The following is a 104,828-nucleotide window of genomic DNA, read 5'->3' as shown; positions in this document are numbered from 1 at the left end:
GTTGCCCCTGTGCGGGGCGGCACCTCCTTTCTTTGCCGCGGCAAAGAAAGGAGGCAAAGAAAGCCGCTTTGAACCGCCAGCTCATAAGCGGGTCCCCCGCGCAGCCACGGTAGTGGTGCATCTGGAATCCGTGCCCTCGCACACTCCGCGTTTGTGACACAGCAGTCATTCTTCCGGCGGCGCTGCGCGCGCCGTCGCGGTAGTTCGGCAAAACGTTTGTAGTTAAGGGATCGGTCTGCGATGCGCGGCCGCGATTTTTTGATCTCTTTCGGCGGCCACAATAGTTAGGAAAACTGAGCGCGAATAGAATTCATCGCTTCTTTCCTAATCGGATTCGCCATGGTGGCTGCCGTCTCCGCGGCAGTCGCCAGCTTGGCAAGAGGATCTGGATTGACGACGCTCGCAAGGAAAACTGACGAGATTCTGGCTGCTTCGCGGGCTGATCCCGGGCCTTCGACCGATAGTGCCAGCGTTGGTGTAGGCGCGAATGACCGCGACGGCGCGCGCAGCGCCGCCGGAAGAATGACTGCTGTGTCACAAGCGCCGAATGTGCGGGGGCACGGATTCCAGATGGGCCACTATCGTGGCTGTGCGGGGGACCCGCTTATGAGCTGGCGGTTCAAAGCGGCTTTCTTTGCCTACTTTCTTTGCCGCGGCAAAGAAAGTAGGTGCCGCCCCGCACAGGGGCAACGCCAATAGACCACTAAGAAAGCAAGGAAAGGCCAACAACCAGAAGCCCACAGCCCCGAAAACCAAAACCAAAAGAAAAAACCACTACCCAATATCCCGCCCAGCAGTCTCCCGCATAAACGGCAACGGCAACAAGGAAACCACCCCACACCCAATCAGATACCAAGCCGGCGCGAGATTACTCCCGGAAACCTGAATCAACCAGGTAGCAAAAAACTGGGCAAACCCACCAAAAATAGAAACCCCGAGACAATAAACAATCGACATCCCGGTAGCACGAATCTCACGCGGAAACATTTCCGGCAACATGACGATATTAGGCACCGCGGTAAACGCAACCAGCACACCCAGCACCGCCACCACCGATAACAAAACCGGCACCGTAGGCGAAGCATTGATAATCATGAACGCCGGATAAACAGCCACGATCAGCAGCACACGAGAAACCCACAACACGCGCTTACGCCCAACACGATCCGACAACCCGCCAGCAAAAGGCGAGCAGATCACCGTCACTACCGCAGCAGTCCACGCGGCCCAGAGCGCCGACGACATCGGCAAATGCAGAATCCGGATCGCGTACGTGGACAGATAAAACAGCACGATATAGTTCGCCGCCGTACCGCCGATCGTCGTCAGAACGCCCGTCGTAATCACGCCGGAATGCTCGCGAAACAGCTTGCGCACCGGCTGCGAGGCGGGCTGTAAAGCCGCCGCACTCCCGCCTGAGTGCGGCGCCGAGCCGTCTTCGATACCCGGCAGCGTCTCATCCAGATGCCGCCGGATATAGATGCCGATCGGCCCCATCGCCATGCCGATCACGAACGGCACGCGCCACCCCCAGCTCTCCAGCGCCGCGGTCGAAAGCGCCGCCGCCAACGCGACACCCAGCAGCGATCCGCACACCGTGTTCAAGCCCTGGCTCACGAACTGCCAACTGCCGTAGAAGCCGCGCGTTTTATTGCTACCGTATTCAAGCAGCAGCGACGTCGATGCACCAATCTCACCACCCAGCGCAAAGCCCTGAATCAGCCGCGCGAGAATCACCAGCAGCGGCGCAGCGACACCAATCGCCGCATAAGTCGGCGCGAACGCGATGATCGCGGAACCGAGCGTCATCAGCCACAGGGTGAGGCTCATCGCGGCCTTGCGGCCCGCGCGATCGGCATACGCCCCGAGCACGATGCCGCCCACCGGCCGCATGATGAAACCCACGCCAAACGTGCCGACCGCAAGCATCAGTTGCGCAAGCTGCCCTTCCACCGGGAAATACAGCTTGCCGATGATCGTCGCAAAGAAGCTGTAGATCGTGAAGTCGAAAAACTCGAGGCCGTTGCCGAGCGTAATCGCGGCAATCGCTTTAGCGTGGCTCGCGCGCCTCGCCGGTTGCGCTGCCGTCGCACTCTGCATGCTCAACGCTTCGGTGCCCGCGGGTTGCGGTGTGGCGGAATAGTCCATCTGTGTCTCCGTGATGTGCTTCCTGCAGATGCGCGGCTTGACCCGCCCACGCAAACGCTTCGGCGTCAGACCAGAAACGCCTGCGCGAGTCTCACCCAGTAGGCCGCGCCGGTGGCGAGGCAATCGTCGTTGAAGTCGTAGCCGGGGTTGTGGACCATGCAGCCGCCCTCGCCGTCACCATTGCCGATGATGAGGTAGCTGCCGGCGCAACGCTCCAGCAGGAACGCGAAGTCTTCGCTGCCGGTGAGCGGCTGCATATCGGCGATCAGGCCGCCTTCGCCGAGCCAGTCGAGCGCGACTTGCCGCGCAAGACCGGTCATTGCCGCGTCGTTGACGAGAACCGGATAGCGGCGCTGATAGTCCACATGCGCCTGCGCGCCGAACACGGCCGCCTGGCCGCACGCCACCGCCGTGATGCGCTCCTGCAAGTAATCACGTACCTCGGGTTTCAACGCGCGCACCGAAAGACGCATCTCGGCCGTCTCCGGAATCACGTTCGGCGCTTCGCCCGCGTGAATCGCACCGACGGTAATGATCGCCATATCGAGCGGCGCGATGTTGCGCGAGACGATGGACTGCAACGCGAGCACGATTTGCGCGCACACCACCACCGGATCGACCGCCTTATGCGGCACCGCGCCATGACCGCCGCGCCCGGTCACCTTGATGATCACCGTATCCGACGAAGCCATGAAAGACCCGGGCAGGAAGCCGAACTTGCCGGTCGGGAAACCCGGCATGTTGTGCATCGCAAACACGGCGTCGCACGGAAATTTGTCGAACAGGCCGTCTTCGAGCATTTTTTTCGCGCCGGCCAACCCTTCTTCAGCGGGCTGGAAAATCAGATTCAACGTACCGTCGAAGCACTTTTCCTGCGCCAGATGTTTGGCCGCGGCGAGCAGCATGGCCGTGTGACCGTCATGGCCGCATGCGTGCATCTTGCCGGGCACCTTGCTCGCGTACGGCAGTCCGGTGGTCTCGTGAATCGGCAGCGCATCCATGTCGGCGCGCAGCCCCAGTTTGCGCGTGCCGGCGCCAACTTTCAGTTGCCCGACAACACCCGTTTGACCCAGCCCGCGGTGCACGGTATAGCCCCACTCCTGCAAGCGTTCGGCGACCAGGTCGCCGGTGGCGAACTCTTCGTAAGCCAGCTCGGGCTGCGCGTGAATGCGGCGGCGCAGCGCGATCATTTCGTCTTCGAGTTCGGCGATGCCCGCCGGAATGGCCATGGTGTTCACGTCGTGTCTCCATCAATGAAAGCGTGAACCCAGCATAACGACGCCGATTTTCCAGCGGCAGGCGTAGAATCGTTGCGGCAGCAACCGCTGGTTGCCACCCTATTCGCTCATTGTCAGATGAAACTGCATCAACTCAGCACATTAGCGGCGATTGCCGATACTGGAAGTATCCGGGCCGCCGCCCGTTCGCTCGACCTGTCGCCCGCTGCCGTGACCAAGGCCATGCGCGAACTGGAAGCCGATCTACAGGCGCCGCTGGTGGTGCGCAGCGCAAGCGGCGTCGCGTTTACCGAGTTCGGCCGCGCGCTGGTCGTGCATGCGCGCGTGGTGCTCGGGCAATTGCAGCGGGCGCAAGCCGAGATCGAAGCGCTACGCGGCGCCGCCGCGGGCAAACTGTCGATCGGCGTCACGCCGTGGGTCGCGCTGACGTTTCTGCCGCTTACCGTGCAGCGGTTCCGCCAGCGCATGCCGGAAGTGCAACTGGAATTCTTCGAAGGCTTGCTCGCGGTCGTGCAGCCGCGTCTGCGCGACGGCAGCCTCGATTTTTCGATTGGTCGGCCGCCGCCCGCGTCGCCGCAATCGGAGTTTCACAACGTGCCGCTGTTCTCCACGCATTCGGCCGTGGTCGCGCGGCGCGATCATCCGAAAGCCGGTTGCCGCACGCTGCTCGAACTGGAAAACGCGGAGTGGGTGTTGAACTGGGACCCGGCAAGCCGCGAGTCGATCTCGGACAATGTGTTCCGCAAGCGCGGCATGCAGGTGCCGCACACCATTCATCTGGCGCACTCGCTGGCGGTCGTGCTGGGTTTGCTCGCGCACACGGACATGCTCAGCATTTTTCCGTGGCCGCTCGTTGAAGTGACGCTCGCGAAGGAGCAGTTGTGGGCGCTGCCGCTGCGAGAGACGGTCGACGAAACCATCGTCAGCATCACATCACGCCGTGGCGCGCCGACGAGTCCGGCGGCCGCGTGCTTTCTCGAATGCCTGCGTGAAGTCATCGACGAAGGAGCGCGCTCGCAAGATGCCGAGCAGCGCCGGTTGTTTCATTCGATCGAATTGCTGCTTTAGTCGCGGCATGCGTGGGAGCATGCCGCTGCGCACACTCAAGCGCCGTAACCGACCACGCCCTTGATCTCCAGGAAGTCTTCCAGACCGAACTCGCCGTACTCGCGGCCATTGCCCGATTGCTTGAAGCCGCCGAACGGCGCGTCGGGATTGTAGTCCGCGTAGTTCAGATAGATCGTGCCGGTGCGCAGGCGCTTCGCCACCGCGCGGGCGTGCTCGAGCGAGCCGGATTGCACGTAGCCGGCGAGACCGTAGAGGCTGTCGTTGGCCATCGCGATGGCTTCATCTTCGGAGTCGTATGCGAGGATCGACAGGACGGGTCCGAAAATTTCCTCACGCGCGATCGTCATCTCCGGCGTGACCTTGCCGAATACCGTCGGCCGCACGAAGTAGCCGTTCTTCGATCCTTCCGGACGGCCCAACCCGCCGGCCACCAGCGTGGCGCCCTCTTCCATGCCCACGCCGATCAGCCGCTGGATCTTGTCGAACTGCTGCTCGCTGATCACCGGCCCGAGATCCGTATCCGCCGCATTGGCAGGACCGACGCGCAGCGCTTCGGCGGCCTCTTTCGCATAGGCCAGCGCTTCGGCTTCATGCGCACGCGGCACGAACATGCGCGTGGGCGCATCGCACGATTGGCCGCTGTTGTCGAAACAGGCACGCGTGCCACGCATGACGGCTTCTTTCAGGTCGGCGTCTTCGAGAATCAGGTTGGCCGATTTGCCGCCCAGTTCCTGATGCACGCGCTTGACCGTATCCGCCGCGGCCTTCGCGACCAGCACGCCCGCGCGCGTCGAACCGGTGAACGACATCATGTCGATGTCAGGATGCGACGACATTGCTTCGCCCACGGTGCGGCCCTCGCCGTTCACGAGGTTGAACACGCCGGCCGGCACGCCCGCTTCGTCGAGGATCTCGGCGAAGATGATCCCCGACAGCGGCGCCAGTTCCGACGGCTTGAGCACCATCGTGCAGCCTGCCGCGAGCGCGGGCGCAACCTTGGTGGTGATCTGCAAAGCCGGCCAGTTCCACGGCGTGATCAGCCCGCACACGCCCACGGCTTCCTTGCGGATCAGAATGCCGTTTTTCAGAGACTCGAACTCGAACGTGTCGAGCGTGCGGATCATCGTTTCCAGATGCGCGACGCCGGTCCACGCCTGCGCGTCGTTCGCGTACTGGAGCGGCGCGCCCATCTCGCGGCTGATCGCATGCACCATGTCGTCGTAGCGCTTGCGATAGACGTCGAGGATCGCTTGCAGCAGATCGATGCGCTCCGCGATCGTCGTTTCGCTGTAGGCGGGAAACGCGCGCTTCGCGGCCGCGACGGCGCGATCGACATCCGCCGCGCTGCCGAGCGAGATCTGCGCGAACGCGGTGGCGGTGGACGGATCGATAACGTCGAGCGTGGCGGCGTTGGCCTGCTCGATCGACCCGAGCGGCTCGACCCATTGACCGTCGATATAGAACTGCTTGGCGTGTTGCATGAGGCTTGTCCTTTACGTGAATGTTTCAGGTCAGACGGGGGGCCAATCGCACCCGCGGCGGCGTCACCCGCTTTACATCGACGCCGCTCAATCTGAATGTCTTCAAATCGAAATTCATCGCTACGCAGCTTTGGCTCAGACTCCGGCTTCGAATCCATTTTTCGCATCGACTCAACGATAGCGACATCGATCCATTCCACCAGGAGAGACACATGAGCACCATCACTTTCACCCGCATCGACGCTAAAGGCCCAGGCGCATCCGGCCTGAACCCGGCCCTGCACGATCCGGCCGACGTCATTCTCGAAGGCGCCAAGGCACCGCACGCCCTCAATGCTTACTCCGACGCCACCAACATGTTGTCCGCCGGCGTGTGGCAATGCGATGCGGGCACGCTGAAGCTGGCCGACCTGCCGATCCACGAAGTCTGCGTGCTGATCGAAGGCGAAGTCGTGATCACCAGCGACGACGGCCGCAGCGAACGCTATGCAGCCGGCGACGCCTTCATCCTGCACAAAGGCTTCTCGGGTACGTGGCACATGCCGGTGGCGACCAAGAAGTACAGCATCGTGTACTGCGGTTGATTCACACTGCATCGCTGCATTGCTTCGTTGCTTCACCTGCAACCGCACCCGCACCTGTACCCGCTAAGGTGCGGTTTTTTTATTCCGGCGGCAACACAAAAAAAACGCGTCCGCCACCACTGCGCGGAAGCCATGGGCTACATCGGAAAACCCAGCGCCTTGATCGAATTGATCCACAGACGCCGCCAGCCGCCGCGATCGTCCGCGCCGTCGAACGCATTGAAAGTGATCTTCGCGGCGATCCAGCGCACGGGTTCCGGCGGTATATACGACGGCCCCTTGCGCGAGATGTCGAGCGACGTGATCACCGTATCGCGATGCCATAGCATGTCGAGACCCATCTTCGCGCCGAAGCGGCTGCCCGCCACGCCGAAGCCCGTATAACCGGCGACGAACACGCTCTTGCCGCCGTGATAGCGGCGCGCGAACACGGCTCCGCGCGAGCAGTAGTCGATCGGGCCGCCCCATGCATGCGTGAAACGCACGTCGTCGAGTTGCGGGAAGGTGCGGTAGAACGCTTCGGCGAGTTTGTAATAGGTGCTTTCGTCGCGATCGGCTGCGGGATTCGGGTCGCTGCCGAAGTGATAGCTCACCCGGCCGCCAAAGATGATGCGATTGTCTTGGGTGAGCCGGAAATAATTGAGCTGCGTGCGCGTGTCGTAAATGCCCTGGCGATTCTTCCAGCCGATGCGCGCCATCTGTTCTTCGCTCAATGGCGCGGTCGCGATGATGTGATCGCGCACCTGCATCACCCGGCGCTTGATGTCGGTCACGCCGACGTCCGCGGTGCCGGTGCCGAGCAGCACGCGCGGCGTTTCGATGCGGCCCGCCTGCGTGTGCACGATCATCGTCGCGCCGCGGTCTTCGAGGCGTGTGAGCGGCGAATGTTCATGCAGGCGCACGCCGAGTTTCAGCGCCGCGGCCTTCAGCCCCCAAGCGAGCTTGGCCGGATGAATCGTGCCGCTGCGGTTGCGTGACCACATCGCACCCGCGAAGAGCGGCGAATCGAGCTGCTCGCGCGCGCCTTTACTGTCGAGCAACACCACGTCGTGTCCATGCGCGACATGCAGTTCGTAGTCACCCTTCAGGTGACCCAGGTGGCCCGGGTCGACCGCGACGGTCATCTCGCCGTTCCATTCGACATCCGCTTCAATGCCGTAGCGCGTCAACGACGCCTTGAAGCCGTCGAGATTCTCCTGCCCGAGCTTTTCGAGCACGTCGAGGTCTTGCGGAAAGACCCGTGTCGCATTCGGCAGACCGTGCATCACCGAAGTCGAGATGATGCCGCCCGGACGGCCCGAAGCGCCGTAAGCCACCTTGCCCGCCTCGATCAGCACGACGTCGAGCGACGGGTCGGCTTCTTTCGCCTGAATCGCGGCCCATAAACCGGTAAAGCCGCCGCCCACCACGACCAGATCCGCGGAAGTCGGACCGATCAGTTCCCGTTCGACAGCCGGCGCGCGCGGATTGTCCAGCCAGAACGGAAATAGCTTTACCCCTTCAAACGCGCGCTTTACTGACTCGCTCATGCTGTTTGCCTGCCTGATTTGAAAACCATTACTCGTACCGCACGATTCTGCACGCATCGGCGCGCGCTTCAACCTGCGTCCTGCGTGTCCAGCACCGCTTCTTCACGTTCCGCACGCGTGGCGCGCTGCGCTTTCGCCTGCCCTTGCGCGGCTGCTTTGAGCCGGCTCGCCGGGACCACCGGATGCACGTTCATATTGCGCTGCGAACCCGCACGCAACCAGCGTCGGCCTTGCGGACCGTACACGCCGTCCGGCTCCGGGAAACACTGCAGCAACGAGAGGTAGAGCGTGCAGGCAAGCGTCAGCGAAACCGGCATGCTGATGTCGAGGCCGCCGGCGAGCTGCCCGAGCGGGCCCACGAACTGATCCGGCAGATTGACGAAGCACAGGCCGATCACCGCGCTCGGAATCCACGCGCCCATCGCGCGCCAGTTCCAGCCGTGCGTGAACCAGTAGTGTCCGCCTCGACCGCCGCGATTGAACACCTGCAAATCGTCGGACAGGTAGAAACCGCGCCGGGTCACGAACCCGATGATCATGATCATCATCCATGGGGAACTGCAGACGTTGATCAGCACCGAGAACGTCGACACGCTTTCCACCAGATTGAACGCGAAGCGGCCGAGAAAAATGAAGCCGATTGCGAGACTGCCGATCAGCAACGTGGCGCGCACGCGGTTCAGGAATGTCGGAAACATGCTCGACATGTCGAGCCCGGTGCCGTACAGCGCGGTCGTGCCCGTCGACATGCCGCCGATGATCGCAATCAGGCACACCGGCAGAAAGAACCAGTTCGGCGAGATCGCCAGCAAACCGCCCACATAGTTATTCGACGCGATGAAATCCGGCGCCTTGCCGGCGATGATCGTCGCCGTGGCGAGGCCGAAGAAGAACGGCACGAAGGTGGCGAGTTGCGCGAGCATCACGGCGAGAATCGTGTTCTTTTTCGGCGTGTCCCGCGGAATATAGCGGGCCCAGTCGCCGAGCGTCGAGGCGAACGACACGGGATTGCTCATCGCGACCAGCACGGCGCTCACGAACGCCGGCCAGAAACCCGCCGAACCGAGCGCGACCTTGCCGGCATACGCACTGTCGAACGGACCGGCGAACGCGGCGATACCGACCACGAACAGCAGGCTCGCGGCCCACACCGCAATCTTGTTGACCCACAGCATGAAGCGGAAACCGTAGATGCACACCGTCAGCACCAGCACCGCGAAAAGACCGTAAGCGAAGCTCAACGTCATCCCGTTGACCGGCAGGCCGAGCAGATGATTCGCGCCGCCCACCAGCGCATCGCCCGAACTCCACACCGCCAGCGAGAAGAACGCGACCGAGGTCAGCAACGCGAGAAACGAGCCGACGATCCGCCCATGAATGCCGAAATGCGCGCCGGAGGAAACCGGGTCACTGGTGCCGTTACGCGGACCGAACAGGCTCATTGGCGCGAGGATGCACGAACCGATCAATACGCCGATCAAGATGGAATAGACGCCCGCCTTGAACGACAGGCCGAGCAGCACTGGAAAGCTGCCGAGCACCGAGGTGGAAAAGGTATTGCAGCCGCCGAACAGCAAGCCGAACAGATCGATCGGCCGCGCATATCGCGAGCGATCCGGAATGCGTTCGAAACCAAATGTTTCGACTTGAGTGATGCTGTTGCTGCTCATTGTCTCCGACTCCTGTAACGGCCAGGTCAATCACAATGGCTCGCCACAAGGGTGCGGCGTCCACTTTTCTCAGATGTCTGGACGCCACTGTAAAGACAATCGCCACGGGCAAAAATATCGTCCACCCAACCTTTACTTCGATCGCCGGCGATGTAACGGAAAAGCCTTTTCCCATAAGGCTCTACGGGCACGCTGGAAGGTCGCCTCGCGACTCGCTACGCAGCACGGCCGGCGCAAACGTCGAAGCAAATAGCGAGAATCGATGCGTGTTACGCGCCGCCCGCCTGACGCGCCTGGCGGCGCTTTTTTGCCGCGGCGACGGTTGGCAGCGGCACCGGCACCGCGCCGGACATGCCGTGCTCGATCAAAAAATCGCGGAACAGACCGGCGACGTGCGGCAAGCGTTTGTCCGACATATGCATCACGTACCAGTCGCGTTCGATCGGATTGGCGGGCAGCGGCAGCAACGCGAGCAGGCCCGCCTGAAACTCCAGCGAACAGGCGTGCAGCGACAGGAACGCGATACCCAGGCCAGCCTCCACCAGTTGCTTGATAGCCTCGTTGCTCGACAACTCGGAGCCGATGTGCAGCTTGTGCCCGGCGAGGCGAAACAGATTCTCGACGGTCGAGCGCGTGCCCGAACCTCGCTCCCGCACGAAAAGATTCGCGCTTTGCAGGTCGTCGAGCGACAAACGTTTTTTCTTCATCAACGCGTGCGCGGGCGAGGCGACGAATGCCATTGGATGCCTCGCGAACGCGGTCGCCGCCGTGCGCAATTTGCGCGGCGCACTGCCCATCACCGCGAGATCGATCTCATGCGTAGCCAGCATGCGGATGATGTCGGCGCGATTGCCGACCTTGAACTGCACTTTCACTTGCGGACGCGCTTCGGTAAAACGCACGAGAAACGGCGGGATCAGATACTCGGCCGTGGTGATCGCGCCGATGCGCAGCGTGCCGCCCTGCTCGCCGTGCAACGCAGCCAGATCGTCCGCCGCGCCGTTCCACAGGTCGAGGATTTCCAGCGCGTAGCGGGCGAGAATCTCGCCGGCCGCGGTCAACTGCACACCACGCCCCACGCGCTGCAAGAGCGGCGCGCCCGCAGCCTCTTCCAGCAAACGCACCTGGAGCGAAACGGCCGGCTGTGTGAGCCGCAATTCCTCGGCCGCGCGCGACACGCTGCCGAGCTTCGCAACCGTATGCAAGGCCTTCAACTGACGAAACGTGGCGGCTTTTAACATAAGTGAAAACCTATATGTTCTTCATAAACATTAAATTGTGCTGCGGTTTTCGCCGATTTTATACTGGCCTCACAGATCAACCGGGAAATCTTCGGTACCGCGCTCCACGCAGCGCCATCACCGGCCCGGCAGGAATAACGTTCGGAGGAAAGCGATCATGGTCGGAATCGATCAGCAGGCAGGCGCAACAACGCAGCGTGCGCAGCATATGCAACACGCGCAACGGACGGACAACACGGCGGCGCATCGGATCGTCATCGTCGGTGGCGGCGTGGGCGGACTTGGGCTCGCCACGCGTCTGTGCGAATCGCTCGGGCGCGCCGGTCTCGCGCACATCGTGCTGGTCGACCGCTGGCCCACGCACTTCTGGAAGCCGCTGCTGCACGAAGCCGCTTCGGGCCAGCTCGATCCCGCCACGCATCAACTGCAATATGCGGTACAGGCGCAACGGCACGGCTTCGAATTCGAACAGGGCGAGCTCACTGCGCTCGATCGCGCGCAGCGTCATATCACCCTGAGCGCGCTGCGCGATGCCAACGGCCGCGAAATCCTGCCGTCACGGCAGATCGCCTTCGACACACTGGTGCTGGCCATGGGCAGCGTCACGCAGTATTTCGGCGTGCCCGGCGCCGCCGAACATGCATTGCCGCTCGAATCGGTCGCGCATGCCGAAGCCTTCCGCCGCAAGCTGCTCGACGCCTGCCTGCGCGCCAATCACGCGCGCCGCGCGCGGACCGCGCAAGCGGACACGCCGGTGTCGATCAACATCATCGGTGCTGGCGCGACCGGCGTCGAACTCGCCGCGGCGCTGCGCGACACGGTGCGCTTGCTGAATCGCTACAGCCCGTTTTCGCTCGATCCGGTGCGCGACTTTCGCATCCGCCTGATCGAAAGCAGCGGGCGCGTACTGCCCGCGCTGTCCGAAACGATTTCGGCGCGCGCGCAGCGGATGCTCGACAGCCTCGGCGTGGAAGTGTTGAGCGCGACACGCGTCACCGAAGTACGCGCCGACGCCGTGCTGACTGAAGGCGGTGCGCCGCTCGCCAGCGACATCGCGATCTGGACAGCGGGTATCGCGGGGCCGCCGGTATTGCGCACGCTCGACGGCATCGCGGTGAACCGCAACGCGCAGGTGAACGTGAATCGCACACTGCAGTGCACGAACGACGCGAACGTGTTTGGTCTGGGCGATTGCGCGGCCTGCCCCGCCGACAACCCAGGCGCGTTCCTCGCGCCGCGTGCGCAGGTCGCGCACCAGCAGGCGCTGTTTCTCGCGCGCGCATTGAAGTGCCGCGTGGCGGGTGAAGCGCTGCCGGAGTTCAGCTATCGGGACGCCGGCACGCTGGTCGGCTTCGGGCGTGAAGGCGCGATTGGCAGCCTCAGCAGCAGCCTGCTGACGCAACCGGTGTTCGTCGACGGCTGGCTCGCTACTGCCGTCTACAAGCTCATTTATCGGCGCCACGTCATGACGCTGACCGGTTTCGCACGCATGGCGCTCGACACGGCGAGCCACTGGCTGCGCAGACGCGTGCATCCGGTGATCCGTCTGCACTGAGCGAAACGAGGCGACTCACGGGTATCGTGAGTCGCCACAGGCCATCGTCCACCGACACCCTTCACCGTGGCGCAATTCGGCGCCTACCGCGCAAGCCACTCCGCGTGCCACGCGGAAGCCACCATGCGCATCAAGTACCGCAACCGAAGATGCATGCGCGATATATGACGAAATTGTCATCTTGCTCTCATCTTGAAATCGAGCAGCAAATCGTACGATGAGGCCGTTTCACTTTCGACTCGTACCGTATGCGGCATTTTCAAAGAATGCGAAGCCTGACAATGCGCATCGCCCATTTCGGCGCGGGCTTCCCGGCGCAATGGGAACGGCTTCAGATCGAACGGCCGGTCTCGCTGGCGGCCGCCCTGGTTGTCATTGCGATCAGCTCCCTGGCGTTCTGGTGGAATCAGCCTGACGGCTTGTTCGACGGCGGCCAGCCGTCCTGCGCATCCTCATCCGCATCCGCGTCATTATCCGGGAAGCCGGGTGGCCAGGACGGCGCGTTGTTCACGCGCGGCCTGCTCTCGCTCGAAGTGTTTTCCGCCATGGCGCGCACGTCGACGCGCCCGTCGAACCCTCTGCCCGCAGCAGATCAGAGCCTGGAGGCATCCCATGCCTCCCTGTCATGCAGTCCCGTCACGCGCATGGGCCGCTGAAAAGCGTCACCGGAGAAAACACCATGCGTATCCTGATCGTCGAAGACGAAATCAAAACCGGCACGTACCTGCGAAAGGGATTGACCGAGGCGGGCTTTACCGTCGACTGGGTGGAAGACGGCGTGACGGGCCAGCATCGCGCGCTGACGGAAGACTACGACCTGATCATCCTCGACGTCATGCTGCCCGGCCAGGACGGCTGGACGGTGCTGAAAAACCTGCGCCGCACGCATTCGACTTCGGTGCTGCTGCTCACCGCGCGAGACGAGGTGGACGACAAGGTGCGCGGCCTCGAAATGGGCGGCGACGACTATCTCGGCAAACCGTTCGACTTTGCCGAACTGCTGGCCCGTGTCCGCAGCATCCTGCGGCGCGGACAAGCCCGCGACGCCGCCTCGTTGCAAGTGTCGAATCTGGTGCTCGATCTGACGCGCCGCAAGGCCACGCGCCAGGGCGACACGATCCTGCTCACGGCCAAGGAATTTGCGTTGCTGTGGCTGCTGATGCGTCGTCAGGGAGAAATCCTGCCTCGCTCGACCATCGCCTCCCAGGTGTGGGACATGAACTTCGACAGCGACACGAACGTCGTGGACGCCGCGATCCGGCGCCTGCGCGCGAAAGTCGACGACCACTACGAACCGCGGTTGATCCACACCGTACGCGGCATGGGCTACGTACTGGAAGAGCGCCACACGTCCCTGCCATGATGCGAAGTCTATTCGCGGCAATGCGTCCGCGCGCGATAGCGCGGACCATGAAACCGCCCGTGCGACTCCTGCCACGCACCTTGCGCGGCAGGCTGTCGATCCTGTTCGCCCTGTCGACCTCGGCAGTGCTGGTTTTCAACGGCCTGTTGCTGTACCACGGCCTGAAAACGCGCCTAGAAGCGACGTCGGGTCACGAGATGGCCACCACCCTCGCCACGCTGCAAACGCGCCTGCGCACCATGCCCGATCTCGCGACGGTCAGCGCCGATCGTGCGACCTGGCACAACCAGTTGCACGGTCACAAGAACCTCGATATCGCATTGTTCGACACGCGCAGCGCACCGCTCATCCGCACCAGTGGCTATTGGCCGAATGCGGAAACGATGACCGTGCGCGCCGGCGCCGCTCCCGTACCCGTGTCAGCGAGGACACAGCCGCTGCGCTTTCTGGTGGCGACGGCGCCGCTCGGCGACCTGTCCGGCACCGAGGTGCGCGTGGTCGTGCAATACGACGCGACTAGCGAACACGCGTTATTGCGCGCTTACGCGCTCAACGTGCTGTTTGTCATCGCGACCGGGACGCTTGTGAATGCGCTGCTCGCGTGGTCGATCGCCCGTTTGGGCCTGCGGCCGCTAGCCTGTTTGACGGCGCGTGCCGAACGGATTTCCAGCAGCCATCTTGCGCGGCCGTTGCCCGAGCACGACATGCCGGGTGAACTGAAGGAGTTGAGCCGCGCCTTCAACCGGATGCTGGCCCGCCTGCACGAGTCCTTCACGCGCCTCACGCAGTTTTCTTCGGATCTCGCGCACGACATGCGCACTCCGCTCACCAACTTGCTGGCCGAAGCCCAGGTGGCGCTATCGCAACCGCGTTCCGCGGATGAATATCGCGGCGTGATCGAATCGAGCGTGGACGAATTCCAGCGTCTCGCACGTCTGATCGACAGCATGTTGTTTCTCGCCCGCGCGGATAGCGGTCACCACCGGCTGGCGCTGCAGTCTGTCGACGCGCGCAGCGAGGCGATGCGGATCGCCGGCTACTACGAAACCATGGCTGCGGATGCCGGCGTCGAGATCGTCGTATCGGGCGATGCACACTTTCAAGGCGATGTGCCGCTGGTGCAACGGGCGCTGAGCAATCTGATTTCAAACGCATTGAGCCACGCGCCGCGCGGCAGTGTTGTCAACGTGCAGTGCGACGAGCGCCGGCGCTATGCTCTGCTGTCGGTGTCGGATAGCGGTGCGGGTATCGCCAGTCCGCATCTGCAGCGGATCTTCGACCGGTTCTACCGGGTCGATCCATCGCGCCATAACTCGGCGAGCGGCACAGGTCTCGGACTTGCCATCGTCAAGTCGATCATGGACGAACATCAAGGCGAATGCAGCGTGGAAAGCGTGGCGCACGTGCGCACCACTTTCAGTCTGCGCTTTCCGCAGCACCCGCCTCATCCCTTTTATCCCTCTCATCCCCCTCATCCGCCTGGTATTTGAGCGAAACGCAGGTCGGCTTGCGTCGGCGATTCGCCGCGAGTCGGGTTACGCCGGGCGGACTTTCAGTCCAGAAACTCTGCCGCCCGCTTGCGCAGCACCACGCCGAAGTCGTCGAGCCAACCGATCGACAAACGCCAGCTCTGCCAGTACAGGTCGACATCGATCGGCTTGCCGGGCGCCATTTCCACCAGTTCGCCGTTGGCCAGATGCGGGGCGATCATGCGCTCCGGGCACATGCCCCAGCCGAGGCCCGTCACGCAGGCGCGCAAAAAACCGGCGACATGCGGAATCCAGTGCAACGGCGGATCGAGTTCCGCGCGCGTGATGCGGCGCATGAAGCGCTTTTGCAACTGGTCCTTGGGATTGAAGTCGACGCACGGCGTGTGGCGCAAGCTCTCGCGCGTCACGCCGCCTGCAAAGTGACGTGCGAGAAAGTCCGGTGAACAGACCGCCAGATAACGCATCCGCCCAAGACGCGTGGAGCGGCAACCTTGCACCGGCTCGGCTTGCGTAGTGACCGCGCCTTGCACGCTGCCGTCGCGAATCCGCTCCGCCGTATGGTCCTGATCGTCGATTACCAGATCGAGCAACATCTCCCGCTCTACGCAAAATTGCGCGACCGCATCGATAAACCAGGTGCCGACGCTGTCGTCGTTGACGGCCACGCGCAGCGCCGGCCACGGTTCGACCAGCGCGCCGGGCAGCGCCGGCAGGCGGCCGGTCAACTCCGCTTCCAGCAATTGCACGCGTTCGGTGTGCCGGCACAGCAGCGCGCCCGAAGTGGTCGCGACGCAGGGCTGGCCGCGTTTCACCAGCACGCTGCCCACGCGCTCTTCGAGCAGCTTGACCCGCTGCGACACCGCGGACGGCGTCACGTTCAGTTCGCTGGCGGCGCGGTCGAACGAGCCGTGACGTACCACGGCGGCCAGCGCGTCGAGCAACGCATAATCGAGCATTAGCGTTCCTTAATCGGCGTTAAGTAAATTAGCTTCTCTTATTCCAAGCGAACCCGCAGACTAGCCCCGTTCGCTTCTCCCGTCTACTGGATCGATTATGAACTGGCTGTCTTTTTCCCATGGCGCCGCTTTGTGCGCATCCCTGATCGTCACCATCGGCGCGCAAAACGCTTTCGTATTGCGTCAGGGCATCATGCGTTCGCACGTCGGCAAGATCGTCGCGCTGTGCGCGCTGTCGGACTTCATTCTGATCGGCGCGGGCGTCGGCGGCGCATCTGTGCTGGTCGAGCGTTATCCGGTGTTCGTGCACGCCATGCTGTATGTCGGGCTCGCCTATCTGGCGTGGTTCGGAGTCAACGCGTTGCGCCGCGCGGTGCGGCCGGAACACGCGGTGCTGGAAAGCGACAGCGGTGGCGCGGCACCCGTGCAGCGCGCCGTACCGATCATTCTGATGACGCTCGCCTTCACGTGGCTCAATCCGCACGTGTATCTCGACACGTTCCTGCTGATCGGCACGGCCGGCGCACGCGAACCCGAAGGCGCGCGGGTTGCCTTCGCGCTGGGCGCGATGGCGGTCAGCGGAATCTGGTTCATCGGGCTGGGTTACGGCGCGCGCGCCCTCGCGCCGCTCTTCAAGCGGGCGACGGCCTGGCGTGTGCTGGATGGCGCGATCGGCAGCATGGTGTTGCTGCTCGCGGTGACGCAACTGCGGTGAAGGCCGGGTTACCCGTGACTGTCGATCCAGGCGCGCGCCCATTCCAAACCTGCGCGTTGCGCTTCTTCTTCAGTATCGAAGTGGGCGAGAATGCCCGACGCCTCGATCAGCTTGCCGGCTTGCGTAATGGTTCCGCTCGCTCCATACCGCTCGGGCTGCAATATGCCCTCCTGCTGCAGGATGGCATGCCCCCAGACGGTGTAGCCGTGATAAGTCTCGGATTCCATTAGCGCATGACCTCAGCCGTGGCACCGCGCGAATCCACACGCAATACATTGCCCTCCGGCGTTATCTGCCGTGGAATCTCGGTCATGTCCGGTACGTGCACGGGCACGTTTTCTCGCGTATCCGTCTTCGCGGCGAGCTTCGTAACTGCTGCCGGCGCTGCCGGCGAACGCCGCGCATGCACCGCCACGGCATGCGGACCAACGTGTCTGCCCGCTGCCGGCTTGCGTGCTCCAGCCGGGCGATGCGGCATGCTCGCTCGCGCTTCTGGCGGGTTCCAGATCTCGACGTAGTGCTCCCCGGCGATTCCCGTCGAAGCCACCGTGAGCAGCATTGCGCCCAAGCCGAAAATTCGAAACATGTTCTCTCCGTATGCTCTTTCGCGCGGTTCACGCCCGGCGTGAAGAATATCGCGAAATAGTACCTGCTCGCCGTGACGAAACGCACTGCGAGCTACTGTACATCCATACAGGTATTTGCGCAATCGGATGAGTGTGCGAACTTTTCAAGCTTGTGAAAAACGCGTCCGGATCAGATGGGTTTGTCGCTCGCCGGTTTGCCGAAACGGGTCGGCGCTTTCTCGCCGTCTTTTTCGAAGTCGCTATAGGTCCAGTCGAATTTCGCGGTCGACGTCGCGAGCGAACGGCTCACTCCAATACCGTATTCGGTCAGATACGTACGACGCGTCTTGTTCTGGATGATGCCGTCCTTGGTGTCCTCGCAGTCGAAGTCGATCGCCTTGCCGGTAAGCGTGGCATTGACCTGCGAAGCCGGATAGTAGTGGCCCGTGTGACAGCGCGACACGGTCGTGCGGAAGTTGGTGATCTGCACCGTCGTGCCGACCTTGAAGGTTGTGGTGTACGTCGTATCTTCCTTCGGCGCATCGAACGCGAACTGGTTGTTGTCGCTGTCATGCACGACGAACGGAATGAACGCCATTGTCTGCGAGTAGGAAGCCGTCTCCTGTTTCAGGCTGTACACGTTCAGGTACGAAAGGCTGAACGTCGCGCCGCTCGGTACGTCGTTAGACGACGTCTCGAGCACCTGCTGGACCAAACCCGTGTCCTTGGCGTTGATCAGTGTGGCTTTGAAATCGCTCTTCATCGCGACGGCGCCGACGTGCCCTGACAGCGTGCCCGACATCGTCAGAATCTTGAACGGCAGCGTGTGCTCGCCTGGAGCGGGCAGTTTGTCGCGCACCCCGGAAGGCAACGATTCGATGCTGAAATGCGTTGCGAGATACCCCGGCTTGTCCCGGGCTATGTCCTTGACCGGCACGAACTGGGCGCACCCGGACAACAGGGCGATGGACACCAATGACACGCCGGTCAGCACGCTGGTCTTCTTGATCTGCATACTCTTTCAATCCCCTATCGACTTATCGCAACCCGAGTGTTCCCGTGCCCGTCGGCTAACGCGCCGCAAGATGGGCGTGCCGATCTGCATATCGGCGTCCGGGAATGAATCTTTAGCGCGTATTCGGTTCGAGCGTGAGGATTCAGAGAGTCGACGGACAAGCTATCCGACAACCCACGCCCACGCCGCCCGCAGGCGACGCGCGCGGTTTTCGAAGAGATAGGAGGCAATCAACGCCAGGAGACCGGAAATAGCACCCGTCACAATGTGCTCGACATACGGGATGCGGTAATGACTTGCGTGCGAATAAGCGTCGCCTATCGTCGTCAGGACGCCGACGACAAGCGCATTGCCGTATCGATGCGTGTAGAGCTTCGCCGCAGGTGTGAAGGTCAGGAGTACGGCGAGGAGTCCGGTGAGCAGACCAGTATGGAATGCAATTGCCCAGTGGGCAAAACTCATGACATTGCCCCAGCTCCCTGGCATGCAGGTCATGCACGCGCTGGTCGGCTGCCAGAAACGCTGGATAAAGAGCCTGGCGCGGCGCTTCCACTCGGTTGACATGATGTTTCCCCACCGATGTCGTTGACATGGCCGACGCCGCCATGCGTTTCGTTGGAGCGGTGTCCAGACCGTTTAACCAGATTGCCGTCAACGTCATGGATGCATGAAATCCGCAAGCCGTCGAGGCCGGGCGAGAACGCCCGCATGGTCGAATACTACACCGCGACTGGACGGCCGGCGTTAGGTCCGGAACCGGAATCCGGCTCTTGCGTTTATCGCTGCGACTCTGCAGCCAATGGGGTTTGGCGACATGGGTTTGGTCACATGCGCTTGGCCACATTTCCTGCTTGGCGGAAAAACAGCCAGGCGCTAGCGCGTGGCTACGCGCAACCAGAATCAGGCGCACCGTGCGGTCCGCAAAAAGCTAAAAACTCATTGCAAACCCGAGCGACACACCGTGCACGTTGTGTCCGAACACGTATCGCACCATCGCGCGAGTGCGAGTGATGAAGATCGGATATTTGCTGCTATCGAGTTCCAGTCCGACGCCCAACGACGTGAGGTCGTTGAACCCCAGCACGCCGGCGCTGTCGCCAAAGTAGTGGGAATAAGCGGCTTCCAGCACATAGCGGATCGGCCGGTCCAGTGCATGCCAGCCGGTAGGCGCGCGCCAGCGGGTCCACAGGCTCACTTGCTGCGCCATGGCCGAACCCTGAACGGCCTCCGACGAACCGCCGAAGCTGCGCAGGTAGATGTCGGTGGCGCGCAATTCGGCATCGATTTCATAGTTCTCGCGGTAGTGCTCGTAGTCGAGCATGAGTGAGCCACCGTAGCCGTACGCGTCAAGCGAGCCGTTTTCGAGGAATTGCAGGTTGCGGTCAGTGACGTGATTGAAGATGGACTGCCCCACTTTCAGATCGCTTGAAACACGTCCAATCGTGCCATTCAGGATCGGACGGAACACCAGTTCATCCGTGATCCGGAAATCCCAGCCGATGCCCACCGTGCCGCTGAACGTGTTCCATCTTGTCGGCACCGCACGCTGCTCGGCGCCATTTGTAGCGATAAAGATAGGATCGTAACGACTATAGGCGAGCGTGCCCTCCAGGTACAACGGGACGGATTTGCTGATGGTGAAACCGCCGCCAAACTGCGTCTGACCGAAACCGGGATTGCCGGTGGTGCCGCTATTGACCGACAGGTTACTGGTCGTAACGTCCGGAACCGTTGTGTAGGTCATGATCGCGAGCACGGCGTTGGCATGTTGCTTCACGTCGCCGCCGACCACGGTATTGCGCGTCGATTGGCCCGGCCCGGCCTGTGCATTCGACAGACAGGGCAACAGGGTGAAGGCCAGGGCGGCGCACGCCGATGACGCGCCGCAGGACCAATGCATCCGGAGCGCGGGCATGGTCAAACGACCTCGTCATTTGTCTGCGCGATTGCAAGCTGCCACTCAGCGTACCGAACGCACATGACCCGCTCCTGTCGATCTGATCGCTTTGTTTGTCTTCCACGAGACTGGCATTGCGTGCCAGTACAACACTTCCGGACAACCGATCTGGCGCGTGACGACCGCGCCACCTTTCGCGGCACCTCGAGTGGATTATATTGAGGGCCGCCCAATTGTATCGTTGATACGCGGCGATACTTTTCGGCGAAGTTCTACTGTAGTCGGTGAAGATGGTCGAGCGACAGCGGTGACTGCCAATCTGCGATCGGCAGAAACAGTCAAACTACTTCGTTCTCTCGCCACGAGATAGTGGCAGGGGCCATTTTCAAACTGTATGAACGCCGGTGCCGGCCTTCGAGTTCAGCCATCGCTTCACGGTCTGCCCGCGGCATCGGCTTGCAGCGGACCCTCATTGGTATCGAATGACTGCGGTCCGTGGCGCCTTGCCAGAAGCATGCTGGGGCGCTTTGTTCTGGTGGCGCTTCAACACTATCTTCTGGGGCCGGCTAGACTTCGTCTTCCTGAAGACCCGTCTGGGTCATTCAGATGCGATCAATCTCCCTCCCGTTACAAACCCTCTTCGGCCGATCGTCGAGCAGATCATGCGTCTGACCGCGACCTTCAAAAAAAAGCGCTTCTTCAGCCAATGAGATCGGCGCCTGTCGTAAGAACAATTTTTCCGAAGTGAGTACCGGAATCGATCAGTTCGTGAGCGCCGCGAGCGTCGGCAAGCGCAAAAGTCTGGTAGACAACCGGCTTGATCTTGCCGCTCTCGATGAGCGGCCAGACCTGCCGCTCCAGTTCATTGATGATGGTCGCCTTGTCCGCGGACGTGCGTGATCGCAAAGTCGAGCCCATATGCGTCAGACGCTTCGTCAACATCGGCACGAGGTTGAGATCCTTCGCCGGCCCTTTGATCACGCCCACCTGGAGGATTCGCCCATCCATCGCCGCGGCGTCATAATTTCTGGCCACGTAGTCACCGGCAATGATGTCGAGGATCACGTCGACGCCTCGTCCGTCGGTAGACCGCTTCGTTTCGGTGACGAAGTCGTCTTCGTGATAATTGATTGCGACGTCCGCACCCAGCGCCAGGCTAGCCTCCCGATGCGCCTCGGAACCCACCGTCGTGATGATTTTCGCAGCGCCGAATGTCTTCGCCAGCATGGTCGCCGTGGTGCCGATACCGGACGCACCGCCATGGATCAGCACCGATTCCCCGGCGACCAGCTTGCCGCGCTGGAACAGGTTCAGCCATACCGTCATAAACGTTTCGGGCATCGCCCCCGCTTCCACCAACGTCAGGCCCTTGGGAATGTGCATCGTGTTGCAGGCGTGCGCGACCGCGTATTCTGCATAGCCACCACCGGGAATCAATGCACACACCAGTTCGCCGATCTGGAATTGGGACACGTCGGAGCCTAGTGCAACCACCTGACCTGCCACTTCCAGCCCTGGAATGTCCGAAGCGCCGGCGGGCGGATCATAAAGCCCTTTGCGCTGGAAAACGTCTGGGCCGTTCACGGCCGCCGCGTGGATACGAATCAGAACCTGATCGGAGGCCGGCATCGGAACCGGGCGCGTAGTCGGCACGAGGACCTCAGGACCTCCGGGCTGTTTGATCTCGATGGCCGTCATCGACGACGGTACGCGAAAAGTTGAAGCAGACATGGATACCACCCCTTCTATGGATGAGGCTCGTTTAATCCGGGAGGATCAGTGAACGAGGACACTTGAAATCAGTATAGGCCTCGACATTGATGAATTCGCGCAGCATTATTCACATGGAGAGATGCAAATTTGCATCAGGAGAGCGGCACGATGGACTGGGATGACGCGCGAGTGTTTCTCGCGGTGGAGCGCGAAAAAACGCTCCGTGGAGCGGCGAGGACACTCAACCTCGATCAGGCCACGGTCGGCAGACGGATTGCGGCACTGGAGCACGCCCTTCGTGCAACGCTCTTCCTGCGTACCTCTGAGGGTTACGCGTTGACCGCCGCAGGGGAGGCCGCGCTGAAATCGGCGGAGAAAATGGAGCACTCCGCACACGAACTCGTCAGACGAACGCAAGGCACGGATACGCGCCTTGCGGGGGACGTAAGAGTCACCAGCACCGACTCGATCGCGCTCGAATTCCTGTTGCCCGCCATCGAACGCCTGCATGCCGCGCATCCCGAAGTGCGCGTCCTGCTCGACACGTCGACGCGCATGCTGAATCTGGCAAAGCGTGAAGCGGATATCGCGGTCCGCTCAGTCAGGCCGGATAATCCCGATCTTGTTGCGCGGCGCCTCGCTCGCTGGCCGATGGCGCTCTTTGCATCGAACGCTTATCTGGAGCAGCACGGCAAGCCGGTTGCCGGCTCCGCATTCGCGGGCCACGATCTTGTCGTCTACCAGGGAAGCTGGACAGGTAGTCGCTCACCGACGCTTGCTGGCGCTCTTGCTGGCGAACCGATACATGCCGGGCGCATTGTATCGACCTTCAATTCCAGCCTGATGCTGCGTACCGCGGTAAAGGCCGGCCTCGGCATCGGTGAGCTTCCGATACATCTGGCTGAACACGACGGCCTCGTCCAGCTATGGCCCGAACCCGCACGTGGGGCGGTCTACGAAATCTGGCTCGTCACGCATCAGGACCTTCGGCATACCGCGCGCATCGCAGCGATGATTGACGGCATCGTCTCCGCATTCGAAGGTCACACAACCCACACAAGATAGCCATCCACGACCTGGCTCCGGCGTCGGCGTGTCGCGTTACGTGCCCGAGCGGCCATTTTATGCAGACCGTCAGCCTTCAATGCACCACCGCGCAACACCGCGGCCGTCGCCGTTGGAACGACAAAACTCCTTCAGCCGCGGCTCCTTCAAAATACTTTCGTAATTTCCGTCTTGCTTTCGGAAGGGCATCGCTCCGTGGGTCCAGCACCTTCCAGATGGTGCACACGTCACGAGTGCGTCGGAATCGTCGCCCACTTCCGCAGGTAGGAGAGAACGGCAATGAAGCGCTCAAATCGACGTGCCGCAATGATCACGGCCACCCTGGCAGCGTTGATGTCTGCAACGTATGGTCATATCAGTTTCGCCGCCACCGACGGCGACCCCGCTCATGAAGCAAGCATAGCGACCACGACGGGGTACGACGCGGCGGCGCCCTGTAAAGCGCAGGCGAGCAATGCGAATTCCCCGCTCACCCTGCTCGTCCAGCCTCCCGCAGGCGGCACCATGCGGCTCACGTATGTTCCGGCTGACGGTTGGAAGCTCGACGCCGCAGATGCGGCGCCCAAGGCGGCCAAGGGCCGGGTTACACCAGTGGGAACGTCGCGACGTGAGGATAACCGAGGTACGAGCCAGCCGATCACCGTGTTTATCGACGGCCCGACCGGCTATACCTACATCTGGAGACAGGATCAGGGCTGGACGTTTGCCGGCCGGGTCACGGACCGGATTCAATGAGCGATGCGCAGGATAGAGACTTGATGGGCCACGCCGATGGGACAATCCGGCTAAAGTCTCGCCCTCAGCGGTAGGGCCACCGAGGAATACATATCGCACGAAACCCCGCTGCAACGCGGGGTTTTTCGATTTTGCGATGCGGCATTAGTGTCTGTGCCGGTGCAGCCAGCCCATGTGGTGCGAATCAAGCCAATGGGTCATTCCATCCGCAGGGTGATCACGCCTGTATCGTCGCGCAACCATCAACACAGCCGCCAACACGACCGCCAGGCCGACAACGAAGTAGATCATGGACTGAGTCATGGTAGCCTCCTTATCAGGTCGCGACCATCCTTATATTGTAGGTCAGTGATTACCGAAATGGAGTGCGGTGCAAGCGCACGATTTCACCGCTTGCATCAACACGCGAGCTTGCGTCGATACACGGCGTTGGCTGCCATTCGGAATTCCGACCGACCTCCACGGCACCGTGTGGTGCTCTGACGAAACATTGCTCATGCTCAAGAATCTCTGGTACGTCGTCGCCCCTTCCACGCAACTGACCGACGCGCTGATGCCGGTGCGACTGCTCGGCCAGCCTTTCGTCGCGTTTCGTGACGCTACAGGCCAGCCGCGCCTGCTCTCCGACATCTGCGTGCATCGCGGCGGCTCGCTGTCGGCGGGCGTCAAAGTCGGTGAGACAGTTCAATGTCCCTATCACGGCTGGCGCTTCGGTGGCGACGGCGTCTGCACCCACATCCCCGCGCAGCCCGACTTGCGGATTCCCGCCAAGGCACGTGTCGACGCATATCCCGTGCAGGAACGCTTCGGCTGGATCTGGGCGTTCATCGGCGATCTGCCGGAACATGAACGGCCGCCGCTGCCTGCGCTGGATTGGGTCGATGATCCCGCTGTGCGCGTCGTGCGCGGCCATTTCGACTGGGACGCCAGCTGGGACCGGGTGGTCGAAAACGGTCTGGACTTCGCACACGCGCCATTCGTTCACGGTTCGACGTTCGGCGACCCGGATCACCCGGAGATCGCGGCGTTCGACATTGAAAGCCACGAATGGAGCGCGATCGCGCGAATGACGATGCGCCGCCCGGTGCGTAGCGGCTGGCTGCGCCGCAAGCCGACCGGCGAACATGTCGAGGTCGCGACGACACCCGGCTTCCACCTGTCCGGACCGTGCGCAACACTCGAACTGAAGCCGCGCGACGGCTGGACGATCCATATCGTCTCGGCACACGTCCCCGTCGACGCGAACCGCACGCGCACCTGGTGGATGATGGGCCGCACCTTCCTGCGCTCGCCGCTGTTCGACCGGAACACCATCGCGCGCAATCTGCGGATCTTCGAACAGGATCACGAAGTCCTGAAACGCGTGCGCCCCGAGCGCGTGCCGGATACGTGGCAGCAGGAAGTGTCGGTCAAATCCGACGCCTTGCAGATCGCGTTTCGAAAGCGCGTGAAAGAACTCGAAGCGCGCGGCTGGCGGATCGACGAAGAACGGCTGGCGCGCGAGTACACGGGGCGCGTCGCGTGCGCGGTGCCCGGTCCGGCGCGCCGCGAGGTGGTCAGCTGGGCAATCGATGCGATTCCGTTGCGCCCCGCTTCATCGAGCGACGCGGATAGCCAGAACCGTCAAACGGAAACCGCCTGAAGGCGGGTGCGGCATTGAACGAATTTCGTGAGCCAAACCGAACCCGTTGACCGCGCGCCGTGCGTCAGTCGAAACGAAAAAGGCAACTGGGCTACAGGAGTTGCGGACACGCGCCATTTGGCAGAAGTCGAAGCAGTTCGCAGCAGCCCGATCCAGACCGGGACAAGCTCCGTGCTCCAATGATTCAGAAGCAACAGAACCCCGCCCCGGTCAACGGCGCCCTACTCCACCGTAACGGACTTCGCCAGATTTCTCGGCTTGTCGACATCGGTCCCACGCGCGCACGCCGTATGGTAAGCAAGCAACTGCAACGGCACCACATGCAGAAGCGGTGACAACGGCCCATAGTGCTCCGGCATTCTGATGACGTGAATGCCGGGTTCACTGCCGATGCGCGTGTCGGCGTCGGCGAACACATACAGTTCGCCCCCACGCGCCTTCACTTCCTGAAGATTCGACTTCAGCTTTTCGAGCAGCGTGTCGTTCGGTGCGATCGTCACGACCGGCATCGCATCCGTAACAAGCGCCAATGGCCCATGCTTCAACTCACCGGCCGGATAAGCCTCCGCATGAATGTACGAAATCTCCTTGAGCTTGAGCGCTCCTTCCAGCGCGATCGGATAGTGCGAACCGCGTCCGAGGAACAGCGCGCTTTCCTTCCCGGAAAACTTCTCCGACCACGCGATGATCTGCGGCTCCAGCGCCAGCACGGCGTTCAACGCAGCCGGCAGATGGCGCAACTGGCGCACATAGTCGGCTTCCTGCGCGGCGCTCACCGTGCCGCGGATCTTGCCCAACGTCGCGGCAAGCACGAACAGGCCGACCAGCTGCGTGGTGAACGCCTTCGTGGATGCCACACCGATCTCGCGGCCCGCGTGCGTATGAAACGACAGTGACGTGAGGCGCACCATCGCGCTCGTCGCCACGTTGCAAACCGACAGCGTATGGGTATGCCCCAGCGATTGCGCATGCTTCAAGGCTGCGAGCGTGTCGGCCGTTTCGCCGGATTGGGAAATCACCACCACCAGCGCCTTCGGATTGGGCACCGAATCCCGGTAGCGGTATTCGCTGGCAATTTCGACTTGCGTCGGAATCTTCGCAATCGATTCGAGCCAGTACTTGGCCGTCAGTCCCGAGTAATAGCTCGTGCCGCAAGCGAGGATTAACAAGCTGTCGATATTCGCAAACACGTCCGCCGCCTGTTCGCCGAATAGCGAGGCATCGAGCGACTCGCCTTGCGGCACCGTGTCGGCGATCGCGCGCGGCTGCTCGAAAATTTCCTTCTGCATGAAATGCCGGAACGGCCCGAGTTCCACGCCGCCGCCATAGGCTGCGACCGTGCGCACTTCACGCTGCACGTCGGCGCCGTCGCGGCTCACGACCCGCACGCCTTCAAGCGTCAACTCGCACACGTCGCCCTCTTCCAGGAAGATGAAGCGCTCGGTCTCGCCGGCCAAAGCCAATGCGTCGGAAGCGAGAAAATTCTCGCCTTCACCGAGGCCGACGACCAGCGGCGAACCTTGCCGCGCGCCCACCACGAGATGCGGATGAGCCTTGTGCTCGACCGCGATCGCATACGCGCCGTCCAGCTGCTTCACGGCTTCGCGAACCGCCTCGAACAGATTGCCGCGATACAGGCTGTGCACGAGGTGCGCGACCACTTCGGTGTCGGTCTGCGAAACGAACACATAACCCTTGGCGCGCAGCATCTCGCGCAACGGCTCGTAGTTTTCGATGATGCCGTTGTGCACCAGCGCCAGTTCGTCCTTGGAAAAGATCGGATGCGCGTTGTCCGTGACCGGCGCGCCGTGCGTCGCCCAACGGGTGTGCGCGACGCCCGTGCCGCCTTCGAGATGCGTCTCGCGCGCCTGCGTATCGAGGTCCGCGACCCGCGCGGTGCTGCGCGCGCGGCGCGGACCGGCCGCGGCCAGCACGGCGACGCCGCACGAGTCGTAGCCGCGATACTCCAGACGACGCAGTCCTTCGATCAGAACCGGGACGATGTTACGTTGCGCTACCGCGCCGACAATGCCACACATAAAATTGCTTTCCCACGAGATGTTGTATCGGATGGGGCGAGCCGCCCCGAATCGAGCTGAGCCTCAGGCGTAACCGGCAGGATTGGTCGACTGCCAGCGCCAGTGGTCCGCGCACATACGTTCGATGCCGTACTGCGCGCGCCAGCCGAGCAGCTTTTCAGCGGCGGCCGGGTCGGCGAAACAGGACGCCACGTCGCCTGGACGGCGCGCCACGATTTCATAAGGCACCGGTCGCGCCGACGCCTTTTCGAACGAACGCACCACGTCCAGCACGCTATAGCCCTGCCCCGTGCCGAGATTCACGACGAAGCTCGCATCGCGTTCGACCAGCGCGTCGAGCGCGGCCAGGTGTCCGCGCGCGAGATCCACTACGTGGATGTAATCACGCACGCCGGTGCCGTCCGGTGTGTCGTAATCGCCGCCGAACACTCGCAGCTTCTCCAGCTTGCCCACCGCCACTTGCGCGACATACGGCATGAGGTTGTTCGGAACGCCTCCCGGATCTTCGCCGATCAGACCGCTTTCGTGCGCACCAACCGGATTGAAATAGCGCAACGTGGCGATACGCCACGACGGATCCGACACTTCCAGATCGCGCAGCACCTGTTCGGCAATCAGCTTGGTCTGGCCGTACGGATTGGTGGCGGACAGCGGAAACGATTCGTCGATCGGTGAGGTCTTCGGCACGCCGTATACGGTGGCCGACGAACTGAACACGAACTGCTTCACATTGCGTGCACGCATGACCGCGAGCAGCGTCAGCAGACTGCCGAGATTGTTGTCGTAATACTCGATCGGTTTCGAGACCGACTCACCCACCGCTTTGAGCGCCGCGAAGTGAATCGCGCCGGTCACGGGATGGGCGTCGAAAATGCGTTGCAACGCGGCTTCATCGCGCGAATCCGTTTCGTAGAACGCCACGCGCTTGCCGGTGATCTGCTCGACGCGCTGGAGCGATTCGCGGTTGCTATTGACGAGGTTATCGACCACGACCACGTCGTAGCCGCCGTTCAGCAATTCGACACAAGTATGCGAGCCGATAAAGCCGGCGCCGCCGGTTACCAGAATCGTGCCTTTCAAAGCCATGCGAAATTCCCCTTTATATCGATTCAACTCGGGCGGCTCGACCGCTCATTGCCGTTCGGCCGGACCCACGCCGACGGTTGCGAGTCCGCCGTCCGTCACGTAAGGCACGATCCCGGCTTCGGTAATACGCGCGGCAGTGGCGGCCGCGCATGATTCGTCCGCGGGATCGCAATAGTCGATGGCGAGCACCGGCAGCCTGTACTGATCGCGGATGATCGCCGCCTGCTTCAGCAGCCAGTCGCGATCGGCCTGCGGCACATCCGTATAGCGCTGCTTGCCTGCATCCCAACCGCGATACAGCGATTCGAACGCCACCACGTAGGCGAGATCATGGACCTGAGGCAACACCTCGAAGCCGCGGTTGAAGATCAGCTTCGCGCGCGGATAACGCGTCTTGATCGCGCGGATGACCCGCACCAGCCCCGCTTCCTGCGCGGCTCGCGTGGCGTCGGTTTTGGCAATCAGGTGGTAGGAGTCGAGCGTATCGAGGAAAAAGCCGCGATAGCCTTTTTTCCATAGCGGCGCGATCACCTTGTCCACGAAGAACGCCGGCCAATCGGCCGCCGTCTGATCGACCACATGCGAAGCCCACGCCTCATTGACACCCGGCATCCACGCTGACGGCATCGCGCTGTAATACGAGCGATGCGGGTTCACCTCCCCCACGCTCACATAGGCGAACCACGCCGGATGCGCCTTCGCATGCGCACGTGGATCGAAGCGCGCGTCGGGTTCGATCACCACGACGTCGAATGGCGCCAGGTCTTCGACGGGCGGATTCGCGCCGTAGTACAGCGCCACCGAAGGCCCCACTGGCGCGTTCGCCGCGCCCTGCGCGTGCGCCACCGAAGCCAGCGCGCCGAGCGCGGCCATGCGCGCGAGCCGGCTCACACGCCGCAGCAGTGCGCGCAAGGGAGAACAGCGTCGGTCGTGGTCGTGGTCGTGTTCGTGCTCAGGCAAAGCCAGGTCCTCTTTCATGTTGTATGGGCAAAGCCGCCCGCATCAGGTGGCGGGCGTTAGCTGCCTGACGGCAGGAACGACCACCAGCAGATGCTGTCGAGCGACACCGTCGAGATCGACGGCCTGAACCCCGCCTGCAGCGCGGCCGTCCACGCGGTTTGCGCGGTCGAACTCGCCGTGCATGACGACGTGTAGTCGAGCGATCCCGCAAAGAACCCGCTGCGCCCAAGGTTCTGCTCGGTGCTTTGCCACGACTTCAACTGTTGCACCACCGACGTGCTCCTCGACGGCAGGAAGACCTGCTCGGCGATCACGCCGTCGATCAGCCACGGAAACGATACGCCTCCCGTGGTCCCGCCGATAGCCTCTACCGGCGCGGCATTGGGCACCAGCGCGAGATCCGGAAAGCGGTCACGCAGTTGCTTGACGAGATCGAGCCCGCCCTGCGCACACGTCGCATCGCATGGAGCGGCGGACGAACTGGCGCCGTGTCCGACGATCTCGAAGTTATCCAGCATGAACCCGTCGACACCGGTTGCCGCAAGACGCGCCGCCACGTAGTTGACGATCAGATTCTGATAGTCGGCGTTGGCGGGGTTCATCCAGTATTCCTGGTAGCCCTGATATTTGCTGATTTGCGCCGAGGTATTCGCGCCGCACGACACGAAGCCCGACGGCACCGTGTTCCAGTAAGTCCGCGATTTCTCGCAAGCGCCGAAATTCAGATAGCTGAGGACTTTCGCGCCATTCGCCTTCAACGCCGCGATCTGCGCGGCGGAAAAGGCAGGCGTGCCGGTGCCCGGATCCGCATCGATCACGATCAGCTTGAACATGGCCGCGGCCTGCGCGATGTCGATCGCGCTGCCCCGGCCGTAATAGACCGCCCAAACCGGCGAGACCGGCAACGCGCGGGCTGACGAGATCACCGGCGCGGGGCTCATCGGCTGGGTGGTGGTGCCGGTGTTGGTATTCGCGTTCGTCGAACCGGTCGAGTTGGTCGAGTTGGCGGCGTTGGTCCCGCTGCCGCTGGCCGGCGACGCCGATGCCGCAGCCGAGCCACCCGAACCGGACGCACCGCCCCCGCCTCCGCCGCAAGCGGCCATCAAGCCGGTAGCGGCGACGACGGCAGCCGTGCTGATCCATCGGCGCGCAACACGATCGCTAGAATGGGCATGGAAGGCAAGGCGCGCGCGGGCGGCCCGCAGAAGCGGGCCAAAGTGATACTGATGCATGGTGGAATCCGGAGTCGAACGGTGTCAGCCTGAGGGTGCGGGCGCGCCGGCTCGACTCGCGAAGCGCGCCACGTTCTCACCGTTTTGCAACAGCAGGCCGAGCGCGAGGCCGAGTCGAAAACAGCAACGCCTTTTTCTTCAACCCCGCAACATATACGTTTCGTATTCCAAAGACATGAATTTGCGGTCGAGCACCTTCACGGCTGCCACCACCACGACCAGCAACGCCAGTGCAAATCCGTAGCCGTAGAAGTCCGGCCCGAGTCGCAGCGTAATGCCCGTGAACAGTCCGTTCAGCACGACGAATGCGCCGGTGAGCCGCAGCACGACGCGCCGCCCGTCGAGATAGAAGAACACGTTGAGCAAGCCCAGCAGCAGCACCTGCAAACTCGCCGACACCACGTCGACGACCAGCAGCGGCATATACAGCGGTGAAATGCCGAGCGAGCCCAGCACGCGCTCGCCGAAAGCGATGATCAGCAACAGCACGACTGCCTGCACCTTGATGATTTCGTACAGACCGGCACGCACGCTGCCCACCATCATGTCGCGCATTTCGTTGATATGGCGCAGGGTCGCGCCGCTGCGCACCGCGTCGTAGAAGGCGTCGTAGTACTCGACAAAATCCGCCTCGATACGCACGAGGAACGTCGCCATGCCGGGCATCACGCACACGTAGGCGATAAAAATCGGAATGTCGTAAATCACCGAGGCGCGCAGCGGCCCGATGACCGCGGCGCCCGTACCCGGCGCATACCAGAACATGAACTTGTCGAGCCACACGCCGATGTTGAACAGCAAGCCGACCAGCGCCAGGCTCGGATAGGCGAAGCGCCGCTCGAACACTTCGAACGAAACAAAACGCTCGCTGCGGTAGTTACGGTAGATCAACCCCGACAATCCGGCGAGCAGAACGATGTGCCCCGCCACGAAGCCGCCGAGCAGACCAACCAGTCCATAGCCGTTCAACGCGAGCGCGAGGCACACCACGCACGCATAGCCCACGGCGAACACCAGCAGGATTTGCCGATACTGCTTCACGCTCGACAAGAAAATCACGGCGATCCAGATATTGCTGACCACGACAAAACCCGTGATCATCAGCAAGCGGTAGATCAGCGGCTCCGCGCGGAAGCCCACCAGCATCGCGATCACCGCGACCACGCTGGCGAGAATCGACGACACCAGCACCACGCCGTTATAGTTCGACAGCACGAGGTCGTCGCGCTTTTCGAACAGGCGATCGGAAATGAACCGCGTGAACGACAGTTGCAGCGGCCCGGTCAGAATCAGACTGAGCGCGATCAGATACGTGACCGACACTTGAAACTGCACGATCGCGAAGGTCGGAATCACCGAGGTGAGACTGATCAAGCCGATGATCAGGATGCCGAAGATCGACAGGATCAGCGGTCCGGAGCTGATCAGGCCCGCGTACGCATAAGCGCGCGCCACGCCCGCGAGCGTGTCGCGGCGCATGATCTTGCGCAATTCGAAGCCAATACCCGCCATCAGCGTGTCTCCTGCGATTGAACGGGCTGCACCGGCTGCACGCGCGGCTCGGCCTTGGATTGATTGCCATGGTGCATCGGGCAGCGCGCCGCGTCGGCGGCCTTGCCGTTGCGCTCGCGATCCGGCATGGCGGCAAGGCGCTCATACAGCGTGCGATAGCGGTCGATCATCTGCTTCTTGGTGTAATAACGGCGCACGCGCGCGAGTCCTGCCTGCTGCGCGGCATGCCAGCGGGTCTCGTCGGCGAGCAGCGACAGCACCGCCTGGGCGAATGCCGCCGGATCCGCGAGCTGAACCACCATGCCGGCCGAACCCAGCGCGCGATCTTCCGGATCCATGCCTTCGATCAGTTGACGGCACGAACCCACATCCGTCGTGATGGCCGGCACGCCGGCCGCAAAACCCTCCAGCACCACCAGCGGCAGCGCCTCGCTGATCGAGGTCAGCGCGATCACGTCGACTTGCGGCAGCATGTCGTCGATACGCTGAAAGCCGAGGAACTTCACATTGCGGCCGAGCCCGAGACTCTCCACGAGCGCACGGCATTCGAGCGCATACGCGGGATCCTCTTCTTCCGGTCCGATGATCCAGCCTTCGAGATCCGGCATGGTGCGCGACGCAATGAAGATCGCGCGAATGAAAGTCTTGATGTCCTTGATCGGCACGACTCGCCCGATCAGCGCCACCACGCGGTGCGAACGCGGCTTGCGTTGCGCGACCAGCGGGCCCAGCGCGTCGACGTCGATCCCGTTCGGAATGCATTGCGTACGCTCGGCGCGCGCGCCGTCGGTGACCTGGCGCAAACGGTTCGCTTCGTACAGCGCGACGATGTCGTCCGCGGCGTCGTACGCGAGCTTGCCGATCGCTTCGAAGAAACGCACCCACAGTTCGCGGAAATAGCTGACGCGCGAAATATCGCGTTCGAACACACCCCGGTTATCGCGAATCCACTGGCTTTGCAGCAAGTCGATCTTGCGTTCCTTCGTATAGATGCCGTGTTCGGAGATCAGCAACGGACGGCCCGTGCGGTAGTGCATCAGCGCGCCGAGAAAGCCGCCGTATCCCGTCGATACCGTGTGATAGACACGCGCGGGCAGCAACTGCTCGGCCACGCGCGCGAGTTGCCACAACGGCTTGTGCATGATCCGCACGGTCCAGAAGTAGTCGGTAAACGACGGATCCGTACAGTACTTCTGATACTGATCGACGATGGTGTCCCATGCCGCGCGGCTCGACAGGAACTGTTCCTCGTTCAGCGCGCCGTGCGCGCCGAGCATCGGGATCATGCTCGCCATCAGTTCGCCGGCGTCGTGGGCCTTGCGCGGATCGCGCAGGGCGTCGTGCAAGGCCTGCGAGCGCGCGAACGCCGCGGCGTCGCCAGCCACCGCGCGCGGCTGAAAGTCCGCCACGGCCTGCTCATACAGGTAGTGCGTTTCGAGATGCACCACGTTGTCCGGCAACGCATACGCCACGCCGTTGTAGTCCTGTTCCCGGCTGCCGATAAAGACAATCGCGAAGCGCGTCTCGGGATACGAGCGGATCATTTCATTGACCCAGCTCGACACGCCGCCCCGCACGAACGGGAACGTGCCTTCGAGCAGCAGGCAGACATCGGCATCGGCGGCACGCCGGATCGGGAGTTCTTTCATCATGACCAGTACTTCACAACCGGTTTGAGTGTGGGCAACGCGGCAGCATTGCCCAGCGATGCGAGAAGCTGCGAGACACGCGCGTAGTCGCCGCGCAGGAAGTCGGCTTCCGCCAGCCACGGCACCAGCCGTTCACGCGGAAAGCCGAGTTCGAGCGCATGCGCGATGTATTCGTGCGCGGCATTGGGCAACGCGTTCGCCAATGCGAGACGGCCGCGGATCAGCCACAACGCGGCATCGGTCGGATCGGTTTCTAGCGCCGTCTGCGCATAGCGGTCGGCCTGCTGCAGCGTGTGGCGGTAGACCGCGCCCTGCACCAGGTTCTGGTACACGAGTTCGAAATAGAGCTCGGCCAGCATGCGGTTGAGCGCGTGGCGCTCGGTGTCGTTGCCGGTCACTTCCAGCGCTTTGCTGGTGCGGAAGATCTTCTGCATGATTTCGTTTTCGGCGTGATCCAGCGTGCCGTAAGCGATCAGGCGAATGTCTTCGAGCGGGTCGGCCAGCAACTCACGCAGCAGCGTGCCGGTGGTGCGGGTCGGCATGCTCTGGATCGCCACGAGGGCGGACAAGCGGTCGGTCGGCGAGACCTGGGTATTCGCGAGGCGCGCCTGCAGGCGCGCGCCGCCGCCATGCGACACGCGCGACACCAGGTACGTGACGAATTCCGGGCGCGGCACGTCGGTGAGTTGATCGCTCTCCTTGCCGGCCGGAAAGAGCGCCGCCCAGATGCAACTGGTCAGCACCACGAGGCCGCCGAACACCGGCACGAACGTGCAGGCGAACCACAGGAACAGCAACGACAGCGCCCGCGGCTCGCGATAATTCAGCGGCAACCATAAGCGGAACGCGACCGCCTCGGCGAGTCCGGCCACCGCCTGCAGCGCCAGAAAGCGCAGCAGCGGATCGATCGCGCCGGCCGGTTGCAGCAGGCTCGCGATCGCCAGGTATTGCACAATCACGGCCACCACGGCCGCCAGCACGCTGACGATGAGAGAAAGTGTCTTAGACATCGAGGCCGCTTCGTTTGAGAAGACGCACCAGCGCTGCGCCCGGATCGTCGCCCTCGAGGTGGAGCGTATGAACACCCACGCGCGCGCGTTCCAGGTCGGTGTTGAACTGTGCCGTCAGGCTGGCTTCGATACGGGCCAGATAGCCGTCGATACCGGTCGTGTCGGTGGCGGGCATCAGATTCACCAGCACCGACTGCTTGGCCGTTTGCACCGGCCACATCACGTCGAGCGAACGACGGCGGCGCATGACATGCTCGAACAGCGAGTCGCCCTCTTCATCGCGCGGGAACGCCAGCGCGACGAGCGACGACGCCACGCCCGCCTTTTGCTGCAGGCGTGCGAGACGGCTCAGATCGAGCGCGAATTCATACGGGCAGTTCGGCACACGGTCGAGAATGCGCTGCACGAATGCCGAATGCTCGACGCCGTCCGCGTAATAGCCGAGCAGCACCAGCAACAGTTGCAGATTGTCGAAATTGAGCGACAGGAACGGCATCCGCTTGACCACCAGCAGCGCGCGCAGCTCGCCGTCCGCCGACACCAGCGGTGCGCAGACCAGGTACTGGCTGACCGGCACGACCGTGTCTTCGTTCTTCAGGTGCGCGACGCTCAGCGTGTTGAGCGCATGCATGACGAGTTCGTCGTGCATTTCGAGTTCGAATGCGTCGCCGATCCGTGCGATCGCCTCGGTGCCGAGCTTGCCGTCACGCACCGGATACAGCGCCGCGACTTCAATCTGGCAGGCTTGCGCGACGAATTCGAGCAACCCGCTCGCGCCGCCCAGCGGGTGGCCTTCCTTGGCGACCGCCGGCACGGCGAGCGCCGTATCGTTGGAGACGGACAGGCGGCGCAGTTCGGTAATCGAGTCGCGCAGCGTGGTCGGGCGCGAAAGCAGGTCCTTTTCGAGCCGCTCGTGGGACAGCCGCATCAGGTAGTGGCTGTTGGTCAATGCGACGAGACGGTCGTTCAGGTAATCGTTCAGCGAGGACGCGCGCTCGGCGCGGCTGCCCCACGTATCGCCGAAGTGCCCCGCGAGAATCGTCTGGATCAGGCCGCCCGCGAAATACAACGCGGGGAACGAGCCGCCATGCGGGTAAAAGAGCGCCCATGCGCCGAGCATAAAGGCCCCGGTCAGCACGCCGAGCAGGCTGCCGTAGCGCAGCGCTACCAGCAGCGACACCAGCCACAGCCACGGAAAACCGGAGTGCAGCAGCAACGGGTCTTCCGGATGAAGCCAGCGGGCCACGGCCAGTACGACCAGCACGAGCACGACGGTCTCCACGATCGCGAACGGCCGCGCCACCGCGGGCGCCAGAAAGCGGCGCACGCGTCCGAGATTGCCGAACGGATGCGCATGGCGCGGCTTGGATGCGCCCGGGTTGTTTTCCACGGCTGCGGTATTCACGGCCATTTCCTTTTATACAGGTCGGGTTTCAGCTTGCGGCCTGCATGTCAGGCGCAAGCCGAAACCTTGGGAATAAGCTTACTGACGCGCTTGCAACGGCGACAGAACCTTGGCGATCAGCGAGGTCGCCACGCTCGAGAGACCCGAGCGGCTCCAGCCCGTACGCGTGCCCGTCGCGCTCCACACCACGGCGCCGTTCGACACATCGATCAGTTCGAAAGTCACGCCGACCACCGGCTCGCCATCCACGCCGGTCTTGTAGCGCCATTCTTCGACCGCGCCCGAGAGGACATAGCGGGCGTTCTGCGAACGCGCCCATTCCAGCGACTTGTCGCTGTCGGCGCGCTGCGTCGTGTCGAACAGCGAATTGCGGTTCGCGTCGGCCGGCGCGATGCGCACGTCGGCGATACCGCCCGCGCGCAGTGTGTTGGCCGCGATCGATTCGGCGCTATGTCCGGCATCCGGCGTTTCAGTGTAGTTGGCGATCGACACCACCGCCACCTTGTCGCCGCGCGCGAGCGCGGGGCCCGAGGTCTGATGCACCGTGCCGCATGCGCTCACCAGCACCGCCAGGGCGGTTGCCGCGACACACCAGGCGCTCGCACGAGCCAATCGTTTAATGCCGTACATGAAGAATTCTCCTTGGGATATTTATGCGAAATCCGGGTCAATAAAACCAGCTATAGCGAGCGCCGATCTGGGTCACCGGCGTACCGAGACGCGAGACGCGCTGATGCGAGAAATAGAGCGCCGCATGATCGCCGCCGAACACCGTGCCCGCGAGGCCCAGACTGAGCGACGGCCCCCAGCCCTGGAACGAGTCGTGCAATACGCCGACGTCGAGGAACGGCCGCCACGCACGCGTGTACTGATCGATCAGATCGTTGCCGAAGCCGAAGAAGACCCCGTATTGCGAGTACGTCTGCGGGATGAACGTCGACGCGCTAACCGGACCGGCGCTCACGGGAATCAGCCGCGAAATCAGGCCGTCGGCCTCGCCGCTTGCGCTGTAGTCGCCATGCGCACCGATCAGCCGCAGCGTGTAGTCGGGATAATTCGTGCGGATGCGATAACCGATTTCACCGGTCGAGAGCACGCCGCTGCCCAGATAGTTGCGCGCCTGGCTATAGAAGCGATCGGCTTCGACCGTGCCCGTGGCATACAGACTCTGCGTCGCACGGTACGTGATCGTGCCGACCACGTTGTCCTTCATGCCGCCCACCTGCAACGCCTGCGACTCGCGCGCCGTCTGGTTGCGGCCTGCCTTCAAGGCCACCGACAGCGGCGAATTCCTGCCCCACTCCGCAGCCACCGCCACGCTATAGAAACTGTCGAGCGCTTCGCGGCGGCCCACGGTGACCATGAAGGCCGTGTCGTAGGTTTGACGCCGCGCGAAAAACTCCACCGAACGGTCCACCGACGGCACGTTGGTGAGCTGCCCCTGATCCGTGGAGTGCTGGAAGCGCTGCACACCGTTCACACCGACCATGTACAGATCCGCGATCTTGATGCTGCCCGCCAACGTCTGTTCGATGTAATCGAGCGGATGCTCGACGTAACTGGTTACGGTCGCGTCGAGCGATTGCGGCCACGTCAGCGCGGTCTGCTCCAGACGGCTATGCAACTCCGAATCGTAGGGCGCGCCTTCCAGCCCCTGGAACGCGAGGTTTTCAGCCGCGCCCGGACGGTCCACCGCGATCGACGCATCGATACGGTTGTAGATCGGCAAACGCGCGCCTTGCTGGTCGAGCAGCCGCTCCATGGCGGGCTTGTCGTTCTCGGCGAGCGCGATCGCGATCAGTTGCTCCGAAGGCTGCACCAGAACGTTAGCGTACTGGCGAGCCAGCCAGCGCCTGGCCAACGGATTCGCTTCGTGCGACATCGCCCAGGCGAGCGCCACGTCGCGCGCCACTGACGAGCTCAGCGTCGCCTGATCCGGCGACGCCACGGCGGCGTGCGCTTTCACAGGCTGCGCGGGCGGCAGGCCGGCCGCGTCGCCGAGCAGCGTACGGCGTGCTTCGGCGTTGTCGTTGCGGCCCGCGTCGCTCGCGAGCAGATCGATCAGGAACGCCTTGGACACGTCCGCGTTTTCGAAGATCGATGCGAGCGTGACGCGACGGCCGAGCATCTGCTCACGCACTTCGCTGCCCTGCGAGGCGCGCGTGCGCAGCACGATCTGACCTTGCGCGCTGTTGGCGCGCACCTCGGCCTCTTCCTGCTGCATCTGACGCCAGACGTTGCGGCGGATCGACCACGCGAGATCGCTGCGCCCCGCCATTTCCTGCGCTTCCGCATAAGTCAGTTGCCAGAGCGGATCGCGCGACATGGCCGCCGATTGCAGACGCAAATACTTGAGCGCCGCTTCCGGCCGGTTCAAACGCATCTGCGCGGCGGCCAGCGGCCCCCACAAAGACGGTGCCTGCGCGGGCGTGTCACGCCATTCGGCGACCGCCTCACGCAGTTGTGCTTCGCTGCCGTAGTCCACCAGCGTCCAGAGCAGCGCGGCGCGCAAGTCGAGCGTCGCGCCCGGCAACGCCACCGCGTGTTGCAGGTCGTGCAGCGCGTCGAGCGGACGGTCGATCTGCCGATAGTATTCGGCGCGCACGCGCAGAAACGCCGGGTCGGCTTCGGCCGCCGCCAGTTGCTCCGGCGTCAGGCTTTTCAGCAACGCGTCGACGCGATCGTATTGCTCCGCGTCGGTGTAATAGTGGATCGCGCTTTGCAGCGCGCGCTGCGACTGGTCGCGGCGGAACTGCAACTCGGACGTGCGGGCCGCGTCGACGGGATAGGCGTCGTAGAAATACGTCATCGCGCTCAGGTCTTCGGGCGCGGCCTTGCCGCTCGCCAGCAGATGCTTGTAGGCGTCGTTCGCGATGTCGTCACGCTGCAACAGACGCGCGAGTTGCGCGGCATTGCGCCAGAACAGCGTGTCGTCGTCCTTGGCGCCCTTACGCGCGGCGAGCAGCGTGCCGAGCGCGCCCTTGTAGTCGCCGTGGCGATACAGCAGGCTCGCCGTGCGCATCGCGTATTGGGTGTTCGACGGGTACAGCTGGTTCAGCTTGCGGTAGTAGGTCAGCGCTTCGTCGTCGTGACCCGAGCGCTCGGCGAGCTGACCCAGACGCGAGTCGATCGCTTCAGCCGGCGAATTGCGTTGGCGGCTGCGCAGGAACGCGAGCGCGTCGTCCGGGCGGCCCAGACGTTCGTAGGCTGCCACCACCGAGTCGATCAGCTTGACATCGCCGGGCGCCGCATTCGACGCCTGGATCAACGCGGCCAGATAGGCGTTGTCGTCGTTGAGCATCGGCGCGAGACGCATCACGTTTTTCCAGCCTTCCGGGTCGTGCGTGGCCTGGGCGTAAGTGAGCCACATCTGCAAGGCGAGCGGCGACGCGTGGTTCCATTCAGCAACCTGAGCGAGGCGCTTGGTCCAGACCGGCGAGCCCGGATTCTTGCTGACCTGCTCGGTCGCTACGCGCTGTGCATTCGGCAGATCGCTCGATTCGAGGAACGATTGATAGAGCAGGCTCGGAACATCGTTCGACGCGGCTGCGGCGTTCGATCCGGCTGCGGGGCTCGACGCGCCCGTCGGTGCGGCTGCCGCGGCCGTATTGGCTGCGAGGCTCGACGCCGCTGCGGCGGCTGCGGCAGATGCAGCCGATGCGGGATGCCCCGCTGCCACGGTGGATGCCGCGACGCGTACGAGATGCACGTCACCCGCGCCATGCGTGCGGGCGCGCAACGCACGCGCCGCGCCGGCTTGCGGGCCGTCCATATAAGCGTACTGCGCCGGCAAACCGCCTTCGTGCGCGCGTTCGCGGATGAAGTCGACAAGACGCAGCGCGCCGTCTTCGTCCGGCTGTGCCTGCGCATAGCCGGCCAGCGCCTTCGCGTAACGGTCGACCAGATCCGGACGATGCGCGGCGCGCGCCAGGTTCAGCAAGACGACGAGCGTCTCGTGATCGTGAGCAAACGCGGCGCCGTGTTCGTTGGCGGCGGCCAGCGCTTCGTCGAGCAGATTGCCCGATTGCAAGGCCCGAATGCCGGCGATGAAGCACTGACGCTGCGCATCGAAGGTCGCCGCGGCCGCTTGCAGGCGGAACCAGGCGTTCGCCGCGCCGCGATAGTCGCCGCCGTACATGGCGAAGCGCACCACTTCGCGGTTCCACCGCGTTTGCTGCGCCGGATCCTGCGCGGCGAGGCGCGCATAGAGTTGGCCGGCGAGTTGTTGCGCGTTCACCGAGGCGGCTGCCTCAGCCAGCATCTGCAGATCGGCATTCGACCACGACAGGGCCGCCGCATTCGTGAGCTGGGTACGCAAGCGCGCGAGCGCGGCCTCGCGGCCCGGATCATTGGCGGGCAGCGCGAACGTCTCGCGCGTGTCGACGCTCAGGCGCAGCAACTGCGCCGCGCGATGCATCGGTTCGCTGGGAATCGCCTCCATGCGGGTGGCGATACGGCGCGCGTCCTCGTTGCGCCCCAGACGCACATATTGCGTGCCGAGCACCGAGAGGATTTCCGTGTTGTCGGGCTGCACGCGCAGCCATGCTTCGAGATAGGCAATGCTGAGATCGCTCGGCGCGTCGGTCGACGTCATCCGGCTGCGCAGTCCGCCGCGCGGATGCACGAGGTACAGCGTGATCAACACCACACCGGCGAGCAGCAGAACGAGCCACGTGGGCGCGATACGAGGACGATTATCGGCCACAGGCGACCTCGACTGACTTGTAGTTCAGCTTGTGGCCGATATCGGCCTGCGTATCGAAACGCAGGAAATCACCGTCGCGACGCGTGGCGACAGCCTGGTTGTTGACACTGACCTTGCACTGCTGCGCGTTGGCCAGCTTGACGAACGGCTGGTAATGGCCGGCGAATTCGAAACGCATGCCCTGCGGCGTGCGCCGGAAGTTGCGCACGAAACCGTTGGCTTCGCCGATATACGGCGACGCGCTCTGGGTCGCGGCGCCGCCGATCGCAAAGCGGGCGCTGCCGCCGTCGATATGGATATAGGTGCCGTCGGGGCCGTTCGCGAAACCGGTCACGCCCGAAGCGTTATCCAGCGACGGTTTGGCCGCCTGCGGCCAGTGCAGCTCGCGCACTTCGCCATTGCCGCGCACGATCCAGTCGGCCGCCTGCGGGCCCACCTCTTTCGCCACCGCGAACGTGTGCCAGTCGAGCACCTTGCGGATGTACTCGCTCACGTAGACCGGCATGACCGGCTGCTTGAGCACCGTCGAAAAGATCTGGTCGAGCGCGCGCAACGAGGCCACCTTGGTGCCGCTGTACATGTGGTAATAGATGTCGATCGGCTTGAAGCGCAGCGGCCGGTCGGTCATCGAGAAAGTTTCGAGCACGCGCGTGAAGCCATAGAACGGGCCTTGCCAGTCGTTCGTGTAGACGTTCTCGTCCTGGTTCGGCGCATACACCTGATAGGCGCCAGGGCCCTTGTCCACGCCGATCGGCGCGATATTGGTCCAGCTATTGGCCGACTTCGTGATGACCGTGTCGCCGCCGTTGAAGTTGTAGACGCCCGCCTCGTACACCTTGCGCACGACGAAACCCGGCGGCCGGCAGTCGCCCGACCACTGCAGAATCACGGTCTTCTTGCCGGCCGGCGCGAGACGCGTGTTGATATAGTCGATCGAACCGGTGATCTCACGGTCGATATTGAAGTGATAACCCGGAATGTTCAGCGAGAACGCCGCGTCGCCGCCTCCGCGGTCCACTTGCGCGCCGGTCTTGCTGTCCACCTGCTCCCATTGGAACGGATGCGAATACGTGTGCGTGCCGATTTCGACGTGCGGCAGCGCGAACATTTTGCGGGCGATCTCTTCCAGACGCGGCGAGATCTCCGGATGCAGGCCCTTCGGACCGACCTCGCCTTCGATCACCGAGAGTGTCATCGGCACCTGGTAGCGGGTGAAGATCTGCTGATACAGCGCTTCGCCCGAATAGTCGGGGCCGGGGAACTCGGCGCGCGAAGCGAAACCGTCGCCGTCCACGTGCGACATGAACAGACGCCGGCCGTTTTCGGTCGTGACGCTCGGCGACGGCATGTCCTGCAAATGCAGCGCCGCTTTCATGAACGCCATCGGTTGAATGGCCCAACGCTCCTGCTCGATGCTGTCGAGCGAGGTCACCGTGTAAGGACTCAGCGCATAGCCGCCCCACGGCGTGAGCGCAACCTGGTCGAGCAGGACGCCGTTGGCCGACACGCGCAGCAACGGCTGGCTGCGCGAACCCACGCGCACGCCTTGCAGATCGCGCGGCTCCGGCTTCGGGCTGATTTCGAAGCCGACCATCGGGTCGCTCTTGACCACCGTGACCGGCGCGGCCAGCGTGCCGCCCACCGCTTGCAGATCGAGCGCCGCGCCGGCCGAACCGGCGGCGTCGAAGCCGAACTGGCCGAGGAAGGCGACCGGAATGTGATCCGCCATGCGGGCGGCGACCCAGCGTTGCCACGCCTCGGGATCGGGCACCGCGCCGCGCTGGATCCACGCGACCACGCCCGCATAACGGTCTGGCGTGATGGCGTCCGGCAGACGCGACGAGAAGTCGGCGTACTCGACGTCGTAGCCCATATAGTTGAGCGGCGTGGCCAGATCGCGCACGCCGGCGCTCAGGTCGAGCGGGTCTTTGGTGTCGCGGTCCTGCACGACGAGAATCTTGCGCGGCAGCACTTCGATCTTGCCGATGCCGACCACGTCGCGGGCCTTGCTCGTGACATACGGCAGCATGCCGGCCGACACGACGCGCGCGGCCGTATCACGGGCGCATTGCCGGTCGTTGCGGGCGCAATACTCCAGCGACACGACAGGCACGCGGGTTTGCTGCGTGAACGCGCGGGCCGCCGCAATGCGTTGCGCGCGCAACGATTCCGCGACTTCGAGAAGCTGGCCGCCGTCGTCCACGCCGCGAATCAGCGAATCGCCGACCACCGCGTAGAGCGACTTCGCATACGGCAGCGCGTTGCGCATGACGTCGGCGCCGCCCGCCACGAGCCGCGCGTCCGGATGCGCATCATGAATACGCCCGGCCGCGGCGATGGCCGCGGGCGTGTCGAGCAGGAAGCCGCGATAGCCGCGCTGCCACAGCGGCTCAATCTGACTGGAGAGGAAAGCCTCGGCCGAACCGGCGGACTCCGCACCGTTAGTGCGCGCGATCCACGTGGTATGAGCCAGCGGATGGGCCGCCGGATCAAAGCCGGTAGCCGGATCGACCACGACCGAGTCGAATGCCTGTAATTCGCCGACTGGCGGATTGGCCGCGTAAAAGAAAGCCAGGTTGGGCTGAGAGGAAGCAGAACTGGCGGCCGCGGCAGCGGACTGCAACGGCGCAACCTCAGCATGCGTCACGAGCGGTGCGATACCGGCCGTGCCGAGCATGACCGCAATCAAGGTGCGTGTAAGAAATCGTTCGCCCGCACTTTCGACAACCCCGCAAGAGTCCCAGCCGGCGCGCGCCCGGGTCCGCTTCTTCATCGCCAAAATCTTTTCCCCGTTCAGTCTGAACGCGAGCGGCGTTAACTCCGTATGGAGAAAATTTCCGCTAGCTGATTTAAAGCCGGCCCAATCTGCATTATTTACACGACGCAAATTCGACGTTGCGATGGATGCGAAACCGACTCTTTGTTTGTTTCCTGCTAAGGCCGAGGAAGATAGCACATCAGATAGGACCGTCTCAAGCTCGCATACGCCAATGTCTGACGCTGGACAGTTAAACAATGAAAAACGCATCCACTTGAATTGAAAGGCAAACGATTGCGCGCCGAAGTGCGAACGCTATTGCCCGACCCGCTCCTCCAAAATCGATTCGTCAAGCGATTCGTGAATGTGTTGGTAAATCGCTGCAGCAAGTCCGATCGATACTCCGCCGAACTTCAATCTTCTGATCAATAATCGTAAAAAATTTGAACTGGCGTGCTTTTTCGTAAAGCGTTCGATTCATTTAAATGATTTGGACAACGCACGTGTGGTACAAAAAATACCGAAAAGCAAATTCCCAAAAACGATATCGGAACATCGGTCACACGCCTCTCGCTTCAAACGCGGCAAAAAAAATCGAACGGCGCCCTAAAGAAATCCGAAGGGATGCCGTTAGCGCAGTTGGGCAAACCCGGAGCGATCCGGCGACGCAAAACTATAGGGACTCCCCTGCGGGAGTTCGCCAGTTGCCCGCCGTATCCACGGCGGGCCAATCGACAGCGGTTTCAAAAGACCGCGTCAGGAGGCTACATGCAAAAAAATCGGGGAATGGGTGCGGTTGCGGTTGAATTTGCATTTGCATTTGCATTTGCTGCTTCGGAATCGGCGGAGAAAACCCGCCTCCTGGGCCGAACCGGCAAATGTTTGAAACGGGCCGGACTGATCGCGGGCCTGTTAGTGGGATGCCTGAACGGCACTGCCTTCGCGGCCACCACCACAACCACGAGCGTCGTCGTCCCCTCCTACTTCAACGCCACCAGTAGCGTCGCGAACTGGAACAGTCTCACGACCACGGCGCGCAAAGTGCCGACCACCGCCATTCTGAATCCGAACAGCGGTCCCGGCGTCAAGGAAGATCCGAACTATGCCGCCGCCGTCGCCAAACTGCGCGCCGCGGGCGGCAAGGTACTGGGCTATGTGTCCACGTCTTACGGCAAGCGCTCGCTGTCGGCGGTCGTGACCGACATCAACACTTATGTGGCGCTGTATAAGGTGGACGGCTTCTTCATCGACGAGATGACGTCCGACAGCCAGATGTCGCACATCCAGTTCTACCAGTCGATCTACAACTACATCAAAGGGCTGAACGCCACCTATTCGGTAACGGCCAATCCGGGCACCAACATTCCTGAGTTGTACGCGAGCCTGCCGACGGCCGACCAGTTCGTCGTGTTCGAGAGCACCGCCAAGAGCTACGCGAAATACCAGCCGATGAGCTGGCAGGCCGCCTATCCGAAGAGCCGCTTCGTGCACATGGTGTACGGCGCGACCGCCGCGCAACTGCCGGGCGTCGTGCAATACGCGAAGGCGCACGGCGCGGGCGGCGTGTATGTGACGTCGCTGTCCGGTGGCAATCCGTATAAAGCACTGCCGCCCTACTGGAGCGATGAGGTGACGGACGCCGCCAAGCCTTGATGCGCCAACTCATGGCGGCATGACTCATGCCGCCATGATGCTGGCCGCGGCGGGCGCGATGCGTTTCGTTTCAATGCCCGTCGGTTGAGAACTGTATTTGTTGAGCGCTCTGCCCTGCCGGCGGTTTTCGTCTGCAGGGCTTTTGCGTTGCGCGCGGGGGCGCGTTTTATGGAAGTTTGCCGATAATCGCGCTGCACTCGTCCTTCGTAAAAGCGCGCAGCGTTCGCGTGCGGACGTTGCCGGCCGAGCCCAGCGCGTATCCGAATGACGCGAAGCTCTGCTCGTCCGGTGCTTCGATCAGCGTGACAATGTCATATTCGCCCAACGTCCAGTAGATCTCTTTCATTTCACAGCCAAAGGTCTTGGCTAATTCCGCCGCTTGACCCGCACGCTGCGGGCTGTTTTTGATGTTACGGATTCCCTGATCAGTGAATTGTGCAAGTACCACATACGTCGCCATGACGATTCCCCTTACGATTGACACGAGACGGGATTCAGACGCGCAAGTCGGATCGCGAACGCTATTGCGCCGTTGATGCGCGAAAGCGTTCTGCGCGCAATCCAAGTGTAGGTAATGGCAACGCGCGCCACCGGATGTTTGCTGTGATGCGCGTGACAATCATCTCTCGTGTCGATTCCTCACAAGCGAATGCAACGCCCGGTGAATACACCGGCGCGAGGTCGCGCCGGTTGATCACGGAGGTCGATTCAATGCGTGCGGGGCCGGATAACGATGTCATCTGGAGGCGTCCGATCCGTCGGCGCCTGCGCGGGTAACTCCAGCGCATCGAGGTTCGTGTCGACCTTGTCGAGCATGGCGCGGGCGCGGTTCATATCGAGCGCACCTTCCCATCGCGCCACCACGATGGTCGCCACTCCGTTGCCGATCAGGTTCGTGACCGCTCGCGCCTCGTTGAGAAAGCGGTCGACACCTAACAGCAGCACCAGTCCGGACACGGGGATCTTGTGCATCGAGGCCAGCGTGGCGGCCAGTGCGACGAACCCGGCTCCGGCTACGCCCGCCGACCCTTTGGATGTCAGCAGCAGCACGCCGAGAAGCAGAAGCTGGTCCCAGATCGTCAGGTGGATGTTCAGCGCTCGCGCAACGAACATCGAAGCCATGGTCAGGTAAATCGCCGTACCGTCGGCATTGAACGTATAGCCTGTAGGCAGCACCATCCCGACCACAGGGCGCGAGCAACCCAGCTTCTCCATTTTGATCATCATCTGCGGCAGCACTGCTTCGGTCGAAGCCGTACCGAGCGTAATGAAGATTTCGTCCTTGATATAGCGGAGATACTTCCACAGCGACAATCCGCTCATTCGCATGACCAGTCCAAGCACGACGACCACGAAGAAAATCGAGGTCAGGTAAAGGCACAGCATCAACTGACCGAACGATGCCAGCGTGCCGATTCCGTACTTCGCGATGGTAAATGCCATGCCGCCAAACGCGCCGACAGGCGCGACATACATCACGATTCGCACGACGCCGAACATGCCCTGAAGGAACATGTCGAGCATGTCGACGAACGGCGCGGTACGTGGACCCAGTTTAGCGAGAGCGATCGCGAACAGTAGCGAAAAGAAAATGATCGGCAGGATATCGCCATTCGCAAACGCGCCGACAACGCTGTTCGGCACGATGCTCATGAAGAACTCGAGCATGCCGTGCTGTTGCGCCGCATGGGTGTAGGTAGAAATCGACGAACTGTCGATATGGGCGGGATCGATGTTCATACCGCTGCCCGGCTTGATGACGTTCACGACAACGAGGCCAACGGCAAGAGCAATCGTCGAGGCAACCTCGAAGTACACGAGCGCCTTGACGCCCACGCGGCCGGCCTCATGAAGATCGTTCATGCGGGCAATACCCACGACAACGGATGCGAAGATGATCGGCGCAAGCAGCATCCGGATCAGTTTGATGAACAGATCGCCCAGTGGTTTGAGTTGAGAACCGATGTCAGGGTAGAAATGGCCGACGAGGACACCGGCAACAATGCCAATCAGAACCTGTACGTAGAGCCTGGAAAGCGATTTTCCAATCTTTGAAACCCGCATGACTGTCTCCTATGCGTGGCATCTTCTAATGAAATTCAGGGTGAGCACTCGCAGCGGCATCCACCACCGCGGTGCGCACGGACCGAATTCTCCGGCGTTCTCTTTGTCTGTTTTTGTGAACGCCACGCCGACACACGTGCCGGCGTGTAGGGTTGCTAAGGACTTATGCCGACAGCTTTTGCATCTCGGCAAAGAGATCGGCCTTTCCTTCGAAGCCGATGCCCGGCAGATCGGGCATGGTGATATAGCCGTTGTCCACTTTCACGCCGTCGGGGAAACCGCCGTAGGGCTGGAAAAGGTCCGGATACGATTCGTTGCCGCCCAGCCCGAGGCCGGCGGCGATGTTCAACGACATCTGGTGTCCGCCGTGCGGAATGCAGCGGCTCGGCGACCAGCCGTGCTGATGCAGCATGTCGAGCGTGCGCAGATATTCGACGAGGCCATAGCTCAACGCGCAATCGAACTGCAGCCAGTCACGATCAGGACGCATGCCGCCGTAGCGAATGAGGTTGCGGGCATCCTGCATCGAGAACAGGTCTTCGCCGGTCGCCATGGGCTTGTCGTAGTAATTGCGAAGCGTGGCCTGCAATTCGTAGTCGAGCGGATCGCCCGGTTCTTCGTACCAGAACAGGTCGTATTGCGAGAGCGCTTTGGCGTACTGGATCGCCGTGTCGAGATCGAAGCGGCCATTGGCGTCGACAGCAAGTTTCTGTCCGTCACCCAGCACGCTCAGAATCGAGTCGATGCGGCGCAGATCTTCATCGAGCGAAGCACCGCCGATTTTCTTCTTCACGACCGTATAGCCCCGGTCAATGTAGCTGCGCATTTCGTCTTTCAGCTTTCCATGGTCCTGGCCGGGATAGTAGTAACCGCCCGCCGCATAAACGAAAATCTTGCGGTCCGGTTGCCCATTACCGTAGCGGTCAGCCAGCAACTGAAACAGCGGCTTGCCTTCGATTTTCGCCACCGCGTCCCAGATTGCCATGTCGATGGTGCCGATCGCCACCGAGCGTTCGCCATGGCCGCCCGGCTTTTCATTCGTGAACATGGTGGCCCAGATCCTGTGCGGATCGAGGTTGTCGCCGGCGTCGTTGACGAGCGTGGTGGGATCGGCTTCGAGAATGCGCGGAATGAAGCGCTCGCGCATCAGCTTGCCCTGGCCGTAGCGGCCATTGGAATTGAAGCCGTAACCGACTACCGGCTTTCCGTCGCGCATGACATCCGTCACCACGGCGACGAGGCTCAGCGTCATCTTGCTGAAGTCGATGTAGGCATTGCGGATCGGGGAACTGATCGGAACGGTTTTTTCGCGGATTTCAACGATTCTCATCGCGGGGTCTCCTGAGTTTTGGGCACGTATTGCATGCGTCAGGCTGCAATGGAAACTAGCTTATCCGCGAAACGCCGCGCTAGAATTCGCCTAAATTCATTTCATTTTTTACTTTAGGCGAATAACCAGAGTGGCCACTGACCCGGCATCCGATTTCGAGTTTTTCATCCTCCTTGCCAGACTGAAAAGCCTGTCGGGCGCGGCGCGCGCTCTCGACCTCACCCCGCCGGCGGCAACCAAACGTCTGGGGCTGATCGAACAGAAACTGGGCGCGCGGCTGGTCAACAGAACCACGCGCAGCGTCAGCCTGACGCCGGAAGGCGAGACCTATCTGCACTATGCCGCGCAAATTGTCGGGCAGATCCGGCAGATGGAAGACGAGATATCCGGGACTCGGTCGGACCCTCATGGCCTGTTACGGATCAATGCCACGCTGGGTTTCGGGCGTACGACCATCGCGCCGCTCGTGTCTGACTTCGCGAAGCGCTTTCCGAATGTCGAAATTCAGTTTGAAGTCACCGACCGGCCCATCGACCTCGTGGAAGAAGCATTCGACATGGCGATCCGCTTCGGCGAGCTTCCCGACAGCCGGCTTAGCGCGCGGCGCATCATGAGCAATCGCCGTTTTCTTTGCGCCTCGCCCAAATACCTCGAACGCTTTGGGACACCGGAACGCGTGGAGGACCTCGTTCGGCACCGTTGCATCATTCATCGGCAGAACGACGATGCCTATGGCGTCTGGCGATATATGCAGGGCGACCACACCGAAGCGCTGAAAGTCAAAGGAGCGCTGTCGAGCAATGACGGCGATATCGTGCTGCGGTGGGCGCTCGACGGGCACGGCATATTGATCCGCTCCGAGTGGGATCTCGCGAAGTACGTTCAGAGCGGCAGATTGAAACTCGTCTTGCCGGAAACGGTGCTGCCTTCGGCCGATCTGTTTGTCTACTATCCCAACCAGCGGAACCAGACCGCGCGCGCACGGGCATTCATCGACTTTCTGATCGATCACTTTCAGGCGCCGTTTATCCCCGTTGAAACTGGCGCCTTGATCTACGCTCAAAAGAAGAAAACAGGCCGTAAGCCATGAGCCGTGCGCCGCAGCGGTGTGACTTTGTCTTTCAGAACGGCTGAGGCACACGGAAGGAATGATGCGCCAGAAGGCGCAACGCACCCTCCCGCGATTCTAGGCAGCGCGCGAGACGCCGGGTCTGGGCACACCTATTGCTCTATTCCGCTCGCCGGCAAATAACCCGTCAAGGCACGCAGTGCCCACAACGAGTCGCCGTTTCTCATGATCAATCCAGCAATCCACCGGTGGGAGGCCCCATGCTTCGATACGCTGCAATCTTCTTCATTATCGCAATCATCGCCGCAGTATTCGGCTTTGGCGGCATTGCCGCAGGCGCGACGGAAATCGCCAAGATCCTGTTCTTCATCTTCGTGGTGATCTTCCTCGTCACCTTGCTGATGGGCGTGATGCGACGCTGATGAGCGCCTAGTCCGTTTCGGCGGAAACACCCCTATCCCGGCGCGAGAATCAGCACTACGTTGCAATACTTGCCACACGGTATTGCAATTATTGCTGCCCGTGCCGGGGTTCTTCCCTGGATTTCTTCCCTCCTCGCTCCGCCCACCGCCCCTGCTCTGCAATAGCGCCAGAACTGCTTTGATTCTGAACTTTAATTGGTTCGCTTGCGTGAGCGCTTTCGCTACATTGAACGTCCAGATCAAGATCGATCACAAGGACAATCAATGGCACTGGTTCGGGGTTTTGCATTCTTCGCGGCGGCACACCAATCGCCCGCTCGCCGCGCGCGCGTTCTGCGCAAGTTCATGACGACAGCAGCGGCCGCGCTCGCGCTGTGCTTCGTTGGCAGCACGCAGGCTGCGCCGCTTGCCGAACTGAAGCTCGACTACGCGTATTACTCGCCGGAAAGCCTCGTCATCAAGCGCAACGGCTGGCTGGAACAGGAGTTCGCCGCCGACCATACCCCGGTCAAATGGGTGCTCAGCCTCGGCAGCAACCGCGCGCTCGAGTATCTGAACAGCGGCGCGATCGATATCGGCTCGACGGCGGGTCTGGCCGCCGTTCTCGGCAAGGCGAACGGCAATCCGATCCGCGCCGTCTATATTTTTTCGCGCCCCGAGTGGACCGCGCTCGTCGTACGCAAGGACTCGCCCATCAAGAGTCTCGCCGACCTGAAAGGCAAGAAGATCGCCGCAACCAAGGGCACCGACCCGTTCCTCTTCACGTTGCGCGCGCTGCATACGGCGGGACTGTCGCGCGACGACGTCGAACTCGTGAATCTCCAGCATCCGGATGGCCGCACCGCCCTTGCCAATGGACAGGTCGACGCATGGGCCGGTCTCGATCCGCACATGGCCGCCGCGCAGGTGGACGACGGCGCGCGCCTCTTGTACCGGAACGTCGACTTCAATACGTGGGGCTTCCTGAACGCGCGCGAGGACTTTATCCGCGAGCATGGGGACGCGCTCGCCCGCGTGCTGAAGGTGTATGAGAAAGCGCGCGTGTGGATCGCCGCGCATCCCGACGACACGGCGAAGATCGTCTCCGAAGAATCGAAGGTGTCGCTCGCGGTCGCGAAGCTGCAACTCAGCCGTAACGACTTCAGCCACCCGCAGCCCGGCGCGCAGCAGATCGCCGCGCTCAAAGCCGCGGCGCCGATTCTCGTCGATGAGCAACTGGTGAAGAGCGGGACGGATCTCAACCAGGTCATCGACGCGTTGATCGATCCGAAAATCGCCCAACCTGTCATCGCGTCCGCTAACACCAACGCGAAATAATGTGCTCAATACGAATCTCGCAAGCAGTCAGTGCATGCACCGGCGGTGGCAACCATGGCCGCCACTGAAGAGACGCTCGCGCTTGCGAGCCGCGCGTCGCAACGGCTGTCCGCGAACGAGCCAGTGCTGGATCAGCGCACCCGCGACCCGTTGCGCCCGTGGCGCTATGCCGGGCTTGCGCTGCCGGTTTTATTTCTCGCAGCGATCGAAGCGCTGGTCCGGTCGTCCGTGTTGCCGGCGCACCTCGTGCCCGCGCCGAGTTCTATCGTAGAAACGCTGTGGGAACTCGGCGGCACACGCCTCGCGCGGCATGTCGGCGCGAGCGTCGCGCGCGTGTGCGCAGGCTTTGCACTCGGCTCCGTGTTTGCATTGCTGATCGGCGCGGCCATGGGGCTGAGTCGCCGCGTCGATGCACTGCTCGACCCCGCGTTTCAGGCGCTGCGCGCGATTCCTTCGCTCGCCTGGGTGCCGATCCTTTTGCTCTGGATGGGTATCGACGAAGCCCCCAAAATCACGCTGATCGCGATTGGCGCATTCTTTCCGGTGCAGCTTGGCGTCGTGGCCGGCATACAGGGCGTCGACCGCAAGCTGATCGAGTTCGGTGAAGTCAACCGGCTGACGCGACGCGCGCTGTTCACACGCATCCTCCTGCCCGCGTCGATGCCGCAGATTTTCACGGGCTTGCGTACCGGCCTGAGCCTTGCGTGGATGTTCATGGTTGCCGCGGAGCTGATCGCCGCGACGTGCGGACTCGGCTATCTGCTGAGCGACGGGCGCGAGACTGGCCGGCCTGATCTCGTCTTCGGCGCGATCCTGCTGCTCGCGCTGCTCGGCAAACTGAGCGACGGGGCCTTCAAGGCGATCGAGACGCGCATGCTGTCCTGGCGCGACGCACGCAATGGGCCGGGAGACGCGCAATGAGCCATGCTCCCGCCGCCATGCTCGAAGTGCGCGGGCTGACCCGGCGCTTCGGGCAACGCACGGTGTTCGAACAGGTATCGTTTGAAGTGGCTCGCGGTGAGATCGTCAGTCTGGTCGGCCCCAGCGGATGTGGAAAAAGCACGCTGCTTCGCGCGATTGCAGGCCTCGATCGGGACACCGCGGGTTCGGTGCTGCTTGAGCAGCAACCGCAGCGCGGCCCTTCCGGGAGGATCGGCGTGATCTTTCAGGAGCCGCGGCTGCTGCCGTGGCTAAGCGTTGCCGACAATATCGCGTTCGCGGCCGGACCGCGACAGGGACACGATCCACGCGTCGATGCGCTGCTCGCCGAGGTCGGTCTGCCAGGCATTCGCGATGCGCTGCCCAAGCGGCTGTCGGGCGGCATGGCGCAACGTGTGGCGCTGGCGCGCGGCCTGTTCGCGGAGCCCGACCTGCTGCTGCTCGACGAGCCGTTCAGCGCCGTCGACGCGATCACGCGCTCACGCTTGCAACACGTCCTGCTTTCGTTGACGCATGCACACAGGACAGCCGCGCTGCTGGTCACGCACGATCTCGACGAAGCGCTTTATCTTTCTGACCGCGTGCTGTTGTTGTCGCCGCCTGGTGATGGGCGCCCGAGCCGCATCACGCGTGAGATCCACATCGCTGCACCGCGCCCTCGAAACTTGCGCGATCCTGCGCTGGACGCGCTACGCGACGATTTGCTCGAAGGAATCGCGCACAGTGGGCTGACAGTCGACGATTAAAGCCCGATCAAATTGACGATTCATCGCGCCGATACATTTAGATCGTTGTGAGCTGCGCCTCGCCAGCCATTGACTCACGCTCGGCGCGTCCCAGTGTTCACGCCGCTCGCGCAATCTGCGCTCGCGCGCTCAATCGATGCGACCAGTTGGCGAGCGTGCGCGTCGCCACCGGCGGCTTGCTCAGGATCGCGCTGTCGTAACGCTTGCCGTCGAAGCGCACGAAATCGACGATACGAAACCCCTGGCCACGGTAAAACGCGATCAGATGCGCGGCCGGTTGCGGCGTATCGAGCGCAAGCTCGGCATAACCTCGCGTCGCGGCCCAATGGTCGGCGAATGCGATCAGCAAGGTGCCGATCCCGCGCGCCTGCCACACCGGCTCGACCGCGAACTGCCGCAAGCTGGCGATATCGTCGCGACGGTAAAGCTCGCAGGCCGACTCACGGTCCGGGGCATAGAGCGTCATCGTACCCACGATGCGTCCGGCGCATACCGCCGCATAGCAATCGCCGCGCGTTGCGCGCAGGCGTGTCGTCTCGACGGTCTGATCGACGTAAGTGCAATTGAGGCCCATCGCGCCGAGCGGCGTGAAGGCGCGATGCAACATTGCCGTCAGCGCAACGAACGAATCGCGCGCCGGATCGAAGCGGCGCAATTCGACACGGCCCACGCCGTGACACACGTAATCGATACGAACGGATTGTTGCGTCGTTGCACGTCGCTTCACGTTGAGCACCTCGCGGTATCAGGATGCCCGAAGTGTAGATTTCGAGTGGGTGCGTCTCAAGAAAAAATGTCGTAAAAACTCACATGGGAGCGCTGAATGGCGCACTAGCCCGCAGCCGACGCAAGCTGTGGCTCGCCTTCGCGCAAGCCGAGATGCAATTCCTCGCAGAGGAACGTTTGCAAGGTTTGCACGGCCGCCGCCTGCGCGCCGGAAACCTCCCGCATGAAGAGCCCGAAGTCCGCCGTTGGCGCATCGGGCAAACCCTCGGCCTGGCCGAGCACGCGCATCGACTCCGAGCGGATGTTGCCGTCGAGCAGCACCGATACGCCAAGCCCGGCTTCGACGGCGGATTGCACGGCCGGCAGGCTGGTGCTCGTGCACACGATGCGCCACGCGATCCCCGCGCGCCGTAGCGCCGTCAGCACCTGCTGCTGCCACAGACACGCGTCGCCGAATGCCACCACCGGCAACGGCGCCCGCGCGTCGCGGCCAAAGCCGCGCGCGCCGACCCAGAAGAGGGGCTGCGTCCACGTAAGAAGCGGCGCGGCGTCGACCAGCGCGGGATCGCCGACCACCACGTCGAGGCTGCCGTCCGCGAGCCGGTTCGACAATGCCGCACTGCTGTCGACCACGATTTCCAGCGCCACTTGCGGGTATGCGATCGAAAAACGCCGCAATGCCCGCGGCAAACGGCCGACCGCAATGTCCTCCAGCATACCGAGCCGCACGGTGCCGGACACTTGCCCGGCGCCCAACGCGCGGCGCGCGTCGGCACCCGCACCGAGGATCGTGTGAGCATAGGGCAGCAACAGATGCCCGGCTTCGGTGAGTTGCACGCCGCGCGGCGAGCGGTCGAGCAAACGCTGCCCCAGTTCTTCTTCGAGCCGGCGCAACTGCATGCTCACCGCCGCCTGAGTACGCGCGAGCCGCGCCGCCGCCACACCCACCGCGCCCGTCTCCGCCACGGTGACAAAGGCGCGCAGCAGGCTGCTGTCGAGATCTCGGGTCATAAAAGTTCTTGAAGTCGGCATAAGAAATATCAACTTATCTTAATACCGCACGCACCGATAAGATAGGGTCAACAGATTCCATCGAGCGGCACACCGACGACCATGCAGGACACGACTATTCAATCCCCGCTGAATTCCTCGCAGAACGACGTGAAGCCGGCCCGCGCCGCCGCCGGGGCGGCGTTGCTGTGCGTGCTGTCGATGTCGAGCGTGCAATTCGGCGCCGCCCTCTCCGCACCGACGATGGCCGCATACGGTTCGCTCAGCACCACGTGGCTGCGCCTGTGCTGGGCGGCGCTGGTGCTCGCGCTGCTGGTGCGCCCGCGCTTCAGAAGCTACTCGCGTTCGCACTGGATGGCCGCCGGCGCGCTCGGCGCGGCGATGGCCGGCATGACGTTGTGCTTCTTCACGGCGCTCCAGCGCATTCCGCTAGGGCTTGCCGTCGCGATCGACTTTCTCGGGCCGCTCGCAGTGGCGACCTTCGCGGTGCGCCGCGCGCGGGCATTGCTGTGGCCCGCGCTGGCGATTGCCGGTGTGATACTGCTTTCGCGCGATCGCGCCGGCTGGATCGGCGAACCGCTCGGCGTGCTGCTCGCGTGCGCCGCGGCGCTCGGCTGGGGCAGCTATATCGTGTTGATGAAAAAGACCGGCACCCTGTTCGCGGGACTCGAAGGACTGTCGGTGTCGCTGATCGCCGCCGCGCTCGTGGCCACGCCGTTCGGACTGGCGCAAAGCGGGCTGCACGTCGCGGGCGCCCAGGTCGCGGCGACGGCGGGCCTCGCGCTACTGGTCCCGCTGCTGCCGTATGCGCTCGAAATGGTGGCATTGCGGCACATGCCGGCCGGTTCATTCGGGATCCTGATGAGTGTCGAACCGGCAATCGGCGCGTTAGCGGGCTTCGTCGTGCTGAATCAGGCGATGGGGGTATTGCAGATCGCGGGTTCGCTGCTGGTGGTCACTGCAAGTGTCGGCGCCGTGGTCGCAAGCCGCTGATCGGAAGCGCAGGACAGCGGCACGCGCGGCTGCACTCCGCGCTGCGCTCAGGCGATGTTTTCCGCTTCGTAGAGACGCCGGCCCGCGGCATCCTTCGCGCCGAGGATCGGCTCGAAATCGATTGGCCACTCAATGCCAATGTCGGGATCGCGCCACAGGATGCAGCGCTCCAGTTCGGGAAACCAGTATTCCGTGGTCTTCCACAAACACTCGGCGACGTCGGACAGCACCACGAAACCGTGCGCAAAGCCCGGCGGCACCCAGATCTGGCGGTGGTTGGCCGCGCTCAGATGCGCCCCGCACCACTTGCCGAAATTCGGCGAATTGAGCCGTACGTCCACGGCGACGCCGAACACTTCGCCCACGACGACCCGCATGAGCCGCCCTTGAGGACGCTGCACCTGATAGTGCAGCCCGCGCAATACGCCATGCACCGCGCTCGAATGCCGGTCCTGCACAAACTGGAAAGCTTGCGAGACGTCACAGTTAAACTCGTCCTCGCTAAAGCTCTCGAAGCAGAAGCCGAATTCGTCGCAAAACACCTCGGGCTCGATGAGCTTGACCTCCGGCAATGCCGTCGCGATCACCTTGTTGCCCATTGCCGCTGTACTCGTAAGAAGCTAGACCGGCGAAAACGCGGCCGTGATGGCGGCCGCGTCCAATTCGCATAAGGCGCGCGGCTAATGGCGCAGCCGCATTCACCAACACTACGCCTGCGTCACGACGCGGCTGCGGGCGCGATATTCCGTTGGAGATAACGCCATGCGCTTGCGGAAGATTTTCGCCAGACGATCGCCATTACCCGTACCACTGCGGCGCGCGATCTTGTCGACCGGTAATTCGGTCTCGGTCAGGAAGTTGCAGGCAATGCGCAGGCGTATCTGCAACAGATAGTCCGACGGGGTGACCTGCATTTCGTGCTTGAAACGCCGCAGAAAATTGCGCTCGCTCATCGCCGCCACCTGCGCGGCGTCCGCCACCGAAACCGGACGGTCGCAATTCGCCTCCATCCACCGCGCCGCGGCACGGATTTTTTCGGCCACGCTGAGCGTGCCACCTTCAGCCGGCAACGGCACCCAGGTGGCGGCCATGCCGGGCATCACACGGTCGGCGACGCTGCGGGCGAGTTCGGCGCCAAGGTCACGCTTGATGAACATGAGCGCGCTGCGCGCACAGTCATGCCGATCATTCGATGCGCTCAGTGCGGAGTCGTTGGTCACGCTGTTCAGATAGCGGTTCACCTGCGGTCCGTCGTGATCCGACGGGCAGGCCGCTTCCAGAACGAGCCGACCTTCACCGATCGTTTCGATCGCGCGAGTGCGCGATTGCACCGCGCGCAGCCAGCCAAGCACGCGCTCGTCGCGCGCCGCCACATGCGCACCGTAGCCACCGGCGATAAACAGTACGTCGAAGCCGCTGCCGAAACGCGCGTCGATCCGGTCAGTCCAGATGCGCGCCGAAGAGGAGCTGGCGACGCTGCCGCCGTCCATTGAAAGGAATTGCACTTCGTAAGGCTGTTCTTCGCCAGCGCGTGACGCGGTGAGTTCATTGGCGGTCTGGAACATCTCCACCACCGTGCCCGGCCCCAGAAGCCAGAAGCCGTCGAAAAGCAACACGCCGATTCGCCGCGTCGCATTACGCGCGCTCAGTGTCGGCGTATGCAGCCAGGTGATCCTCGCAGTATCAAGGTGCATGTGCGGCATGATATTTCCCCAGGCTGTCGTACATTGTGGACCCCGATCCCGTTAGCGGCCGATATGAACGGAATGATTATGACGAGGAAGATTTCGGACAACGCCACTTAACGGATTAAGCGTGATGTTAGCCGAACCCCTCGCTATAGTAAATTTGAAAAACAAATACTATCGAAAAACGGAATGTATGAAGAAAGCAGTTATCGGGTGTTTGATATGAGGCACGCTGGTCGTATCGGATCCGCTGCCAATCGCTGCGGCACTGAACTTTGGCTCCAGCGCCGGAAGTGGCTACCAGACGACCTTTTCGGTCATCGTGGCGTATCGCTCACGCCCCTGTCAAGCAAGCTGTTTTGTGACTTACGTATGTCGCAGCCACATTCAAAAGTGTTTCAAACCTGAAATCCAAACCTCGCAGATAATGACCGTTCCATAGCACCTTCATTCGCAAATCGGGAATTTAACGGCCACCTCGATGCAACCGGTCGTTATTTATCCGTTCAACTTCGATTTAAGGTTTTTCAGCGCATTTCTCGAACGACTAAAAATGTTTCTATATTGAAACATCGGGCCGGTTAAAAGTATGACTTAATCGATATTTGCAGCGCGCGGCGGTCGGAACTCTGGCGGATCGCAGGGCCGGTGCGGTGCGCACGTTCCTTAAACAAAGTTTCATCCACGGATCGCGCACTTTAAGGATTTCCCCGGCATGGCCGCGACATAATTCCTGCACCGTGATAGTTGCACAAGGAGCCAGGACATGTCGCGCCCCATGAGCATTGAAAGAGTCAACGAATATGGTCAGAACGCGGTTCGCATCGCCGTCGAAGGCGGCGTCGTACTGCTCGAGGCGGCCGATCTGGACGCGGTGATCGAACACCTCGGCGTCTTGCGCGCCGCCATGCGCCCGGAAGTGCCCACGGAGCCGCTGCGCACCCACCAGTATGTGATCGAGATCGACCCGTGCTGGCACACCGAAAAGCATCCGCTGCACGACGGCGCAGTGCTGTTCCTGCGTCATTCCGGTCTCGGCTGGGCCGGTTTCGCACTGCCGGCCGAAAACCTCGCCAAATTGCATCACGCGCTCACGCGCCACCTGGAAGACTCGCGGGCAACTCACGGCATGCTCAGCTGAAGCATCCGCGCGCGGGGGTTTGTTGCGCGTCGCGCAGCACTGCGTTTCAGATCACGCGTGCACCGCGCCATGCAGCCCCCCACTTCGGACGCACCCCGGCTGCCGTCACTTTCATTCAAGCCTCTTCCATAAGCGCGCCTCGTCCGCGCGCTTTCTCCTTGCTTAGTTTTGCTGATCTTTATTTCCGGAACCGGAAGCAGTTCGCGCACGCAGTTCATGAACATTGCACGAAATTAAAAAAGACTTAATGCACCTAGCAGCGCGGATTTATCCACCATCGCCGATGATGCGTCCATCGCCCTTCTCTACCGTTCCAACATGAACCAGCTACAAGCGATGCGTGTCTTCATTCGGGTAGTCGATCTCGCCAGCTTCAATCTCGCGGCGAGACAGTTAGGTATGTCCGCGGCGGCGGTCACGCGCAGCGTCGGCACCCTGGAAGCGCATCTGAACATGCGCTTGCTGAACCGCACCACGCGCAGTCTTTCGCTGACGGACGTGGGGCGCGAATATCTGGACGGTTGCCGCGCGATCATCGAAAAGCTCGACGAAATGGAATCCAGTCTGCTTGAAACCACGCGCGACCCCCAAGGCACATTACGGATCGCCACGCCAATGACCTTCGCCACCACGGGGCTGGGCGCGCTACTCGCCGCTTACCGCGCGCTGCATCCACGCGTGGACTTCGACGTGACCACGTTCGATACGCACATCGATCTCGTGGAGGGCGGCTTCGATGTGTGCTTCTCCGACGACCGGCGCCTCGCCAATTCCAGCCTGGTCAGCCGCACACTCACCAGCGTCGACGAGCTCACCGTTGCCTCGCCCACCTATCTCGCACGCAACGGCACGCCTCGCGATCCCGCGGCGCTGAACCGGCACGGTCTGCTGACCGTGTCCGACGGTTCGTCGCGAGCCTGGGAGTTCGCGGATGCCGACGGCATCTATCGCGTCAGCACCGGCAGTGCGCTCACCGCCACCAGCAGCGCGATGGTGCGTGCGGCTGCGCTCAACCACATGGGCATCGCGTTGCTGCCCATGTCGATCATCGCGGACGATCTCGCGCGCGGCGCGTTGATTCCGGTGCTCGAACAGTTCGAGATCAACGGCGGCTCGCGCCACGTGTCGATTCTCTACTCCGGCCGGAATTACCTTTCGATGCGCGTGCGCACCTTCATCGACTTCGCGGTCGGCCAGTATCGCGCGCCGGACCGCCCGGTCGCCTTGCGCGCGGTCGCCTGAATCGGGTCCGCGCATCATGCCGAGAATATTGACGATTGAAGACGACGAATTGATCGCTCACGACATCGTTCGCACGCTCAGCGCGAGCGGCTTTTCCGTCGATGTGGCGCGCACGGGCCGGGAAGGCATGGCCAAAGCAATGGCAGGCGACTACGACGTCGTGACGCTCGATCGCATGCTGCCCGATCTCGACGGCTTGACGATCGTCGCGACCATGCGCGGCGTGGGCATGGAAACGCCCGTGCTGGTGATGAGCGCGATGTCCGATGTCGATCAGCGCATACAGGGCCTGCGAGCCGGCGGCGACGACTATCTGACCAAGCCCTTCTCGCCCGAGGAAATGTTCGCGCGCGTCGAGGTGCTGTTGCGGCGGCGCCCACGTCATGCGAAAGCTGAAACCATGCTGCGCAACGGCGCGCTGGAGCTGGACCTGGTACGCCGCAAAGTCACCCACCGCCAGCGCGAACTCGATCTGCAACCCACTGAATTCCGTGTACTCGAATTCATGATGCGCCACACCGGCCAGGTGCTCACCCGCACGATGATTTTCGAAGCCGTATGGGGTTGCCGCTTCGACCCGGGCACCAACCTGATCGACGTGCACGTGGGGCGTTTGCGCAAGAAAGTCGAAATGCCCGGCGAGCGTCCGTTGATTCGCACGATTCGCGGCTCAGGTTATCTGTTCGGCTGACCGACACATTCCCGTTTTCACAGACAGGCATTAGCGCTGCATGCAGCGCTAATGCCGTTTGCGCAGGCCTATCGAGGCAATCGCCGGTCAAACGCCGCTTCCTAAAACTAGTTTCATCTGTTTAGCCCGCGCCTGTTAGGCCTCGCTCCCCAGAATGCCGTTACCGGAGCGCGCCAACGGCGCGAGTCCTCTTGCCACACTCCCGCGCAGATTCAATCGCGCCTCTGAACGGAGCAGCCTTCGATGTTGAAAATAGTCCGGTTAGCGTTGACCCGGCCCTACACGTTCATCGTGCTCGCGATGCTGATCCTGTTGATCGGCCCGCTTGCCGCGTTGCGCACGCCGACGGATATCTTTCCCGACATCCGCATTCCCGTGATCAGCGTGGTTTGGAATTACGCCGGCCTGCAACCGGACGACATGTCCGGGCGCATCGTCACCTATTACGAACGCACGCTCGGCACCACCGTCAACGACATCGCCCATATCGAGTCGCAGTCGTTTCGCGGCTACGGCATCGTGAAGATATTCTTCCAGCCGACCGTGGATATCCGCACCGCCACCGCGCAGGTGACTTCCGTCTCGCAGACCGTGCTCAAGCAAATGCCGCCCGGCACCACGCCGCCACAGATCCTGAACTACAACGCTTCCACCGTGCCGGTGCTGCAACTGGCGCTGACCAGCAATACGCTCGACGAACAGAAACTCGCCGACTACGCGACCAATTTTATTCGCCCGCAATTGCTGAGCGTACCGGGCGTGGCGATTCCGACGCCGTACGGCGGCAAGACGCGTGAAGTGCAGATCGATCTGGATCCGCAGGCCTTGCAGGCGAAGAAACTTTCGGCAAACGACGTTGCCACCGCACTCGCGCAGCAGAATCAGATCATTCCGGCGGGCACCGAGAAGATCGGCCGCTTCGAATACAACATCAAACTGAACAACAGTCCGCTCGCGCTCGACGAACTGAACGCGCTGCCGATCAAGACGGTGGACGGCGCCACGATCTATATCCGCGACGTGGCGCACGTGCGCGACGGCTATCCGCCACAAGGCAACGTGGTGCGCGTGGACGGACACCGCGCGGTCCTGATGAGCATCCTCAAGAACGGTTCCGCTTCCACGCTGGACATCATCTCCGGCGTGAAGGCACAACTGCCGCGTATCGAGGCCACGTTGCCAGCGGGACTCAAACTCGTCACGATGGGCGATCAATCGACCTTCGTGAAAGGCGCCGTGAGCGGTGTGGCGCGCGAGGGCGTGATCGCCGCCGCGCTCACCTCGCTGATGATCCTGCTGTTTCTCGGAAGTTGGCGCTCCACGCTGATCATCGCGGCATCGATCCCGCTTGCCGTGCTGGCGGCGATTGCCGGACTCGCGGCAATGGGCGAGACGCTCAATGTCATGACGCTGGGCGGCCTTGCATTGGCCGTCGGCATTCTGGTCGACGATGCCACCGTTACGATCGAAAACATCAATTGGCATCTGGAGCAAGGCAAGGACGTCAAGAGCGCGATTCTCGACGGCGCCGCGCAGATCGTCGCGCCCGCGTTCGTGTCGCTGCTGTGCATCTGCATCGTGTTCGTGCCGATGCTGCTGCTCGATGGCATTGCGCGCTTCCTGTTCGTGCCGATGGCCGAGGCCGTGATCTTCGCCATGATCGCGTCCTTCATCCTTTCGCGCACCTTCGTGCCGATGATGGCGCAATACCTGCTGCGCGCGCATGCGTCGGGCGGCCACGCTTCCGGCGAACTGGCCGCGACGATGGCCCCGCATGGCGGCGATGCCCACGCGGCGCCCTCGCGAAATCCGCTGGTGCGCTTCCAGCGCGGCTTCGAACATCGCTTCGAACGCGTGCGCGGCGTTTATCGGATCGTGCTCGGCCTCGCACTCACCCATCGCAAGCGCTTCGTGACGGGCTTTCTGATCGTGGTCGGAGCGTCGTTCCTGCTCGCTCCGTGGCTCGGCCGCAATTTCTTCCCGGACATCGACTCCGGCGAAATCGCCATTCACGTGCGGGCGCCGGTCGGCACGCGGATCGAAGATACCGCGGCGCAATTCGATCTGATCGAAAACGCGGTGCGCCGCGCCATTCCACCAGACCAGTTGCGCAGCATCATCGACAACATCGGCTTGCCGAACAGCGGCATCAACCTGACCTATAACAATAGCGGCACGATCGGCCCGCAAGACGGCGACATTCTGATTTCGCTGAACGAAAATCATCGCCCCACCGCGGACTTCGTGCGCGCGTTGCGTGAAACCTTGCCACGCCAGTTCCCGGGCACGACGTTTGCATTTCTGCCGGCCGATATCGTCAGCCAGATTCTGAATTTCGGCGCACCCGCGCCAATCGATCTGCAGGTTGCGGGCCCGAACCAGGCCGCCAATCACCAGTACGCCAGCGAAGTGCTGCGCCGCATGCGCATGATTCCCGGCATTGCCGATACCCGTATGCAACAGGCGTCGACATATCCGCAATTCACCGTCTCAGTGGATCGTTCGCGCGCCGATCAGCTCGGCATCACCGAACAGGATGTCACCAACTCCGTGGTGGCGAGCCTGTCCGGCACGAGTCAGGTATCGCCGACGTACTGGCTCAATCCGAAGAACGGTGTGTCATACCCGATCGTCGCGCAGACGCCGCAATATCGCATGACGTCTCTATCGAATCTGAACAATCTGCCCGTCACGGGCAAGAGCGGCCAGGCGCAGATTCTCGGCGGCATTGCGACGATTACACGCGGGGTGGGCAATGCGGTGGTCTCGCACTACGACATCGAACCGCTCTACGACGTGTTCGCGACAACGCAAGGTCAGGATCTCGGCGCCGTGGCGGCGAAGATCCAGCACATTCTGCGCTCGACCGCGAACGACGTGCCCAAGGGTTCCATCGTCACGCTGCGCGGCCAGGTCCAGACGATGAATAGCGCGTTCCTCGGTCTGTCGCTAGGTCTGGTCGGCGCGATTGTGCTGATCTATCTGCTGATCGTCGTGAACTTCCATTCATGGAGCGACGCGTTCGTGATCGTCACCGCATTGCCGGCGGCTCTGGCCGGCATTGTGTGGATGTTGTTCGCCACGCACACGCCGCTCTCGGTGCCTGCGTTGACCGGCGCGATTCTCTGCATGGGCGTGGCGACCGCCAACAGCATTCTGGTCGTGAGCTTCGCGCGTGAGCGGCTGGCCATTAACGGCAATGCCCTCGTCGCGGCCATGGAAGCGGGCTTCACGCGCTTTCGCCCGGTCCTGATGACCGCGCTGGCGATGATCATCGGCATGGCGCCCATGGCGCTCGGTCTCGGCGATGGCGGCGAACAGAACGCGCCGCTCGGCCGCGCCGTGATCGGCGGCCTGCTTTGCGCAACGTTCGCCACGCTGCTGTTCGTACCCGTCGTTTTCAGCATCGTGCACCGGCGCGACGCCGCGGTTCACCGCCCCTCTCCAGACCCCTCTTCTTCCGAACCCGGAGTGCATCATGTCCACTGAGATCGAGATCAATTCGCCGAAACGGCTGCGTCACCTGAAGCTCGCCGGTATCGTCGCGCTGCTGGCAGCGGCGGGCGTCGTGGCAAGCGGCATTGCCAGCCGTGTGCATGCGAAGCAGGAACTGACCACTGGTCGGCCCAGCAAGCCGTGCCCACCGTGGTGGCCTATACCCCGAAGCACGATCTGGCCGCACCGACGCTGGTACTGCCAGGCCGCCTGTCCGCCTTCGTCAACGCGCCGATCTATGCGCGCGTGTCGGGCTATCTGCATGCGTGGTACGCGGACATCGGCACGCATGTCAGAGCCGGTCAGTTGCTTGCCGACATCGATACACCCGATCTCGATCAGCAATTGCAGCAGGCGCGTGCCGACTTGCAGAACTCGGTGGCCAACGAAAAACTCGCGGCGTCCACCGCGCGCCGCTGGACGCAGATGTTGCAGCAGGACTCCGTCTCGCAGCAGGAAGCGGACGAAAAGACCAGCGATCTCGTCGCCAAACAGGCGACCGTCGCCGCCAACGAGGCCAACGTGCGGCGCCTCGAAGCGCTCGAATCCTTCAAGCGTATTACGGCGCCGTTCGACGGAATCGTCACCGCCCGCACGACAGACATCGGCGCGCTCATCAATGCGGGCGGCGGCAATGGGCCCGAGCTGTTCTCGGTGTCCGACGCACGCCGGCTGCGCGTCTACGTGAGTGTGCCGCAAGATGAAGCGGCCGCCATCCAGCCCGGCATGAACGCCACGCTGACCGTTCCTGAGCGTCCGGGCGCGAAATTCGATGCGAAGCTCGTCGACACGGACGACGCCATCACGCCCTCTTCGGGCACCCTGCTCGTCCAGCTCGCGGTCGACAATCACGACGGCGTCCTGATCCCCGGCGAGTACACCGAGGTGCACTTCGCCTTGCCGGCCAATGCGCACGCGTTGTCGATTCCGGCGAGTTCGTTGATCTTCCGACAGAACGGTTTGCAGGTCGCCGTCGTCGGCAAGGACAATCGCGCCCTACTCAAACCCGTATCGATCGCGACCGATCTCGGCACGCATGTGGAGATCGCATCGGGTTTGAATGCCACTGATCGCGTGATCGACAATCCGCCCGACTCCATCGCGTCGGGTGATGAAGTGCGCCTGCAGAGCACCGCAAGCGGCACGAGCGGCACGAGCGACACTGCCCTGGCGGGCCGGCGCGCGACGGAGAGCACCCATGGATAAACGCCGTCTATGCATGGCACTGGCGGCCGCGGCGATGCTAAGCGGCTGCTCGTTCGCGCCGACCTATCACACGCCGGCGACCAGCATCCCGGCGACGTTCAAGGAAAGCGGCCCCTGGCAACTCGCTCGACCCGCCGACCGCGTGCCGCGCAATGCATGGTGGAGCGTGTATCGGGACCCCGTGCTCGACCACCTCGAAAAACAGGTGGCGGCCGCCAATCCGGACGTGGCTGCGGCCATGGCGCGCCACGACGAAGCCACGGCCTACCTCGCGCAAGCCCGGTCGGGTTTGTTCCCGACGATCGGCGCCGAAGCGTCCGTCGAACGTCAGCGCCAGTCGGATAACCGGCCGCTGCGTGGCGCGGGACAACCTTCCGCGTACGGCGCCAATACCGTCGATGTCGGCATCGCCTACGACCTCGACCTGTGGGGAAAGATTCGCAATGAAGTTGCCGCCGGACGCGCAGCGATGCAAGCCAGCGAGGCCGATCTTGAATCTGTGCGCCTCAGCCTGCAGGCGAACCTCGCGAGTGCCTATTTCAACTTGCGAGGACTCGACGCCCAACAGCAACTGCTCGGCGATACGATCGACACTTATCAGCGTGCTCTCAAGCTCACGCTAAGCCGGCACGCCGGCGGCATCGCGTCGGACCTCGACGTGTCGCGCGCGCAGACACAACTCGACACGGCGCGCGCTTCCGCCGACGACATCGCCGCGCGGCGCGCGCTCTACGAACACGCCATCGCGAGCCTGACCGGCGCACCCGCACCGAACTTCACGCTCGGCGCCGCGGCCGGTTCGGCTTACCTGCCGTCCATTCCGACCGGCGTGCCGGCGGCGCTTCTGCAACGGCGGCCCGACATCGCCGCGGCCGAACGACGCGTTGCCCAGGCGAACGCGCAGATCGGCGTCGCCAAAGCCGCGTTTTTCCCGGATATTTCGCTCGGCCTCGACGGCGGCTATCAGAGCGACACGCTCTCGCCCTGGCTCATGGCGCCAAACGAAATCTGGTCGGTCGGGCCGAGCCTCGTGTTCACGCTGTTCGACGGTGGCCGCCGGGCCGCGATGACCGAGCAGGCTCGCGCCAGGCTCGCGGAGAATGGCGCGAAGTACAAGGCCACCGTGCTGCTCGCTTTCCAGCAAGTCGAAGACAGCCTCGCGCAACTGCACCATCTCGGCGACGAAGCCACGCAACAGAACGCGGCGCTCATCGCCGCGCAACGCACCTTGACGCTTTCAATGTCGCGCTATCGGGACGGTGTCGTCAGCTATCTGGACGTGGTGACCGCGCAGACCACCGAACTCAACACGCAGATCGCCGCGCTGAACCTTGATACGCGGCGTTTGCAGGCTTCCGTGCGGCTGATCGAAGCATTGGGCGGCGGCTGGTCGGCCGAGGGCGCCAGCAGCCCGCATGACAATCGGGCAACGCAAGCGCGAGTGCAGGCTGCCACGGTAAGCGTTGCCGACGCCACGAGTTGACACTAACAACAGCGCATGAAGAAGTCGCCGGCTCGTTGCCGGCGAATCTTGCGTTTCCGTCGAGCGGGCAATCCCCGCGCTACGCTCAGAACCTGTGCCGCATTCCGACCGCGACCACGGCCTGGCGATCATTCGAAGAAGCCGCCAATGAATAAATCGAGGCATTGGCTAGCACTGCGATTCCGTCCGCGCCCGAGACGCGTTGATACACGCCCTCCAGATACAGATCGGTGCGGCGCGACAGCGCGTAGTCCGCCTGCAGCATGAACTGATTCCATCTAGGAGAGACACTCTTGCCGGCGTCACTGAAATGCCCATCGGTCAATGTATAAGAACCACCGAGCATAAACGCTGGGGTGACTGCATAGCGCGCGTTCAGTTCGTAGTTATTGAAGGTCAGCAGATCGCCGTTGAGCGTGGAATAGGCACCGCCTTGCGTGATCTGGTGCGGGTCGTCGAGCATTGTGCGCGTGAAGACGAGGCCGACCGTCGCGGCGCCGAACGTGTACCGCCCCGCCGCCCCCAGAATGCGTTGACGCGCGCCGGTCAAGGTCGCGTCGCCGTCGCTGCTGCTCAGCGCGCCGCCCGTATTAGTGGGCTGATTGACACCGCCCGGCTGATTGGCCTGCAGATAGGCCACGGCCAGATTGAACGGGCCGCCCGTCCATTGCGCACCAAGACTATAGGCGTTGTTGTTGCTGAAGCCGCCCGCCGCGTTACTGAACGCGTAGGCGCCGCCCAACGTAACGCCGTCATAGGTTGCGCTGCGCAACTTCACCGAATTGTTCATGCGCAGATCGTTGTTGAGGTTATCGTTATCGAATGGGTGATCTGCAATGTTGCCGCCGAAACCCGAACCAGTCGCGGACAGCGGTGCGACGAAATCCACCAGAAAGTCGTATTGCCGGCCCATTGTCACGCTACCCCACTGCGTACTCGCGATACCGACCCACGCCTGCCGGCCGAATTCATCCCCGCCGTTGGAGAACTTGCCACTGTCGATATTGAATCCGTTCTCGAGATCGAAGATTGCACTCAGTCCGCCGCCCAGATCCTCGTTACCGCGCAGCCCCCAACGATCGGTACTTACGTTGCCGCTTTCCATCATCCAGTTGCTTTTTCCGCCGGTGCCCGCCTTCTGGTTGCTGATGTAGTCGAGCCCCGTATCGAGCGTGCCGTAGAGTGTCACGCTGCTTTGCGCGTGCGCTGCCGCGCAGAAGGTGCCGGCCAGCGCGACGAGAGTGGTTGCCAGTGCTTTGTTCATGTCTGATTCCGGGTAAGAGAAGGCGCCGGTCCGCGCATCGCCAGACCGACCCCGCACACCGTGCGGGTAGCCGCAATGTAGATAGCCGCAATGACACACCCGTGATCAAAACCGGTCGCTCAATGAAACGTTTTTTATCTTCATGACATGCGTACTGCGGGCAACCCATTCATCGGCTAACAGACGCTTCAACGGATAAATATCTTTTCATGCACACACCGCCGATCCGCTAAACCCGGTTGTCTATCCTTCTCATCAACCGATTCGCGAGCGCACCCAGGTTCGCGCATCGGTCTCACCCAATCTGATTTGTGAGGATTACGACATGAAAACCCTGACACTCGCCATCGCTTTCATCGGTGCCACCGCAACGGCTTCAGCCTTCGCTCAATCGACTACTGCGGCAAACCAGCAGTCCGCCGCGCCCTCTATGCAAGTGGCCGCGAATAGCACCGCGGCGGTCAACGCCGCCGGCTCGTGGGTTCCACCTTATGGCCAGCCCACCGGTGAAAAGACGCGTGCTCAGGTCTACCGGGAAATGGTGCACGCGGAGAAAGACGGACAACTCGCGTATCTGAATTCGACGATTTACGCGCACTGAGATACCTGTAGTGCACGATCAAATTTCTCGCCAACGATATCGATGAATTTTCGCACCGCGATTAAACGATCCGCCCGTTTCGCCGCCGCCGCAGTTGCCGCCGGACTGCTGTTATCCGGTTGCGCGACGGCACCTTCTAGCACTGCCGACAACTGCGTCGGGCCACCCAGTTTTTGCAACATCTATTTCGGTTCCTGAAAAAAGAGCGCGCTAACCTTACGGCTAGCGCGCTCTTTCTGCCAACAGCTTCAGCCCTAGAACGAGTGCCGCACGCCAACCCGGCCGACCACCTGCTTGCCGTCAGACGACGGATCGAAGCCTGCAATTTGCGCCACTGCGCCGCCGCTCGCCTTTTGCAGGGCGGCCAATGCATACACGGCGGTGCGTTTGGACAACTCGTATTCCGCGCTCAGATTGAGCTGCTGATACTTCGGCTCCTGACCGGTCGCGTGATTCCTGCCATCCGTGTAGGTATAGCCCGCTGCGAGATTGAGCTGACTGGTCGCCGCGAAAGTGCCGGCGAATTCGTAGTTCTGGAATTTGACATCCTGACCCGCGTCGCCCTGCTGAAAATCGACGTTGGTGAAGTTACCCATTACCTTGAACTTGCCGAGTTGATACGAAGCACCCGCGGCAAAGATGCCCTGACTGCGCGCATTGGCCAGATAGTTGCCGTACACCGCATTGGTAAATCCCGAGCCGTTCTGATAACTCTGGATCGACTCCTCGGGATCGTTCACGCGCAGATAGCCCGCGCCAATGGAGAACGGCCCGTTCGTGTACGAGGCCGCCGCGCTATAAGCCGCATTATTCGAGAACTGCCCCGCCTGACCGCCGAACGAATAGAGCGCTTCGCCGGTGAAGCCGCCGATAGTGGGACTCGTGTACTTCACGGCGTTGCTGATCGCGAAGCCGTTATCGAGGTTATCCATGTCGTTGGGGTGGGAGAAATACCAGCCGCCATAGCTATCGTTGAGCGAGAACGGTTCGATCAGATCGACGATCGGATCCCACTGCCGCCCGAGGGTGATAGTGCCGGCCGTCTGACTGGCGATTCCCACGTAGGCATTACGCGAGAAAGCGAGTCCGCTGCCGAGGCTGCCATTGGTCGAATTGAAACCACTCTCAAGATCGAAAATGGCGGACAGGCCACCCCCGAGATCCTCCTTGCCTCTGAGCCCCCAACGGCTGCCGGCGCTGACACCACTGGCCATTTGGTAGAGACGGTTGCCATTGACGTTGCTGGCAAAGTCGATACCCGTATCGAGAATTCCGTAGAGAGAAACGCTGCTCTGCGCATGCGCGGAGGATGCGATGCCGACGCAAAACAGTGCCCCGACCAGACGCACCAGCTTCATCTTCTGATTCATGAATCACCTTTCATTTTTAATTGAGGATGCCTGACAAAAGCGATCACACTACGATGTATGCGACCACGCCACGAATATATCGGGATCAGAAAGCACCACGCCTGCAAGACAGACTTTCAATTAATGCGTTGGATTTTCATGAACAGATCATTGACTCAGGCCGTAATGGCGGATCGGAGAAAACGGAAGGAATGAGTGAAAAAGAGACCAACCTGTCACCGGCGTCAAACCGAAACCTGATACCCAAACCGACTGACCGTCTCAATCCTGACCTCGGGCAAATCACCCAAAAGTTTTCTCCTCAATCGGGAAACGACAAGATTGACACTCGAAGGATCGACATCCTCCTTCTCCGGCCAGGCATACCGAATAAGCTGATCCCGTGCCACGGGCGCATTCACCTGCCTGATCAGACACTCGAGCAGCAGAAACTCCCTACGAGTAACAGCGACCCTCCGCCCCCCAAAAACAAGCTCCCGCGTAGCCGCGTCGAGAGAAGGTTCATCGGCAGCATTCAGAACAGGAGAAAACGAAGTGGGACCAGAACCGCCAAACGCCACCCGTGCCACGCCAATACGCTGCAAAGCCTGCAACCGCTCATGCATTTCAATGAATGAATAAGGTTGACAGAAACAGGCATCCGCGCCGGCGCGCAAGACCTTGGTGCGATCCTGGGCGGTAGCCGCTCCCAGCACGGCGACGATCGCCGCGCCACTGCGCGCCGCGGCAAACTCCCCAATGAACTGCAGCAGGGTGGGATAAAAACCAACTTCCAGCACCATCAAAACGATCGTGTCGAAGGGTTCCTGAGTCGCGAGAAAGACCCCATCGCGCAGATCATCGGCACGCTGCAAACTGTGCGCGCTCTCCTGAAGCGCCTTGAAAAGCCACGCAGCTTCCGGATGAGCAGGACCCACGAAGAGAACACGCATTCACTACCCTTCAGGAACGAGAAGAAGAAACAGGACTCACGCCAACGTGCTCGACCAGCATTCGATGGATATCCGGGTGCCTGGTTGCGCATTGCCGATCTTCATGGTGAAGTCGTGCACCCGCATCACCGCGGAGACGATGCTCAGCCCCAGTCCGGAGCCGGCCAGATGCCGCGTGCTCTCGCCGCGATAGAAACGCTGCAGCACCGCATCGCGCTCGCCGGCGGCAATGCCTGGACCGTTGTCGACGATATCCACCCGCGGCCCGGCTGCCGTCTGCCGCAGTTCCATACGCACGAGGCCGCCCTCGGGCGTGAACTTGATGGCGTTGTCCACCAGATTGCTCAATGCTTCAAAGAGCAACGCGCGGTCGCCGAAAATCGAATCCACCGGCTGGACATGGACAGAAAGCCGGATCGAACGACTCTCGGCAAGCGGCTCGTAAAGTTCGCCGACCTCGGTGATCAGCGTCTCGAGTTGCGTCTCGCCAAACCCGCCGCGCCGCTGCAATGTGCCGATCTCGGAGATGCGCAGCATGGCGCGAAACCGGTCGAGCAGCGCGTCCGTTTCAGTGCGCGCGCGATCCACCAGTTTCGCGAGCGCGGCATCGTCGAGCGTTTCCGTGCGCTCCGCCGCGTGCGCAAGGAGGGTTCGCACATGCGCGAGCGGTGTGCGCAGATCATGCGCGATGCCGTCGCACGCACCCTTCACTTCGTTCATCAGACGCTCGACTTCGGCAAGCATATGATTCACCAGATGCGCAAGCATATCCACTTCGTCACGTCCGCCGATCGGCAGACGCTGCGCGAGATCACCCTGCGCGATGCGCTGCGTGACGCGCCGGATCGCTTTCAGCCGGCGCATCTGCCGCACGCTCATCGCGAGGCCGCCGGCCACGCCGGCGAGCAGACAGAATACGCCGCCGCCCACCAGCGCATTGATGATGGTCTCGCGAATCCGCAGAATGTGCGTGAGGTCGCGCGCTATCACGAGCGTCGAGCCGTCCTTACGCCGCTCGGCCATGGCGCGCACCACCGGCGCCTGATCGTTGCGCCCCAGCGCAAGCGTCAGATCGAGCGTTTTGCCGCTCCGGTTAGTGGGCAACGCGGCCGGATACGCGAGCACGTCGCCGGCCAGCAGACGGCCGTCAGCGGCAAACAGACCGTAGTAATTGGTGTGCATGCGCTCATGTTCGATGCGCCGGTGAATCGCATCCGCGAGGTCCGAATCAGGCAGCGAATCGAAGTAGATCAGTTGCCAATCCATCACCACATCGGTCTCGCGCTCCATGTCGCCGGTCACGGCCCAGCCGATGAAGCCCAGCAACAGCATCACGGAAAACGAAAAGATGACTGCGTAGACGGAAAGCAGGCGAAAGGTGGTGGAGTGCCAGCGCCGCCCGAGCGCGGACTGAGCCGGGAAGGAAGTGTCCATCAAAGTGTGCTCATGCGAGGATATAGCCCGAGCCCCGCACGGTCTGGATCATCGGCGTCACGCCGGGCGGGTCGATTTTCTTGCGCAGGCGCCCCATGTGCACGTCGATCAGATTGGTGCCCGGATCGAAGTGATAGCCCCATACCGCTTCGAACAACATGGTGCGCGTGATGGTCTGCCCCGCATGGCGCATCATGAATTCGAGCACGCGGTATTCGGTGGGCAACAGGGCGATTTCCTCGCCGTCGCGCTGCACCTTGCGCGAAATCAGGTCGAGTTCGAGCGGCCCGACTCTCAATTGAGTTTCGAGTTGAGCAGTCGAAGTCTGACTGCGGCGCAGCAACACTTCGAGCCGCGCGGTCATCTCTTCGGGGTCGAAAGGCTTGGTCAGATAATCGTCGCCGCCGGCGCGCAACCCGCGCACCCGCTCGTCCACGTCGCCGAGCGCGCTTAACATCAGCACCGGCGTCTGGATGCCGATGCTGCGCATGGTGGTCAGTATCGTCAGACCATCCACGCCGGGCAGCATGCGATCGAGCGTGATCACGTCGTAGTCTTCGCTAATCGCGCGGGCCATGCCGTCCCGGCCGTTGGCCACCCAGTCCACGGTGAAGCCACGGCTTTTCAGTTCACCGACAATTTCATTCGCGGTAATTTCATCGTCTTCGATCGTCAATACTCGCGACATGATCATTGCATGCGCCGCAGCCAGCTCAAACGATGCAAGCGGCCGGCGCGACAGGTTATCAGTAGAAGGACATGATGCCATATTCGGCTTGCGCGTTCTGAGCACGGGAGTGCGGCCGACGCATGCCGGCGCATCGCCCAAATGCCTGCATGCAGGCTACGCGAGCGGGGTTAGCGGATGGATATCCGCTTCATGAAGAAAAATTTAAGTTCACCGCGAGGCCGTGAAAGTCCGGAAAACCACGCGACGATAAAACAAGTTTCATTTTCCCGACGCTTTGCCGGTAGGCCGCTTCCACTAGCCTGATGTCAGCCCGCAACTCCTCCTCGCGGGACAAATGAAACCTTCTCGTGGATAAATCGGAAATGAAACTCGCAACGAAAACCCTGCTCAGCGCCCTTCTTCTGATCGGCAGCGCATCGGCCATGGCGGCGCCGCATCTCACACCGCAGCAATGCAACGACTACCCGTTCAAACAATTGAAAGGCGAAGTGACGCACAAGCAATTGATGCGCGAGCTCGGCGAACTCGAAGCGGTCGGCTACCAACCCAGCGACGATGACGACAACTACCCGAGCGACCTGGAACAAGCTGAACAAAGGCTGCAAACCGAGTATCGTGCGGACTGCATGCCTGCCGCACCGCACGTGTCGGCGAGCAATACGCAGGCGCCGGCCGGCGCTGCCCCCGCTCCGGCGGCGCATCAGCCGGCCGGTTGAGCGCGGCGCCGCAGGTGGACCATGCACGTGGACCATGCAGGTGGACCAATCATAGGTGGACAACGCGCAGGCGGCACGCCGTCAGGCGGTCGGCGATTCGTCGAGTGGCGCGCGTTCGAGCGAAGCACGGCGTGCCCGCCGCGCCTCGCGCTTGCGATGCAGCTCCGCAAGCCGGCGCCGGCCATGCGTGAGCGACGCGACCGCATGAAACGCGACCGGCGCGAACACCAGCCCGAACACTGTGGCAGCCAGCACCCCGCCGAATACGCCCGTGCCGATCGAGCGGCGGCTTTCCGCGCCCGCGCCGCTCGACACCACCAACGGTACGACGCCGAGCAGAAACGCCGCCGAGGTCATCACGATCGGCCGGAAGCGCGCACCGGCCGCCTCGGTCACCGCGCGCGTCAACGGCAGGCCGCGTTGATACAGATCGCGGGCGAACTGCACGATCAGAATCGCGTTCTTCGCCGCAAGGCCGATCACCGTGATCATGCCGACCTTGAAGTACACGTCGTTGGGCAGGCCGCGCAACAGCACCGCGGCAACCGCGCCGATCACGCCAAGCGGCACCACCATCAGCACGGCCAACGGGATCGTCCAGCTTTCGTAGAGCGCGGCGAGCGCCATGAATACTGCTAACAACGAGAGGCCGACCAACAGCGGCGTGAGTTTCGCGGCCGAGGTTTCCTCGCGTGCCGCATCGACCCAGTCGTACTGGACGCCGACCGGCAGCGCGGCGGCGAGCCGTTCCATCTCCGCCATGGCTGCGCCGGAGCTGTGACCGGTCGCCGCGTGACCGCTCACGTCGAGCGACGGATAGCCGTTGTAACGCGTCAGCATTACGGGGCCGATCGTCCACTGACGCGTCGCGATAGCCGATAGCGGCACCATGCCGCCCGTCGAGTTGGGCACCGCGAGCGCCAGCAGGTCGTCTTCGGTCATGCGCGCGGCGGCGTCGGCGGCGATCATCACGCGGCGCATGCGGCCACCCGCCGGGAAATCGTCGATGTAGGTCGAGCCAAAGGTGCTGCCGAGCACGTCCGCGATGCGATCGAACGACACGCCGAGCGCATACGCTTTTGCGCGGTCAACGATGAGTTCGACGCGCGGCGCGTCAGGTAGATCCTGAAAGTGCACCGAGGCCAGCACCGGACTCGCCTTGGCCTGCGTGAACAGTTGCTCGCGCGCGGCCTTCAGCGCGTTGAGCCCCACCCCGCCGCGATCTTCCAGTCGAAACACGAAACCGTCCGAATGCCCGACGCCCGGCACTGACGGCGGCAACTGCGCCTCGACATTGCCATCCAGAATCTGGTCGAACTTTGCGTTGAGCCGGTCGCGCAAGGCTAGCGCGTCGACATTGCGCTTGCCCCAGTCCTTCAGTTCGACAAAGCCCATCGCAACGTTCTGACCGCTGCCCGAAAAGCTCCAGCCGATCACACTCGTCACGTTGGCGATGGCGGGCTCGGCGTGCAGAATATTTTCCACGCGCTCGACCACGGCCAGCGTGCGAGCCTGCGTGGCGCCCGCGGGCAACTGCACCATCACCTGCAACTGGCCTTCGTCCTCGCTCGGCAAAAAACCGCCTGGCATTTGCCAGTAGAGCAAGCCGCACACGCCCACCAGCACCGCGTAGACCGCGAGCATCGGGCCAATACGGCGCAGCGTGCGCGCGGTCAGCCCGCGATAGCCATGCGCGGCGCGATCGAAGCCGGCCGTGAAGCGGCTCGCCGCGCGCGCCGCGAAACCCAGCACACCGCGACGCGCATCGCGTTGACGCACCGATTGGGTATGCGCCTTCAGCAGGTTCGCGCACAGCGCGGGCGTCAACGACAAGGCCATGAACGACGACACCAGCATCGACGCGATCATCGCCACCGCAAACTGCCGGTAAATGCCGCCGACGCCGCCGGGAAAAAACGCCATCGGCACGAACACCGCTGTTAACACCGCCGTCACGCCTATGATCGCGCCGCCGATCTGCGACATGGCCTTGCGCGTGGCTTCCCGTGGCGGCAAGCCCTCTTCTTCCATCACGCGATGTACGCTCTCCACCACCACGATCGCGTCGTCGACGAGAATCCCGATGGCGAGCACGAGGCCGAACAGGGTGAACACGTTGATCGACAGACCGCAGGCGTACATGGCGAGAAACGCGCCCATTAGCGTGACCGGAATCACCACGGTGGGCACCAGCGTATAGCGTAGATCGCGCAGGAACAGCCACATCACGAAGAACACCAGCACCACTGCTTCCGCGAGCGTGACCAACACCTCATGAATCGCGATCTGTACGAAATGCGCGTTGTCGAACGGGATTTCGATGGAGACGCCCGAAGGCAATCCCTTCGATAACTCGGCAAGCCGCGCGCGAATCGCGTTCGACGTTTCGAGTGCGTTGCCGCGCGGCCCGAGCTGAATCCCGACCGTCGCCGCGGCCTTGCCGTTCAGGCGCGAATAGAACGAGTAATTGTCGCGCCCGACTTCCACCCGCGCGACGTCGCGCAGGCGCACGGCCGAGCCGTCCGGCCGCGCCTTCAGCACGATCTGGCCGAATTCCGCGGGCGAGATCAATTGCCCCTTCACGTTCACCGAGGCTGTGAGTTGCTGGCCCGGCACGAACGGCGCGTCGCCGAGCGTACCGGCCGTGACGGTCGCGTTCTGCGCGGCAATGGCGGCGTTCACTTCGGCGGCGCCGAGTCCGTATTCACGCAGCTTCATTGGATCGAGCCAGATACGCAGCGCTTCGTCGGCATCCCACAGTTGAGCCGAGCCCACTCCTGGCGCGCGCTTCAGTTCGCGCAACACGTAGCGGCTCAGATAGTCGCTCAATTGCACGGAGTCGCGCGTGCCGTCGGTCGAGGTGAGCGCCACCAGCATCAGAAACGTGTTGGCCGCCTTGAACACGGTAATGCCCTGCTGCACGACCTGTTGCGGCAAACGCGGTTCGACCTGCTTGAGCCGGTTCTGAATGTCGACCAGCGCGAGATCGGGATTGGTGCCGGGCGCGAAAGTCGCGTCGATCTCGAGCTCGCCCAGGTTGTCGCTGGTGGTTTCGTAGTACAGCATATTGTCGGCGCCATCGAGACTCCCCTCGATAATGCTGCCGACGTTCGCGTCCACGACTTCAGTCGAAGCGCCCGGATAGGTGGCGGAAATCACGATGCGCGGTGGCGCAAGACGCGGATACTGCGCCACCGGCAGTTGCGGAATAGCCAGCGCGCCCGCCACGACAATGGCGAGCGCGACGATCCATGCGAATACCGGGCGGTCGATGAAGAAGAATGGCACTCAATGAACCCGTTCAGATGGTCTGGAGGCTCGGTGCGTCGACAAGGCGGGCCATGTGCAGCACGTCCGCGAGTACGCCGTCGCGTATCGCAAAAGCGCGCGAGAAGCCCTCTTCGACAAAGCCGAATTTGCGGTACAGCGCGATGGCTGGCGCGTTATCGGAAAATACCGTGAGGTCGATACGGCGCAAACCGAGCGAGCCATCCGCGCAGTCGATCAAGGCTTGCAGAAGCGCCGAGCCGACACCGCGCCGATGATACGCGTCGTGCACGGCAAGTCCCAAATGCGCGCAGTGCGCGCGACTCGGCCGGTGAACCTCCAGCCCGGCGTGGCCGACCACGCAGCCGTCGAGAACAGCGCACACGTTCACGCCGCGTTTGAGGCGCCGCTCGTACCACGCCGCGAGTTGTTCAGGACTGCGATAGCCGACTGACAGGGTGCCACGCCGCACACGAGGCAAGCTCATGATCTCCGCGAACGCATCCATGTCGGACGATTCGAGCGCGCGCACCATAATACATTTGTCATGCGCTCCGCCGTCCGGCAACCTTTCTTCTTTCATGGTCTTATTCCGCTGCGAAATGGGCGGCCGGTGCCGGCGACATCCACGGCGCCGGCTCACGCAACCGTGCCATGAAATAGCAATCGATCAACGCGCCGCGACGCAATACCGCACCGCGCTGATGTGCTTCGATTTCGAAGCCGAACTTGCGATACAGCGCGAGCGCCGGGTCGTTATCGGTGAAGACATGCAGTTCGAGGCGGCGCAGACCGAGCCAGTTGTCAGCCAGGTCGATCAGTTCGGCCATCAGTACTTGACCGATGCCGCGCCGCTGCCATGCGTCGTGCACACCGATGCCGAGCGAAGCGGCATGCGCGCGGCGCCCCTTTAAAGGTGTGAGTTCCGCTTCACCGACCAGCGTGTCGCCGATCACCGCGGCGATCGCGATTTCCGGGGCCGCGAGTTTTTCGAGGTACTCGCGCGTGCTGGCCACCGTCCGATATGGCATATGCGGATTGCCGTTCACCACGCCTGGCAACTGCAGCATGGCGTGAAATTGCTCCGTGTCGGCCACGCGCAACGCACGCAGCGTCAGCCCCTCGGGCAAGCTCTCAGGTTTCGATTTTGTTATTTCTTGTTGATCCATAGGCGGCTCATAACGTCAATTCGAATGACTTCACCAGAATGCCGGGCAATTGCATCCCACCCGTGGCGCGCTCGCCCCATGTCGAGTCGCTCAATAGCAGTTCGGCCTGCGCGCCGAGTTGTTCGAGTTCGCTGCCGAGCAAACGGTAAAGGCTGTCGTCGAAACGCATGGCCTCGAGTGGTGCGACGATTTCGCCGTTCTCGACCCAGAAGGTCGCAAAGCGCGTCATGCCGGTGAGGCGGCAATTCATGCGGTCCGAGAAGTTCACATACCAGAGGTTGCCGATATAGAGCCCGGTACCGAGTTTCGCCAGCACGTCTTCTTCGAGCAGATCGCCCGCTTGCATAGAGAGTGCGGCCGGTGACTCGCCGGCGAGCGCCCCATTGGGCGTCAAGCCGTATTCGCGCGCGCTGCGTGCGTTGGTCAGCCGTTCGGCACTGCGGCCCGCCTGAATCAACGGGACGCTGTCGCGCAGATAGCCGTCGTCGTTGAAGCCGGGCGTGATACCGAGACTCAGATCCTCGCTGATCGTCACTCGCGGGTCGACTACGACTTCTCCCACATGCAGCTTGTACAACTCGCTGCGTGAACTGGCCTGGGCGCGTGCGGAAAAGCCGCTCCATGCGGCAACACCGAGCAGTTCCGACAACGCGGCGGGCGCCAGATAGGAACGGTAGCGTCCCGGCGCCAACGCGCGCGGCGTGCGAGCGAGCACAGCAAGGCGGCTCGCGGCCTGCTCGACTTTGCGCGAGAACACGGCGTCGCTCCAGTCGTCGCCGGCGTAGGTCGTTTTGATCGCGCGGCCGCTCGGGTCGTACAACGACCAGCTGAAATTGAAGTTGTCCACCTCATACCAGCCGCGACTGCCGCTCGTGGACGCGAAGCCGCGCACGATCGTGCCGCTCGCGTAAAAGCCCACGAAATCGAGCCCTTGCGCACTGTCCGCGACGACCCGCGCCAAACCGTCAGGGTCCGGCAGCTTGCCGGAACGCTGGGTGGTGCGCTCCCATTTCGACGTGTCGAACAGCAGATGCGGATCGTCCGCCGCGTCGCGCAGCCCTGCTCGCAACGTGGCGAGCGCCGCGCTCACTTCGTCGAGATCCTGTTGCAGATCGCCGCATACGGTCAGCGTGGAATAACCCTGACGCGCGCCGTCGATCAGGCGCAAGGTCAGCTTGCCTTGCGACACGCTGCCGGTTTGCCGTACCTTGCCCGAATTGAATCGAATAAAGTCGGACTGCTCACCCGCAAACGAACTGAGCGTGGTTTCGCCACCTTGTTGCAGGCGCTCGATCGCATCGGCAAGCGCGGTGAAATGCCGCTGCCAATCCACCGACGTAGCGGCGCGCGAGGAGATGAACTGGCTCATCATGCGCCTCCGAAAACGTCGATATTGCTGAATACGCAGGCCGGCGACGCATGGCCCACGCGAATGATCTGCGCCGGTTCGCCCTTGCCGCACATGGGCGTGCCATACACTTCACGCGTAGCCGCGTTGCCCACCGCACTCAGGCTGCGCCAGAAATTCGCGGATATACCGCGATAATTCGGCTGTTTCACGACCTGCGTGAGTTTGCCGTTTTCGATCAGTTGGCCGAACTCGCAGCCGAACTGGAATTTGTTGCGATGATCGTCGATCGACCATGACGTGTTGGTGCGCATCAGAATGCCGTGTTCGATGTTGCCGATCATCTCTTCCAGCGAACTCTCGCCGGGCTCGATATTCAGATTCGCCATGCGGTCGATCGGCGGCCGGTTCCAGTTCGACGCGCGCGAGTTCGCCACGCCCGGCATGCGTGCGCGCTGCTGCGACAACGCGCCGCCGAGCGGACGCTCCAGCACGCCGTTGCGAATCAGGTACTGTTTGTGTGCTTCGGTGCCGTCGTCGTCGAATGCGTAGGCTGCCGCTTCTTCGCGCAGTTCCGGGTCGAAGGTGACGTTCAGCAACTCGGAACCGTAGCGGTACGAACCGAACATGTCCTGCTTCACGAAACTCCAGCCCGCGAAATTGCGCTCGTCGCCGAGAATGCGGTCGAGTTCGAGCGGATGGCCGATCGACTCATGAATCTGCAGCATCATCTGGTCAGGCATCAGCAACAGGTCGCGCTTGCCTGCCGGGCAATTCGGCGCGGCCAGCAGTTGCAACGCCTCGTTGGCGACACGTGCGCCCGAGCCTTCGAAGTTAAAGCGCGCCAGCACTTCCATGCCGCCCTGCCCGAGCGTGCCGTAGTTGCCGCCGAGCGTGCGCACTTGCGTGTCGCCGTTTGCGTGCGCGGCGACGCTCAATTGCGGCATCACGAAGCGGAATTGCTGGTCGATGCGAACGCCGTCGCCGGTCATGTAGAGCTGATCCGTGTGGATGATCTGTATCGCCGCCACGCGCTCCACGATTCTTCCGTCGAGATTGGCCGCGGCGCATTCGGCGCCCAAACGGTCGAGCCACTCGGCGCGGCTCGGCAACGCATGCTGCGCATTCGGCGACACATACTCGCCACTCGCCACCGGACGCGCGACTTCGCGGTGGTCGATCAACGACAAGGCCGCGCTCGCTTCCGCGCGAGCGGTCGCCATATCGAGCGCCGCCTGCAAACCCGCCGCCGACAGGTTCGCGGTCGCGGCATAACCCGCGCCGGCGCCCACCCAGGCAATCAGCATCGCCCCGCGATCGCGCACCGTGCGCAGCGGCTGCGCGATGTCGTTGCGGATCTCGTGATCGTCGATCTGTTCGTCGACAATGCGCAGCGACCAGAAGGCCGCGCGGCTTTTCAGCGTACGGGCGGCCTGCGCCCAACGTTCGTCAATCATGGAGTTTTCCCGTGTGCGTCTGTGCGGCGCGCGGCTCCGGCACATTGAGCGACGACGCCAGCAGCGACTGCGTATAAGGATGCGACGGTGCGTGCAACACGTCGAGCGTGTCGCCGGTTTCGACGATGCGTCCCGACTTCATCACGATCACGCGATGCGCCATGGCTCGCATCACCGCCAGATCGTGCGTAATGAACAAGTAGCTTAGCTTGTACTTTTTCTGCAGATTTGTCAGCAGATTCAGCACCTGCTTCTGAATCGAAACGTCAAGCGCGCTAGTCGGCTCGTCGAGCACCAGCAATTCCGGTTCGACCGCCAGCGCTCGCGCAATCGCAATGCGTTGCCGCTGGCCGCCGGAGAACTCGTGCGGGTAGCGCAGCATCGCATCGGCGGGCATGCCGACTTCTTCCAGCAGGCTGCCGACGCGTGCGCGCCGCGCCTTCGCGTCCACTTCCGGCCGATGCACGGCGAGGCCCTCGCCGATGATCTGCTCGACCGTCATGCGTGGCGACAGCGAGCCGAACGGGTCCTGAAACACGACTTGCATGCGCGAATACAACGCACGGCGCGAGCTCGCGGTTTTGAGCGTGGATAGCGGCATGCCGTCGATATGGATATGCCCGGCGGCCGGCTGTTGCAGGCCGAGCACGGTTGCGGCCAACGTCGATTTACCCGAGCCCGATTCACCGACAATGCCGAGCGTTTCGCCGCGCCGCACGCTCAGATCGACATCCTGCACCGCGCGGAATGTCGAGCGCCCGAACAGGGAACGCCAGCCTTTCGCGGACGTGCGGTAGTCGACGGCCAGCCCCTGCACTTCCAGCAACCGGCGCGCGCCCTGCTCGATCGGCGCCACCGCGCGCTGCGGCTCGCTGTCGAGCAGGCGCCGCGTGTACGGATGCTGCGGACTCGCGAACAGCGCCTGGGTCGTATTGGTCTCCACCAGCACGCCCTTCTCCATCACCGCGACGCGCTGCGCGAAACGCTTCACCAGATTCAGGTCGTGCGTGATCAGCAGCACGGCCATGCCGCGTTCAGCCGCCTCCTGTTCCTGCAACGAAATCAACAGATCGACGATCTGCTGGCGAACGGTGACGTCGAGCGCGGTAGTGGGCTCGTCGGCGAGCAGCAAACGCGGGCGGCACGCGAGCGCCATCGCGATCATTGCGCGCTGCCGCTGGCCGCCGGACAGTTGGTGCGGAAAGCTGTCGATACGCCGTTCCGGTTCGGGAATGCCGGTGCGCCTGAGCAGTTCGATGCCACGCTCACGCGCCGCATTCGGCCGCAGACCTTCGTGCAGACGCAAACTCTCGGCAATCTGTTTGCCGATTGTAAAGAGCGGATTGAGCGCGGTCATCGGCTCCTGAAACACCATCGCGACATCCGCGCCGCGTAAGCCGCGCATCTGCTGCTCGGTTTTCTGCAGCAGATCCTCACCATCGAGCAGCATGCGGCCGCTCAATTCGGCATGCTCGACGAGCCGCAAAATGGACAACGCGGTCACGCTCTTGCCCGAACCCGATTCGCCCACCAATGCCACGCGCTCTCCGCGTGCAATAGACAGGCTGAGTTCATGCACCGCCACCTTGTCGCCAAAATGCACGGAGAAACGGTCGATTTCCAGCAATGGCCGATTGGTCGGCGCTTGAGTGTTGGTCATCGCGGACCTCCGCCGAAAGCCGAACCGCGCGAGCGCGTATCCAGCGCATTGCGCAATGCGTCGCCCATGAAAGTCAGCAACAGCAGCGTGATCACGAGCGCGGCAAATGCCGACATGGAGATCCACCACGCGTCGAGATTGTTCTTGCCTTCCTGAAGCAGTTCACCGAGGCTCGGCGTTGGCGGCGGCACGCCGAGACCGAGAAAGTCGAGGCTGGTCAGCGAGAGAATCGCGGCGCACATGCGAAACGGCAAAAAGGTAATCACCGGCGTCAGGCTGTTCGGCAATACATGGCGCCACATGATCTGCCAGTTGCTCAGGCCCATGGTGCGCGCCGCTTTCACGTAATCGAGCGAACGATTGCGCAGGAATTCCGCGCGCACGTAGTCCGACAGAACGAGCCAGCCGAACATAGACAACAGAATGAAGAGCAGCCACAACGTGGGCTCGAAGATCGACGCGAAAATGATCAGCAGATACAGGTCCGGCATCGAACTCCAGATTTCGATCAGGCGCTGGCCGATCAGATCGGTGCGTCCGCCGTAAAAGCCCTGAATCGCGCCAGTCAACACGCCAACGACGACACCGGACACCGTGAGCGCCAGCGCCATCAGCACCGACAGGCGGAAGCCGTAGAGCAGCCGCGCCAGCACGTCACGCCCGAACTGATCCGTGCCGAGCCAGTTGCTCGCGGTGGGCGGCGCCGGATACGGATGCGCGGCGAAATAGTCGATCGTGTCGTAGTGGAAATGATTCGGCGGATAGACCGCGAAGTTGCCGTTCGATTCGAGCCGCGAACGGATATACGGGTCGAGGTAATTGGCACGCGCCGGAAAGTCGCCGCCGAACAGCGTCTCTGGATAGTCCTTCACGATGGGAAAATAATAGTGCCCGTCGTAACGCACGATCAACGGACGGTCGTTGGACAACACCTCGCCGAGCAGGCTGATGACGAACAGCGACACGAAGATCACGAGGCTCCAGTAGCCCAGACGCTGCTGCCTGAAGCGCAGCCACGTACGCCGCCACGGAGACGGCGACGCCGCGTGCGCCGCGCCGGCCGCGTCAGCGGTCCAGGCGGTTGAATTGGATGCGGGGGTCGACGAGGACATAGCAGACGTCAGCAATGAGTTTGGTTACGAGGGCAATCAGCGTGAACAGAAAGAGCGAGCCGAGCACAACCGGATAATCACGGCGAATCACCGAGTCGTACGACAGTTGGCCCATGCCGTCGAGCGAGAACAGCGTTTCGATCAGCAGGTTGCCGTTCAGAAACGCGCCGACGAAGGCTGCGGGCAAACCGGTGAGCAACGGAATCGCCGCGTTGCGCAGCACGTGTTTCCACAACACGTCGCGCTCCGGCGCACCCTTGGCGCGTGCCGTCAATACATACTGACGGCCGATTTCCTCCAGAAAGGTGTTCTTGGTCAGAATCGTGACGATCGCGAAGTTGCCCACCACCGAAGCCGTGACCGGCAGCACGATGTGCCACAAATAGTCGAGTACTTTGCCGAATGCACTGAGGTCGTTGAAGTTATCCGACGTGAGGCCACGCATCGGAAACACCTGCCAGAACGTGCCGCCACCGAAAAGCATGAGCAGCAACACGCCGAGCACGAATCCAGGAATCGCATAACCGGCGAGCACCAGCACGCTCGTGACGGTATCGAAGCGCGAGCCGTTGCGCACCGCCTTCGCGATCCCCAATGGCACGGATATCAGATACGTCAGCAGCACCGTCCATAAGCCGAGCGTGATCGAAACGGGCAACTTCGATTTGATGACGTCCCACACGCTGTCACGTTGATAGTAGGACTGACCGAGATCGAACGTCGCGTAGCGCTTGAGCATCAACAGATAGCGTTCGAGCGGCGGCTTGTCGAAGCCGAACTGCTTCTTGATCTGCTCGATCTGCTGCGGATCGACACCCTGGCTGCCGTGATAACCGCCCCCACCCGCCCCCGCCTCTCCGCCACGGCCAGCGCCGTGGCGGAGTTGCGTCATCACCTGCTCGACCGGCCCACCCGGCACGAACTGCGTGACGACAAAAGTCAGCGTGACCACGCCGAGCAGGGTCGGCACCATCAACAGCAAACGTCTGAGAATGTAGGCAAGCATGCTGTTCCTCAGTGGGCCGCAGCCGTGGATGACCCGGAGGACTGCGCCGCCTGGGTGGTTTGAGTGACGGGTGCGCCTGGTTTTTTCGCGTACCAGTAGTCGATCACCCATTCTTCGTATTGGTACGTTTTGGGAACGATCTTCGGAAAGCCGATCGTGGTCTTGTAGCCGATGCGCGCGCCTGGCGCGTAGTACTCCGGCACGAGGTAGAACGAATAGATCAGTACGCGATCCAGCGCACGGGTCGCCGCTTGCAGGTCGTCGAGATTGGTCGCGGAAAGCGCCGAGTGAATCAGCGAGTCGACCGCTTTCGAACGAATCCCCGGATAGTTTTCCGAACCGACCTCGGACGCGGCCGCGCTACCGAAACGGCGCGTCAGTTCAGCGCCCGGAATCGTGACCGGCGGATAGATGAAGGTGGTCATGTCGTACTCGAAATTGTCCAGCCGCTTCTGGTACAACGCGCTATCGATTTCCCGCATATGCGCCTGAATGCCGAGCATGCCGAGCGCCTGCATATACGGCAGGATCAGTCGATCCATGCCGGGCTGATCGTCCATGATTTCGATCGTCATCGGCGTGCCGTTGGCGTCGCGCAATGCGCCGTCGCGATAGTGCCAGCCGGCTTGCGCCAGCAGATCACGCGCCACGCGCAAATTGCCGCGCAAGGAGTTCGGCGCGATCGTGTCGGGCTGTTTGAGCATCGGACCGAACACTTCCGGCGGCACGCTGGCTCTCAATGGTTCGAGCAACGCCAGTTCCTTCGGACAGGGCATGCCGGTCGCGCCGAACGGACTTGCCGCGAAATAGCTGCTGGTGCGCCGGTATTGCCCATAGAACATCATCCGGTTCATCCAGTCGTAGTCGAATGCCATCGTCAGCGCGTGGCGCACGCGCGGATCCTGAAACATCGGCTTGCGTAGATTCATGAGCAGTCCCTGCATCTGCGCGGGACCATCGGCGAATTCGCCCTTCTTCAACAGGCCATTGTCGAAGTTCTTGCCGACGTATTTGCGGGCCCACTGCGTCGCGCTGTATTCGACGATAACGTCCGCGTCGCCCGCCTTGAAGGCTTCGAGTTGCGTGTAGTGGTCACGGTACAGATTGAACGTGATACTTGCGAAGCGATACATGCCGCGCCGCGACGGCAGATTCGCGGCCCAGTAGTCGGGGTTGCGCCGATAGGTGATCTGCTTGTCGTTCTTGCGCGACTCGATCAGATACGGACCGCTCGCGATCGGCGCCTCGTTCGCGATCTGATCGAAAGGCAAACGTGTGCCGTCCGCACGCGCGCCCCACTTCGGCGAGAAGATCGGCAAGTCGCCGGCGATCAGCGGCGCGTCGCGCTCGGCATGCTTGAATTCGAAGCGCACGGTCGCCGGGTCGACAATCACGGCGCGCTTGATCACCGAGAACTGCGCGTTGAACAAGGGCGACGCCTTGGAACTCGTCAGCGTATCGAACGAGTATTTGACGTCGGCCGCGGTAATCGGATCGCCGTTCGAAAAACGCGCGGAGGGGTTGATGTGGAACGTGGCCGAGCCGAGGTCCGGCGCGACTTCTACGTCGTCGGCAATGAGCGGGTATTCGGAGGCGAGTTCGTCCCAGCTGCGCTGCATCAGCGTATCGAACATCAGATGCAGAATGTCCGGCGCGGGCGCGCCGCGCACGAGAAACGGATTCAGCGAATCGTAGCTCTGCAGTTCGTCGAAGTTCTGGAAGCTGAGCTTGCCGTCGCTCGGTGCCGTGGGATCCGCATAGTCGAAGTGCGTAAAGCCGGCGGGATATTTGGGCTCGTCGTATTGCGCAATCGAGGGCCGCGCCTGCGCGCAGATCGCGCTCAATGCCAGACACGCACCGGCGCACAACGCGATCCGCGCGGCGGTGCGAAGCCGCGGCACGGGCGCGGACGCTGCCGTGGGCACGGCGCGCGGCCGGCGAAACTTCACAAGTCTCATCTTCGGAATGCGTAAGGACGCGCGCCGGCTTGACGCCGGCGCGCGGTAAGTCGAATCGGCGCGAGTGACGGCCCGACGCCGTCGCTCCCGTAGCTTTCCCCGCTTGCGCTACGCTGCTGCTTACCGCCCGCTGTCGCTCGTCGTGGTGCTGAGCGAGCATTGTGCACGGGGAACACCAATGTACGTCTTTAAACGTGGTTTGCCGCTCCGGAACGGGAGACCCGAAACCGGAGCGGCCGACCCACTAGACAGACTGCGGATGAATCACAACCATCAAAGACTTCAGAAGCGGTACGACGCACCGACCTGGAAGAAACGGCCGATATTGGTGTACAGCGACTGGTCGTAGCCCGTGATATCCGGCGTGGCCTGCCATTCGACGTCGAACGGCGGCTTACGATCGAAGATGTTGTTGATGCCGCCGTAGATCGTCCAGTTCTTGAAGCCGCGATACGTAGCCATCAGGTTGAACTGGCTATACGACGCCACCGACAGCGTGCCACCGTCGCCGAACTCGGACGCCACCGCGTTTGTGTACGGGCCGGTGTACTGCCACGTCAGCGTCGTGGTCAGCTTGCGGTAATCCCAGGACAAGCTGGTATTACCCTTCCAGCGCGGATTGGACGCACCGAACGGCTGCAGCAACGCGAGGTTGTTGCCGGCGAAGTCCTGCGTGGGCGCACCCGGGCTGTTCAGCTTGAAGTGCCACACGTAGGCCCAGTCGCCTGCCAGCGTGAACGTACCGTACTTCGTGCCGACCGACTTGCGGAAGTTCATGTCGAAGCCGTCGGTGTCGAGCGAGCCGAGGTTGACGAACTGTTCCTTGATGTAGGCCACCGTGCCGTCCGGATTGCGAATCACGTTCGACGGGTTGTTTGCGTCCATCACCGCGTTCGGATCGTTCGTGCCGATCACGCCGTCGATGTGAATCTTGTAGAACGCCGCACCGATATCCGTCGACGAATCCGGCGAGAGCTCGAAGCCAATGTTGTAGTTCTTCGTGTGCTCAGGCTGCAGCGCCGGGTTGCCGTTGACCTGTTCCGTCGTGAAGTGCTTGGTCGGCGTGCCGCTAGGATCGTTCGGGTCCACGAGATTCTGGTGGGCGAGATAGGTTGCCTGCGAGTTCTCGACCAGAGTCGGCGCGCGGAAGCCACGGCTGTACGATGCATACGTCGTGAGCATCTTGACCGGCTGGAAGCGCAATGCGAAGCTCGGCGAGAATGCACCGCCAAAGTCGCTGTAGTGGTCGTAACGGCCCGCTTGCGTGAACGTCAGGTTGTGAATGATCGGAATATCGACCTGATAGTACACGGCGGCCACGTTGCGCTCGCCGTCGACCGTCTGCACGTTTGCCGGCGCCGTGACCCCAAGCGCGCTATACGTGCGCGAGTTGATCAGGTTACTTTCGTGACGGAATTCCGTACCGAAACCGACTCCGACCGGGCCACCAGGCAGATTGAACAGGTTACCCGTCGAGGTTTTCGCCGTAACACTGTCGAGCTTCGAGATTGCCTGTTCATAGTCGTTCTGGAACACGCCGTTCAAGCCGTTCGGCGTGGCCGACGGGTTCGAGAAATTGAACACGCCGTTCTGCAGAATGTTCTCGACGCCAGCCACGTTCAGCGCATTGCCGTAGGTCGTGTCGACCGTGCTCTGCGAATGGCCGTAATCCGCGGACCAATCCCAGTCGCCGAACTTGGCGGTGGTAAACGACCCCTTCACGCCGGTCATTGCACGCCAGAACGTCGACACCGTATCCGCCGAAACAGTGTTCGGGAACGTGTAGTTGATCTGCGTCGGCACGCCGAACGGGTTGTACGGGTTGGTGCCCGAGACCGTGCGCGACAGCGGCAACGCCGAACCGGTAGCCGGGTTGAACGCGTTCGTCTGGCTGCTCAGCACTGCCGGACCTTCGTTCTGCACGGTTTCGTTGCGGCTAACCCACAAATCGGCGTAAGCCTGCACGTCGTCGTTGATCTTGAAGGTGCCGCGCACTTTAGCATTCAGGCGTGTGATCGCCGGCATGAGCGAGGTGGCGCTCGCCGGGTTCGATTTACACGTGGTCGCGCCGTTCGCCGACACGCTGCCCGGAGGGCAAGGGCTGAGCGCCGATTTGGTGCCGTCGGCCGAGGTCCAGTACGACTGCTGGTTCGGACCGAGCGGGCCCGCGAGACCGCCCGGGAACTGGCTGAAGTCCTGATTTGCGGTCATGTCGCGATCGGCGAGCGACGAGCCGGTGTCGCGATAGTAGCTCGCGGCGGCCGTCACGTTGAAGCGGTCGCCATTCAGATCGCCAACGCCGCCGAGCACGCTGAAGTTACCCTGCGCGTCGCCCGGATGCTGCGCCTTGCCGAGCTGGCCGTCGATCTGCAAGCCCTGAAAGTCCTTCTTCGTGATGATGTTGACCACGCCTGCAATCGCATCCGAACCATACACCGAGACCGCACCGGTCTTCACGATGTCGATGTGATCGATCATGTTGAGCGGGATCGAATTCACGTCGAAGAACGTGTCGGTGAAGTTCACCGCCTTGCCGTAATTCGCCACCCGTTGGCCGTCCACCAGCACCAGCGTGTACTTCTCGCTCAAACCGCGCAATGCAATGCCGCCACCGCCTTGCGCGGAGCTGTTCATCGTCGTTTGGCCCCAGCTGCTCCCTGAGTTCGCGGACGTGCCGCGCAGGAAGTCGGCCACGGTCGTATAACCGCTTTGCTGGATTTCCTTGGGCGTGATGGTCTGGACTTCCGTATTGCCAACCTTGTCCGATGTGCGGATCAGCGAGCCGGTCACTTCAAATTTCTTGAGTTGCTGAACCCCTTTGCCCGCCGGCGTCGCGGTGCTGCTGTCCGCGGACGGCGTGGCAGCAGCGCCTGTCGCCGGCGCGCTTTCCGTCGTTGCGCCCGCCGCTGTGCCGGTGGTGGCCGGCTGGCTTTGTGCAAACGCCGGTACGGCGATTGCGGCCGACAATGCCAGTTCAGCCCAGACTATTCTTCTAATGGCCAGCGCCAATGCCCTTTGTTTCATTTTTCCCCTTCTCGCTCGTCAGTAAGGCCACAGCAATATGTGATGAGAGGTCTTGTGAACCTCTCCACTCGATATACGGCGATCTTGCGCCGCGCTCCGTTAAAGCAACATCAAATAACTCAGTGTTGGACTACTAATTTATTGCAATCGAAACGCGCAGCGCTTTTCAAATTGTTGTCATCTCTACCGCCACGCGAGTGGATCCCGCCACTCGCCGGCCCTCAATTCCCAAATCTCGGGTACAAACTTAAGTAATGCTTACAAATACACATTGAGTGCTCTTTGCAAAAGCATGACCTGCGGCACTAAAACAATCGTGGCGTCCCTACCCAAACGATCACCGCTTCTTCACGTGCGGTATTGGACCAGGAGTGCGGCACGGTAGATTCGTAATGCGCAGTGTCGCCTGCCTGCAATACGAACGTTGTGCCTTCCAACGTGAGCGAGATCTGGCCGCTCATCACATACAGAAACTCTTCCCCTGCGTGCGTCGTGACTTCCGAGGGATTTTGTCCCACCGGCATCCTGACGAGAATGACTTCCAGCTTGCTGCCAACCGACAGATTCGTGAGCCGCCCAAACAGATTGGCACTGCCGTCAAATCCGAAGTACTTCAGGTCACTGCCTCTACGCACCGACTTGTCTTCGGTCGGCGTATCGACGAAGTACTGCACCGTGACACCTAACGCTCGAGCAATACCTACTAACGATGTAATAGAAGGTGTTGCGTGACCCCGTTCCACTTGCGACAGAAAGGGCTTGGAAATGCCCGCAGTCTTTGCCACTTCATCCAGCGTGCGCTTGAGCCGTTGGCGAAGCGCGCGGATTTTGCTTCCTATAGAGATTGCAACGTGTGCCTTGTTATTGAGTGGCAAAACCATAGCAAGACAGAATCCCGTAGTCAAAAATAGTTTGATATATACAAATTATGTTTCATAGAACGCAACATCCTCCCTCGACCATTCCCGACAAGCCTGCCGGGATGCCGCTATGGATAACTCGATCTGTGTGTTTTCCAGAAGACTTCCGCCTCCTCCGAATGCCTGGCGGTAGTTGCGAGTGCAACCACGCTCAGACATCGGAGACGGTCCACATTCCTTACGACGAGCGCGCTCCCTCGCGCCCGCCATGAGGACACCTCGAGCGCGCCTCGTCAGATGAAACATAACGGGAACAGAGTGCTCTTATTTCGACGCCACCAGCACCCACAAACGGGCGAGGTCGGCTGAACCATCGGTGCCCTTCACGGCACGGAAGGTTTGTACCGCACGCGCTTTATCGCCGGCCACGTAGTACGCCTCACCCAGATGCAGTTGCGCCTGGTCCGGGTGGTCGATCCCACCCTTCGCGATTGCCGCGTCCATGGCAGCGAGCCCCTGTTTGGCCTGCCCGGCGAACACCTGGTTGAATGCCATGTCGACAGGCGCAATGGGATTCGCCGGATCTGCAGGTGCCTGCGCCCGTTTTGCCGCCAATGCCTGAAGGCGTTTCTCGCGATCCGCTTGTGCGTCGCGCCCCAGAACGCCCGATGCAAAGCCCTGATCGATGACCTGCTTGCCTTCAGCCGTCGTACCCGCCACGATCGCGAGCTGGGTCATTTCCATGTAATCGTCGGCGCTCGAGAGCGAGCCGGTCGCGCGGCGCAACCGGTACGTGTCGATATCGAGCTTCGACGAATAGCCCGGCTTGCTGCGAATCGCCGAGAACAGATCGTCCCAGTAGGACTGTTTCGGATGATAGGCAACCAGCTTTTCGAGCGTGCTGCGATACGTGGCATCGTCCTTCACGCGTTGCGCACACGTGCCGAGCAATTGCAGTTGTGACTCGTCAGGCGCGTGACCGGCACGCACCTGCGCATCGATGCCCGGCCTGAGCAGGCTCACCACGCTCGCGCAATCGTTCGACAGGTAGTACGACTGAACCAGCAGCGTACGCATGTCGGGATCGCTGCCACCGGACTTCAGATAGCGCTGCGCGACCTTCGCCGCCTGCGCATAGTTCTTCTGCTGGAAGTAGATGCCGGCCAAAGCCGCGGACGTACGCTGCTCGTCCGCGCCGCTCAACTTCCCGGAACTCAACAACGTTTCGTAAGCCTGAGCGGCGACACCGGACTCGCCGGCCGCCGCCGCTGCCGCACCGCGCATCTGTTCGATCATGGTGCTTTCATACGGCGTCTTGCCGGACACGGCCGCCGCCTGATCGATCTTCGCCAGCGCGTCCTTGTACTTGTGCGCGCGATACAGATCCTGCGCGGCATTCAGCGGTTTCGCCACGTCCGGCCGCAGCGTGTCGGCGGCATGAGCGGCGAGCGGCAGTACGAGAGCCGCCGCCATGACGACACGCCTGAAGCGTTGTTGAATGGTTTGCATTGCCCTTCCCTATTGCATGTACTGCTCATTACCGATCAGGCCGATTTTCGTCGCGCCCAGTCGTTGCGCGGACGCCATCACCTCCGCGACATCCTTGTACGGAACCAGCTTGTTCGGCCGCAGATGAATTTCGGCCTGAACCGGTTCAGCCGCCACTTGAGCGAGCCTGGATTCGAGCGCAGCACGATTCGGCACTGGCTGACCGTTCCACGTGGTCGTGCCGTCGAAGTCGATATCGATCTGCACTACTTCAGGTTGCGTGATCGGTGGCGGTGGATTGCCGACCGGCAGGTTCATCTTGATAGCATGCGTCTGAATCGGAATCGTGATAATCAGCATGATCAGCAACACCAGCATCACGTCGATCAGCGGTGTGGTGTTGATATCGACCATCACGTCCGGTTCACTGCCGCCGCCCGACGATACATTCATTCCCATTCTCGGCTCCTGTCGATCGGACTTAGTGCTTTAGCACTTAGTCCGATCCCATGCAAAGCTAGTCGATCGGACTTGGTGCTTTAGCACTTAGTCCGGTCCCATGCAAAGCTGTCGACCGGACTTGGTGCTTTAGCTGTCGGCCGGAGTTAGCGCTTTAGCGCTTACTCTGGTCCCATGCACCGCACTTAGTCCGATCCCATGCAAAGTTAACCACCGCGCGCTGGCGGCTCCGTGATAAACGAAACCTTCGCGATACCGGCACGCTCGCACTCGGTAATGACCCGGCCGATGAATTCATAACGCGCGCTCTGGTCGCCCCGAACATGCACTTCCGGTTGCGGCGTCATGACCGACACGGTCTTCAGGCGTGCCAGCAGCGTAGGCGCATCGACCTGCTTCTCGTTCCAGAAGAAATCGCCGTCACGGTTGACCGCAATGACGATACTCTTAGGGGTGGTCTGCAGTGGCTGGATCGTCTCCTTCGGCAATTGCACCGGCACCGTATGCGTCACGACCGGAATCGTGATCAGAAAGATGATCAGCAGAACCAGCATCACGTCGACGAGCGGCGTGGTGTTGATACTGGAGATGACCTCGTCGTTGTCGTCCTGCCCAACGCTCATTGCCATGACGGACTCCGCTTATTGAACCAGCGACGCTTCGCGAGCCGCGGCGCGCGCCGGGCGGCGGCTGCCGGCCAGCAAGACGGTATGCAGTTGCGCGCCGAATGCACGCACACGCTCCATCACCGACTTGTTGCGGCGAACCAGGAAGTTGTAGCCGAGCACGGCGGGCACCGCCACCGCGAGACCGATGGCGGTCATGATCAGCGCCTCACCCACCGGGCCCGCGACCTTGTCGATCGAAGCCTGGCCGGCAATGCCGATCGCCGTCAGCGCGTGATAAATGCCCCACACGGTGCCGAACAGGCCGACGAACGGCGCTGTCGAACCCACCGTACCGAGGAAAGCCAGACCGTCTTGCAGACGATTCGACACGTTGGTGATCGCACGCTCGACCGAGGTATCGATCCAGGTATTGCGGTCCACGGCTTCGAGCAGCGCTTCGTCGTGGTGCTCGCCAGCCTCGATAGCCGTTTCGGCGATGAAGCGGAACGGCGACGCTTCGTCGAGACGCTGCGCGCCTTCAACCAGTGACGGCGCGGTCCACAATTGCTCATCGGCGCTTTTGGCCCGGCGGTTGGCGCGGAACTGCTCGACGAACTTGATGATCATGATGTACCAGCTACCCATTGACATGAGCACCAGCAGAATCAGCACGAAGCGAGCGACGAAGTCGCCGTTCTTCCAGAGTGCGCCGAGGCCGTATGGGTTATTGACGGTTTCGGACGTGGCCGGCGCCGGCGGCGGGACCGCTTCGTCGGCGGCCGAACTCGCGGTTTGCGGCGCGGCCGTGGCCGGCGCGGCAGCTGACGCCGAGGCGTCGCTGGCCTGTGCGTGGGCCATTTGCGGTGCAACAAAGGTATCCACCGTAGTTACGGCGATCAACATGCTTGCCGCCAGTGCGGCGAGAGTACGCTTCTTCATGCCTGCTCCAAGTTCATTAGTACAACTTCCAAACTAAGACTGATAAATCGCTACCGGTACCGAACAGCCTGTGAATTCAGTTCAGGTTAAACGAGAACGGAACTTGCACACGGACAGCCTGGCCTTGGGAAACGCACGTGAACTGCTTGACCGCGTTGAATGCAGCACGATCCAGCGAGGAGTCGTCTGCGGATTTGGCAACACGTTCATTCGTAATATGGCCCTGCGGGTCGACGACGAATTCAATGAGAACATCACCCGTTACGTTGTTTTCCTGCGCTTCCTTCGGGTAGCGAATCGACGAACGGATCTGATCCGAGTTCGGGCACACGACGCCGACTTCTGTACTCACGGGCTTGCTCGGCGCAGGCGGCGCCGGCGGTGCGGGCGGCGCCACGGCAGGTGCCGAGACAACCGGTGCGGCCTGATGCGCAATGGTCGGCTGCGGCGGCGTTTGCACCTGCACTTCGGGCGGCGGCACGAACGGCGGCGGCGGCGGCGCGAATTTCGGCGGCGGCAATTGCACCGTGGGCAGCGGCGGTGGCGGTGGCGGCTTTACCGGCTCGATGATCTTCGTTTCGATAGGATGTTGAATGACCTGCACGACCTTGGTGGCAAGGCCATTGATCAGTGCGTAGATCAGCACGATATGCAGGAGCAGAACGACTGCGATGCCGCCAAAGCGGCGTACTGGGTTTTGCTGCTTGCTGCGCCCAAACTCTCGTGGGCGCCCTGGCCTCTCCATACGGGCCGTTGCTGCCGGAAATTGCCCTTCGACTTTCGTACCCACCTTTACTCCTCCGGCGTGAACCGTTCATTTCTATAACTGCAGTGCGCTTACATACCGCAAACAACATTCACTTCAATCATCCGGCGAACGACTACCCTTGGTTCGCAGTCAAAAATGGACGCAGCACTCCCCGGCCTCGATCCGACGAATCGGACGTGACTCAAGGAGGCTGCGGCCGCATGTCATGCGAGCCTGAAAGCCGATCTAAGTAGAACTACTAATAGATTAAATTTGAACCGCCAACTTCTGCCTTGCATGAACGCTGGAGACAACCTGATCGATGTGTGTCGTAACGCCTGGAACTTTTTGCGCGAACGTCACATGCGTTTCATGGGAGGCAAAGATAGCAGGACAAAAAATGTCCGGTCAAACTTTTTTTGATGGCGGCATACTTAGTTTAGAGAGATAACTCTAACTCGCCGCGAATTGGCGCCGCTTTAAAAGAATAAGTGTATGTCGAGCAGATAAGCATTCGACGTTTTATGCCCGAGAATTGGGATTTCTCTGCACTTACAACGTGCACCGATGCACTTGAATCTGCCGGCGGCATGCTCGTCGACAACGCCAGGAAGTCCACCGGGCAAGCCTTTCCGCGCGGGCGCACAGTAATTCGAGCGGATCGCGATCAGTTTGTTTGTCTGGATGGTGAGTCGCCGGGGCGAGACCGCCGCCGATGGCGAGACGATAGCAGAAGGAAAGCAGCGTTTAAAAATACTTTTAGCGCTATTTACGACACTCTAAATACGCATTCCAATTACGCCTTAACCTTAATTACAAATTAATTCCAATAAATTACATTATGCCAACAAACCGGACAATGATTGCGGGTAGGTTGAATTCGCATGGCGCGTTTCGGCACCTGGCGCCGAACGAGTTGCGCATATCAGCAACGTCTGGGGCGAGCTTGCATGAACTGCCGGAGTTCAACGAACGGAAAAAGAGAGCGGCGCAAAGTTGATTGCGCCGCTCTCTGTTGCATCAACCGTTCGTACCTTCGCCCGTTACCATGAGGTCGTCGTTCCGCGATCGCGCCAGAACGGGCCGCAACGCAGCGCCTGTATGACTCGCGGCAACGCGAGATAGTCCTTCGGGGTCCGTAGCAGCGACAATCGACCCACCGCCGACCCCACCTTCCGGACCGAGATCGATGATCCAGTCCGCCTCGGCGATCACATCGAGATCGTGCTCGATGACAACGACACTATGGCCGCCGTCCGCGAGACGATGCAGAACGCGAATCAGTTTGGCCACATCCGCCATATGCAGGCCCACGGTTGGTTCGTCCAACACATATAGGGTGTGTGGCGGCTTCTGTCCGCGCCGGGTAATGTCGTCGCGCACTTTGCTCAGTTCGGTGACGAGTTTGATGCGCTGCGCTTCGCCGCCCGACAACGTGGGCGAAGGCTGACCCAGTGTGAGATAACCGAGCCCAACGTCTTTCATCAACTGCAATGGATGTGCGATGTTCGAGATGGGCGCGAAGAACTCGACGGCTTCGTCGATTTCCATGGTCAGCACGTCACCGATATTCTTGCCGCGCCATGTGACCGCGAGCGTTTCCGGATTGAAGCGCTGCCCGTGACATACGTCGCAAGGCACCTTCACGTCGGGCAGAAAGCTCATGCCGATGGTGCGCACGCCCTGCCCCTCACAGGCCGGACAACGGCCTTCGCCGGTGTTGAACGAGAAGCGCGAGGCCGTATAGCCGCGCGCACGCGCTTCGAGCGTGCCAGCGAACAGCTTGCGGATCGCGTCCCACACGCCGATGTACGTGGCGGGACACGAACGCGGTGTCTTGCCGATCGGCGTTTGATCGACTTCCAGCACGCGGTCGATGCTCTCCCAGCCAGTGATCGCATCGCAGCCTTGCCAGGCATGCGTCACATTCAAGGGCGCGCGCGGCGCCGTGCGCGCCAGCACGCTGGAGCGCCGGTTCGCAGCGGGTTTCTCCTCGGCCGCCGCGCGCGCGCGGCGCGTGGCCGGCGACGACAGCACCGAACGTCCGACGGCATCCAGCAAATTCGTCATCAACACGTCGCGAGCAAGCGTCGACTTGCCGGAACCGCTGACGCCGGTAATCGCCACCAACCGCGAGAGCGGAATGCCGACCGTAACGTTGCGCAGGTTGTGCAGTTTGCCGCCGTGTACCGTCAGCCAGTTTTCCGGCACAGCGGCCGTGCGCTTGCCCGGCGCGACCACTTCGCGGCGCGGCTGCAACGGATGCACGATGGGGTGGGCGAGAAACTGTCCGGTCAGCGAATCAGGTTGCGCCGACAGGTCCGCCACGCTGCCCTGTGCCACCAGCGTACCGCCGCGCTTGCCCGCGCCCGGCCCGATGTCGATGATGTGATCGGCACGCCGGATGGTGTCCTCGTCATGTTCGACGACCACCAGCGTATTGCCCTTTTCACCCAGCTTGCGCAAAGCGTTCAGCAGAATCTGATTGTCACGCGGATGCAGACCGATGGTGGGTTCGTCGAGTACGTAGCACACGCCTTGCAGATTGCTGCCGAGTTGCGCGGCAAGCCGGATGCGCTGCGCCTCGCCGCCCGAGAGGCTTGGCGCGGCGCGATCGAGACTCAGATAACCGAGCCCCACTTCTTCGAGGAACTGCAGGCGGCTGCCGATTTCACTGATCACGTCGCGCGCGATTTCCGCGTCGCGGCCGGTCATTTCCAGCGTGTCGATCCACGCGCGCGTGTCGGACACGGTCCATTGCGCGACATCGACAATGGCCTGCGCGTCGAACGTGACCGCGCGCGCGGTGGGATTCAGACGCGTACCCGCGCAATCCGGACACGGTTCATCCACGAGACCTTCGGGTTCCTGCTCTTCCGAAGGCAGACTCTGTTCGCGGCCGCGATTGTCGTCGACCACGATCGTGTCGTCGTATGCCGCGCGCTGCTCACGCGTGAGCGCGAGGCCCGTGCCGACACAGGTGGTGCACCAGCCATGCTTGCTGTTGTACGAGAACATGCGCGGGTCGAGTTCCGGGTAGCTCGTACCGCACACCGGACACGCGCGCTTGGTGGACAGCACCTTCACGGCACCAAGGCTGGCCGTGGGACGGCCGCCGCTGATCGCGTCGTGCAAACCGTCGAGCGGCGCCAGCAGATGCATCACACCCTTGCCGACCTCCAGCGTCTGATCGAGCGCCTGACGCAATTCGGTTTCATGGTCCGGCGAAACGACGAGGTCAGCCACCGGCAATTCGATCGTATGCTCGCGGAAACGGTCGAGCTTCGGCCACGGGTCCACCGGCACGAACTCGCCATCCACGCGCAGATGCGTATTGCCGCGCGCTTTCGCCCACTTGGCAAGATCCGTGTAGACGCCCTTGCGATTCACGACCAGCGGCGCGAGAAAGCCGACATGCTGTCCCTTGTGATCGCGCAGCAACTGCGCCGCGATCGACTCGACGCTTTGCGACGTGACCGGCGTGCCGTCGTGAATGCAATGCTGCAAACCGAGCTTCACATACAGGAGACGCAGGAAGTGCCACACCTCGGACGTGGTCGCCACGGTACTCTTGCGGCCGCCGCGCGAAAGCCGCTGCTCGATCGCGACAGTCGGTGGAATACCGTACACGGCGTCGACCTCGGGCCGCCCCGCCGGCTGCACGATGGAACGCGCATAGGCATTCAGCGATTCGAGGTAACGGCGCTGCCCTTCGTGAAACAGGATGTCGAACGCGAGCGTGGACTTGCCCGAACCGGATACGCCGGTAATGACGTTGAATTTGCCGTGCGGAATGTCCACGTCCAGCGCTTTCAGGTTGTGCTCGCGTGCATTGACGATGCGCACCACGTCCTCGCCTTCGATCGCCCGGCGCGCACGCGCGGCGCTCAGCGCCTTTTGCAGCGGAATGCCTTGCGACGCCGACTCTTCCGCCGCGCTCATGGCGCGGTCGTATTGCAGCAACGCTTCGCCCGTATGCGATTCCGCACACGCCTTGACGTCTTCCGGCGTGCCGGCGCACAGCACTCGCCCGCCCCCGTCGCCACCTTCGGGACCGAGGTCGATCAGCCAGTCGGCGGCGCGAATCACGTCGAGGTTGTGCTCGATCACGATCAGCGAATGACCGCTTGCGAGCAGTTTGCCGAACGCCTGCATGAGCTTGGCGATGTCGTCGAAATGCAGGCCGGTGGTCGGTTCGTCGAACATGAAGAGGCGTTTTGCGACCGGCTGCTTCGCGCTGCGCGCGGTTCGCGCCTGGGCCGATTCCGCGAGGAACCCGGCGAGCTTGAGCCGTTGTGCCTCACCGCCTGACAGCGTGGGCACCGGCTGGCCGAGCTTCACATATTCGAGGCCCACGTCGACGATCGGCTGCAGCACGCGCAACACTTCGGCGTCTTTGGCAAAGAAGGTGATCGCTTCGCTCACCGTCAATTCCAGCACGTCGGCAATGCTCAGCGCGCGCGCCGGTTCGCCGCGCTCGATTTTCACTTCGAGCAGTTCCGCGCGATAACGGCGACCGTCGCAATCGGGGCAACGCAGATACACGTCGCTCAGGAACTGCATTTCGATATGTTCGAAACCGGAGCCGCCGCAGGTCGGGCAGCGGCCGTCACCCGAGTTGAAGCTGAACATGCCCGGGCCGTAACCGCGTTGTTGCGCGAGCGGCGCCTTGGCGAACAGTTTGCGGATTTCGTCGAACGCGCCGACATAACTGGCCGGGTTCGAACGCGCCGTCTTGCCGATCGGCGATTGATCGACGAACACCACGTCGGTGACCTGATCGGCACCGCTCAGGCTTCTGAATGCGCCCGGCGATTCGGTGGCGAGTCCGAAGTGCCGCGCCATGGCCGGATACAAGACGTCTTGCAATAGCGTGGATTTGCCGGAACCCGACACGCCCGTCACGCAGACGAGCCGCTCCAGCGGAATCTCCACCGTGACATCGCGCAGATTGTGTTCGGTCGCGCCTTCGAGCACGATGCGCGGCGTGGCGGCATCCACCGGCCGCTGCGACCAGTGCGCCGCGTCGGCCACATGCCGGCGGCCCCCGAGGTACTCGCCGGTAAGCGTGCCGGACGAACGGATAGCCTCGGGCACGCCGTCGTAAATGATCGAACCGCCGCGCTCGCCCGGCCCAGGCCCCATGTCGATCAGACGATCCGCCGCGAGCATCACGGAGGGATCGTGTTCCACCACCACCAGCGTATTGCCCGCGTCGCGCAGGCGATGCATGGCTTCGACGATGCGGTTCAGATCGCGCGGATGCAGACCGATACTCGGCTCGTCGAGCACGAAAAGCGTCTTGGTAAGCGACGTGCCGAGCGCCGTGGTCAGGTTGATCCGCTGCACCTCGCCGCCGGACAGCGTGCGGCTTTGCCGGTCGAGCGTCAGATAACCGAGGCCCACGTCGCACAGATATTTGAGGCGCGTGCGTACCTCGGCGAGCAGCAGTTTGAGTGCGTCGTCGAGCAACGCGCTCGGCAAGCTGATTTCGTCGAAGAAGCGCCGGATGCGCTCGATCGGCATCAGCATCAGGTCATGCACGGTCAGACCCGGCAACGCTTCGAGTTGCGCGCGCGTCCAGTCGACGCCGCGCGGCAGGAAGCGCTGCGCGGCCGGCAGCACGTCGTCCGCATTCGCCTTGCTGCCGAGGCGCCACAACAGCGACTCCGTTTTCAGCCGCGCGCCGCCGCAGGTTTCGCAAGGCGTGTAGCTGCGGTACTTGGACAGCAGCACACGAATATGCATCTTGTACGCCTTCGATTCGAGATACTCGAAGAAGCGTTTGACACCGTACCAGTGGCTTTGCCACTTGCCGTTCCAGTCCGGCGACCCGTTGATGACCCAGTCGCGCTCTGCGTCCGTCAGTTCGCCCCACGGCGTGCCGCGGCGGATGTCGGCTTTCGCCGCGTAGCGCATCAGATCGTCCTGGCATTCCTTCCACGCCGGCGTTTGCATGGGCTTGATCGCGCCATCGCGCAGCGTCTTGCGCGCATCGGGAATCACCAGGCCGAGGTCGACGCCGATTACGCGGCCAAACCCACGGCAGACTTCACACGCGCCGTACGCCGAATTGAAAGAGAACAGCGCGGGCTGCGGGTCCGCATAGCGCAGATCGCTTTCGGGACTATGCAACCCGGTGGAGAAGCGCCAGATTTCCGGTTCGCTTTCCTGAGCTTCCGGTCCTTCGGACGACGCCGGCAGCACGTAAATATTGACGCGCCCGCCGCCACGTTTGAGCGAGGCCTCGATCGCCTCGACCGCGCGTTGCTTGTCCACCGAACTCAGCCGGAAGCGGTCGGCCACCACGTCGAGCAGCTTGCGCTTGCCGGTCGGCGAATCGACTTCGCGCTGCGCCTGAACGCGCGTATAGCCGCTCGCCGACAGCCACTGCTCGACTTCCTGCTCCGACGCGGATTCCGGCAGTTCGATCGGGAACGTGACGACGAGCCGCGGCTCGTTCTGCGCGGTGCGCTCGAGCAACTCGGCGTAGATCGTTTCGGGCGTGTCGTGCCGCACCTGGCGGGCCGTCTGGCGGTCGAACAGTTCGGCCGCGCGCGCGTACAGCAGCTTCAGGTGATCGTTGAGCTCCGTCATGGTGCCGACGGTGGAGCGCGAACTGCGCACCGGGTTGGTCTGGTCGATCGCGATGGCGGGCGGCACGCCGTCGACACGGTCGACTTGCGGCCGGTCCATGCGGTCCAGAAACTGCCGGGCGTAGGCGCTGAATGTTTCGACGTAGCGCCGCTGCCCTTCCGCGTAAAGCGTGTCGAACACGAGGCTCGACTTGCCGGAGCCGGACGGGCCGGTCACGACCGTCATTTCGCCGGTTCGTACGTCGAGGTCGACGTTCTTGAGGTTGTGCTGGCGCGCGCCGCGAATCTTGATAATGCCGTTAGATGCCAATTTTTCGACCGCCTGAATGAGTGGGCTACCTCTCACGGACGCCTCGCGACCGCGCAAGTTCAGTGCAGCGGGGCCGGCGGAGACGCACGCGGAGGCCCAGCTTGCAACGGGATACTATACTGTATATTTATACAGGTTTGGCCCGCAAGTCACAATTTCAAGTGTCTTGCCAGGAGCCGTCGGCGGCCAGGACCTGCTGTTCCGCCAGCACCAGCCTACCCGATCGGGCGTTACCGTGACCGGTCAAGACGCTATCCGAGACAACGCCCGAAACGCCGTTCCCACGGCCGGCGGTGGTTCGCGGCTCCGCGCGCCGCAGGGCCGCCGCTAACGACTGCAACGCGCGCATTCGTTGGGATCAATCACGGGAAGACGGTAATCGACTAGCGCGCCATTCCAAGCTTGCGCCCGATTGACAAATTTGCACAAGTCGCAGCCGCGACGCGGATAGTCTGAATCCCCTTTGATGACCAAAGAGGAATGCATGAGCAATTTGTACGCGTCGGAGCAGACTTACCCGAGATTACCCGGTTGCAAACGTTCAAGCCTCGCACTTGCTTTCAATGGGCATTCGCTAAGGATGACCGGTGGCAAGCGCTCCTACTTCTACTGGGCCGTCAGGTCACCCTTCGCCAGACGGTCGGTTCGACTATTCTTTGGACAGACAGCAGAAAAGTCAGGAAGGCCCGATCCCCGAAGGAGACTATTGGCTTCAGCCGTCGCAGATGTGGACCAATCGCTGGTACAACGTCGCACCGACCGCAGCATGGGGAGTTCACAGGATTACTATCCATGTATTTCCAACCACTATGACGTTTAAGCGTGGCGGCTTCTTCATTCACGGCGGCACGCACCCGGACAGTGCCGGCTGTATCAACCTGCATGGTGGAATGGAGAACTTTGTGCGCGAACTCCAGGACGAAGTGAAAGCCGATCGAGACTGCTTCATCCTGCTAAAGGTCCGATACTCAAAATGATCAGAAATGGCCCAGGACGCATTTTATCCGTTGTTGTGGTGTGTGCCGTCCTGCTTGCCACAGGCGCGCTCAACGTATGCAATCTGACGGAGGCTTATGGCAGCGGCGCACCTTACTATTCCCGATCGATAAACATGGACAAGTGGACTGATCCGTTGCCCATACTTGGCGCCTTGGACGCCGCGGTGCTATTCGCGGTCGTGCTCTGGGCATTGTGGTGGAGACGCACCGGCGACCGGACGTAGACTGCGCCTCTGAAGCGCCGCTACACAGACGCGTTAGCGCCGGCGCGCCACCCTACGGTGCGGGCGGACTTGCTGCAATCGGCTCTTGACATCAGAGCCCGGCGCGACGTGCCCGCCTATCCGCAAACACTCTCAGCGCTGATCCGTTGCGCCACCGGAACCCCCTCCAGCCTCGCGCTTTCCCCCAGCGCATACGCCACGCAGCGCCTCGCCAGCACCTCGGTCGGATCGACAAGCCGCACTACCCGCCCGCCCGCGCAGGCCAGCACGGCATCGCGCAATAGCAGCGGCAACTCGGTACAGCCCAGCACGATCACCTGCACGCCTTGCGCCACCAGATCGTTCACGGCCACGGCGAGGTCGTCGCAGCATTCGCCCGAGGTAAAGCCGGCCTTCGCGCCCTTCGGTCCGTAGACGGCGCGCATCAGTCGCGCCTGAGCCTGCTCGCCCGGCGCGATCTGCACGAAGCCACGTGCTTCGAGCGACCGTTCGTAAACGCGGCTCGCGAGCGTGCCGGTGGTCGCCAGTACGCCGACTTCGCGCAGACCCGGAAAGGTCTCGTGCAGATAATCCGCGGTACAGGTCAGCATATTCACGATCGGAATGCCGAGCGAAGGCTGGATCCGCTCGACGAACGCATGCGCCGTATTGCACGGAATCGCAATCAGGTCCGCGCCCCCCTCTTCGAGCGTCTTGCAGGCGGCGTAAAGCGCGAGCGTCGGATCCTCGCCGTTGCAGAGCAACGCGGCGGTGCGATCCGGAATCTGCGGATTCTGCTCGACCATGATCTTGATGTGATCCTGATCGCATGCGGCCGGAGTGTTGCGTACCAGCTTGGCCATGAAATCGACCGTCGCCGCGGGCCCCACGCCGCCCAGCACGCCTACCTTGAAGCGCCGCTCCGGCTGCGAATATTGGGCCGCGGCGACGTAGCGCGCGTAGACCAGATTGACGTCGACGAACGGCACTTCGAGCAGCCCGAGCGCGGGCGCGACCAGCGCGATCTCAACCAGCCCGGGCAGGATGATCTCCGCGCCCTGCGCAATGAGATCCGCGCACGCCGCGCGCAACAATTCGACCGGGCGGCCAAAAAGGCGGCCATTCCTGATGCCTTCGTCGCTAAAGACTGCGCTCGTCACACAGTCGAAACCCGCTTCGTTGCGCGGATACAGCACGTCGAACTGCGCGGCGCCGAAATAACGCTCGAAAAGGCCGTTATCGCGGATGGCGTCCGAAGTCAGCACGCCGATCCGTCGCACCGACGGAAACGCTTGCCGCACATGCGCCTTCAGCGCCGTCATGATGTTGGCGACAGGCACGGCAACATTCGCCGAGAGTTCGTCGAT

Annotated in this window: 83 protein-coding genes, 1 pseudogene and 1 riboswitch (1 of these 85 only partly in view); of the genes and pseudogenes, 28 read left to right on the top strand and 56 right to left on the bottom strand. The window is 62.4% G+C overall.

What is annotated here, in order from left to right; all coding sequences use genetic code 11:
• Positions 1-774 precede the first annotated feature (774 nt).
• Positions 775-2,148, bottom strand: a complete 1,374-nt coding sequence (locus P0D71_RS20620) for an MFS transporter (RefSeq protein ID WP_408481818.1) — start codon at positions 2,146-2,148, stop codon at positions 775-777.
• Positions 2,149-2,213: 65 nt separating this feature from the next.
• On the bottom strand, positions 2,214-3,386 hold the full coding sequence (locus P0D71_RS20615; protein WP_408343064.1) for a M20 aminoacylase family protein: 1,173 nt from the start codon (positions 3,384-3,386) through the stop codon (positions 2,214-2,216).
• 117 nt (positions 3,387-3,503) lie between these two features.
• On the opposite strand from P0D71_RS20615, the gene P0D71_RS20610 reads away from it, so the two are divergent.
• Complete coding sequence (locus P0D71_RS20610) at positions 3,504-4,454, top strand: LysR substrate-binding domain-containing protein (protein WP_408481816.1); 951 nt, start codon at positions 3,504-3,506, stop codon at positions 4,452-4,454.
• A gap of 35 nt (positions 4,455-4,489) precedes the next feature.
• On the opposite strand, the gene P0D71_RS20605 is transcribed toward P0D71_RS20610, so the two are convergent.
• Complete coding sequence (locus P0D71_RS20605) at positions 4,490-5,935, bottom strand: aldehyde dehydrogenase family protein (protein WP_408296898.1); 1,446 nt, start codon at positions 5,933-5,935, stop codon at positions 4,490-4,492.
• Between the two features lie 212 nt (positions 5,936-6,147).
• Between P0D71_RS20605 and P0D71_RS20600 the strand changes: the two genes are divergently transcribed.
• The gene (locus P0D71_RS20600; RefSeq protein ID WP_408186555.1) at positions 6,148-6,519 is read left to right on the top strand and encodes a cupin domain-containing protein; all 372 of its coding nucleotides are present in this window, start codon (positions 6,148-6,150) and stop codon (positions 6,517-6,519) included.
• Positions 6,520-6,656: 137 nt separating this feature from the next.
• Here P0D71_RS20600 and P0D71_RS20595 read toward each other — a convergent pair whose 3' ends face one another.
• From P0D71_RS20595 to P0D71_RS20585, 3 genes are all read right to left on the bottom strand, one after another.
• Positions 6,657-8,048 (bottom strand): NAD(P)/FAD-dependent oxidoreductase, encoded by a 1,392-nt coding sequence (locus P0D71_RS20595; RefSeq protein WP_408481815.1) that lies wholly within the window; start codon positions 8,046-8,048, stop codon positions 6,657-6,659.
• A 68-nt stretch (positions 8,049-8,116) separates the two neighbouring features.
• Positions 8,117-9,718: a purine-cytosine permease family protein gene (locus P0D71_RS20590; RefSeq protein ID WP_408481814.1), complete on the bottom strand. Its 1,602-nt coding sequence runs from the start codon at positions 9,716-9,718 to the stop codon at positions 8,117-8,119.
• Between the two features lie 269 nt (positions 9,719-9,987).
• Positions 9,988-10,959 (bottom strand): LysR family transcriptional regulator, encoded by a 972-nt coding sequence (locus P0D71_RS20585; protein ID WP_408481813.1) that lies wholly within the window; start codon positions 10,957-10,959, stop codon positions 9,988-9,990.
• A 208-nt stretch (positions 10,960-11,167) separates the two neighbouring features.
• Here P0D71_RS20585 and P0D71_RS20580 point away from each other — a divergent pair, with 208 nt between their 5' ends.
• The 4 genes from P0D71_RS20580 (at position 11,168) to P0D71_RS20565 (ending at position 15,367) form a co-directional block, all read left to right on the top strand.
• Complete coding sequence (locus P0D71_RS20580; protein ID WP_408481824.1) at positions 11,168-12,514, top strand: NAD(P)/FAD-dependent oxidoreductase; 1,347 nt, start codon at positions 11,168-11,170, stop codon at positions 12,512-12,514.
• A gap of 281 nt (positions 12,515-12,795) precedes the next feature.
• A complete protein-coding gene (locus tag P0D71_RS20575; protein WP_408296888.1) occupies positions 12,796-13,170 on the top strand; it encodes a hypothetical protein in 375 nt (124 codons plus the stop codon).
• Positions 13,171-13,193: 23 nt separating this feature from the next.
• On the top strand, positions 13,194-13,877 hold the full coding sequence (irlR, locus tag P0D71_RS20570; protein ID WP_408481811.1) for a heavy metal response regulator transcription factor IrlR: 684 nt from the start codon (positions 13,194-13,196) through the stop codon (positions 13,875-13,877).
• 47 nt (positions 13,878-13,924) lie between these two features.
• On the top strand, positions 13,925-15,367 hold the full coding sequence (locus P0D71_RS20565) for a heavy metal sensor histidine kinase (protein ID WP_408481810.1): 1,443 nt from the start codon (positions 13,925-13,927) through the stop codon (positions 15,365-15,367).
• A gap of 62 nt (positions 15,368-15,429) precedes the next feature.
• Here the strand turns inward: P0D71_RS20565 and P0D71_RS20560 are convergent, their stop codons facing one another.
• A complete protein-coding gene (locus tag P0D71_RS20560) occupies positions 15,430-16,323 on the bottom strand; it encodes a LysR family transcriptional regulator ArgP (protein WP_091795178.1) in 894 nt (297 codons plus the stop codon).
• 97 nt (positions 16,324-16,420) lie between these two features.
• Here P0D71_RS20560 and P0D71_RS20555 point away from each other — a divergent pair, with 97 nt between their 5' ends.
• On the top strand, positions 16,421-17,038 hold the full coding sequence (locus P0D71_RS20555; protein WP_091795181.1) for a LysE/ArgO family amino acid transporter: 618 nt from the start codon (positions 16,421-16,423) through the stop codon (positions 17,036-17,038).
• An 8-nt stretch (positions 17,039-17,046) separates the two neighbouring features.
• Here P0D71_RS20555 and P0D71_RS20550 read toward each other — a convergent pair whose 3' ends face one another.
• The 5 genes from P0D71_RS20550 to P0D71_RS20530 form a co-directional block, all read right to left on the bottom strand.
• Positions 17,047-17,265: a DUF6566 family protein gene (locus P0D71_RS20550; protein WP_091795184.1), complete on the bottom strand. Its 219-nt coding sequence runs from the start codon at positions 17,263-17,265 to the stop codon at positions 17,047-17,049.
• Complete coding sequence (locus tag P0D71_RS20545; protein ID WP_408296882.1) at positions 17,265-17,624, bottom strand: hypothetical protein; 360 nt, start codon at positions 17,622-17,624, stop codon at positions 17,265-17,267. Before P0D71_RS20545 ends, P0D71_RS20550 begins: the two co-directional genes overlap by 1 nt.
• A gap of 170 nt (positions 17,625-17,794) precedes the next feature.
• Complete coding sequence (locus P0D71_RS20540; RefSeq protein ID WP_408481807.1) at positions 17,795-18,619, bottom strand: hypothetical protein; 825 nt, start codon at positions 18,617-18,619, stop codon at positions 17,795-17,797.
• Between the two features lie 162 nt (positions 18,620-18,781).
• Entirely contained in the window at positions 18,782-19,183 is a 402-nt protein-coding gene (locus tag P0D71_RS20535) for a hypothetical protein (RefSeq protein WP_091795193.1), read from the bottom strand.
• A 364-nt stretch (positions 19,184-19,547) separates the two neighbouring features.
• Complete coding sequence (locus tag P0D71_RS20530) at positions 19,548-20,519, bottom strand: hypothetical protein (protein WP_408481806.1); 972 nt, start codon at positions 20,517-20,519, stop codon at positions 19,548-19,550.
• A gap of 401 nt (positions 20,520-20,920) precedes the next feature.
• Between P0D71_RS20530 and P0D71_RS20525 the strand changes: the two genes are divergently transcribed.
• Positions 20,921-21,226 (top strand): hypothetical protein, encoded by a 306-nt coding sequence (locus P0D71_RS20525; RefSeq protein WP_408481805.1) that lies wholly within the window; start codon positions 20,921-20,923, stop codon positions 21,224-21,226.
• Here the strand turns inward: P0D71_RS20525 and P0D71_RS20520 are convergent.
• On the bottom strand, positions 21,216-22,214 hold the full coding sequence (locus P0D71_RS20520; protein WP_408481804.1) for an NAD(P)H-quinone oxidoreductase: 999 nt from the start codon (positions 22,212-22,214) through the stop codon (positions 21,216-21,218). The two genes, P0D71_RS20525 and P0D71_RS20520, sit on opposite strands and share 11 nt — an antisense overlap.
• A 183-nt stretch (positions 22,215-22,397) precedes the next feature.
• On the opposite strand from P0D71_RS20520, the gene P0D71_RS20515 reads away from it, so the two are divergent.
• Complete coding sequence (locus P0D71_RS20515; protein WP_408481803.1) at positions 22,398-23,294, top strand: LysR family transcriptional regulator; 897 nt, start codon at positions 22,398-22,400, stop codon at positions 23,292-23,294.
• 279 nt (positions 23,295-23,573) lie between these two features.
• Positions 23,574-24,029 (top strand): hypothetical protein, encoded by a 456-nt coding sequence (locus tag P0D71_RS20510; RefSeq protein WP_408481802.1) that lies wholly within the window; start codon positions 23,574-23,576, stop codon positions 24,027-24,029.
• Between the two features lie 144 nt (positions 24,030-24,173).
• On the opposite strand, the gene P0D71_RS20505 is transcribed toward P0D71_RS20510, so the two are convergent.
• Positions 24,174-24,332, bottom strand: a complete 159-nt coding sequence (locus P0D71_RS20505) for a hypothetical protein (RefSeq protein ID WP_408343033.1) — start codon at positions 24,330-24,332, stop codon at positions 24,174-24,176.
• Positions 24,333-24,525: 193 nt separating this feature from the next.
• On the opposite strand from P0D71_RS20505, the gene P0D71_RS20500 reads away from it, so the two are divergent.
• Positions 24,526-25,671: an aromatic ring-hydroxylating dioxygenase subunit alpha gene (locus P0D71_RS20500; RefSeq protein ID WP_408481800.1), complete on the top strand. Its 1,146-nt coding sequence runs from the start codon at positions 24,526-24,528 to the stop codon at positions 25,669-25,671.
• A 221-nt stretch (positions 25,672-25,892) separates the two neighbouring features.
• On the opposite strand, the gene glmS is transcribed toward P0D71_RS20500, so the two are convergent.
• The 11 genes from glmS to P0D71_RS20445 all read right to left on the bottom strand — a co-directional run bounded on the left by glmS (position 25,893) and on the right by P0D71_RS20445 (position 43,946).
• On the bottom strand, positions 25,893-27,710 hold the full coding sequence (glmS, locus tag P0D71_RS20495) for a glutamine--fructose-6-phosphate transaminase (isomerizing) (protein ID WP_408481798.1): 1,818 nt from the start codon (positions 27,708-27,710) through the stop codon (positions 25,893-25,895).
• A gap of 63 nt (positions 27,711-27,773) precedes the next feature.
• The gene (gene galE / locus P0D71_RS20490) at positions 27,774-28,796 is read right to left on the bottom strand and encodes a UDP-glucose 4-epimerase GalE (protein WP_091795207.1); all 1,023 of its coding nucleotides are present in this window, start codon (positions 28,794-28,796) and stop codon (positions 27,774-27,776) included.
• 45 nt (positions 28,797-28,841) lie between these two features.
• Complete coding sequence (locus tag P0D71_RS20485; RefSeq protein ID WP_091795210.1) at positions 28,842-29,774, bottom strand: endo alpha-1,4 polygalactosaminidase; 933 nt, start codon at positions 29,772-29,774, stop codon at positions 28,842-28,844.
• Positions 29,775-29,812: 38 nt separating this feature from the next.
• Positions 29,813-30,988 (bottom strand): glycoside hydrolase family 191 protein, encoded by a 1,176-nt coding sequence (locus P0D71_RS20480; protein ID WP_408481796.1) that lies wholly within the window; start codon positions 30,986-30,988, stop codon positions 29,813-29,815.
• A gap of 138 nt (positions 30,989-31,126) precedes the next feature.
• The gene (gene pelG / locus P0D71_RS20475) at positions 31,127-32,500 is read right to left on the bottom strand and encodes an exopolysaccharide Pel transporter PelG (RefSeq protein WP_408186572.1); all 1,374 of its coding nucleotides are present in this window, start codon (positions 32,498-32,500) and stop codon (positions 31,127-31,129) included.
• Positions 32,500-34,152 carry a GT4 family glycosyltransferase PelF gene (pelF, locus tag P0D71_RS20470; protein ID WP_408186573.1) on the bottom strand — a complete coding sequence of 551 codons (1,653 nt, stop codon included), beginning with the start codon at positions 34,150-34,152 and terminating at the stop codon, positions 32,500-32,502. Before pelF ends, pelG begins: the two co-directional genes overlap by 1 nt.
• Positions 34,149-35,159 carry a hypothetical protein gene (locus P0D71_RS20465; protein ID WP_091795218.1) on the bottom strand — a complete coding sequence of 337 codons (1,011 nt, stop codon included), beginning with the start codon at positions 35,157-35,159 and terminating at the stop codon, positions 34,149-34,151. Before P0D71_RS20465 ends, pelF begins: the two co-directional genes overlap by 4 nt.
• Complete coding sequence (locus tag P0D71_RS20460; protein WP_408481794.1) at positions 35,152-36,564, bottom strand: PelD GGDEF domain-containing protein; 1,413 nt, start codon at positions 36,562-36,564, stop codon at positions 35,152-35,154. The genes P0D71_RS20465 and P0D71_RS20460 overlap by 8 nt, the downstream gene beginning before the upstream one ends.
• 78 nt (positions 36,565-36,642) lie before the next feature.
• Positions 36,643-37,194: an LpoB-related protein gene (locus P0D71_RS20455; protein WP_408296848.1), complete on the bottom strand. Its 552-nt coding sequence runs from the start codon at positions 37,192-37,194 to the stop codon at positions 36,643-36,645.
• Positions 37,195-37,231: 37 nt separating this feature from the next.
• The gene (locus tag P0D71_RS20450) at positions 37,232-41,269 is read right to left on the bottom strand and encodes a tetratricopeptide repeat protein (RefSeq protein WP_408481792.1); all 4,038 of its coding nucleotides are present in this window, start codon (positions 41,267-41,269) and stop codon (positions 37,232-37,234) included.
• Positions 41,259-43,946, bottom strand: a complete 2,688-nt coding sequence (locus P0D71_RS20445; RefSeq protein WP_408481791.1) for a polysaccharide deacetylase family protein — start codon at positions 43,944-43,946, stop codon at positions 41,259-41,261. The genes P0D71_RS20450 and P0D71_RS20445 overlap by 11 nt, the downstream gene beginning before the upstream one ends.
• Here P0D71_RS20445 and P0D71_RS20440 point away from each other — a divergent pair.
• Positions 43,945-44,310: a hypothetical protein gene (locus P0D71_RS20440; RefSeq protein WP_408481789.1), complete on the top strand. Its 366-nt coding sequence runs from the start codon at positions 43,945-43,947 to the stop codon at positions 44,308-44,310. The genes P0D71_RS20445 and P0D71_RS20440 overlap by 2 nt on opposite strands.
• A gap of 349 nt (positions 44,311-44,659) precedes the next feature.
• Positions 44,660-44,739, top strand: a riboswitch (cyclic di-GMP riboswitch).
• Between the two features lie 56 nt (positions 44,740-44,795).
• Positions 44,796-45,680, top strand: coding sequence for a spherulation-specific family 4 protein (locus tag P0D71_RS20435; RefSeq protein ID WP_408481787.1), 885 nt, complete (start codon positions 44,796-44,798; stop codon positions 45,678-45,680).
• Positions 45,681-45,846: 166 nt separating this feature from the next.
• Here the strand turns inward: P0D71_RS20435 and P0D71_RS20430 are convergent, their stop codons facing one another.
• The 3 genes from P0D71_RS20430 to P0D71_RS20420 form a co-directional block, all read right to left on the bottom strand.
• Positions 45,847-46,140: a GYD domain-containing protein gene (locus P0D71_RS20430; protein WP_091795229.1), complete on the bottom strand. Its 294-nt coding sequence runs from the start codon at positions 46,138-46,140 to the stop codon at positions 45,847-45,849.
• 248 nt (positions 46,141-46,388) lie between these two features.
• Entirely contained in the window at positions 46,389-47,744 is a 1,356-nt protein-coding gene (gene dctA, locus P0D71_RS20425) for a C4-dicarboxylate transporter DctA (protein WP_408481784.1), read from the bottom strand.
• Between the two features lie 163 nt (positions 47,745-47,907).
• Positions 47,908-49,074: a mandelate racemase/muconate lactonizing enzyme family protein gene (locus tag P0D71_RS20420; protein WP_091795236.1), complete on the bottom strand. Its 1,167-nt coding sequence runs from the start codon at positions 49,072-49,074 to the stop codon at positions 47,908-47,910.
• 130 nt (positions 49,075-49,204) lie between these two features.
• On the opposite strand from P0D71_RS20420, the gene P0D71_RS20415 reads away from it, so the two are divergent.
• The 5 genes from P0D71_RS20415 to P0D71_RS20395 all read left to right on the top strand — a co-directional run bounded on the left by P0D71_RS20415 (position 49,205) and on the right by P0D71_RS20395 (position 53,567).
• Positions 49,205-50,164, top strand: a complete 960-nt coding sequence (locus tag P0D71_RS20415) for a LysR family transcriptional regulator (protein WP_408481782.1) — start codon at positions 49,205-49,207, stop codon at positions 50,162-50,164.
• 239 nt (positions 50,165-50,403) lie between these two features.
• Entirely contained in the window at positions 50,404-50,565 is a 162-nt protein-coding gene (locus P0D71_RS20410; RefSeq protein ID WP_091795242.1) for a DUF1328 domain-containing protein, read from the top strand.
• Between the two features lie 264 nt (positions 50,566-50,829).
• Entirely contained in the window at positions 50,830-51,882 is a 1,053-nt protein-coding gene (locus P0D71_RS20405; RefSeq protein WP_408481780.1) for an aliphatic sulfonate ABC transporter substrate-binding protein, read from the top strand.
• Positions 51,883-51,936: 54 nt separating this feature from the next.
• Positions 51,937-52,803, top strand: a complete 867-nt coding sequence (locus P0D71_RS20400) for an ABC transporter permease (RefSeq protein ID WP_408481779.1) — start codon at positions 51,937-51,939, stop codon at positions 52,801-52,803.
• Positions 52,800-53,567: an ABC transporter ATP-binding protein gene (locus P0D71_RS20395; protein WP_408481778.1), complete on the top strand. Its 768-nt coding sequence runs from the start codon at positions 52,800-52,802 to the stop codon at positions 53,565-53,567. The genes P0D71_RS20400 and P0D71_RS20395 overlap by 4 nt, the downstream gene beginning before the upstream one ends.
• 97 nt (positions 53,568-53,664) lie before the next feature.
• On the opposite strand, the gene P0D71_RS20390 is transcribed toward P0D71_RS20395, so the two are convergent.
• The gene (locus P0D71_RS20390) at positions 53,665-54,294 is read right to left on the bottom strand and encodes a GNAT family N-acetyltransferase (protein ID WP_408481776.1); all 630 of its coding nucleotides are present in this window, start codon (positions 54,292-54,294) and stop codon (positions 53,665-53,667) included.
• 104 nt (positions 54,295-54,398) lie between these two features.
• A complete protein-coding gene (locus P0D71_RS20385) occupies positions 54,399-55,304 on the bottom strand; it encodes a LysR substrate-binding domain-containing protein (RefSeq protein WP_408481774.1) in 906 nt (301 codons plus the stop codon).
• Positions 55,305-55,406: 102 nt separating this feature from the next.
• Here P0D71_RS20385 and P0D71_RS20380 point away from each other — a divergent pair, with 102 nt between their 5' ends.
• Positions 55,407-56,297 carry an EamA family transporter gene (locus P0D71_RS20380; protein WP_408296818.1) on the top strand — a complete coding sequence of 297 codons (891 nt, stop codon included), beginning with the start codon at positions 55,407-55,409 and terminating at the stop codon, positions 56,295-56,297.
• A gap of 47 nt (positions 56,298-56,344) precedes the next feature.
• Here P0D71_RS20380 and rfbC read toward each other — a convergent pair whose 3' ends face one another.
• Positions 56,345-56,896, bottom strand: a complete 552-nt coding sequence (gene rfbC / locus P0D71_RS20375) for a dTDP-4-dehydrorhamnose 3,5-epimerase (RefSeq protein ID WP_091795259.1) — start codon at positions 56,894-56,896, stop codon at positions 56,345-56,347.
• A 108-nt stretch (positions 56,897-57,004) separates the two neighbouring features.
• Positions 57,005-58,000, bottom strand: a complete 996-nt coding sequence (locus P0D71_RS20370; protein ID WP_091795262.1) for a GlxA family transcriptional regulator — start codon at positions 57,998-58,000, stop codon at positions 57,005-57,007.
• Positions 58,001-58,751: 751 nt separating this feature from the next.
• Between P0D71_RS20370 and P0D71_RS20365 the strand changes: the two genes are divergently transcribed.
• The 6 genes and pseudogenes from P0D71_RS20365 (at position 58,752) to P0D71_RS20340 (ending at position 67,243) form a co-directional block, all read left to right on the top strand.
• The gene (locus P0D71_RS20365) at positions 58,752-59,126 is read left to right on the top strand and encodes a hypothetical protein (RefSeq protein ID WP_408481772.1); all 375 of its coding nucleotides are present in this window, start codon (positions 58,752-58,754) and stop codon (positions 59,124-59,126) included.
• Between the two features lie 318 nt (positions 59,127-59,444).
• Entirely contained in the window at positions 59,445-60,368 is a 924-nt protein-coding gene (locus P0D71_RS20360; RefSeq protein WP_408481770.1) for a LysR family transcriptional regulator, read from the top strand.
• A 16-nt stretch (positions 60,369-60,384) separates the two neighbouring features.
• Positions 60,385-61,059 (top strand): response regulator transcription factor, encoded by a 675-nt coding sequence (locus P0D71_RS20355; RefSeq protein ID WP_091795272.1) that lies wholly within the window; start codon positions 60,385-60,387, stop codon positions 61,057-61,059.
• Between the two features lie 243 nt (positions 61,060-61,302).
• Positions 61,303-64,548 carry an efflux RND transporter permease subunit gene (locus P0D71_RS20350; protein WP_091795275.1) on the top strand — a complete coding sequence of 1,082 codons (3,246 nt, stop codon included), beginning with the start codon at positions 61,303-61,305 and terminating at the stop codon, positions 64,546-64,548.
• A pseudogene (locus P0D71_RS20345) lies at positions 64,538-65,760 on the top strand (efflux RND transporter periplasmic adaptor subunit). Before P0D71_RS20350 ends, P0D71_RS20345 begins: the two are co-directional and overlap by 11 nt.
• Complete coding sequence (locus P0D71_RS20340) at positions 65,753-67,243, top strand: efflux transporter outer membrane subunit (protein ID WP_408481768.1); 1,491 nt, start codon at positions 65,753-65,755, stop codon at positions 67,241-67,243. Before P0D71_RS20345 ends, P0D71_RS20340 begins: the two are co-directional and overlap by 8 nt.
• 85 nt (positions 67,244-67,328) lie before the next feature.
• Here the strand turns inward: P0D71_RS20340 and P0D71_RS20335 are convergent, their stop codons facing one another.
• Complete coding sequence (locus P0D71_RS20335; RefSeq protein WP_408342976.1) at positions 67,329-68,507, bottom strand: porin; 1,179 nt, start codon at positions 68,505-68,507, stop codon at positions 67,329-67,331.
• A 325-nt stretch (positions 68,508-68,832) separates the two neighbouring features.
• On the opposite strand from P0D71_RS20335, the gene P0D71_RS20330 reads away from it, so the two are divergent.
• Positions 68,833-69,108, top strand: coding sequence for a DUF4148 domain-containing protein (locus P0D71_RS20330; protein WP_408481765.1), 276 nt, complete (start codon positions 68,833-68,835; stop codon positions 69,106-69,108).
• Here P0D71_RS20330 and P0D71_RS20325 read toward each other — a convergent pair.
• The 5 genes from P0D71_RS20325 to P0D71_RS20305 all read right to left on the bottom strand — a co-directional run bounded on the left by P0D71_RS20325 (position 69,096) and on the right by P0D71_RS20305 (position 73,532).
• On the bottom strand, positions 69,096-69,290 hold the full coding sequence (locus tag P0D71_RS20325) for a hypothetical protein (protein ID WP_408296801.1): 195 nt from the start codon (positions 69,288-69,290) through the stop codon (positions 69,096-69,098). The genes P0D71_RS20330 and P0D71_RS20325 overlap by 13 nt on opposite strands.
• 72 nt (positions 69,291-69,362) lie before the next feature.
• Positions 69,363-70,478: a porin gene (locus tag P0D71_RS20320; protein ID WP_091795288.1), complete on the bottom strand. Its 1,116-nt coding sequence runs from the start codon at positions 70,476-70,478 to the stop codon at positions 69,363-69,365.
• A gap of 224 nt (positions 70,479-70,702) precedes the next feature.
• Positions 70,703-71,410 (bottom strand): response regulator transcription factor, encoded by a 708-nt coding sequence (locus tag P0D71_RS20315; RefSeq protein ID WP_091795291.1) that lies wholly within the window; start codon positions 71,408-71,410, stop codon positions 70,703-70,705.
• A gap of 36 nt (positions 71,411-71,446) precedes the next feature.
• Positions 71,447-72,844 (bottom strand): HAMP domain-containing sensor histidine kinase, encoded by a 1,398-nt coding sequence (locus tag P0D71_RS20310; RefSeq protein ID WP_408296796.1) that lies wholly within the window; start codon positions 72,842-72,844, stop codon positions 71,447-71,449.
• A gap of 10 nt (positions 72,845-72,854) precedes the next feature.
• A complete protein-coding gene (locus tag P0D71_RS20305) occupies positions 72,855-73,532 on the bottom strand; it encodes a response regulator transcription factor (RefSeq protein WP_091800641.1) in 678 nt (225 codons plus the stop codon).
• 365 nt (positions 73,533-73,897) lie between these two features.
• Between P0D71_RS20305 and P0D71_RS20300 the strand changes: the two genes are divergently transcribed.
• Positions 73,898-74,251: a DUF4148 domain-containing protein gene (locus P0D71_RS20300; RefSeq protein ID WP_408186133.1), complete on the top strand. Its 354-nt coding sequence runs from the start codon at positions 73,898-73,900 to the stop codon at positions 74,249-74,251.
• A gap of 81 nt (positions 74,252-74,332) precedes the next feature.
• Here P0D71_RS20300 and P0D71_RS20295 read toward each other — a convergent pair whose 3' ends face one another.
• The 17 genes from P0D71_RS20295 to uvrA all read right to left on the bottom strand — a co-directional run bounded on the left by P0D71_RS20295 (position 74,333) and on the right by uvrA (position 102,260).
• Positions 74,333-77,539, bottom strand: a complete 3,207-nt coding sequence (locus P0D71_RS20295) for a multidrug efflux RND transporter permease subunit (RefSeq protein WP_408481763.1) — start codon at positions 77,537-77,539, stop codon at positions 74,333-74,335.
• Positions 77,540-77,552: 13 nt separating this feature from the next.
• Positions 77,553-78,101, bottom strand: coding sequence for a GNAT family N-acetyltransferase (locus tag P0D71_RS20290; RefSeq protein WP_408481761.1), 549 nt, complete (start codon positions 78,099-78,101; stop codon positions 77,553-77,555).
• Positions 78,102-78,105: 4 nt separating this feature from the next.
• A complete protein-coding gene (locus P0D71_RS20285; protein ID WP_408481758.1) occupies positions 78,106-78,687 on the bottom strand; it encodes a GNAT family N-acetyltransferase in 582 nt (193 codons plus the stop codon).
• Positions 78,688-78,694: 7 nt separating this feature from the next.
• On the bottom strand, positions 78,695-80,056 hold the full coding sequence (locus tag P0D71_RS20280; RefSeq protein WP_408481822.1) for a TldD/PmbA family protein: 1,362 nt from the start codon (positions 80,054-80,056) through the stop codon (positions 78,695-78,697).
• Positions 80,056-81,492 (bottom strand): TldD/PmbA family protein, encoded by a 1,437-nt coding sequence (locus P0D71_RS20275; protein WP_408481756.1) that lies wholly within the window; start codon positions 81,490-81,492, stop codon positions 80,056-80,058. The genes P0D71_RS20280 and P0D71_RS20275 overlap by 1 nt, the downstream gene beginning before the upstream one ends.
• A complete protein-coding gene (locus tag P0D71_RS20270; RefSeq protein ID WP_408481754.1) occupies positions 81,485-83,152 on the bottom strand; it encodes an ABC transporter ATP-binding protein in 1,668 nt (555 codons plus the stop codon). The genes P0D71_RS20275 and P0D71_RS20270 overlap by 8 nt, the downstream gene beginning before the upstream one ends.
• On the bottom strand, positions 83,149-84,264 hold the full coding sequence (locus P0D71_RS20265; RefSeq protein ID WP_408481752.1) for an ABC transporter permease: 1,116 nt from the start codon (positions 84,262-84,264) through the stop codon (positions 83,149-83,151). The genes P0D71_RS20270 and P0D71_RS20265 overlap by 4 nt, the downstream gene beginning before the upstream one ends.
• Positions 84,218-85,270, bottom strand: a complete 1,053-nt coding sequence (locus P0D71_RS20260) for a microcin C ABC transporter permease YejB (RefSeq protein WP_408481750.1) — start codon at positions 85,268-85,270, stop codon at positions 84,218-84,220. Before P0D71_RS20260 ends, P0D71_RS20265 begins: the two co-directional genes overlap by 47 nt.
• 8 nt (positions 85,271-85,278) lie before the next feature.
• Positions 85,279-87,228, bottom strand: a complete 1,950-nt coding sequence (locus P0D71_RS20255) for an extracellular solute-binding protein (RefSeq protein ID WP_408481748.1) — start codon at positions 87,226-87,228, stop codon at positions 85,279-85,281.
• Between the two features lie 282 nt (positions 87,229-87,510).
• Positions 87,511-90,252, bottom strand: a complete 2,742-nt coding sequence (locus P0D71_RS20250; protein ID WP_408296769.1) for a TonB-dependent receptor plug domain-containing protein — start codon at positions 90,250-90,252, stop codon at positions 87,511-87,513.
• Between the two features lie 305 nt (positions 90,253-90,557).
• Positions 90,558-91,133, bottom strand: a complete 576-nt coding sequence (locus P0D71_RS20245; protein WP_091795326.1) for a helix-turn-helix domain-containing protein — start codon at positions 91,131-91,133, stop codon at positions 90,558-90,560.
• Between the two features lie 303 nt (positions 91,134-91,436).
• Entirely contained in the window at positions 91,437-92,621 is a 1,185-nt protein-coding gene (locus P0D71_RS20240; protein ID WP_408481746.1) for a tetratricopeptide repeat protein, read from the bottom strand.
• Between the two features lie 9 nt (positions 92,622-92,630).
• Positions 92,631-93,059: an ExbD/TolR family protein gene (locus P0D71_RS20235; protein ID WP_011487696.1), complete on the bottom strand. Its 429-nt coding sequence runs from the start codon at positions 93,057-93,059 to the stop codon at positions 92,631-92,633.
• 206 nt (positions 93,060-93,265) lie between these two features.
• Positions 93,266-93,688: an ExbD/TolR family protein gene (locus tag P0D71_RS20230; RefSeq protein WP_012432473.1), complete on the bottom strand. Its 423-nt coding sequence runs from the start codon at positions 93,686-93,688 to the stop codon at positions 93,266-93,268.
• A 12-nt stretch (positions 93,689-93,700) separates the two neighbouring features.
• Positions 93,701-94,606 (bottom strand): MotA/TolQ/ExbB proton channel family protein, encoded by a 906-nt coding sequence (locus P0D71_RS20225; protein ID WP_408481744.1) that lies wholly within the window; start codon positions 94,604-94,606, stop codon positions 93,701-93,703.
• 76 nt (positions 94,607-94,682) lie between these two features.
• Positions 94,683-95,396 carry an energy transducer TonB gene (locus P0D71_RS20220; protein ID WP_408481742.1) on the bottom strand — a complete coding sequence of 238 codons (714 nt, stop codon included), beginning with the start codon at positions 95,394-95,396 and terminating at the stop codon, positions 94,683-94,685.
• Positions 95,397-96,374: 978 nt separating this feature from the next.
• Complete coding sequence (gene uvrA, locus P0D71_RS20215) at positions 96,375-102,260, bottom strand: excinuclease ABC subunit UvrA (RefSeq protein WP_408481740.1); 5,886 nt, start codon at positions 102,258-102,260, stop codon at positions 96,375-96,377.
• A gap of 587 nt (positions 102,261-102,847) precedes the next feature.
• Here uvrA and P0D71_RS20210 point away from each other — a divergent pair.
• Positions 102,848-103,237: a tlde1 domain-containing protein gene (locus P0D71_RS20210; protein ID WP_408481738.1), complete on the top strand. Its 390-nt coding sequence runs from the start codon at positions 102,848-102,850 to the stop codon at positions 103,235-103,237.
• Between the two features lie 361 nt (positions 103,238-103,598).
• On the opposite strand, the gene cuyB is transcribed toward P0D71_RS20210, so the two are convergent.
• Positions 103,599-104,828: the 3' portion of a cysteate racemase gene (gene cuyB / locus P0D71_RS20205; RefSeq protein WP_408481736.1), read on the bottom strand. Its footprint extends 267 nt past the window's final position; the window shows 1,230 of its 1,497 coding nt (coding positions 268-1,497); the start codon falls outside the window, past its right edge; it ends in the stop codon at positions 103,599-103,601.

This window comes from Paraburkholderia sp. RL17-383-BIF-A (assembly GCF_046028015.1).
Classification (GTDB): Bacteria; Pseudomonadota; Gammaproteobacteria; order Burkholderiales; family Burkholderiaceae; genus Paraburkholderia.
This window is presented reverse-complemented; position numbering and strand designations above follow the sequence as displayed.

What these genes read in the sequence shown, in the direction of transcription:
- P0D71_RS20300 (WP_408186133.1), top strand. Translation starts at nt 73,898, where the DNA reads ATGAAACTCGCAACGAAAACCCTGCTCAGCGCCCTTCTTCTGATCGGC.
- P0D71_RS20385 (WP_408481774.1), bottom strand. Translation starts at nt 55,304, where the DNA reads ATGACCCGAGATCTCGACAGCAGCCTGCTGCGCGCCTTTGTCACCGTG.
- P0D71_RS20575 (WP_408296888.1), top strand. Translation starts at nt 12,796, where the DNA reads ATGCGCATCGCCCATTTCGGCGCGGGCTTCCCGGCGCAATGGGAACGG.
- P0D71_RS20600 (WP_408186555.1), top strand. Translation starts at nt 6,148, where the DNA reads ATGAGCACCATCACTTTCACCCGCATCGACGCTAAAGGCCCAGGCGCA.
- P0D71_RS20535 (WP_091795193.1), bottom strand. Translation starts at nt 19,183, where the DNA reads ATGTCAACCGAGTGGAAGCGCCGCGCCAGGCTCTTTATCCAGCGTTTC.
- P0D71_RS20505 (WP_408343033.1), bottom strand. Translation starts at nt 24,332, where the DNA reads ATGACTCAGTCCATGATCTACTTCGTTGTCGGCCTGGCGGTCGTGTTG.
- P0D71_RS20430 (WP_091795229.1), bottom strand. Translation starts at nt 46,140, where the DNA reads ATGGCGACGTATGTGGTACTTGCACAATTCACTGATCAGGGAATCCGT.
- P0D71_RS20245 (WP_091795326.1), bottom strand. Translation starts at nt 91,133, where the DNA reads ATGGTTTTGCCACTCAATAACAAGGCACACGTTGCAATCTCTATAGGA.
- P0D71_RS20265 (WP_408481752.1), bottom strand. Translation starts at nt 84,264, where the DNA reads ATGTCCTCGTCGACCCCCGCATCCAATTCAACCGCCTGGACCGCTGAC.
- P0D71_RS20395 (WP_408481778.1), top strand. Translation starts at nt 52,800, where the DNA reads ATGAGCCATGCTCCCGCCGCCATGCTCGAAGTGCGCGGGCTGACCCGG.
- dctA (WP_408481784.1), bottom strand. Translation starts at nt 47,744, where the DNA reads ATGCGGGTTTCAAAGATTGGAAAATCGCTTTCCAGGCTCTACGTACAG.
- P0D71_RS20370 (WP_091795262.1), bottom strand. Translation starts at nt 58,000, where the DNA reads ATGCCGCACATGCACCTTGATACTGCGAGGATCACCTGGCTGCATACG.
- P0D71_RS20280 (WP_408481822.1), bottom strand. Translation starts at nt 80,056, where the DNA reads ATGAGCCAGTTCATCTCCTCGCGCGCCGCTACGTCGGTGGATTGGCAG.
- P0D71_RS20420 (WP_091795236.1), bottom strand. Translation starts at nt 49,074, where the DNA reads ATGAGAATCGTTGAAATCCGCGAAAAAACCGTTCCGATCAGTTCCCCG.
- P0D71_RS20260 (WP_408481750.1), bottom strand. Translation starts at nt 85,270, where the DNA reads ATGCTTGCCTACATTCTCAGACGTTTGCTGTTGATGGTGCCGACCCTG.
- P0D71_RS20400 (WP_408481779.1), top strand. Translation starts at nt 51,937, where the DNA reads ATGGCCGCCACTGAAGAGACGCTCGCGCTTGCGAGCCGCGCGTCGCAA.
- P0D71_RS20235 (WP_011487696.1), bottom strand. Translation starts at nt 93,059, where the DNA reads ATGGGAATGAATGTATCGTCGGGCGGCGGCAGTGAACCGGACGTGATG.
- P0D71_RS20380 (WP_408296818.1), top strand. Translation starts at nt 55,407, where the DNA reads ATGCAGGACACGACTATTCAATCCCCGCTGAATTCCTCGCAGAACGAC.
- P0D71_RS20515 (WP_408481803.1), top strand. Translation starts at nt 22,398, where the DNA reads ATGGACTGGGATGACGCGCGAGTGTTTCTCGCGGTGGAGCGCGAAAAA.
- P0D71_RS20275 (WP_408481756.1), bottom strand. Translation starts at nt 81,492, where the DNA reads ATGATTGACGAACGTTGGGCGCAGGCCGCCCGTACGCTGAAAAGCCGC.
- P0D71_RS20225 (WP_408481744.1), bottom strand. Translation starts at nt 94,606, where the DNA reads ATGAAGAAGCGTACTCTCGCCGCACTGGCGGCAAGCATGTTGATCGCC.
- P0D71_RS20605 (WP_408296898.1), bottom strand. Translation starts at nt 5,935, where the DNA reads ATGCAACACGCCAAGCAGTTCTATATCGACGGTCAATGGGTCGAGCCG.
- P0D71_RS20555 (WP_091795181.1), top strand. Translation starts at nt 16,421, where the DNA reads ATGAACTGGCTGTCTTTTTCCCATGGCGCCGCTTTGTGCGCATCCCTG.
- pelG (WP_408186572.1), bottom strand. Translation starts at nt 32,500, where the DNA reads ATGGCGGGTATTGGCTTCGAATTGCGCAAGATCATGCGCCGCGACACG.
- P0D71_RS20440 (WP_408481789.1), top strand. Translation starts at nt 43,945, where the DNA reads ATGACCGCAATCAAGGTGCGTGTAAGAAATCGTTCGCCCGCACTTTCG.
- P0D71_RS20330 (WP_408481765.1), top strand. Translation starts at nt 68,833, where the DNA reads ATGAAAACCCTGACACTCGCCATCGCTTTCATCGGTGCCACCGCAACG.
- P0D71_RS20255 (WP_408481748.1), bottom strand. Translation starts at nt 87,228, where the DNA reads ATGAGACTTGTGAAGTTTCGCCGGCCGCGCGCCGTGCCCACGGCAGCG.
- P0D71_RS20620 (WP_408481818.1), bottom strand. Translation starts at nt 2,148, where the DNA reads ATGGACTATTCCGCCACACCGCAACCCGCGGGCACCGAAGCGTTGAGC.
- P0D71_RS20455 (WP_408296848.1), bottom strand. Translation starts at nt 37,194, where the DNA reads ATGTACGGCATTAAACGATTGGCTCGTGCGAGCGCCTGGTGTGTCGCG.
- P0D71_RS20595 (WP_408481815.1), bottom strand. Translation starts at nt 8,048, where the DNA reads ATGAGCGAGTCAGTAAAGCGCGCGTTTGAAGGGGTAAAGCTATTTCCG.
- P0D71_RS20520 (WP_408481804.1), bottom strand. Translation starts at nt 22,214, where the DNA reads ATGACGGCCATCGAGATCAAACAGCCCGGAGGTCCTGAGGTCCTCGTG.
- P0D71_RS20580 (WP_408481824.1), top strand. Translation starts at nt 11,168, where the DNA reads ATGCAACACGCGCAACGGACGGACAACACGGCGGCGCATCGGATCGTC.
- P0D71_RS20590 (WP_408481814.1), bottom strand. Translation starts at nt 9,718, where the DNA reads ATGAGCAGCAACAGCATCACTCAAGTCGAAACATTTGGTTTCGAACGC.
- P0D71_RS20485 (WP_091795210.1), bottom strand. Translation starts at nt 29,774, where the DNA reads ATGAAAGAGGACCTGGCTTTGCCTGAGCACGAACACGACCACGACCAC.
- P0D71_RS20305 (WP_091800641.1), bottom strand. Translation starts at nt 73,532, where the DNA reads ATGTCGCGAGTATTGACGATCGAAGACGATGAAATTACCGCGAATGAA.
- P0D71_RS20340 (WP_408481768.1), top strand. Translation starts at nt 65,753, where the DNA reads ATGGATAAACGCCGTCTATGCATGGCACTGGCGGCCGCGGCGATGCTA.
- irlR (WP_408481811.1), top strand. Translation starts at nt 13,194, where the DNA reads ATGCGTATCCTGATCGTCGAAGACGAAATCAAAACCGGCACGTACCTG.
- P0D71_RS20230 (WP_012432473.1), bottom strand. Translation starts at nt 93,688, where the DNA reads ATGGCAATGAGCGTTGGGCAGGACGACAACGACGAGGTCATCTCCAGT.
- P0D71_RS20435 (WP_408481787.1), top strand. Translation starts at nt 44,796, where the DNA reads ATGCAAAAAAATCGGGGAATGGGTGCGGTTGCGGTTGAATTTGCATTT.
- P0D71_RS20560 (WP_091795178.1), bottom strand. Translation starts at nt 16,323, where the DNA reads ATGCTCGATTATGCGTTGCTCGACGCGCTGGCCGCCGTGGTACGTCAC.
- P0D71_RS20285 (WP_408481758.1), bottom strand. Translation starts at nt 78,687, where the DNA reads ATGGATCAACAAGAAATAACAAAATCGAAACCTGAGAGCTTGCCCGAG.
- P0D71_RS20335 (WP_408342976.1), bottom strand. Translation starts at nt 68,507, where the DNA reads ATGAACAAAGCACTGGCAACCACTCTCGTCGCGCTGGCCGGCACCTTC.
- P0D71_RS20405 (WP_408481780.1), top strand. Translation starts at nt 50,830, where the DNA reads ATGGCACTGGTTCGGGGTTTTGCATTCTTCGCGGCGGCACACCAATCG.
- P0D71_RS20290 (WP_408481761.1), bottom strand. Translation starts at nt 78,101, where the DNA reads ATGAAAGAAGAAAGGTTGCCGGACGGCGGAGCGCATGACAAATGTATT.
- P0D71_RS20585 (WP_408481813.1), bottom strand. Translation starts at nt 10,959, where the DNA reads ATGTTAAAAGCCGCCACGTTTCGTCAGTTGAAGGCCTTGCATACGGTT.
- P0D71_RS20250 (WP_408296769.1), bottom strand. Translation starts at nt 90,252, where the DNA reads ATGAAACAAAGGGCATTGGCGCTGGCCATTAGAAGAATAGTCTGGGCT.
- glmS (WP_408481798.1), bottom strand. Translation starts at nt 27,710, where the DNA reads ATGTGTGGCATTGTCGGCGCGGTAGCGCAACGTAACATCGTCCCGGTT.
- P0D71_RS20350 (WP_091795275.1), top strand. Translation starts at nt 61,303, where the DNA reads ATGTTGAAAATAGTCCGGTTAGCGTTGACCCGGCCCTACACGTTCATC.
- P0D71_RS20545 (WP_408296882.1), bottom strand. Translation starts at nt 17,624, where the DNA reads ATGTTTCGAATTTTCGGCTTGGGCGCAATGCTGCTCACGGTGGCTTCG.
- P0D71_RS20320 (WP_091795288.1), bottom strand. Translation starts at nt 70,478, where the DNA reads ATGAATCAGAAGATGAAGCTGGTGCGTCTGGTCGGGGCACTGTTTTGC.
- P0D71_RS20540 (WP_408481807.1), bottom strand. Translation starts at nt 18,619, where the DNA reads ATGCAGATCAAGAAGACCAGCGTGCTGACCGGCGTGTCATTGGTGTCC.
- P0D71_RS20315 (WP_091795291.1), bottom strand. Translation starts at nt 71,410, where the DNA reads ATGCGTGTTCTCTTCGTGGGTCCTGCTCATCCGGAAGCTGCGTGGCTT.
- galE (WP_091795207.1), bottom strand. Translation starts at nt 28,796, where the DNA reads ATGGCTTTGAAAGGCACGATTCTGGTAACCGGCGGCGCCGGCTTTATC.
- P0D71_RS20270 (WP_408481754.1), bottom strand. Translation starts at nt 83,152, where the DNA reads ATGACCAACACTCAAGCGCCGACCAATCGGCCATTGCTGGAAATCGAC.
- P0D71_RS20365 (WP_408481772.1), top strand. Translation starts at nt 58,752, where the DNA reads ATGTCGCGCCCCATGAGCATTGAAAGAGTCAACGAATATGGTCAGAAC.
- P0D71_RS20240 (WP_408481746.1), bottom strand. Translation starts at nt 92,621, where the DNA reads ATGCAAACCATTCAACAACGCTTCAGGCGTGTCGTCATGGCGGCGGCT.
- P0D71_RS20445 (WP_408481791.1), bottom strand. Translation starts at nt 43,946, where the DNA reads ATGCTCGGCACGGCCGGTATCGCACCGCTCGTGACGCATGCTGAGGTT.
- P0D71_RS20610 (WP_408481816.1), top strand. Translation starts at nt 3,504, where the DNA reads ATGAAACTGCATCAACTCAGCACATTAGCGGCGATTGCCGATACTGGA.
- P0D71_RS20355 (WP_091795272.1), top strand. Translation starts at nt 60,385, where the DNA reads ATGCCGAGAATATTGACGATTGAAGACGACGAATTGATCGCTCACGAC.
- P0D71_RS20480 (WP_408481796.1), bottom strand. Translation starts at nt 30,988, where the DNA reads ATGCATCAGTATCACTTTGGCCCGCTTCTGCGGGCCGCCCGCGCGCGC.
- P0D71_RS20530 (WP_408481806.1), bottom strand. Translation starts at nt 20,519, where the DNA reads ATGCATTGGTCCTGCGGCGCGTCATCGGCGTGCGCCGCCCTGGCCTTC.
- rfbC (WP_091795259.1), bottom strand. Translation starts at nt 56,896, where the DNA reads ATGGGCAACAAGGTGATCGCGACGGCATTGCCGGAGGTCAAGCTCATC.
- P0D71_RS20465 (WP_091795218.1), bottom strand. Translation starts at nt 35,159, where the DNA reads ATGTCTAAGACACTTTCTCTCATCGTCAGCGTGCTGGCGGCCGTGGTG.
- P0D71_RS20500 (WP_408481800.1), top strand. Translation starts at nt 24,526, where the DNA reads ATGCTCAAGAATCTCTGGTACGTCGTCGCCCCTTCCACGCAACTGACC.
- P0D71_RS20310 (WP_408296796.1), bottom strand. Translation starts at nt 72,844, where the DNA reads ATGGACACTTCCTTCCCGGCTCAGTCCGCGCTCGGGCGGCGCTGGCAC.
- P0D71_RS20510 (WP_408481802.1), top strand. Translation starts at nt 23,574, where the DNA reads ATGAAGCGCTCAAATCGACGTGCCGCAATGATCACGGCCACCCTGGCA.
- P0D71_RS20325 (WP_408296801.1), bottom strand. Translation starts at nt 69,290, where the DNA reads ATGTTGCAAAAACTGGGTGGCCCGACGCAGTTGTCGGCAGTGCTAGAA.
- P0D71_RS20360 (WP_408481770.1), top strand. Translation starts at nt 59,445, where the DNA reads ATGAACCAGCTACAAGCGATGCGTGTCTTCATTCGGGTAGTCGATCTC.
- P0D71_RS20550 (WP_091795184.1), bottom strand. Translation starts at nt 17,265, where the DNA reads ATGGAATCCGAGACTTATCACGGCTACACCGTCTGGGGGCATGCCATC.
- P0D71_RS20565 (WP_408481810.1), top strand. Translation starts at nt 13,925, where the DNA reads ATGAAACCGCCCGTGCGACTCCTGCCACGCACCTTGCGCGGCAGGCTG.
- P0D71_RS20410 (WP_091795242.1), top strand. Translation starts at nt 50,404, where the DNA reads ATGCTTCGATACGCTGCAATCTTCTTCATTATCGCAATCATCGCCGCA.
- pelF (WP_408186573.1), bottom strand. Translation starts at nt 34,152, where the DNA reads ATGATGAAAGAACTCCCGATCCGGCGTGCCGCCGATGCCGATGTCTGC.